General features: G+C 41.4%; 103 protein-coding genes and 2 tRNA genes (1 of these 105 running past the window's edge). 50 read left to right on the top strand and 55 right to left on the bottom strand.

What is annotated here, in order from left to right; genetic code table 11:
* On the top strand, window positions 1-472 hold the 3' portion of the coding sequence (locus tag ABD873_RS00635; protein WP_345063215.1) for a DeoR/GlpR family DNA-binding transcription regulator. It extends 293 nt beyond the left edge of the window; the window shows 472 of its 765 coding nt (coding positions 294-765); its start codon lies off the left edge, out of view; the stop codon is at window positions 470-472.
* Between the two features lie 70 nt (window positions 473-542).
* On the opposite strand, the gene ABD873_RS00630 is transcribed toward ABD873_RS00635, so the two are convergent.
* The 7 genes from ABD873_RS00630 to ABD873_RS00600 form a co-directional block, all read right to left on the bottom strand.
* The gene (locus ABD873_RS00630) at window positions 543-1826 is read right to left on the bottom strand and encodes a DUF5689 domain-containing protein (RefSeq protein WP_345063212.1); all 1284 of its coding nucleotides are present in this window, start codon (window positions 1824-1826) and stop codon (window positions 543-545) included.
* Window positions 1827-1845: 19 nt separating this feature from the next.
* On the bottom strand, window positions 1846-3327 hold the full coding sequence (locus ABD873_RS00625) for a SusD/RagB family nutrient-binding outer membrane lipoprotein (protein WP_345063209.1): 1482 nt from the start codon (window positions 3325-3327) through the stop codon (window positions 1846-1848).
* A 12-nt stretch (window positions 3328-3339) separates the two neighbouring features.
* Window positions 3340-4596, bottom strand: a complete 1257-nt coding sequence (locus ABD873_RS00620) for a TonB-dependent receptor domain-containing protein (RefSeq protein WP_345063206.1) — start codon at window positions 4594-4596, stop codon at window positions 3340-3342.
* Between the two features lie 18 nt (window positions 4597-4614).
* Window positions 4615-6579, bottom strand: a complete 1965-nt coding sequence (locus ABD873_RS00615; RefSeq protein ID WP_345063203.1) for a TonB-dependent receptor plug domain-containing protein — start codon at window positions 6577-6579, stop codon at window positions 4615-4617.
* A 386-nt stretch (window positions 6580-6965) separates the two neighbouring features.
* Entirely contained in the window at window positions 6966-7409 is a 444-nt protein-coding gene (locus tag ABD873_RS00610) for a PepSY-like domain-containing protein (RefSeq protein WP_039053300.1), read from the bottom strand.
* Window positions 7410-7470: 61 nt separating this feature from the next.
* On the bottom strand, window positions 7471-8760 hold the full coding sequence (locus tag ABD873_RS00605; RefSeq protein ID WP_345063198.1) for a sensor histidine kinase: 1290 nt from the start codon (window positions 8758-8760) through the stop codon (window positions 7471-7473).
* Window positions 8761-8762: 2 nt separating this feature from the next.
* Window positions 8763-9434: a response regulator transcription factor gene (locus ABD873_RS00600; protein ID WP_345063195.1), complete on the bottom strand. Its 672-nt coding sequence runs from the start codon at window positions 9432-9434 to the stop codon at window positions 8763-8765.
* Window positions 9435-9804: 370 nt separating this feature from the next.
* Between ABD873_RS00600 and ABD873_RS00595 the strand changes: the two genes are divergently transcribed.
* From ABD873_RS00595 to ABD873_RS00585, 3 genes are all read left to right on the top strand, one after another.
* On the top strand, window positions 9805-12849 hold the full coding sequence (locus ABD873_RS00595; protein ID WP_345063192.1) for a SusC/RagA family TonB-linked outer membrane protein: 3045 nt from the start codon (window positions 9805-9807) through the stop codon (window positions 12847-12849).
* A 5-nt stretch (window positions 12850-12854) separates the two neighbouring features.
* Window positions 12855-14618 carry a RagB/SusD family nutrient uptake outer membrane protein gene (locus ABD873_RS00590; protein ID WP_345063190.1) on the top strand — a complete coding sequence of 588 codons (1764 nt, stop codon included), beginning with the start codon at window positions 12855-12857 and terminating at the stop codon, window positions 14616-14618.
* A 67-nt stretch (window positions 14619-14685) separates the two neighbouring features.
* Window positions 14686-15780 carry a metallophosphoesterase gene (locus ABD873_RS00585; RefSeq protein ID WP_345063187.1) on the top strand — a complete coding sequence of 365 codons (1095 nt, stop codon included), beginning with the start codon at window positions 14686-14688 and terminating at the stop codon, window positions 15778-15780.
* Between the two features lie 67 nt (window positions 15781-15847).
* Here ABD873_RS00585 and rplT read toward each other — a convergent pair whose 3' ends face one another.
* The 4 genes from rplT to thrS form a co-directional block, all read right to left on the bottom strand.
* A complete protein-coding gene (gene rplT / locus ABD873_RS00580) occupies window positions 15848-16192 on the bottom strand; it encodes a 50S ribosomal protein L20 (RefSeq protein WP_039053297.1) in 345 nt (114 codons plus the stop codon).
* Window positions 16193-16307: 115 nt separating this feature from the next.
* On the bottom strand, window positions 16308-16508 hold the full coding sequence (gene rpmI / locus ABD873_RS00575) for a 50S ribosomal protein L35 (RefSeq protein ID WP_039053296.1): 201 nt from the start codon (window positions 16506-16508) through the stop codon (window positions 16308-16310).
* A 42-nt stretch (window positions 16509-16550) separates the two neighbouring features.
* Window positions 16551-17072 (bottom strand): translation initiation factor IF-3, encoded by a 522-nt coding sequence (gene infC / locus ABD873_RS00570; protein WP_052258653.1) that lies wholly within the window; start codon window positions 17070-17072, stop codon window positions 16551-16553.
* Window positions 17073-17118: 46 nt separating this feature from the next.
* Window positions 17119-19044, bottom strand: coding sequence for a threonine--tRNA ligase (gene thrS / locus ABD873_RS00565; protein WP_039053295.1), 1926 nt, complete (start codon window positions 19042-19044; stop codon window positions 17119-17121).
* 206 nt (window positions 19045-19250) lie between these two features.
* On the opposite strand from thrS, the gene rlmF reads away from it, so the two are divergent.
* On the top strand, window positions 19251-20126 hold the full coding sequence (gene rlmF, locus ABD873_RS00560; RefSeq protein WP_345063171.1) for a 23S rRNA (adenine(1618)-N(6))-methyltransferase RlmF: 876 nt from the start codon (window positions 19251-19253) through the stop codon (window positions 20124-20126).
* 242 nt (window positions 20127-20368) lie between these two features.
* On the top strand, window positions 20369-22135 hold the full coding sequence (locus tag ABD873_RS00555; protein ID WP_345063168.1) for a DEAD/DEAH box helicase: 1767 nt from the start codon (window positions 20369-20371) through the stop codon (window positions 22133-22135).
* 66 nt (window positions 22136-22201) lie between these two features.
* Here the strand turns inward: ABD873_RS00555 and ABD873_RS00550 are convergent, their stop codons facing one another.
* From ABD873_RS00550 to ABD873_RS00535, 4 genes are all read right to left on the bottom strand, one after another.
* Window positions 22202-23710 (bottom strand): glutamate racemase, encoded by a 1509-nt coding sequence (locus ABD873_RS00550; protein WP_345063164.1) that lies wholly within the window; start codon window positions 23708-23710, stop codon window positions 22202-22204.
* 166 nt (window positions 23711-23876) lie between these two features.
* Entirely contained in the window at window positions 23877-24656 is a 780-nt protein-coding gene (gene rlmB / locus ABD873_RS00545; RefSeq protein ID WP_345063161.1) for a 23S rRNA (guanosine(2251)-2'-O)-methyltransferase RlmB, read from the bottom strand.
* 48 nt (window positions 24657-24704) lie between these two features.
* Window positions 24705-26513, bottom strand: coding sequence for a DNA polymerase III subunit gamma/tau (locus tag ABD873_RS00540; RefSeq protein ID WP_345063158.1), 1809 nt, complete (start codon window positions 26511-26513; stop codon window positions 24705-24707).
* A gap of 104 nt (window positions 26514-26617) precedes the next feature.
* Window positions 26618-27337, bottom strand: coding sequence for an MIP family channel protein (locus ABD873_RS00535; protein ID WP_345063156.1), 720 nt, complete (start codon window positions 27335-27337; stop codon window positions 26618-26620).
* Between the two features lie 431 nt (window positions 27338-27768).
* Between ABD873_RS00535 and ABD873_RS00530 the strand changes: the two genes are divergently transcribed.
* From ABD873_RS00530 to ABD873_RS00520, 3 genes are read left to right on the top strand one after another with little or no spacing between them, the layout of a single operon-like run.
* Complete coding sequence (locus tag ABD873_RS00530) at window positions 27769-28395, top strand: ABC transporter ATP-binding protein (RefSeq protein WP_345063154.1); 627 nt, start codon at window positions 27769-27771, stop codon at window positions 28393-28395.
* A gap of 15 nt (window positions 28396-28410) precedes the next feature.
* Window positions 28411-29835, top strand: coding sequence for an ABC transporter permease (locus ABD873_RS00525; protein WP_345063152.1), 1425 nt, complete (start codon window positions 28411-28413; stop codon window positions 29833-29835).
* 3 nt (window positions 29836-29838) lie between these two features.
* The gene (locus ABD873_RS00520; RefSeq protein WP_039052726.1) at window positions 29839-30324 is read left to right on the top strand and encodes a hypothetical protein; all 486 of its coding nucleotides are present in this window, start codon (window positions 29839-29841) and stop codon (window positions 30322-30324) included.
* Window positions 30325-30329: 5 nt separating this feature from the next.
* On the opposite strand, the gene ABD873_RS00515 is transcribed toward ABD873_RS00520, so the two are convergent.
* From ABD873_RS00515 to ABD873_RS00475, 9 genes are all read right to left on the bottom strand, one after another.
* Window positions 30330-31043: a 16S rRNA (uracil(1498)-N(3))-methyltransferase gene (locus tag ABD873_RS00515; RefSeq protein ID WP_039052725.1), complete on the bottom strand. Its 714-nt coding sequence runs from the start codon at window positions 31041-31043 to the stop codon at window positions 30330-30332.
* Between the two features lie 9 nt (window positions 31044-31052).
* Window positions 31053-32366, bottom strand: a complete 1314-nt coding sequence (locus tag ABD873_RS00510) for a hemolysin family protein (protein ID WP_345063148.1) — start codon at window positions 32364-32366, stop codon at window positions 31053-31055.
* Between the two features lie 5 nt (window positions 32367-32371).
* Window positions 32372-32914, bottom strand: coding sequence for an inorganic diphosphatase (locus ABD873_RS00505; RefSeq protein WP_345063146.1), 543 nt, complete (start codon window positions 32912-32914; stop codon window positions 32372-32374).
* A 20-nt stretch (window positions 32915-32934) separates the two neighbouring features.
* Window positions 32935-33582, bottom strand: coding sequence for a DedA family protein (locus tag ABD873_RS00500; protein WP_039052723.1), 648 nt, complete (start codon window positions 33580-33582; stop codon window positions 32935-32937).
* Window positions 33583-33613: 31 nt separating this feature from the next.
* Window positions 33614-34027: an HIT family protein gene (locus ABD873_RS00495; protein ID WP_345063142.1), complete on the bottom strand. Its 414-nt coding sequence runs from the start codon at window positions 34025-34027 to the stop codon at window positions 33614-33616.
* Window positions 34028-34239: 212 nt separating this feature from the next.
* Window positions 34240-34713, bottom strand: a complete 474-nt coding sequence (greA, locus tag ABD873_RS00490; protein ID WP_345063140.1) for a transcription elongation factor GreA — start codon at window positions 34711-34713, stop codon at window positions 34240-34242.
* Between the two features lie 149 nt (window positions 34714-34862).
* Window positions 34863-35555, bottom strand: a complete 693-nt coding sequence (locus tag ABD873_RS00485) for a response regulator transcription factor (protein WP_345063138.1) — start codon at window positions 35553-35555, stop codon at window positions 34863-34865.
* Between the two features lie 6 nt (window positions 35556-35561).
* On the bottom strand, window positions 35562-37235 hold the full coding sequence (locus tag ABD873_RS00480) for a sensor histidine kinase (RefSeq protein WP_345063136.1): 1674 nt from the start codon (window positions 37233-37235) through the stop codon (window positions 35562-35564).
* Window positions 37235-39112 carry a S9 family peptidase gene (locus ABD873_RS00475; protein ID WP_039053939.1) on the bottom strand — a complete coding sequence of 626 codons (1878 nt, stop codon included), beginning with the start codon at window positions 39110-39112 and terminating at the stop codon, window positions 37235-37237. The genes ABD873_RS00480 and ABD873_RS00475 overlap by 1 nt, the downstream gene beginning before the upstream one ends.
* 106 nt (window positions 39113-39218) lie before the next feature.
* On the opposite strand from ABD873_RS00475, the gene ABD873_RS00470 reads away from it, so the two are divergent.
* On the top strand, window positions 39219-39509 hold the full coding sequence (locus tag ABD873_RS00470; RefSeq protein ID WP_345063133.1) for a DUF4286 family protein: 291 nt from the start codon (window positions 39219-39221) through the stop codon (window positions 39507-39509).
* A gap of 61 nt (window positions 39510-39570) precedes the next feature.
* Here the strand turns inward: ABD873_RS00470 and catB are convergent, their stop codons facing one another.
* The 3 genes from catB to ABD873_RS00455 form a co-directional block, all read right to left on the bottom strand.
* On the bottom strand, window positions 39571-40212 hold the full coding sequence (gene catB, locus ABD873_RS00465) for a type B chloramphenicol O-acetyltransferase (protein WP_039053941.1): 642 nt from the start codon (window positions 40210-40212) through the stop codon (window positions 39571-39573).
* A 117-nt stretch (window positions 40213-40329) separates the two neighbouring features.
* Window positions 40330-40743: a hypothetical protein gene (locus ABD873_RS00460; RefSeq protein WP_345063129.1), complete on the bottom strand. Its 414-nt coding sequence runs from the start codon at window positions 40741-40743 to the stop codon at window positions 40330-40332.
* Between the two features lie 60 nt (window positions 40744-40803).
* Window positions 40804-41508, bottom strand: coding sequence for a DUF4397 domain-containing protein (locus ABD873_RS00455; RefSeq protein ID WP_345063127.1), 705 nt, complete (start codon window positions 41506-41508; stop codon window positions 40804-40806).
* 134 nt (window positions 41509-41642) lie between these two features.
* Here ABD873_RS00455 and ABD873_RS00450 point away from each other — a divergent pair, with 134 nt between their 5' ends.
* The 10 genes from ABD873_RS00450 to ABD873_RS00405 all read left to right on the top strand — a co-directional run bounded on the left by ABD873_RS00450 (window position 41643) and on the right by ABD873_RS00405 (window position 49538).
* The gene (locus ABD873_RS00450) at window positions 41643-42263 is read left to right on the top strand and encodes an RNA polymerase sigma factor (protein ID WP_345063125.1); all 621 of its coding nucleotides are present in this window, start codon (window positions 41643-41645) and stop codon (window positions 42261-42263) included.
* A gap of 2 nt (window positions 42264-42265) precedes the next feature.
* Window positions 42266-43444 carry a hypothetical protein gene (locus ABD873_RS00445; RefSeq protein WP_345063122.1) on the top strand — a complete coding sequence of 393 codons (1179 nt, stop codon included), beginning with the start codon at window positions 42266-42268 and terminating at the stop codon, window positions 43442-43444.
* Between the two features lie 81 nt (window positions 43445-43525).
* A complete protein-coding gene (locus ABD873_RS00440; protein ID WP_039053946.1) occupies window positions 43526-44032 on the top strand; it encodes a hypothetical protein in 507 nt (168 codons plus the stop codon).
* Window positions 44033-44172: 140 nt separating this feature from the next.
* Window positions 44173-44637 carry a hypothetical protein gene (locus tag ABD873_RS00435; RefSeq protein WP_345063117.1) on the top strand — a complete coding sequence of 155 codons (465 nt, stop codon included), beginning with the start codon at window positions 44173-44175 and terminating at the stop codon, window positions 44635-44637.
* Window positions 44638-45108: 471 nt separating this feature from the next.
* Window positions 45109-45945, top strand: a complete 837-nt coding sequence (locus ABD873_RS00430) for a helix-turn-helix domain-containing protein (RefSeq protein ID WP_345063114.1) — start codon at window positions 45109-45111, stop codon at window positions 45943-45945.
* Between the two features lie 73 nt (window positions 45946-46018).
* Window positions 46019-46774 (top strand): MBL fold metallo-hydrolase, encoded by a 756-nt coding sequence (locus tag ABD873_RS00425; protein WP_039053949.1) that lies wholly within the window; start codon window positions 46019-46021, stop codon window positions 46772-46774.
* Window positions 46775-46787: 13 nt separating this feature from the next.
* A complete protein-coding gene (locus ABD873_RS00420; protein ID WP_345063105.1) occupies window positions 46788-47186 on the top strand; it encodes a GNAT family N-acetyltransferase in 399 nt (132 codons plus the stop codon).
* 16 nt (window positions 47187-47202) lie between these two features.
* Window positions 47203-47688, top strand: coding sequence for an OsmC family protein (locus ABD873_RS00415; RefSeq protein WP_345063102.1), 486 nt, complete (start codon window positions 47203-47205; stop codon window positions 47686-47688).
* Window positions 47689-47755: 67 nt separating this feature from the next.
* Window positions 47756-48253, top strand: a complete 498-nt coding sequence (locus tag ABD873_RS00410; RefSeq protein ID WP_345063099.1) for a M61 family metallopeptidase — start codon at window positions 47756-47758, stop codon at window positions 48251-48253.
* A gap of 58 nt (window positions 48254-48311) precedes the next feature.
* Complete coding sequence (locus tag ABD873_RS00405; RefSeq protein ID WP_345063096.1) at window positions 48312-49538, top strand: M61 family metallopeptidase; 1227 nt, start codon at window positions 48312-48314, stop codon at window positions 49536-49538.
* Window positions 49539-49606: 68 nt separating this feature from the next.
* On the opposite strand, the gene ABD873_RS00400 is transcribed toward ABD873_RS00405, so the two are convergent.
* The 3 genes from ABD873_RS00400 to mgtE form a co-directional block, all read right to left on the bottom strand.
* Window positions 49607-49683 (bottom strand) — tRNA-Asn (locus ABD873_RS00400).
* Between the two features lie 56 nt (window positions 49684-49739).
* Window positions 49740-49816: transfer RNA gene (locus tag ABD873_RS00395), tRNA-Asn, on the bottom strand.
* 100 nt (window positions 49817-49916) lie between these two features.
* Window positions 49917-51296 (bottom strand): magnesium transporter, encoded by a 1380-nt coding sequence (gene mgtE, locus ABD873_RS00390; protein ID WP_345063093.1) that lies wholly within the window; start codon window positions 51294-51296, stop codon window positions 49917-49919.
* A gap of 736 nt (window positions 51297-52032) precedes the next feature.
* Between mgtE and ABD873_RS00385 the strand changes: the two genes are divergently transcribed.
* Both ABD873_RS00385 and ABD873_RS00380 read left to right on the top strand, forming a co-directional pair.
* Window positions 52033-54717 (top strand): hypothetical protein, encoded by a 2685-nt coding sequence (locus ABD873_RS00385; protein ID WP_345063090.1) that lies wholly within the window; start codon window positions 52033-52035, stop codon window positions 54715-54717.
* A 79-nt stretch (window positions 54718-54796) separates the two neighbouring features.
* Window positions 54797-55204 (top strand): hypothetical protein, encoded by a 408-nt coding sequence (locus ABD873_RS00380; protein ID WP_345063087.1) that lies wholly within the window; start codon window positions 54797-54799, stop codon window positions 55202-55204.
* On the opposite strand, the gene pssA is transcribed toward ABD873_RS00380, so the two are convergent.
* Both pssA and rho read right to left on the bottom strand, forming a co-directional pair.
* A complete protein-coding gene (gene pssA, locus ABD873_RS00375) occupies window positions 55201-55905 on the bottom strand; it encodes a CDP-diacylglycerol--serine O-phosphatidyltransferase (protein WP_345063084.1) in 705 nt (234 codons plus the stop codon). The two genes, ABD873_RS00380 and pssA, sit on opposite strands and share 4 nt — an antisense overlap.
* A 36-nt stretch (window positions 55906-55941) precedes the next feature.
* Window positions 55942-57474: a transcription termination factor Rho gene (rho, locus tag ABD873_RS00370; protein WP_345063081.1), complete on the bottom strand. Its 1533-nt coding sequence runs from the start codon at window positions 57472-57474 to the stop codon at window positions 55942-55944.
* 336 nt (window positions 57475-57810) lie between these two features.
* On the opposite strand from rho, the gene ABD873_RS00365 reads away from it, so the two are divergent.
* Window positions 57811-59538, top strand: a complete 1728-nt coding sequence (locus tag ABD873_RS00365) for an MFS transporter (RefSeq protein WP_345063078.1) — start codon at window positions 57811-57813, stop codon at window positions 59536-59538.
* Between the two features lie 188 nt (window positions 59539-59726).
* Window positions 59727-60584 carry an N-acetylglucosamine kinase gene (locus ABD873_RS00360; protein ID WP_345063075.1) on the top strand — a complete coding sequence of 286 codons (858 nt, stop codon included), beginning with the start codon at window positions 59727-59729 and terminating at the stop codon, window positions 60582-60584.
* A 71-nt stretch (window positions 60585-60655) separates the two neighbouring features.
* Here the strand turns inward: ABD873_RS00360 and ABD873_RS00355 are convergent, their stop codons facing one another.
* Both ABD873_RS00355 and ABD873_RS00350 read right to left on the bottom strand, forming a co-directional pair.
* The gene (locus ABD873_RS00355; protein ID WP_039053148.1) at window positions 60656-61603 is read right to left on the bottom strand and encodes an MlaD family protein; all 948 of its coding nucleotides are present in this window, start codon (window positions 61601-61603) and stop codon (window positions 60656-60658) included.
* Between the two features lie 60 nt (window positions 61604-61663).
* On the bottom strand, window positions 61664-62497 hold the full coding sequence (locus tag ABD873_RS00350) for an N-acetylmuramoyl-L-alanine amidase family protein (RefSeq protein WP_345063071.1): 834 nt from the start codon (window positions 62495-62497) through the stop codon (window positions 61664-61666).
* Window positions 62498-62728: 231 nt separating this feature from the next.
* On the opposite strand from ABD873_RS00350, the gene ABD873_RS00345 reads away from it, so the two are divergent.
* The 3 genes from ABD873_RS00345 (at window position 62729) to ABD873_RS00335 (ending at window position 68032) form a co-directional block, all read left to right on the top strand.
* A complete protein-coding gene (locus ABD873_RS00345) occupies window positions 62729-65314 on the top strand; it encodes a putative LPS assembly protein LptD (RefSeq protein WP_345063068.1) in 2586 nt (861 codons plus the stop codon).
* Between the two features lie 23 nt (window positions 65315-65337).
* A complete protein-coding gene (locus tag ABD873_RS00340) occupies window positions 65338-66582 on the top strand; it encodes a competence/damage-inducible protein A (RefSeq protein WP_345063064.1) in 1245 nt (414 codons plus the stop codon).
* A 100-nt stretch (window positions 66583-66682) separates the two neighbouring features.
* Window positions 66683-68032, top strand: a complete 1350-nt coding sequence (locus tag ABD873_RS00335) for a dihydrolipoamide acetyltransferase family protein (RefSeq protein WP_345063061.1) — start codon at window positions 66683-66685, stop codon at window positions 68030-68032.
* A gap of 57 nt (window positions 68033-68089) precedes the next feature.
* On the opposite strand, the gene ABD873_RS00330 is transcribed toward ABD873_RS00335, so the two are convergent.
* Both ABD873_RS00330 and ABD873_RS00325 read right to left on the bottom strand, forming a co-directional pair.
* Complete coding sequence (locus tag ABD873_RS00330) at window positions 68090-68785, bottom strand: metal-dependent hydrolase (RefSeq protein WP_345063058.1); 696 nt, start codon at window positions 68783-68785, stop codon at window positions 68090-68092.
* An 11-nt stretch (window positions 68786-68796) separates the two neighbouring features.
* Window positions 68797-69111 (bottom strand): YbaB/EbfC family nucleoid-associated protein, encoded by a 315-nt coding sequence (locus ABD873_RS00325; RefSeq protein WP_039053574.1) that lies wholly within the window; start codon window positions 69109-69111, stop codon window positions 68797-68799.
* Between the two features lie 97 nt (window positions 69112-69208).
* Between ABD873_RS00325 and ABD873_RS00320 the strand changes: the two genes are divergently transcribed.
* Window positions 69209-69697: an ABC transporter substrate-binding protein gene (locus ABD873_RS00320; protein ID WP_345063053.1), complete on the top strand. Its 489-nt coding sequence runs from the start codon at window positions 69209-69211 to the stop codon at window positions 69695-69697.
* 54 nt (window positions 69698-69751) lie between these two features.
* Here the strand turns inward: ABD873_RS00320 and ABD873_RS00315 are convergent, their stop codons facing one another.
* The gene (locus tag ABD873_RS00315) at window positions 69752-70591 is read right to left on the bottom strand and encodes a hypothetical protein (RefSeq protein ID WP_345063050.1); all 840 of its coding nucleotides are present in this window, start codon (window positions 70589-70591) and stop codon (window positions 69752-69754) included.
* A gap of 196 nt (window positions 70592-70787) precedes the next feature.
* Here ABD873_RS00315 and ABD873_RS00310 point away from each other — a divergent pair, with 196 nt between their 5' ends.
* Window positions 70788-71381: a thymidine kinase gene (locus ABD873_RS00310; protein WP_039053576.1), complete on the top strand. Its 594-nt coding sequence runs from the start codon at window positions 70788-70790 to the stop codon at window positions 71379-71381.
* A 44-nt stretch (window positions 71382-71425) separates the two neighbouring features.
* On the opposite strand, the gene ABD873_RS00305 is transcribed toward ABD873_RS00310, so the two are convergent.
* Both ABD873_RS00305 and ABD873_RS00300 read right to left on the bottom strand, forming a co-directional pair.
* A complete protein-coding gene (locus ABD873_RS00305) occupies window positions 71426-71932 on the bottom strand; it encodes a glutathione peroxidase (protein ID WP_345063044.1) in 507 nt (168 codons plus the stop codon).
* An 11-nt stretch (window positions 71933-71943) separates the two neighbouring features.
* Window positions 71944-72810 carry an N-acetylglucosamine kinase gene (locus ABD873_RS00300; RefSeq protein WP_039053571.1) on the bottom strand — a complete coding sequence of 289 codons (867 nt, stop codon included), beginning with the start codon at window positions 72808-72810 and terminating at the stop codon, window positions 71944-71946.
* A 138-nt stretch (window positions 72811-72948) separates the two neighbouring features.
* On the opposite strand from ABD873_RS00300, the gene ABD873_RS00295 reads away from it, so the two are divergent.
* Complete coding sequence (locus tag ABD873_RS00295; protein WP_345063041.1) at window positions 72949-74682, top strand: M61 family metallopeptidase; 1734 nt, start codon at window positions 72949-72951, stop codon at window positions 74680-74682.
* 41 nt (window positions 74683-74723) lie between these two features.
* Here ABD873_RS00295 and ABD873_RS00290 read toward each other — a convergent pair whose 3' ends face one another.
* Window positions 74724-75233: a hypothetical protein gene (locus ABD873_RS00290; RefSeq protein WP_039053572.1), complete on the bottom strand. Its 510-nt coding sequence runs from the start codon at window positions 75231-75233 to the stop codon at window positions 74724-74726.
* A gap of 174 nt (window positions 75234-75407) precedes the next feature.
* On the opposite strand from ABD873_RS00290, the gene ABD873_RS00285 reads away from it, so the two are divergent.
* From ABD873_RS00285 to ABD873_RS00275, 3 genes are read left to right on the top strand one after another with little or no spacing between them, the layout of a single operon-like run.
* Window positions 75408-77168 carry an AMP-dependent synthetase/ligase gene (locus tag ABD873_RS00285; RefSeq protein WP_345063037.1) on the top strand — a complete coding sequence of 587 codons (1761 nt, stop codon included), beginning with the start codon at window positions 75408-75410 and terminating at the stop codon, window positions 77166-77168.
* The gene (locus ABD873_RS00280; RefSeq protein WP_345063035.1) at window positions 77158-78189 is read left to right on the top strand and encodes a YihY/virulence factor BrkB family protein; all 1032 of its coding nucleotides are present in this window, start codon (window positions 77158-77160) and stop codon (window positions 78187-78189) included. Before ABD873_RS00285 ends, ABD873_RS00280 begins: the two co-directional genes overlap by 11 nt.
* Window positions 78189-79049, top strand: a complete 861-nt coding sequence (locus tag ABD873_RS00275; protein WP_197053577.1) for a DMT family transporter — start codon at window positions 78189-78191, stop codon at window positions 79047-79049. The genes ABD873_RS00280 and ABD873_RS00275 overlap by 1 nt, the downstream gene beginning before the upstream one ends.
* A 36-nt stretch (window positions 79050-79085) precedes the next feature.
* Here ABD873_RS00275 and ABD873_RS00270 read toward each other — a convergent pair whose 3' ends face one another.
* From ABD873_RS00270 to ABD873_RS00235, 8 genes are all read right to left on the bottom strand, one after another.
* Window positions 79086-81791, bottom strand: coding sequence for a carboxypeptidase-like regulatory domain-containing protein (locus tag ABD873_RS00270; protein WP_345063028.1), 2706 nt, complete (start codon window positions 81789-81791; stop codon window positions 79086-79088).
* Between the two features lie 87 nt (window positions 81792-81878).
* Entirely contained in the window at window positions 81879-83351 is a 1473-nt protein-coding gene (gene cls / locus ABD873_RS00265; protein ID WP_345063025.1) for a cardiolipin synthase, read from the bottom strand.
* Between the two features lie 134 nt (window positions 83352-83485).
* Window positions 83486-84133, bottom strand: coding sequence for a hypothetical protein (locus ABD873_RS00260; protein ID WP_039053356.1), 648 nt, complete (start codon window positions 84131-84133; stop codon window positions 83486-83488).
* 1 nt (window position 84134) lies between these two features.
* Window positions 84135-85217 carry an aminotransferase class V-fold PLP-dependent enzyme gene (locus ABD873_RS00255; protein WP_345063022.1) on the bottom strand — a complete coding sequence of 361 codons (1083 nt, stop codon included), beginning with the start codon at window positions 85215-85217 and terminating at the stop codon, window positions 84135-84137.
* A complete protein-coding gene (aat, locus tag ABD873_RS00250; RefSeq protein WP_345063019.1) occupies window positions 85186-85863 on the bottom strand; it encodes a leucyl/phenylalanyl-tRNA--protein transferase in 678 nt (225 codons plus the stop codon). The genes ABD873_RS00255 and aat overlap by 32 nt, the downstream gene beginning before the upstream one ends.
* A 20-nt stretch (window positions 85864-85883) precedes the next feature.
* Complete coding sequence (rbfA, locus tag ABD873_RS00245; protein WP_345063016.1) at window positions 85884-86261, bottom strand: 30S ribosome-binding factor RbfA; 378 nt, start codon at window positions 86259-86261, stop codon at window positions 85884-85886.
* Between the two features lie 331 nt (window positions 86262-86592).
* On the bottom strand, window positions 86593-87645 hold the full coding sequence (locus ABD873_RS00240; RefSeq protein WP_039053354.1) for an AI-2E family transporter: 1053 nt from the start codon (window positions 87643-87645) through the stop codon (window positions 86593-86595).
* 5 nt (window positions 87646-87650) lie between these two features.
* Window positions 87651-88049, bottom strand: coding sequence for a hypothetical protein (locus tag ABD873_RS00235; protein ID WP_039053353.1), 399 nt, complete (start codon window positions 88047-88049; stop codon window positions 87651-87653).
* Between the two features lie 320 nt (window positions 88050-88369).
* Here ABD873_RS00235 and hemA point away from each other — a divergent pair, with 320 nt between their 5' ends.
* The 7 genes from hemA to ABD873_RS00200 all read left to right on the top strand — a co-directional run bounded on the left by hemA (window position 88370) and on the right by ABD873_RS00200 (window position 97285).
* Window positions 88370-89611 carry a glutamyl-tRNA reductase gene (gene hemA, locus ABD873_RS00230; RefSeq protein ID WP_345063011.1) on the top strand — a complete coding sequence of 414 codons (1242 nt, stop codon included), beginning with the start codon at window positions 88370-88372 and terminating at the stop codon, window positions 89609-89611.
* A 108-nt stretch (window positions 89612-89719) separates the two neighbouring features.
* The gene (hemC, locus tag ABD873_RS00225; RefSeq protein ID WP_345063008.1) at window positions 89720-91309 is read left to right on the top strand and encodes a hydroxymethylbilane synthase; all 1590 of its coding nucleotides are present in this window, start codon (window positions 89720-89722) and stop codon (window positions 91307-91309) included.
* 51 nt (window positions 91310-91360) lie between these two features.
* Window positions 91361-92332: a porphobilinogen synthase gene (gene hemB / locus ABD873_RS00220; protein WP_345063005.1), complete on the top strand. Its 972-nt coding sequence runs from the start codon at window positions 91361-91363 to the stop codon at window positions 92330-92332.
* A 277-nt stretch (window positions 92333-92609) separates the two neighbouring features.
* A complete protein-coding gene (gene hemL / locus ABD873_RS00215) occupies window positions 92610-93920 on the top strand; it encodes a glutamate-1-semialdehyde 2,1-aminomutase (RefSeq protein ID WP_345063002.1) in 1311 nt (436 codons plus the stop codon).
* A 105-nt stretch (window positions 93921-94025) separates the two neighbouring features.
* Window positions 94026-94436, top strand: coding sequence for a hypothetical protein (locus ABD873_RS00210; protein WP_039053350.1), 411 nt, complete (start codon window positions 94026-94028; stop codon window positions 94434-94436).
* A gap of 139 nt (window positions 94437-94575) precedes the next feature.
* Window positions 94576-96762, top strand: coding sequence for an ATP-binding protein (locus ABD873_RS00205; RefSeq protein WP_345062997.1), 2187 nt, complete (start codon window positions 94576-94578; stop codon window positions 96760-96762).
* Window positions 96755-97285: a biliverdin-producing heme oxygenase gene (locus ABD873_RS00200; protein ID WP_345062993.1), complete on the top strand. Its 531-nt coding sequence runs from the start codon at window positions 96755-96757 to the stop codon at window positions 97283-97285. The genes ABD873_RS00205 and ABD873_RS00200 overlap by 8 nt, the downstream gene beginning before the upstream one ends.
* Before the next feature lies 1 nt (window position 97286).
* On the opposite strand, the gene recN is transcribed toward ABD873_RS00200, so the two are convergent.
* Window positions 97287-98945: a DNA repair protein RecN gene (gene recN / locus ABD873_RS00195; RefSeq protein WP_345062990.1), complete on the bottom strand. Its 1659-nt coding sequence runs from the start codon at window positions 98943-98945 to the stop codon at window positions 97287-97289.
* 113 nt (window positions 98946-99058) lie between these two features.
* Here recN and ABD873_RS00190 point away from each other — a divergent pair, with 113 nt between their 5' ends.
* The 3 genes from ABD873_RS00190 to ABD873_RS00180 are packed head-to-tail and all read left to right on the top strand — an operon-like array spanning window position 99059 to window position 101849.
* Entirely contained in the window at window positions 99059-99685 is a 627-nt protein-coding gene (locus ABD873_RS00190; RefSeq protein ID WP_345062987.1) for a sprT domain-containing protein, read from the top strand.
* A 51-nt stretch (window positions 99686-99736) separates the two neighbouring features.
* Window positions 99737-101392, top strand: a complete 1656-nt coding sequence (locus ABD873_RS00185) for a M28 family metallopeptidase (RefSeq protein ID WP_039053345.1) — start codon at window positions 99737-99739, stop codon at window positions 101390-101392.
* A gap of 43 nt (window positions 101393-101435) precedes the next feature.
* Window positions 101436-101849, top strand: coding sequence for a hypothetical protein (locus tag ABD873_RS00180; protein ID WP_345062981.1), 414 nt, complete (start codon window positions 101436-101438; stop codon window positions 101847-101849).
* 34 nt (window positions 101850-101883) lie between these two features.
* Here the strand turns inward: ABD873_RS00180 and ABD873_RS00175 are convergent, their stop codons facing one another.
* Complete coding sequence (locus ABD873_RS00175; RefSeq protein WP_345062978.1) at window positions 101884-103491, bottom strand: DUF4139 domain-containing protein; 1608 nt, start codon at window positions 103489-103491, stop codon at window positions 101884-101886.
* Window positions 103492-103668: 177 nt separating this feature from the next.
* Here ABD873_RS00175 and ABD873_RS00170 point away from each other — a divergent pair, with 177 nt between their 5' ends.
* The 5 genes from ABD873_RS00170 (at window position 103669) to ABD873_RS00150 (ending at window position 107530) form a co-directional block, all read left to right on the top strand.
* Window positions 103669-104517 (top strand): transketolase, encoded by an 849-nt coding sequence (locus ABD873_RS00170; RefSeq protein WP_345062975.1) that lies wholly within the window; start codon window positions 103669-103671, stop codon window positions 104515-104517.
* Between the two features lie 82 nt (window positions 104518-104599).
* Window positions 104600-105556 (top strand): transketolase family protein, encoded by a 957-nt coding sequence (locus tag ABD873_RS00165; protein ID WP_345062972.1) that lies wholly within the window; start codon window positions 104600-104602, stop codon window positions 105554-105556.
* Between the two features lie 3 nt (window positions 105557-105559).
* Complete coding sequence (locus tag ABD873_RS00160) at window positions 105560-106105, top strand: RNA polymerase sigma factor (RefSeq protein WP_345062968.1); 546 nt, start codon at window positions 105560-105562, stop codon at window positions 106103-106105.
* 34 nt (window positions 106106-106139) lie between these two features.
* A complete protein-coding gene (locus ABD873_RS00155) occupies window positions 106140-107105 on the top strand; it encodes a hypothetical protein (RefSeq protein WP_345062965.1) in 966 nt (321 codons plus the stop codon).
* Complete coding sequence (locus ABD873_RS00150) at window positions 107105-107530, top strand: hypothetical protein (RefSeq protein WP_345062963.1); 426 nt, start codon at window positions 107105-107107, stop codon at window positions 107528-107530. The genes ABD873_RS00155 and ABD873_RS00150 overlap by 1 nt, the downstream gene beginning before the upstream one ends.
* Before the next feature lie 49 nt (window positions 107531-107579).
* Here the strand turns inward: ABD873_RS00150 and lolA1 are convergent, their stop codons facing one another.
* From lolA1 to folK, 4 genes are all read right to left on the bottom strand, one after another.
* Window positions 107580-108233: an outer membrane lipoprotein periplasmic chaperone LolA1 gene (gene lolA1, locus ABD873_RS00145; RefSeq protein WP_345062960.1), complete on the bottom strand. Its 654-nt coding sequence runs from the start codon at window positions 108231-108233 to the stop codon at window positions 107580-107582.
* Between the two features lies 1 nt (window position 108234).
* The gene (locus ABD873_RS00140; protein ID WP_345062957.1) at window positions 108235-110907 is read right to left on the bottom strand and encodes an FtsK/SpoIIIE family DNA translocase; all 2673 of its coding nucleotides are present in this window, start codon (window positions 110905-110907) and stop codon (window positions 108235-108237) included.
* A 156-nt stretch (window positions 110908-111063) separates the two neighbouring features.
* A complete protein-coding gene (locus ABD873_RS00135; RefSeq protein ID WP_052258532.1) occupies window positions 111064-111408 on the bottom strand; it encodes an Hpt domain-containing protein in 345 nt (114 codons plus the stop codon).
* 3 nt (window positions 111409-111411) lie between these two features.
* Window positions 111412-111891, bottom strand: a complete 480-nt coding sequence (gene folK, locus ABD873_RS00130; protein WP_345062950.1) for a 2-amino-4-hydroxy-6-hydroxymethyldihydropteridine diphosphokinase — start codon at window positions 111889-111891, stop codon at window positions 111412-111414.
* Window positions 111892-111969: 78 nt separating this feature from the next.
* Here folK and sppA point away from each other — a divergent pair, with 78 nt between their 5' ends.
* Together sppA and ABD873_RS00120 are read left to right on the top strand one after the other, a co-directional pair.
* A complete protein-coding gene (gene sppA, locus ABD873_RS00125; RefSeq protein WP_345062947.1) occupies window positions 111970-113733 on the top strand; it encodes a signal peptide peptidase SppA in 1764 nt (587 codons plus the stop codon).
* A 139-nt stretch (window positions 113734-113872) separates the two neighbouring features.
* Window positions 113873-115063, top strand: coding sequence for a phosphoglycerate kinase (locus ABD873_RS00120; RefSeq protein WP_345062944.1), 1191 nt, complete (start codon window positions 113873-113875; stop codon window positions 115061-115063).
* Between the two features lie 118 nt (window positions 115064-115181).
* Here ABD873_RS00120 and ABD873_RS00115 read toward each other — a convergent pair whose 3' ends face one another.
* Window positions 115182-115334 carry an IS3 family transposase gene (locus ABD873_RS00115; protein ID WP_425568651.1) on the bottom strand — a complete coding sequence of 51 codons (153 nt, stop codon included), beginning with the start codon at window positions 115332-115334 and terminating at the stop codon, window positions 115182-115184.
* Between the last annotated feature and the right edge of the window lie 9 nt (window positions 115335-115343).

Raw genomic sequence — 115343 nt, 5'->3', positions numbered from 1 at the left:
GATAGGGTCAGGAACTACGGCTTACGCTTTAGCGAGACATCTTAACCCCACGCACCGTTTGACTGTAATCACGCCGGCTTTAAAAGTTGCTTTAGAGCTCTGCAACAAATCTAACATCGAGGTGTTGCAGTTAGGAGGTTTGATACGTCCAAACTCTTCTTCCGTGGCAGGACAATACGCTATGCGTATTTTGGATGATGTTTCTTGCGGTATTTTGTTTTTAGGAGTCGACGGAATAGACCTTGAGTTCGGCATCACTATAAGCAACCTTACTGAAGCTACATTGAATCAAAAAATGCTTTCCACGGCACAGAAAGTCGTCATCCTTGCGGATAACACCAAGTTTGGACGTCGTGGTCTTGGTAAGGTATGTCAGCTGGAAGACGTTGACTACATTATTACAGACTCCAAAACTCCATCCAATTATATCAGTGCATTGGAAGAAATAGGTATAAAAGTTATTGTTGCTTAAGAAATTTCATTTCCTCCATAAAAAAAGAAAACCTCAGCCACAGCTGAGGTTTTCACGTTTTATCATATATCTATTTCTGGTAGATACGTATATAATCTATCCCTAGACGACCGCCATCATTGTTAGCTCCTTTTTTCACCAAAGTAATCCTAAAGCGGACTATACCGTCTATATCCAGAGGAATAGGACCGTCCGGATAACGTTTGTTCTCTGTAATGGTAATCAAATCACCTATCTGATGCCAGGTCACACCGCTATCTTTGGAATAAGAGATACTTACCTGCAATGGCAACTTGCCCGCCCCGGCATCCGTAGCTGTTGCCGGATAAAGATAAAGTTCCATCTTACTAGCGCCATAATATAGGTTTTTGTTCAGCTCAATATATGATCCTTCGGGCCCTGTCATCATCAACCCTGTTTGATCCCCCTTATTGGTACTGTTTACATATCCATTGGTATGGGTAAAGTTACCGGAATTCAAGATATAGGCCCCTCTAAAAATCCATGACAAACCGCTTGTAGGAAGAACAATATCATGATTCAGGTTGGACGAGCCTCCTATTTTATCCGAAAAATCTTCTGGGAAACCTTCGTACAACTCTCCCGGTCTGTACGGCTCCATCTCCATTTCTTCCACATGCTCTAGCCGCTGTAAAAGCAAAACCGGAGAACCTTGCGCGTTTCTCTGCAACAAGAAGGTATAATTGGCCAAATTGCTCACCTGTTGGTTGGCGAAAGCTGCTCCTGCATTTACAGGCACCTCTATTTCTGATACCCAATCCGTAATTTTCAAGTTGTGAGCAAATTTCTTTCCTACCTCGGGATCCACGACAAACATGGAATTCAAAGCTATCAACGTACTTTCATACTTATCTACCTCTGCCTCCAATGCAGAGATAGAGCTAAATGTAGCACTTATTAGTGGGGATTTTCCGCTAGCGACCCTTTCTATGGAAGCCGCAGGAACATTTTCTACGGTTAGCACTCCGTCCTTTCGTGTCAATGTCAAACCTTCCACTTTAACCACTAGCGAGTCTCCATATCTATATTGGGAAGCTTCCGAGCCCACCTCCAAGGCTATACCGCTTACCATATTACCTTTATACCCTTGCAGAACAATTTTTCCACTCGGCGCATTGCCTGATTCGACGTCCGAGATGACTACTCCCGTGATGGAAACCGCTGCTTTCATATTGGATTTTGCCAATACCACCGGAGTTTCGTTATATATCTTTCTCAAATCATAGATAGAAAGATTGGGATTGGGATCTCCCGTGATGGGCATATCCAATTCACAGGCTGTAGCAACTATTGCTAGACAGCATATCTGAATAAACTGTTTAATATTTTTCATAACCGGATGGGATTTATTTTTAATGAGTTTGAGTCTGCCACCATGTCAATGTTTTAAGGTTGTCCGGACCTTGAATATCCACAGCTTCCTTATAGTTTGCCGGATTGGATGCCTGTGCCGAGCTAGGATAATATAATCTAGTTGGCATAATAGCATCATTCATCAATCCTGGACCTTTAGGCAACACAGGATGACCGGTACGACGGTACTCGGCCCACGCCTGAATATCGGTATAGAGCAAGGTCAGATACTTCTGATAATGAATCTTCTCCATCTTTTCATCCAAAGATAAAGCGTTATCCCAAGCCACATTTGGATTGGCTAGATAGGTAGAAGCTGCAGAAGAAGATTTTCCCCACAGAGTGATACGTGCCGTCACGCCGGCATTATAGAAGCTTTGTGCTGTTCCGGCAGCAGAAGTTACGAGCTCACGGGCAGCAATTTCAGCCAATATAAGCTGCACTTCACCATAATTCATGATGTTGCCTGTCAATGGACTAGACTTCAACGTAGCAGCCAACGTAGACCTTCCTTCAGGCGTCTGACCTACCGTATAACCACTAGGAATACCTTCATATTCACCATTATGTTTTGCCAACCATGCGTCAATACAAGGATCATTATAATATAACAACTTATCCACAAAGAAGCTGGCAGCCTTAGGCTGTTTCCATTGCGCATCGGTCAAAGTCACATAAGGAGAAGCATAAGGAGCAACACCTGTCCAACGCAGTATAGCCGACTCATCATTAGAGGAAATCAATGGATAGTTGGCTTTGTTGGTCTCTACAATCTCTCTGATTTTTTCAAACACAAAATCTTGCACTTCTTCCTTATATGAAGCACGCAACAACAACCTCAGATACAAAGAGTTTCCAAGTTTTCGCCAGTAGCTGATATTCCCCTTGTACACTGGATCGCTTGTTGCCTTGATGTTCGAAGCATTGGATAGCAGCTCATTAGCCTCCTCCAAGCGTTCGAACAAATCCAGATAAATTTCTTTTTGTCTGTCAAATTTTGGCGTAAAGATACCGGAAGTACCTCCGAGGTTAGAGGTAAAATAAGGGATATCTCCATATGTATCCGTAATCATAGAATACACCCAAGCCTGACAGATCAACGATATACCCTTAAACGAATTAATCAGTTTCTCGTTACCTGCATATCCTTCCGGGGCACTTTTATACATATCTTTGAAATCGGTCAGCTGTAAGAACCAGTTGTTCCACGGAGCTTCTGACACACTGTTGGCAATGTCGTATCGGAAGATACGATCTGTCTCCACTAAGGTATTTACAGTAACCTGCATCAGCTCATTGGTGAGTGTACGCGTCCGGCTCATATTGTTGGTGACCGTTTGAGTCAAGGCTCTAGCCATCAAATATTCAGGTAGTGCTTTTTCACTAGAATTCGGATCCGTGTTCAGCTCCATAAAGTTCTTTGTACAAGAAGTCAAGAACAAGGAACAGACAAAAGCAACAAGTATATTTTTCTTATTCATAATCGTAATCAATTAAAAACCTACACTTAAATTCACACCGTAGGTTCGTGTTGAAGGAAACTGACCTATCTCAAAACCTCTGTTGATCTCTGAGCCGCTCAATGTACCGAACTCTGGATCGAATCCCGGCCATTTCGACCAGATGAACAGATCTCTTCCATACACACCGATATTAAGTTTTTGCAATTTCACTTTTTGCAAGACTTTTGCCTTGAAAGAGTAATCAAAACGCACTTCTCTCAACTTGATAAAATCTGTAGAGAATACCGATCCTTCCACATTGGCAACACCAAAGTGCTGATCGTAATAAGAAGACATATCGTACACCGCTACCGTATTAGGGCTGTAGGTACCGTCTTCATTCTCCACTACTCCTCTACCTACGATTCCGTTCTCACGACCAGGCAAAGTAACTTTGGTCTTACCCTGCACGGCCATCTTACCTTGAGTGAGTGAGTAGGCTACAGCTCCTACCTGAGCGTCAAACAAGAATCCCAATGAGAAACCTTTGTATTTGAATTTGTTTTGAATTCCCGCTTTCCAATCCGGTGTAGTGTTACCTAGGTACAGCAACTCTTCCGAAAGAACCGGCAATCCTGCATTATAGATAATTTCTCCCGAAGGGGCGCGCTTATATCCACGGCCGTACAAATCGCCCATACTTCCTCCTACATAAGCCATCACATACCCATTACTTCCCGGTCCATTTTGCAGAATCAACGATTCGGTATTTTCAGCTAATGATAAAATCTTGTTTTCGTTTTTCGAGAAAGTAGTGTTGACAGTCCACGTTAGCCCTCCTCTCTTCTTGATAGGAGTTAGATTTAGCGCTACTTCGATACCTCTGTTGCGCACCTCTCCGGCATTTACCACCATATTGCTATATCCCGAAGATCTGTCGAGAATGGTTGTCAGAATCTGATCTCGTGTATTAGAATGATATAAAGTAAAATCTAACCCCACTCGTTCTTTGAAAAACTTAGCTTCTATACCTGTCTCGTAGCTCAACGTGAAAAGAGGCTTTAGGTTTTCGTTACTTAAGGTTGTTGGATTATAAAGACCACCTCCAGTATACAGCTGACTTGACAGATAAGGGTTGGATGTCTGGAAAGGCGATGTACCACCACTACCTACCCCCGCTACCGACGCTCTCCATTTCAGGAAGTTAACCTGACGAGGAAGGTTAATGATATCCGATAAGATCAAACTACCATTGACCGATGGATAAAAATAAGATACATTCTTTGTGCTTGTAGGTGTCGCCAGCAAGCTACTCCAGTCATTACGTTACGTAAAGTCTAGGAAGGCAAAGCCTTTATAATCTCCTGCGATAAGACCATAAACACTATTAATAGCATATTTAGCCTTATACGGACTAGTCACTATCGTACTGGCAGCATTAGCAAAGGTAAACACCCCTGGATATAACAAAGAGTCAGCAGACATCGACACGCGGTTGTAGGAGTTGCGCAACATAGCCCCACCCACAGAAGCGTTGATTTTGACATTTTCCCCGACCTGCGTATTGTATTTCACCATCACGTCTGAGTTTACCTCACGGCCGATGACATTCTGCTCGCGGTACATCCCTTTAGGGAAGTTGTATGTATCGAAAGGTCTGCGCTGACTGCGAGTATCTGCTGCCTGATCTATCGCCGTACGCACGGTAACCTCAAGATTCTTTCGCAACGTAAAGGTGGCCGCTACATTTCCTGTTAGTGCGTTACGGTCTTGCGTGTTCAACATCTCATACGCTATTAAGTATGGGTTATCTCTTCCTGTAGACAACGGTGTATTCTGCTCCACGTTTTCTAACCCCTTCTTCCAATAATCCCTCAACCATCGTACATCACCGTTTGGCTGCCAGAAGATATAACCATACATAATCGTTTGGTTGTTATAACCACCACCAGGAAGGTTATCCGAACTCTTGTTCGTATAATCCATCTTGGCTGTCACTTTAATATATTTTGACGGCGTGGAATTTACAGACATAGAGACTGTGTTTCTTCTGTATCCTGTATTCGGCACTATCCACGAGTTTTGCACATTCGTATAAGAGAAACGTGCTGTAGTCTTATCAGTACCTCCATCTACTGAAATGCTGTTAGTAGAAGTTCTTGCCGTCTCAAAGAAGGCATTAAACCCTTCGGTATATGGTCCCCACAAGGTTCTTTCGGTACCTCGTGCTTGCAAAGCAGGATCATATTGATAAAAATATTGTCCGTCAAATTTTGCACCGTAAGCTTTGGAAGTTCCTCCTGTATTTGCTCCATCTTCCGTACTTCCATATGAATAATAGTCTACCATATCTCCCTGACCGTACTCGTATTGCAAATCCGGCATCCGGTTGATGGTAGCCATAGAATTGTTAGAGCTAAAATTTACCCCAATACCTTTCTCTTTTTTCTTTCCGGTTTTGGTAGTGATGATGATAGCTCCGTTGGCACCCCGAGAACCATAAAGAGCGGCAGCTCCTGGTCCTTTTAATACCGTAACTTCTTCAATATCTTCGGGGTTTATATCTTCCACGTTAGTACCGTAGTCTACCACCGTTTCATCTTGATAAGCTGCCGACCCACCTACTCTACGGCCAGAACCGCCATTAATAATTACCCCATCTACTACGATCAAGGCCTCATTGCTACCCGTAAGGTTGCTTTCCCCACGTAAGATAATAGAATTTGACCCTGTAGGTCCGGCATTAGAACGCACCAAGTTAAGACCTGCCACCTTTCCCGACAAGGCCTCCGTCCAGTTGTTTGGCAACGTCTCGGTCAATTCTTCCGTCTTCAAAGTCGTAACAGAATATCCCAAAGCCTTTTGCTCACGTTTGATATCCAAAGCAGTGACCACCACCTCATCGATAGAACGTGTCGAAGGCTCTAGCTGCAAAGTAATATTCAACGAATCTTTTCTAACCGTATAATAATATTTCTCAAAGCCCAACATGGTTAGCACCACATTTTCTCCCTCTTTGGCTTTGATATAGAACATACCTTTAACATCCGACACGCCCAAAACCTTACTTTGCTGGTCTTCAATTTTTACACCCGCTAATGGTTTATTTGTGGAAGCGTCTACAACCTTACCCGTAAGGGATAAAACTTGTTGCGCATAAGCCACACTGTTGCCCGCTGCAGTAAACAATAAAAGCAACAAGATGTAGAGATAACGTATCCTCAGATTCCTCAAATCCCACAATCCGGATACAGCTATTTCCGCCAAAACATGTTTACGATTGACTTTCATAAAATAGACTTGGATGGTTTATAATTCTGTATGGTTTCTTCTATTCCTAAATACTTAGGCTCTTGGTTATCTAACTAGGAAACAAATATATAAAAGAAAAAATAATAAAAAAAAATGTTATGAAACTTTTTTTGTTATAAAATAAGACATATTTAAACCCTTACAAGAGCTATTTCTTTTATTTTGACAGCAAACAAAAACTTATTATGCCCTATTAACCCTACAAAAAACGATTTTACACCACTCTTTTAACATTATTTAAAAAAAATATAAAATTTTTAAAGCTTTATTTTTCAAATTCCACAACTATATACCCTAAATAAAATCCCATTAAAACTAAAAAAGGGGAATGTTTCCATTCCCCTTTTCCACATATTTTACAGCTACTAGTCGTCTATTCGAAGGAATTTGCCATTCTTATCAAACTCCAAATCCAGACCATTTGACAGCTCTACTTCGTACTTAGTAGATTTCCTCGCTAGCTTTACAATTTTATTATTCGGAAAACTTTTGGCCACATAATTTCTTATATTTTGAGGAATCAAAGCGTGTGGAACTGCATTAAGCTTGAAATCCACCTCTTTCCAATTTCCATGTTTGTCAAATTCGACTTCCGAACCATCATTCATTTTTACTTCATATGTAGTTCTCGAAAATATTTCATCTTCTTTTTTTACATATGACACAGTCATTCCCTTCCCATAAGTTTTCAAAAAAGCCTGCGCTTGCTTTGGCAGTTGAGCAACAGTAATCAGCTTATCCTGTGCCTGCACAGCAACAAAACTCAACATTAACATTACAGCCAGTCCTAGTTTTAATATCGTTTTCATATCTTTTATTTTTATTTACACTCAAAGATCATCTCCAATTCTGGAAACAATTGGTAAGAAATTACTTTTCCCGTTTTACGAGAGAAAATTGATGTTTGTCCATCGTATACGTATACTCTAACAAAAACTGTGGATAATTCTCCAAAATGGATTTTACAATGGACAACCCTAGGCCATTGGAATTACTATCTTGTTTCCCCTTATAAAAGCGCTCGAAAATATAATCCGGATTTAAAGCTCCTTCCGTACTGGTATTTAAAATCCGTAAGCTATCCGACTCGATAAAGATATCAAGACTCCCCTGCTGAACATTATATTTAATAGCATTGCTAAGCAGGTTAGCCACCAATATGCTCATTAATTCCTTATTAGCCATAACTTTCAACACCCCATTATCTTGCTTATGAAGCTGAATATCTTTAAAGACAATGAGGTCGTGATAGTCTTCTAACAGCTCTTCCACCACCTCATTCATATTCACTTCTTGATTCTCACTATACTGTTGGTTATTAATACGTGAAAGGGTGAGCAGACTTTTGTTTAGATTGACGATACGTTGCATTGACCTCTTTGCTTCCACAATCTTCACCAGATCAGCTTCCGACAGCGCATTATTTTCAAGCACCAACTCTAGTTTATTAATACTCACAGCCAAAGGAGTCTGCAATTCATGAGAAGCATTCTCCAAAAAAAGCTTTTGACTTTCAAAAACTTTTTCGTTCTGCTGAATCATAAATTGAATATGATTATTCAAATCATTAAATTCTTTCACCGCTGAAGGTACAGCCACAAAACTATCTGCCTTACCAAATCGATAACGGGAAAGATGTTTTAATATCTTATCGAAAGGCTGCCAAGCTCTTTGTAATACAAAATAGTTGACCACCAAAATGCTCAATACGATAACGACATACAACACCAGCAGGGATATCCCCAAATTGATTAGAAAGTCATCCTCTTCGACGGTAGATGTACGTATTTCCAACAGATATGGGTTGCCGGCAGCATCATAAAAGCCTGTTCGCAACACCCGATAGGGTTCTTCTTCCTCATCATAAGGCATATAAATCATCTCTTTGGAAAAAACATTCTTATCTATCTCTTCCCCATTTCCTTCCAAAGGACGAATAATAAATTGATTGACCCCATACTCCTTCGAATCCTCTATAAGCTTAGGGTTTTTATATACCTCACGAAGAATAAGTATTTTCTGGTTTTTAAGTCCGTCATCAATATTATCATACACTTCATCCATGATAACAGCATAGAAAAGAAGTGCCCATACAGCCATGACCACCAGCAACACGACCGCAACAAACCTATTGGTGTAATTTTTTACGGATATAGCCATCACTAAACCAGTTTATACCCCACACCATATACTGCCTGAATATCTAATTCAGCACCGGCAGTTTTAAGCTTTTTACGCAGATTTTTTATCTGAGAATAAATAAAATCCAGATTATCGGCCTGATCCGCATGATCCCCCCACACCGTCTCCGCAATGGTCATCTTCTCCAATAACCTATTCGGTCGCAACATGAAATAATAGAAAAGATCATACTCCTTGCGATTTAACAACAGAGGAACACCACCCACACTCACCTCGCGTGTATCAGGATCCAGCATGACATTTTTATAGGTCAGAAACAAAGTTCCGTGCTGAACATTTCGACGTATGATAGACTTTACCCGTGCCAACAGTTCCGCAAAATGAAAAGGCTTCGCCAAATAGTCATCCGCTCCTCTCTCCAGCCCCACCACCTTATCATCCACAGAATCTTTGGCCGACAGAATCAACACAGGGCTTTTCACCCCTTCTTGACGCATAACCTTAAGAATATCCAACCCCGAACCTCCAGGCAGCATAATATCCAACAAAATGCAGTCGTAGCTATAAGTCAAAGCCTTCTCCAATCCACTATCAAATGTCGATGCCACCTCCACCAAAAACTGCTCCCCGACCAGAAATTCCTGAATGGCACCTTGCAGTTGCAACTCATCTTCAATAATCAAGATTTTCATACAGCATACAATATAACGATTTGAATTGGGAAATTTTTAGGAATAAAAGCAGGTCAGCACTTTGTTTTCATACATTCACATCAGAATACTTTACAAATAATTTAAACTTATTCAATAAATAAAAAATTTTACAAAACATTTTTAAACTTTTAAGGTTTCATAAACCTCTGAAAAAATACGAAAACACGCACTACGAGACGTAACAATAAATTATCAGAAATTTAATTTTACTTTTTTTATTTTATATTTTATTTTTTTTATTTTCGAATTACTGAGCAATCAGATAGATAACCAATAATTCTTTACACAACACAAAAACATTAAAACTTTACAAAAAACCAGTTTTAATCCATTAAACCATAAAAAATTAATGAAAAGACAATTATTATTGATTTTCGCTCTTTTTATGATTCCGGTTTATTTTTCTTTCGGACAGAAGAAAAATATTACTGGCCAAGTTTCCAGCGAAAAGGGAGAAAAGCTCTCCAACGTAACAATCAGCATCAAAGGTCAGTCCACAGCCTCTACCTTCACTGATGCCAACGGAGAATTTAAAATCCAGGCTGATGACGACGACATCCTCGTATTTACTCTTGTAGGATTCAGCAAACATGAGGAGGCAGTAAAAGGAAGAAGCCGATTAAATGTACAACTCTTCACAGAAGAACAAAGTCTTGAAGAAGTAGTGGTGATCGGTTATGGAACTCAGAAAAAAGGCAACCTCACCGGCTCGGTATCGCAAATCCAGAGTGAACAGCTACAGCATAGACCTAACCTATCTACCAGTAATGCTCTTCAGGGACTTGCTCCCGGCGTTACAATAACGTCGCAAACAGGATCTCCTGGAGGGGATGCAGCTCAGATTCGTATCCGTGGTATAAGCTCATTCGGTGGCTCAGACAGCTCTCCTCTTGTCATTATCGACGGTGTGGCAGGCTCTCTGGATAATTTAGACTTCAACCTTATAGAAAGTATATCCATCCTTAAAGATGCCGCCTCTGCTGCCATCTACGGATCAAGAGCTGCAAATGGCGTCATCCTAGTCACCACCAAACGTGCGAAAGATAAAATCGCCATAGACTATAAAGGATATGTCGGCTTTCAAGAACCTACGGCCATCCCTAAGGTGTCTGATGGATTCACCTTGATGCGCATGTTCAATGAAGCCAATATCAATGACGGCAACCAGATTACCTATACCGATGCCGACATCGAAGAGTTTAGAAAACTATACGAAGCTGATCCTTCAAACTTTGACTGGCAAGGCGCAATACTTACCGAAAACGGATTCACTCACAACCATTTCGTAGGCCTTATGGCCAACAGTGGCATTATCCGCGTTGCCCCTTCGTTCAGCTATTCTACACAGGAAGGCTTGCTTAAAAACACAGGCTTTACACGATACAACTTCCGCAACAACATGGATATTGCACCAAGTGAGAAGTTATCTATCAAAATGGACGTAGCGGTAACCAACAAAAACCGCAGACAGATTGCCAGCGAAGGAACAGTCTGGAATTACCTCGGACGTATGCCCACAAATTTGCCTATCCGTCACCCTAATGGCCTGTGGGCTGAAGGTTGGGTGAAAAATAACCCCGTAGCCTTTATCGAAGAAGGAGGTAACCGCAAAACCAATAACATCGAGTTTTACGGCAATATATCCTTAAATTACAAACCTACCAACTGGTTGAGCATCAACGGCACGGTAGCTCCACGTTATGAAACCCGCAACAGACATACGTTCACCAAAAGCGTAGACGTATATGACGTAAATGGCATTTCTCAAGGCGCAGCAAACACTTTCACTGACCTGGAAGAAACCTCCTATCGGGACTACTATGGCAGCTATTACCTGACAGCTACTGCTGACAAAAGATTCGGCAACCATAATTTCACCCTTATGGCGGGAACCTCAAGGGAGTCATACAACGACAAGTTTCTCATGGGCTACCGTAGAGACTTCATCTACGACACATATGAAGTGTTGAAAGCCGGTGCCGACAACGAAACCAAAGGTAATAACGGAACGGTAGAAGAATGGCTGCTAGTTTCGGCCTTCGGACGCTTTAGCTATTCCTTCAAAGACAAATACCTTTTTGAAGCAAACATCCGCCATGATGGCAGTTCACGTTTCAGCAAAAACAACCAATGGGCTACCTTCCCTTCTTTCTCTGCAGGATGGAGAATATCGGAAGAGAATTTCATGCAACCCCTAAAAAGCACTGTCAACCAACTAAAAATACGCGCATCATGGGGTAAATTAGGAAATCAAAACATCGGCAACACCTATTATCCTTTCACCTCGGAGCTTGCTGTAGGAAGTATATCTCTAAACGGGGAAGTGCATCCTATCGTAACACTTAACGACATGGCCAACCCGAATTTGAAATGGGAAGAAACAACCATCTCGGGCGTAGGTTTGGATGCTCAGCTGTTCAACAAGTTCTCCTTTACCTTCGACTGGTATAATAAAACTACCGAAGGGATCCTCATGAAACTATATATCACCCAACTTGCCGGGTTAAATGCTCCTTTCCAAAACGCAGGAAAGGTAGAAAACAAAGGATGGGAGTTCTCTACACGCTATGACAATAAGTTTGGTGATTTCCGTCTAGGAGTAGGTTTCAATATTTCAGATGTCAAAAACAAAATCCTCGACATGCGTAACACTACAGACGGAACCTTCTTAAGACAACAAACCGGCTATGCCATCAACTCTATCTATGGCTATATCGCTGACGGTCTATACCAAAATGAAGAAGAAATAAAGAATGGTCCTACCCAATTCGGAACATTGCAGCCTGGCGATGTACGCTACAAAGATATCGCAGGAGCATTTGATGCTAATGGCAACCCTATTCCGGATGGCGTGATCAACGATGCCGACAAAACTATTATTGGCAGTACCATCCCTCGCTACACCTATGGACTAAATCTCGACCTAGGCTACAAAGGATTACGCCTAAGTGGTTTCCTCCAAGGTGTAGGAAAAGCTGACGGATACCTCAACTCACACTATGTAGTGCCTTTGGCAAACGCTAGCGCCGTAAAACCTTGGCAGGAAGACTACTGGACACCTGACAACCCTAATGCGGCCTTACCACGCCTATCGCACGTATCCACAAATAACACGCAAAATTCTACCTTTTGGATGCGTGACGCATCATACTTACGCCTGAAAAACATCCAGTTAGGATACGAAATTCCGGCCTCTTTCCTGTCTAAACTTAAGGTGAGTAAAGCCTTCATCTATGTCAACGGTCAAAATCTATTTACTAAGACAAAATTCTATGAAGGATACGACCCTGAAATCAACTACGATGCCTCAAGCAGTGAGGGGGTAACTCTCGGAAACGGTAACTTCTATCCTCAGGTTAAATATTACACATTCGGTATTGACTTAAAATTTTAAGAAGAATGAAAATTCGTAAAAATATATTGCTGAGCCTAGCGCTCCTCTCTACATTAAAAATGGTGTCTTGCGACATCGATAAGGATCCTTTGAACGGTCCTACCGTAGGTGCTTTTCCGGTAAATGCGGTAGAAGCTGAATACGGACTGCTCGGCGCGTACAAATCCCTCACTTTGCTGGATGCTAGCAGCACTCCTTTTGCCCACGTTATAGACAACGTGACGGACATAGGATACGCCAGACCAGGCAACAACTATACACCTGCCATCACCAGCTCTTATACTACGGACAACGCTCTAGCTATAAAACCATGGAATTATCATTATAAAACTATAGGCCGCGTCCATACTGTATTGGATAACCTCGAAAACTTGAAAAGCTCCACACCTATAGAAAAATATAACCAGCTTGATGCCGAACTGCGTTTTATCCGAGCCTATGCCTATTCTCAACTTATAGAACTTTATGGGGATGTCCCTTTATTGACGAAGACCTTGGATCTCAACGAAGCAGAAACCATCAGCCGCACACCGAAAGAACAAATACAGCAATGGATTATGGAGGAGATGACGGAAATCGCAGACGCTTTGCCTGTCTCCCAAGCAGCTTCAGGAAATGTACGTGCCAGTCGTGTAGCTGCCTATATGCTCAAAGCCCGTATTGCACTCTACGCAAAAAAATACGATATAGCTATTGATGCCGCTTCCAAAGCTCTTCAGCTATCCGAAGGGATACACGAATTGACACCTTTCAACTCCAGTATCCAATATGTAGGAAAGGACCATACAGTAGGGGAACCTGACGTGTCTAACATCTTCGGTCATGAGGGATTCCGTTCAAGTAAAGAATGGATTTGGGTGCTGGAATATAACATGAATATTGACGGCAACACACATAACCAACAGTACTACGCAGCTTCCCGTCTCGGGAAGGGAGTGGCTTATTGGGGGCCGACACAAGACTTCATCGACTCCTTCCAAGCTATTGATGGCCTTCCTATTACCGAATCACCACTGTACGATGAGGACAAACCTTTTGAAAATCGAGATCCTCGTCTCGACATGTATTGCGTAAGACCTGGGTCCCGCTTTCTTGGCTATCAGTTCGAAATGAACGCAAACTATAAAAATGTGTTGAACTACTGGCCTGTACTGAACGGTACTTCCACCAATCCTGTAAGTGTGGCCAACGCTGATCAGTCCAATGCAGCACGCTCCTACAGTGGGTACCTCTGGCGTAAACATTGTGATATAGCCGACATCAACTCCACCTCAGTTTCAGGCATGAGTGATCTTAACGTCGGCCTTTTCCGTTACGCCGAATTATTGCTGCTGTACGCCGAAGCAAAGATTGAAGCCAACCAAATCGATGCCTCGGTAGCCGAAGCAATAAACAAAATCCGACGCAGAGCCAAAATGCCGGAAATACCATCCAACCTTTCACAAAGTGAAATGCGTAAAGCTCTTCGTTACGAACGTAAGGTGGAACTGGCTGCCGATGGACTACGCTGGTACGACCTCCGTCGCTGGGGAATAGCAAACGATGTGATGAACGGAACTCTATACCTCAACAGAGATGCTAAAGGATGGAAGAAAAATGTGCTTACCGGATTCGACGAAAACTACACTCCTAAATACAACCACGCAGAGGCTACTAAATATTTCGGCGTGCAAAACGTAGTATTCAAAGTCAACAAAGACGAATATTGGCCAATTCCATCGGCCGAAATCTCCGTTCTACCAAATGTGAAACAAAATCCAGGATATTAATAACAAAAGGGCTTGATTTATAATCAAGCCTTTTCTTCTTATCTATTAACCAATATAAACAGATATTATGAAAAATTTGAATGTTATTATTCTGTCTGCAGCGCTGCTGATGAGCTGCAAGGAGTCTGTAGAACTCGTAGAAAGCACATTGAATCTCGGCAAGGTAGAAAAGGTGGCAGCCTCCTCTTCTTCTTCCGACGACTTTTTTCAGATCGCCATCCTTCCAGACACTCAGTATTACACCGCGAAAAAACACGGTGGCTCCCTGAACCTCTTTAAATATCAAATCGATTGGATTCTTGCTAATGTAACGACCTCCAGAATTAAATATGTTGCACACCTAGGGGATGTCGTTGACCATGGCGATGACGGCAACTCTCAGGAATGGATAAACGCCAAAAATCAGCTCTACCGGCTTAAAGATGCCAAGATTCCTTTTGGCGTGGCTGTAGGAAATCACGACCAAACACCATACGGTAACCCCATGTCGCCGGGAACCAACAGTGGCTACGGTGTATATTTCGGAAAAAATGTGATGAAGACCAGTGCTACTCCGTGGTACAAAGACGCCTATGGTAGCTCCAACAACAGCGACAACCACTACGACTTTTTCGAATATGGAGCGCATAAATTCATGGTGCTCTATCTCGAATACAACAACCCTTCGGAAGCATTATATAATGCAAACTATGAAGCCAAAGTCTTCCATTGGGCGGACAGTATCATTCAGAAATTTCCGGATAGAAAGGTCATCATCGTAAGCCATAGCATACTCAAGGCTCCTACTAACAACACCGCTAACATCACCACGCCGGGGACCAGCACTCAACAAGGATATAGCAGCTTCACTTCCCAAGGCAGCAAGATTTATCATAACTTTAAGAAACATAAAAATGTCATCATCATGCTGTGTGGACACATCAGTGGTGAAGGCTATAGAAGAGATGTATATAAATTTAACAACGGACAGGATTCTACCGTCATCAAATCCTTCTTGTCAGACTACCAGAGCAGACCTAACGGCGGCAACGGATATATGCGTCTTATGCGCTTCAACCTTACCAAAAACACGCTTTCCGTAAAAACTTTCGCTCCAAGACCTGGCGCCAACATATTGGAAGAGGATGCCGACAGCAAATTCACGGTCAAGCTGTTTGAATAAAACAAAAAGGGAACTCAATGAGTTCCCTTTCGTATATCTAACAAATTGATAGCGGTTTACAACTTAATTATTTAACTGCATCAACTACTGCTTTGAAAGCTTCTGGGTTATTTAACGCTAAGTCAGCTAAAACTTTACGGTTCAAGCCGATGTTTTTAGCATTCAATTTACCCATAAATTGAGAATATGAAATTCCGTGTTGACGAGCTCCAGCGTTAATACGTTGGATCCATAAAGCTCTAAACTCGCGTTTTTTGGTTTTACGGTCGCGATAAGCGTATTGTAAACCTTTTTCTACTGAATTTTTAGCAATAGTATAAACTTTGCTACGTGAACCGAAATAGCCTTTGGCTAATTTCAAGATTCTTTTTCTTCTTCTTCTTGAAGCTACTGCGTTAACCGAACGTGGCATAATTTTAAAATTTTAGTTTTTGGTAAAAGGCGTCGTGTATCGCAACGAACTTACAACCCAGTACCCGGTTAAAAAATATTGTTACTTGTTAATTAATAATAATTGAATAAAACAACTATTTACCAATTGTTAACATACGTTTTACGTTACCTAAATCTGCGTCAGACACATAAGTCTTGTGCGTTAAGTTACGTTTTTGTTTAGTTGTTTTCTTTGTCAAGATGTGGCTTTTGAAAGCGCTTTTTCTTGCAATTTTACCTGTTCCAGTTAATTTGAAACGCTTTTTAGCGCTGGAATTGGTTTTTACTTTTGGCATAATACTTACTTATATTTTTTATCAATCTGTTAGAATTCTTTTTTATTTTTTCCCTTTAGGAGCGATGGTCAGGAACATACGTTTCCCCTCCAATTTTGGCAATAGTTCAACTTTACCGTAGTCTTCCAAAGCTTGTGCAAAACGTAATAACAGGATTTCTCCCTGCTCTTTAAAAACTATTGCACGACCTTTGAAGTGAACGTATGCACGTACCTTCTCTCCTGCCTCAAGGAAACGTATAGCATGTTTCAACTTGAAGTCGAAGTCGTGATCACTGGTATTAGGACCGAAGCGAATTTCCTTGATGACGGTTTGCTTCGCATTCGCTTTGATCTCCTTCTGTTTCTTCTTTTGTTCGTAAACGAATTTGCTATAATCCAGAATTTTACAAACAGGAGGAACAGCGTTTGGCGAAATTTCCACTAAATCCAATCCCATCTCATCCGCCATCTCTAATGCCTGACGAGTAGGATACACACCCTGCTCGATATTATCTCCTACCAAACGTACTTCTGGTACACGAATAGCATCGTTTATACGGTGTTCTGGTTCTTTCTTTTTCATCGGTGGTCTTGGGCCACTAGTTTTTTTTAATGCCAAATGTTAAAGTTTAAACAGTGATTTCTTTAATTAATAAATCTCTAAATTCGTCAGCAGTCATGGATCCTAAATCCACTGACCCATGCTTACGAACAGAAACCGTGCCGCTTTCTATCTCTTTCTCCCCTACAATCAGCATGTAAGGTATCTTCTTCACTTCGGCGTCACGGATCTTGCGTCCTACCTTTTCATCACGAAGATCAATCAGACCGCGAATATCGGAATTATTTAGCGAATCTAAAAGATTTTGTGCATATTCTTCATATTTTTCTGATACCGGCAAGACGATAAACTGCTCTGGAGCAAGCCATAATGGGAACTGACCTCCACAATGCTCAATCAATACTGCTACGAAACGCTCCAACGAACCGAATGGCGCACGGTGAATCATCACCGGACGGTGCTTCTGGTTGTCCGAACCGGTATATTCCAACTCAAAACGCTCAGGAAGATTGTAGTCCACTTGAATAGTTCCTAACTGCCACTTACGTCCCAAAGCGTCTTTCACCATAAAGTCCAACTTAGGGCCGTAGAAGGCGGCCTCACCATACTCTACCACGGTCTTAAGACCCTTTTCCTGTGCTGCTTCAATGATAGCGCTTTCCGCCAAAGCCCAGTTCTCTTCCGAGCCGATATATTTGGTTTTGTTTTCTGGATCTCTTAGTGACACCTGAGCGATATAGTCATTAAAGCCCAGTGCGTTAAATACGTACAACACTAAGTCGATAACCTTTTTGAACTCGTCCTTAACCTGGTCGGGACGACAGAACAGGTGCGCATCATCTTGTGTGAACCCACGAACACGGGTCAACCCATGCAACTCTCCTGACTGTTCGTAGCGATATACTGTTCCGAACTCCGCAAAACGGATAGGAAGGTCTTTGTACGAACGTGGCTTTGTTTTGTATATCTCACAGTGATGCGGACAGTTCATCGGTTTCAAGAAAAACTCTTCCCCTTCGATAGGCGTGTGTATAGGCTGAAACGAATCCGCTCCATATTTTTCATAGTGCCCCGAAGTGATATAAAGTTGCTTGTTACCGATATGCGGCGTGATTACCGGCTCATAGCCTGCTTTAAGCTGCGCCTTCTGCAAGAAATCTTGAAGCTTCTGACGCAACGCCGTACCTTTTGGCAACCATAAAGGCAAGCCGGCACCTACCTTCTCCGAAAAGGCAAAAAGCTCTAATTCTTTACCCAGCTTACGGTGGTCTCGCTTCTTGGCTTCCTCAATAAATTTGAGATATTCGGTAAGTTCCGAAGCTTTAGGGAAGGTAACCCCATAAATACGAGTAAGTTGCTTACGTGTCTCATCCCCTCTCCAATATGCCCCTGCAACGTTAGTAAGCTTCACCGCCTTGATAAAACCTGTATGCGGAATATGTGGACCACGGCATAAATCTGTAAAGTTTCCTTGTGTGTAGAAAGTGATAGTACCGTCTTCCAAATCTTTAATTAAGTCCAGCTTGTACTCATCACCCTTTTGTGTGAAATATTCCAATGCTTCAGCCTTGGAAACCGGCTTCCGCTCGAAGACCTCTTTCTGCTTGGCTAGCTCCAGCATCTTATCCTCAATCTTCTTGAAGTCGTCCGACGAAAACTCTCTGTCGCCGAAATCCACATCATAGTAGAAGCCCGTATCTATAGCTGGACCTATACCGAATTTGATACCCGGATACAATGCTTCCAACGCTTCGGCCAACAAGTGTGCCGACGAATGCCAGAAGGTAGACTTGCCCTTGTCGTCGTTCCACGTCAACAATTTCACCGAGGAATCCTGCTCTATAGGACGCGAAGCATCCCATACCTCACCATTCACTTCGGCAGCCAATACATTTCGCGCTAACCCTTCTGAGATCGACAACGCAATCTGCATTGCTGTTGTCCCTTTTTCATACTGACGTACTGAACCGTCAGGTAGTGTAATATTAATCATTAACAAATATGATTTTAAATTATTATAAAAACGATTGATAAAAGATTTCAACCACAATGCATACAACTACATTGCTTGCCGGCTGAAATCCGTGAAATGCAAATTTACTAATATTTCCACAAACAAATGTAACTTATCAAAAATGAAAGACCAATAACTGAAATTTCGATTTAAAAAAGTACCTTCGAAGGTTCAAACATTCATTTATGCATCCTAGAAACAAACATCTTCGGGGTTATAATATGCAGAAGCTTAAAGCTGCAAACCCCGAGCTACAAACATATATCATCCGTACAGAAAGTCGAGAAACTATTGATTTCTCGGACCCTAAAGCAGTCTTCGAGCTTAACAAAGCCTTATTGTTTGCCGACTACAAGCTGAAATACTGGCAACTAACGCCCAACAGCCTTTGTCCTGCCGTCCCCGGAAGAGCAGACTATATCCATCATGTAGCAGACCTCTTAGCCGCTGAGCAGCAAGGCCACATCCCAAAAGGCAACAAAGTGACTGTCCTAGACATAGGAACAGGTTCCAGCCTCATTTATCCTCTTTTGGGGACCCAAGAATACGAATGGAAATTTGTAGGGACAGAAATTGACCGTCACTCCCTTCGACAAGCCGAGCTCAACATTCAGCACAACCCTTGGCTGAAGAAAAAAATCGAGCTACGTTTCCAACCGGACAGAACTAAAATACTGGAAAACATCATCCATCAAAAAGATCATTTCGATGTGGTAATCTGTAATCCACCTTTTTTCAAATCCAGAGAAGATAATTGGACCAAAAGCACCAAAAAATTTCAAAACCTTAAAAAAGCAACCACTGCTCCTACCGTACAGAACTTTGCCGGTCATCCTAACGAGCTGTGGTGTCCGGGAGGAGAAAAAGCTTTCATCACCTCGTTGATTTACGAAAGTCAAAAGTTTAAAGACCAACTAAACTGGATTACCTCGTTGGTATCCGACAAAGCCCATCTCAAGCCTCTGATAGCAGTATTGGAATATCACAAAGCACACGTAGAAATCATCCCTGTAGAGCAGGGACAAAAGAAAATGCGAATCCTCGCATGGAAATGGGGATAAATTTTATGCACTTACAAAAGCGAGCCTATATACAAATTACGGCTCGCATGTTATCCATAAAAAACCCTACCTCTTAGCCCTTTATATTTTTTACAGATTGTTTCAAATACAACTATTTGTAAAGGATTAGAGCTCAAGGTAGTAATTCCTCTACGTCAATCCATTAAACATTAGGATTTTAGCAAAATTATTCATACCTTTGCCGTGCCTTAGGCAATAGAGCCTATTGTATAATTGAATTCATGAACCCATTTTTAGAACTGGGAATCCGTGAGGAAGTTGTTAATGCCATCACAGAAATAGGTTTTCAAAAACCTTCAGAGATTCAGGAAAAAGCCATTCCTGTATTATTGACTGGCAACGACGATTTTGTCGGATTAGCCCAAACCGGCACAGGTAAGACAGCGGCTTTTGGTCTACCATTATTAGAAAAAATCGACTTTTCGAAAAAACATCCTCAGGCGTTGGTACTATGTCCAACCCGAGAGCTTTGTTTACAAATCGCCAAAGACTTAGAAAAATTTGCCAAATACCTCAACGACGTACATGTTGTTGCTGTATATGGTGGTGCTAACATTAGCGATCAATTACGCCAAATCAGAAGAGGTGTACAGATTATAGTTGCTACACCAGGCCGCATGCTGGACATCATCAACAGAGATGCTGTCGATTTCTCAAACATCGAGTATGTGGTGTTGGATGAAGCAGACGAAATGTTAAACATGGGTTTCCAAGAGGATATTAACAGCATCCTTTCAGAAACACCAAAAGACAAAAAAACATGGCTTTTCTCGGCAACCATGCCTAAAGAAGTACGCCGCATCGCACAAAACTACATGACAGACCCTTTCGAACTGACTGTAGGAGCAAAAAACACAGGTAACGCTAATATCGAGCACCATTATTATGTGGTAAAAGCCAGAGACAAGTATGCTGCTTTCAAGCGTATCGTCGACTTTTACCCTGAAATTTTCGGTATCGTATTCTGCCGAACCAAAATCGAAACCCAAGAGATAGCAGAGGCACTTATCAAAGATGGATATAATGCCGATGCATTACATGGCGACTTATCGCAACAACAGCGCGACAAGGTGATGAAACGTTACCGCGAACGCAGCTTACAGCTGCTTATCGCTACGGATGTGGCAGCACGCGGTATTGACGTGAATGATGTAACGCACGTCATCAACTTCTCCCTACCGGATGAAGTAGAAAACTACACCCACCGCTCCGGACGTACCGCCCGCGCCGGAAAAACAGGTACGTCGATATCTCTTATCAATGTGAAGGAAATGAGTAAAATCCGTCACATCGAAAAGATCATCGGCAAGCCTTTCATCCGTAAGCAGGTACCGTCAGGTCAGGAAGTCTGTGAAAAACAACTTTTTGCCATCGTGGACAGAATCCACAATGTAGAAGTAAATGAAGAACAGATCACTCCTTTCCTACCAGCTATCGAAGAGTCGTTGCAACACCTTTCGAAAGAAGAAATCATCAAACGTTTCGCCTCTTTGGAGTTCAACCGCTTCTTAGAATACTACAAAAATGCACCGGACCTTAACATCGATGCACGCGAAAGCAGCAGCAAAGGAGATCGTGCAGGACGTAAATCTTCGAAAGGGTTCACCCGTCTGTTTATGAACTTAGGTTCTGTGGACGATTTCAGTCGTGGCGATATGCTTGGATATATCTGCAACAACGCTAAAATTTCAGGCAAGGCTATCGGCAAGATCGACCTTAAAGGGGTTTACACCTTCTTTGAAGTGGAAGACAGTGAGGTAAACAAAGTGTTCGAAGGCTTCAAAGGCGTTGATTTCAAAGGACGTCAAGTACGTATCGAGCTATCGGGAGACAGCAAGTCCGACAAAGGCGGACGTCGTTCGAAAAGCGGACGTAATGGTAGCGACAGAGAAGACAGAAAAGACCGCAACGGACGTAGAGAACGTAATGGAGGCTTCCGTGACTTCTCCGGCAAAAGACGCGAATCAAGAAGCAGCAGCAGATATTAATTCTGCCTGTCTTACCTCATAAAAAAAGAGACTATCCTAGATAGTCTCTTTTTTTATATTCTTTTCTTAGGATCTAAGTATCGGGGTTTTCTTATTTTTTAGCGAGAAGTTTTCCATCAGCTTGAAGGTATTCGGAATCAACTTTTTGAAGCGGCTCAAGGTCTCCTCCGAAATATTATCCCTGTCAAACGGTACATTTTTGATATACTCTTGGATTTCCCCTACATGGCGTCCGTATTTATAGTCGTACGTAAAACGTCCTGTTTCATCAAGCACCACATGTCTATTTGTTACATTCGGAACGGATATATAGAATTCCGATTGCTCCCACATGTTGTGAGCTTTGTCGCTGAAAAGATTTCTAGCTGCCAACGACTCATACAATTCCTTAGCCACATACTCCGAAGGATCAATGATATGAATATTATCGTCAATCAAATGGCGATAAACATAATTTCCCGATCTATCTTTGTAGTTACGTAACTCTGCAAACACGGTATCGATCTCTTTTACCAGATAAGGATAATGCGTACATCCCAAGATCAGAGCTTTCAAAGGTTGAGCATCTGGTGTACGACGCATCTGCTCCATCAATGACACCAAATGGTATCGCACATAATTTTCCGCATCGTTGAGTTGAATTACCGAGCAGTCATCTAGGTTAGGGTCATCACAAAGGAGGGCATTATTTTCCTTCTTGAAATTATAAACCTCCAGCAAGGCTTTATCAATCTTGTACTGCGGGTTATCCAACGAAGGGCCACGATAACTTTCCCAAGGAGCACTCACGTCCCTACGAAGAAAGTTAGGCTCCTCATCCACAGCTTCTGCAAGCCCATAGCCTCCCTGATTGAAAATCTGTATATCTCCTTTGTAGCCTAAGGCCTGTATCTGCTCACGAAGGGTACGCTCATAACCTTTCGATGCTATGGTTCCCACCGTAGCAAAAACACCGATAGAACCATTTTCATCCTTATCAAAAAAAGATAATGTACCTCGGACCGCAGCATTGATAACTCCTATTACGGGAATATTTAGACCGGTCTTCTCCATAAATTTCAAAGCATCATGAAAGCCATAGGCTGTAGCCGTATTACATGCGATGACGATAGCTTTCACGGGCTCCTTATCCTTTTTGAAATTCTGATCTTCAGCCTTTTGGTAATATTTATTACCTAAAAGGAACTGAAAATCTTTAATGATATGCTCCTTCAGCAAATCGTCCTTGCCGGCAGCATTGTAGTTGCCATAAGGCATGTTAGCTTGGTCTGCCAAGTAAATAAACTTCTCACTTTGAAAATCTAGCTTACCGTCCTTACCGGCTGCCTGCGACACATTATCGTACTGATCAAAATTCACCAAGGCATCCAGTACCGTCAGACCTCCGGTTCCTGAATCGAAAACACCAATAGGAAGATTTTTTAGATTTTTAGGGTATTTCGAAAAATCAATGTAATAAAAGCTCTTAAGATCTTTTAAAATAGCCTCTTCAATCTTCAGCTGCTGTGCAAAACTCGCTGATTGAGATAACAAAAAAAGTACTGCCAAGGCAGTCTTCACCACACGCTTTTTCATATATCTTAGGTTGATTGTACGAAGTTAAGGATTTTACCTTTAATTCCTTCAGAAAGTTAAAAGGTACTACAAGTAAAAACTCATATATACTGTATATAAACGCATAGAAGCCTTATGATTTCTGATTCATAAGGCTTCTATGCGTTTATGCGTGGTTTTTACAATACTATTTAATATTTCGCTGCCTAATGGCTTCATAGATAACTACGGCAGCGGACACGGATACATTCAGGGATTCTATTTCTCCAAACATAGGTATCTTAGCCAGCTTATCTGAGATGCGGATAAGCTCGTCCGACACTCCTACATCTTCAGCTCCCATGATGATGCATGTAGGCACGGTATAATCTACATCGTATATAGAATCTTGTGTCTTTTCCGTACTTACTACCAACTGTACACCCGACTCTATCAGAAACTTACCTATCTTACTTAAGGAGTCATGACGACATACAGGAATTTTATATAAAGCTCCAGCTGAAGTCTTTATCGCGTCCGGATTGATTTCTGCAGATCCTTTTTTAGGTACGATGATAGCATGCACTCCTGCGCATTCCGCCGTACGTGCTATGGCTCCCATATTGCGTACGTCCGTAACACCATCCAACATCAATAATAAAGGAGTTTCGCCCTTTTCATAGATAGCAGGAAGAATATCTTCAATATTTTGGTAGGTGATAGGAGAAATTACGGCAATAACACCTTGATGATTTTTACGCGTTATACGATTAAGTTTTTCTACCGGAACCTGCTGATAACCAATATTACGCTCTTTGATTAAAGCTTTCAACTCCAACATCAAGCTGCCGCTCAAGCCTCGCTGGATAAACAAGGATTCTATCTCTTTACCGCTGTCTATAGCTTCTATCACGGCACGAATACCAAAAACCATTTGGTTTGACTCTTTTTGTTCTGCTCTTTCTCTGCGTTGGAAATTGTGTTGCATTCTTATGATATATTTAGAAGAACTGTTCTTCTGTTTTTTTATTGTCTGTTAACTTAGTCCTAAATTGAAAGTTTTGCGTAGTACTTCAAGGGCTGGATTTTTTTCAACCATTGCTTGATACTTCTCTTGAGAAGTGTAAGCTTTTCGCACCACGGCTTGTTCTACCTGGTGCGATACCAAGTCTAAAGCAAAGTTTTGGAGCTCCACACGCAGATAGTTCAGGATGTCTATCTTACCCTCCCTTAACTGATCACTCTGCACCATATTTTCCACATCGATTTCAATGATATTGCCTTTCAACCTAGGCTCATTGGCAGTCATAATCGTGTACAGTGTAATACGGTTTTCTTTTTTAAACTTTTCTGCCAACGCATTCCATTTGTTGATAAATGCGTTGAAAGTTACTTCTCTAAACTCTGACCCTTGGATTAGTTCGTTTTCTTCCGCAACTTCTACCTCCTTTTCCTCAAAGACAGAAGTAAGACTAGGTACCGCTAGCGATGCTTTGACATTGCCCCATCCTTTTCCAGAGGTATAGGCACGTTTAGGTTCAGCAAAAGTTGTCGGCTTGTCAGAATTATTACTTTTCGGAAGGGAGGTCTGTGAAGGTGAAGCTACCGGCTTTGGTACTCCCATAGAGGTTACAGACTTTGTCTCGGGAGCTGCTAAAACAGCAGATGTGGATTTAACTGCTACAGGTTCAGGGAGTTTTTTTTTTACATCAACTTGTGCCGTTGAAATGCCCTTTACGCCAAGCTTAATAGCGGTAGCAATATGACACATTTTCAACAGAGCAAGCTCTACCTGCAAACGTTGGTTGCGGCTCGACTTATAGGAAATTTCGCATTGATTTGCAATATTCAAAGCGGAAAGTAACAGTCCTGTACTTAGATTGGCGGACTGCTCAAAATATTTTTTCTTCACATTTTCGCTGACGTCCAATAGCTTCAAGGTCTTAGGTTCTTTGGTAACCAGCAAATTGCGAAGATGGTTGGAAAGGCCGGCAATGAAATGTCCTCCGTCAAAACCTTTATTAAGGATGTTATCAAAAATTAGCAAGGCTTCTGCTGCATCTTCCGCAGCTATAGCCTGCATCAACCTGAAATAATAATCGTAATCCAGAATATTCAGGTTATCTATGACAGCCTGATAGGTAAGGTTTCTGTTTGAGAAACTTACCAGCTGATCGAACATGGAAAGTGCGTCACGCAAGCCGCCATCCGCCTTTTGGGCAATGACATGTAAGGCATCTGCCTCGTAAGTCACCCCTTCTTTCTGCGCAATATTAGCAAGATGATTTGCCATATCTTCTACCTTGATTCTGTTGAAGTCAAAGATCTGACAACGTGAAAGAATGGTAGGCAGAATCTTATGTTTTTCTGTCGTCGCTAAGATGAAAATAGCATACGAAGGAGGTTCTTCCAAAGTTTTAAGGAAAGCATTGAACGCCGCTTGCGAAAGCATATGAACCTCATCGATGATATAGATTTTGTACTTTCCCGACTGAGGGGGAATACGAACCTGCTCGATAAGGTTACGGATATCGTCTACCGAATTGTTGGATGCGGCATCCAGCTCATGAATGCTGAAAGAAGCCCCTTGCTGGAAAGACTTACAGCTAGCGCATTCGCCGCAAGCTTCTACCGTATCGGAAATATGCTCGCAATTGATTGTTTTTGCCAAAATACGCGCACAGGTAGTCTTACCAACACCCCTAGGACCACAAAACAAAAAGGCCTGAGCCAGCTGGTTGTTATGGATAGCATTTTTGAGGGTGTTAGTAATATGCTGCTGTCCCACAACCGAATCAAAGGTTACAGGGCGGTATTTACGAGCAGAAACAATAAAATTATCCATTAATACAAAGATACTATTTTACCGACAATTCAAATTAAGAAAATGGAGAAAAAGAAAAGGTTCAACTTTTCGTTGAACCTACCCCACCTTTAAACAAAGAACTATTATTTATCTTCCGTATGAACCATAAGCCAAAGTACCGATCCTATAATGGCTCCTATCGTAGGGGCTACCATAAACAACCACAGTTGTGATAAAGCCTTACCTCCGGCGAAGATTGCCGGCCCAAAACTTCTTGCGGGATTTACCGAGGTTCCCGTCACCGGAATGGCAACCAAGTGTATCAACACCAAAGTTAAACCTATAGCGAGTCCTGCCATAGTGCTGTTTCCTAGCTTCGACGTTGTCGCCAAAATGACAAACAAAAAGATAGCTGTCAACAAGGCCTCTACAATCAATGCAGCAGCCATATCGTATTCATTTTGATAGCCTTTACCCCAGCCATTGGACCCATAAGCCCACTCTGCTGCCGTAAAACCACCCATCTGACCTGCCAAAATCTGCGAAAGCACAAAAGCTGCTAGTGTAGCCCCCGCAAATTGTGCTATAATATAAACTATAGCGTCTTTGGCGGCTATACGTCGGGCGCACAGCATCCCCACAGTCACAGCAGGATTGATATGACAACCGCTGACACCTCCTATGGCATAGGCAAATACCACTACGGACAAGCCGAAGGCCAAAGAAATTCCCAACAAACCAAGACCGGAGGTTCCAGCCAAAGTGGTGCCTCCCGCAATCGCAGCTGCCCCACAGCCGAACAATACTAAACCGAAAGTACCTATCAGCTCTGCAATAAACTTGGATGAAGTTTTAATTTCCATAACTAAACAATTTCTTGAGATAAAAAATAATTCCTTAACTAAAATTACTTTTATTAAAAAACAAAAAGACTTCTTTTATAAATAAAAGAAATCTTTTTATAGATATTTTACTACAACGTTAGAGGCCTATGGTCCACCTTTTAGTGCCTATAAAGCTAAGCGGGACGTCATGCTCTACGTCCAATCCTGTTCCCCAATTGGAAAGGACAGTATTTTCTAAGATACCTTTAGTGCCTATACCCAACTTAAGAGCACCTATATGAAGTGGATGTGAAAAGAGAATGAATCTTAATTAAACGAATAATTAAAAAAGATTAAAAATGAAATGGATGCTAGCTTTTGCCTGATTGTTGTAATAATTTCAATAGAATTTCCTTTTATAACCGATAGTCTATACCTTTAATCTTCAATTTCAGTATGTATAAAGACTTATGATACGTTCGGAAAATCTCTCATTCAAATATGCCTCATCGGATGTGATAACCTTTCCTACCATCCAGATCTCCAGACATCAACATACGTTGCTGCTGGGAGAGTCAGGATGCGGCAAGACGACCTTATTACATCTATTAGGTGGTCTTTCCTTCCCGCATTCCGGAAAAGTATTTATCGAAGATCAAGACATTTACTTATGGAATGAAGAAAAAAGGGATTTGTTCAGAGCTCAAAATATAGGTTTCATCTTTCAGGATGCACACCTGCTCAAAAACCTGACCGTAGCCGAAAATATTATACTGGCACAATATCTGGCCAAAGCTAAACAGGACAAACAGGCTGTCATGGCTGTATTGGATAAATTGCAGATGCAAGAAAAAGCTGACGCCTATCCTCATGAGCTAAGTCGTGGCCAGCTTCAGCGCGCTGCCATAGCACGTGCCGTCATCAACAATCCAAAAATCCTCATTGCCGACGAACCTACGGCGGCACTGGATGACACCAACACCAAATATGTCATGGACTTACTTTTCGATACAGCCGAAAAGTTTGATGTGACCTTGCTTATCGCCACACACGACACAAGGATAAAACCGTATTTCCAAAACACATATCAGCTATAAGGAGAACGCAAAATCATGAACACATTATATCTTGTTTGGAAAAACATTACACAACAGATTGGATCCACATTGCTGAGTATACTTCTGACAGCGTTTGGCGTGTCTATACTCATAGTCATCTATTTCAGTGCCGCAACGTTCGAAAAACAGCTGGAAAACAACACAAAGAATATAGACCTAGTTGTTGGAGCTAAAGGTAGCCCCATGCAACTTATCCTTAGTTCGCTGTATCACGTAGACAATCCTACCGGCAACATCCCTCTCGCGGAAGCCGCTAAGATAGTAGACAATCCTCTCGTACAGTTGGCAGTACCCATCTCCTTAGGAGACAACTATAAAGGCCACCGTATCATAGGGACGGACGCTACGTTCTTAGATCTGTATGAGCTGAAAATAAGCCAGGGACGTCTGTGGAAAAAGTCTTTCGAAATTGTCATCGGCGCAGAAGTACAACGTAAGCACAAGCTTAAAATCGGTGACCAAATTTTTAGTGCTCATGGTCTCTCAGCAGATGCACACCAACATGACGAACATCCTTTTACAGTTGTTGGCATTTTAGAAACAGCACATTCCGTGGTGGACAACCTTATCTTAACTAACCTTGCCAGCGTATGGGATGTACATGGTATCGAACATCATAACGAACATTTACATGAAGAAGGCCACCATCACGATCATGACCACAGCCATCATCATGAAGAACATGACCATCAACATCCTAGCGCGGTAGCAACACAAGCCCATCATGACCATGAATACGAACACGAACATGACCATAATCATGATTATGAAATCCACCAGCACGACGAAGAAAGTGGAGAAGAAGTTTTGGTAAAAGAAAAGCCCCAAAATGCAGAATTCATTAAGAATATAGGAGCCGACATGCTAGAAAATCAAGGAGTGGAAATTACTGCCCTCTTAGTCAAATACAATTCTCCTGCGGCTCTTTCCGTAATTCCTCGGATGGTAAATCAAAGTACTAGCATGCAGGCAGCATCACCGGCCATCGAAAGCTCCAGAATCTTCGCTCTACTAGGGGTGGGACTAGATTCATTGGAAGTGCTGGCTTATATTATCATGGTTATCGCTGGCTTCAGTGTCTTCATCAGCCTATACAATGCGCTGAAAGACCGAAAATATGATTTGGCTATCATGCGTACATTGGGAGCTAGCAAAGTTAAACTTTTTGCATTGACTATTGTCGAAGGAGTAGTGATAACTTTTCTGGGGGGCGTAATAGGTTTTGTCCTAGGACATCTTATACTGCTTTTTATCAGCAGTAAAACGAGTCAGAGTGCAGATTTTATAGAAGCTTTCAACGTACTCCCTAATGAATTTTTAATAGTTGCTGCAGCGATAGCCATAGGCATCATCGCCAGCATCATCCCGGCAATAAAAGCTTATAAAACAACAATTTCTAAAACATTAGCATCAAAATAAAACATGAAAAAATATATTTTCGTTCTAGCTCTTATCGTATCTTGCTTTGCTGCTCAGGCACAAATCCGAAATAACAACTTCGGTGGGGATGAAATTCCCGACCATACCCCCATGATGAATAGCACATGGGAAGCGATAGACAAGATGATGTATAAGGTAACGACGCAAGGGAACAAAAAGGTGTACACACCGTACTATCCTCCAGCACTGAAAAAGCTGGAAAATAAAATCGTCGACCTTCCGGGATATCTTATACCGCTACATAGCGGCCGCAACCACAGCAACTTTATGCTATCAGTTTTGCCTGTAGCTCAATGTCAGTTTTGCGGCTCCAACGGTATCCCTCCTATGGTGGAGATTTTCATGAAAAAGGGAAGCATAAAATTTACCGAAGAACCGATTAAGATTAGAGGTAAAATGAAATTTAATCCCGAACCATTAAAAGGAAATTCGGAGATTCAGATTGTAGATGCAGAAATAATCAAATAATTAATTTATCGATTGAGAAGAGAAACTTCCAAAACAGAAGCTAGAGCCGCCGTCTCGGTACGCAATCTGGATTCTCCCAAAGACAAAGGAATAAAGCCAGCATCCATAGCCTGGCTTATTTCTTTTGGGGAGAAATCACCCTCCGGACCTATCAGGATAAGATAACTTTGCTTAGGAGCAAAGACAGTATGAATATATTTCTTTTCTCCCTCCTCACAATGTGCAATTCCCTTGAAAAGAGATTGGTCTTTATAGGAATCTATAAATTTAGTAAAAGAAATAGCCGGATTGATCTGAGGCAAATAAGCTTTCAAGGACTGCTTCATAGCTGCTATAGCGACCTTTTCAAGCCTTTCAACTTTCACTTCCTTGCGTTCGGAATGCTCACAGATTATGGGCGTAAAAGAAGTTAACCCGATCTCTGTTGCTTTCTCTAAAAACCATTCTATACGGTCTATATTTTTGGTGGGAGCCACCGCAATATGTACCTGATAAGGTAAAAGCCCAAACTCTTGTTGTACAGAGATAACACGTAGGGTGGTACGTTTAGGATGGGCGTCTATGATTTCTGTTTCGTACAAACCTCCCTTGCCATCCACAAGGTGTATTTTCTCTCCTTCGCTAAGACGCAAAACACGTACTGCATGTTTGCTCTCTTCCTCACTTAATAGAAAAGAAGTATGATGAGGTTCGATATCAGGTGTGAAGAATAGCTGCATAATTATTGATTATTCCTCTTCCTCGTCCTCAGCTTGTTCTAAGACATCTAACTTAACGTACTCGATATTTTGCTGAGTCTTCTTGATAATGGTGAATCGGTAACCGAATCCTTCTGTAGATTCCCCTACGTCAGGAATCTTTTCGAACAAATGACTGACAAGGCCTGCGATAGTATCGTAGTCCGAACTTTCCGGAAGCTCTACCGGAAGGAATTCGTTCACATCGTGTACGTTAGCACCTGCGTCCAACATAAATTCCGTCTCTGAAATCTGCTCTACCAAAGGTGTCTCCTCGTCATATTCATCTTGAATATCCCCTACCAGCTCTTCCACGATATCTTCCAAAGTAACCATACCTGAAGTTCCGCCAAACTCATCCAACACAAAAGCTATCTGTATGCGTTTCTGCTGAAATTCAGCCATCAGATCATTGATTTTTTTCGTTTCGGGAATGAAGTAAGGCTTACGCATAATCGTTTTAAGCTCTACGTCTTTACCACTAACGAGAATAGGAAGAATATCTTTTGTATGGACCACCCCGACAATCTTGTCGATATTGTCGTCATATATCGGAATACGGGAATATCCCTCTTCCGTAACGGTCTTGATAAATTCATCCATCGTAGCTGTAAGCTCCACTGCTACAATCTTTGTCCGTGGAACCATGATATTCTTCACGATTCGTTCGTTAAAGTCGAAAACATTCTTGATGAGCTCGTGTTCCGAGATATTGAGGACGCCAGACTCTTTACCTTTGTCTAGTAGGTATTGCAGCTCTTCCGACGAGTGGTTAGCCTCACTAGGATGAGGTTCTATGCCGATAAGCTTCAACAGCATATTGGCAAGACCATTGAAAACATATATAAAAGGTAATAAAAGCCAGTAGAAAAGTCTTAAAGGAACAGCTACCTTCATGGTGGTAGCTACCGGCTTTTGGATGGCAATAGATTTAGGGGCTAACTCGCCCAACACCACATGCAGTAAGGTGATGGCTCCGAAAGCCAAGGCTACACCAAGCCCTTTACCTACACCCTGTGATAAATCTATATGCAGAAAAGAGAAGAGATGCTGAACAATCTCTGTCATAACTTCCTCTCCGATCCAACCCAGACCTAGAGAAGCAATAGTAATACCTAGCTGTGTGGCAGCTAGGTATTTGTCCAAATGCTCTGTAATATTCTTTGCAACTTTAGCAACACTGCTACCAGATTTTGCCTGCAACTCGATCTGCGAAGCACGTACTTTAACTATAGCAAACTCCGCTGCAACAAAAAAACCATTAGCAAAAACTAATAAAATAGTCCAAAAAATATCTAGAGCCATTTGTCTTAATTGTTTCTAATTTCTTTGTTGTAAAGTTCGATGCTCTCTTTAATAATGTTTTGAGCATACGTACGTCCGTAAAGATTTTGAACCTCTACTTTCTTACCTTCCAACGCTTTGTAATCTTCAAAGAAACGTACGATTTCTTTCATCGTATGTGGAGGCAGCTCCGATAAGTCATTGATGTAGTTTACAGATACATCATTCTTAGCTACTGCAATAATTTTGTCGTCTTGCTCTCCACCGTCGATCATGTGCATCACACCGATAACTTTGGCTTCAATCAAACTCATCGGATATACATCTACCGAACTGATAACTAAGATATCCAATGGGTCTTTATCATCACAATATGTTTGCGGGATAAAGCCATAGTTGGCAGGATACATTACCGATGAAAACAATACGCGGTCCAACTTGATTAAACCACTTTCTTTGTCGATTTCGTATTTCGCTTTTGAACCTTTAGGAATCTCGATTATAGCATTTACTGTATTTGGCAGATCCTCACCAGGAGAAACTTGATGCCAAGGATGTAGTGTACTCATTAATATATTACTGTTTAATTTTATTTATTATTCTCGCTCTTTCTGTTCTTCAACCAACGTTTTAAAATAGCTATTGCCAGCGGCATGAAGGCTATCACAATCATACCGATGATAATATATTCTACATAGTGTATAATCTGAGGGAACATCTCACCCAGAAAATACCCCGACAGGGTCAACACACTAACCCAAATCGTCGCCCCCAGCACATTGTAAATGACGAACTTTTTGAAGTCCAATTTCACCACGCCGGCAAATATGGGTGCAAATGTACGAATAATTGGAACAAAGCGTCCAATAACCAAGGCCGAACCACCATATTTTTGGTAGAATTCTTCAGCCATGACAATATATTTCTGCTTAAAAATCAGAGAGTCTTTCCTTTTGAACAGCATGGGGCCTGTTCGGTAGCCAAACCAATATCCGGCAAAGTTGCCCGCAATACCGGCCGTGAGGATGCCGAAAAACATGGTCGCTATACTAACGTCGATCTTGTTCAACGCACAAAACAACCCCGCTAAAAACAATAGGTAGTCCCCGGGAAGGAAAAACCCAAAAAACAATCCTGTCTCGGCAAATACGATCAAGCAAACTATATAGAACCCGCCGTGGCTAAGCAGATACTCGGGATCCAATAACTGCTGGAAAGAAATTAAAAAATCTTGCATAATGTGTTAGATATCCGACAACTTTTCTGTCTTAACCGGCGCTTGTAATCTCAGATATAGCTTGACGAATATCCTCCGCAATCTTGTTGAGCTCCTCTGCCGGCAACGAAAGTTTTGGCCGCTCAAAATTCATGTCGCTAACTTGATTTAACGGAATCAGGTGAATATGAGCATGAGCCACTTCCAAGCCTACCACAGCAATACCAATCTTCTTGCAAGGGAACACTTTCTTAATACCTTCGGCCACAATCTTGGCAAAGACCCATAGGCCTACATATTCCTCATCATCTATGTCGAAGATATAATCGGTTTCTTTCTTTGGTATCACTAACACATGTCCTCGGGTAAGTGGAGATATATCCAAAAAAGCTAAATAGTCATTACTTTCAGCAACTTTATAAGCTGGAATTTCACCCGAAACTATTTTAGAAAATATTGTAGACATAAATTTTTATCAAATCTGTATTCGCAAATATAACAAATAAATAAATGACAATGTCACACCCTTAGGGGCTTTTGTATAAATCTGACAATTCGTCAATATAGTGTCTTCCACAAAAAAAGCCCTTAAAATCTTAAGGGCTCTATATGTTGTTAATAACTTTCAAGGATTATAAGCGGTTATGGCAGGACCGCTCATAACCACTTATAAGGATGTTATCTTGAAATCTCTAAAATTTCGAACTCTAACTCTCCGGCAGGAACCTTTACTACTGCTACATCACCTACAGACTTGCCAAGAAGACCTTGAGCAATAGGTGATTTCACAGAAATCTTGCCGGCCTTTAGGTCCGCTTCTGTTTCCGAAACAAGCTGATAGGTCATTTCTGCACCATTCTTTTTGTTGCGGATACGCACTTTAGATAGGGCCAACACTTTAGTCAAATCCAACTTGGATTCGTCAATAAGACGGGCATTTGCTAAAATCTCTTCCAATTTAGCAATCTTAGCCTCATGAAGACCTTGGGCTTCCTTTGCAGCATCGTACTCTGCATTTTCCGACAAGTCGCCTTTATCACGCGCTTCCGCTATAGCATTGGCGATCTTTGCTCTTCCCTCCGTTTTCAAATACTGCAACTCTTCCTTCAGCTTCGCTAAGCCTTCCGCTGTGTAATACGTTACTTCTGCCATAATTTTTTTATTTAACTTAATTTATTAACACTTTTTTCCAAACAAAAAAATAAACAAGACCATTCGCTCGGCAGAGAAAATGGTCTTGTTCATCGTTATTTACGAAGATAAATTAAAAAACTTAATTTTCAAAATAATTCGAAGACTTCTTATTCTTCGATAAACTTATATCCTAACCCTCTTACCGTCTGCAGATAGTACGGCTTATCGGGATTTGTCTCTATTTTCTTTCGCAGACGCACCACGTGCATGTCCAAAGTACGTGTATTCACATTTGAGCTGTAGCCCCAAACCACTTCCATGAGCTCCTCTCTTGTGATATCCCGTCCTTTATTCTGCAGAAAGTGCAACAATATGCGGTTTTCCAAAATTGTAAGCTCTATTTTTTTGCCGTTTCTTATCAAAGCGTGAATCTGAGGATGGTGTTCTGTATCCCCAAAGCTATATACATCTTTATTTGTATTCTTCGGCACAAAGAAACGCACCTTGTTGTCGATCATGGCTACTAGCACATCCATGTTGAACGGCTTAGTAATATAGTCGGTGATACCATGACTGTAGGCATCAATTTTGTCTACATCCTGTGATTTTGCCGTCATCATGATGATGATATTTTCAAAGCCCTTGGCACGTACGGACTGGCATACTTCTATGCCCTCCTTGCCCGGCAACATCCAATCTAACAAAACAATATCCGGTTGGGTGGATAAAATCAACTCTTCTGCTTCTATCCCGTTTCCGGTCTGCACCACCTTATACTGCTCTGTCTGCAAGCGATGACTTACCAGAAAGCGAAGATTCTCATCATCTTCAATAACCGCAATTGTTATATCTCTATCCATATTCTATTACTTCTTTGTATCTAATGGAAAACTTAAAATAAAAGTTGTTCCACGGTTCACTTCACTTTCTACCTTAATCTCTCCTCCCATAAACTCGGTAATCTCCTTACAAAAGGCTAACCCCAGTCCTATACTTCCCTGTTGATTAAATTGATTTTTTACGCGATAGAATTTCTTAAAGATATTATGGTATTCTTTCTTGTCTATTCCAATCCCTTTATCCCTAAATAAAATAACAAAATTCTTTTTAGTTTGTTCAATTTTAATTTCCAAAAACTTGTTGTCAACACTCGAATATTTATAGGCGTTGTCTATGAGATTCTGAAATACACTGGTTAGCAATACCGGATCCGCATAGAGCTCATCTTTAACTTTGATATTCTCCACAATCTCAAAGTCGGGATACTTGACCCTGTACGCTTCGCAGATATGCTGTGAAAACTCACGTAAATTAATAAATTCTCCGTTAAACTTAATAGACTTATTTTCGATTTGTGCGTATGAAAGCAACTTATTCATCAAGCTGTTAAGTTTATCCGCTTCCTGATCCAATATGCGACCATACATATTTTTCTCCGCCTCGGTAAGCGTCGTCGAACTTTTAATATTGTTTCCTGCGATCTTAATCACACTTACTGGAGTCTTAAACTCATGGGTTAGATTGTTGATAAAGTCATACTGTAATTGATACAGCTTATTGTTTATCGAAACATTCCGATAGATCAGGTAGCCGATAGTCAACAGGATAAAATAGATAATCAGCAAAAACACCAATACCGGAAAGAAGAACCTATTCAGTATCCTTTCTATATGTGCATTGGAAGATTCAAACGAAAGCTTATAATCCGAGAGTGCACCAGGGAGTGCTACCTCTGTCTTCATCCCTCCCTCGTTATCACTCAGATCCACATTCACAAGTGGCTGGATACTGATATTTTCGTAATAGTCAGGATACAGGTTCTTTATACGTATCCGCGTAGGCTGTATATGAAATACAAAAAAATCATGTTCGAAAAAGGTCTGCTTAAAATTAGCATCCAAGATCATGCTATGAAAGGAAATCACATCACTCACACGCGGGATATTAAGATAAGAAATCTTTCCCGGCTGAATATTATAGAACAACTTGAAAAGGTCGGTATTCTTGATGGCGGAGGTATCCAGATTATTTCTTCCCAAAAATGTGCATAGCTTCAGAAACACGGTATTGAGCTCCTCATTACTCGAAAGATTACCTTCATTAGCCTTACGTCTTTTTATGAGCCGGTATTCGTTGTCTAGATAGAATTCAAAAGTATTTTTGGAGTAGGCTCCAAATTGCCCGATGCGCATGTGCTTTTTCAGGGAATCAATGTTAGAGAGGATAACATCCGAAAATTCCACTTTCTGTACAAAAGGATACTTACGTAGCACGTTATCCGCAAATCCCTGTGCCTGCACAGAGTCCATATATCCTTGGTAAAAGGCTACTTCCGGGATACGTTCCTGAAAGAATTCGTTAAAATCTCGCAACGAATTATCAAATATTTCTGTCTTGCGGTTGTTGAACTCCGTCTCTACGAAATTAGTCAAAACAACATGGGCAAAGCCTACCGAAATAATGAAAAGCAAGGTCACGAAGACAAAGAAGGCTAGCAATAGGCCCAGATTCTTTCTATATTTCGGTTTTTGTTTTGACATTATTTCAGGTTTTCTTTCAAGAATTGTTCAATAAGCTGATAAGACTCAATGATATTTTCCATCTTGCGGAACCTTCTTCCTTCATTCTCTTTCAGCACATATTGCACCTTAACCTCATTGTTTTTAAGCTTCTGAACAAACTGATTGACATCTGCCACATTATTATAAATATCTTTTCCTCCTTGGAACATCAACAGCGGCATCCGTATCTTGTCGGCATGAAACAAAGGTGATATTGCTTTGAATAACTCATATTCTTTTTCCGGATTACCGATAATCCTGTAATATAACTGTTTATTAGAACTATAATATGGCGGAAATTGTTTGAAATACGCAAATAGATTGATATATCCTGACGTAGAGATAGCACATTTATACAAGGTAGGATTATAGCAGGCGGCATATAGAGCCGAATAGCCACCGAAGCCTGTACCCATAATAGCTATACGTTCCTTATCTGCTATACCGGAATGAATAAGCCAAGCTACTCCATCGTTAATATCATTCTGGATCTCTCCTCCCCATTGTTTAAAGCCCGCCACATAAAACTCCTTGCCCAACCCTGTGGAACCTCTGTAATTCATTTGGAAGACAGCATACCCTCTATTGGCTAGGAACTGTACTTCGGCATTGAACCCCCATACATCTCTACGGTTAGGGCCATCGTGTACCAGCACGACCACCGGATATTTATCTTTTTTCTTTTTCGGATAAGTGATATATCCCTGAATCTTCTTGCCATCCCTTGAATCGAAGGTAACCTCTTCCATAGGACTGAGTTTCTTATCATGCAAGGATGGATTCAGCGGAGTGAGCTCCTTAACTTTTCCCTTATAATAATAGTAGATACCTCCCGGATGAATATCCGAATAGGTTTTGAACAATATTGTATGGAAGGAGCTATCCACATCCAAAATGTCTACAGTAGAACCTTCGAATTGCGACACCAGCTGATCGTAGATTCTCTTAAGCTCGGAATTATGGATGAAGATCTCCTTACGTCTATCATAAACAGACGAAAAGAGCAACTCTTGACGGGAGAAAGAGTATCCTTCGGCATTCATATCCACATTCTTGTTTTGCGCTAAGATACTTTCTTTGCCATCCCGCAGATCTAAACGCACCACAGCCAGCTTGTCCCTGTTTCTGTTGGAAAGAGCATAAATCTGGTCGGTAGAATTTCTAACAGGTCCTAACGGATAAAGCATCGTCGTGAAGTCCGTTTCCAGCACTATGCTATAGGGTTTATTCTCTTCTTCACGATACCATACCTTAGCCTCCACACTATCACTGGAAACAGCCATACGTACCTTGCCATCTGGAGACGTAAACCAACGGGAGAAATTGTTCTCATTTAAATCCACCAAAACAGGTTCTCCCCCCCGCAATGGAATACGGAATAGATCCATTCTAGAAGAATCCCTATAATTCATCTTGGCTAAAAGATAACCTCCAAAAGCACGAGTTGGCGAAAGCCATTCGATACTATGCTTGGAAGTCTTCATCAATGGATTAATAGACTCGGTATGCACATCCACCGTAAATAAACGCAAGCTGTCCTGATACGATTCGGCATTCGAAAATACGATGGTGTCTGCATTCGCCCAGAAATAATACTGGACATTAAAGCTCTTCTGATAGGTGAGCTGCTTAGAAGAGTCCGGATTTTCTAGATCCAGAATAAAAATATTACGACAATGGTCCTCCAGCCCCAGATAAGAAATTTTCTTTCCATCTGGAGATATCTTGAAATGAGAATGATCAGGCTTATCAAAAAAATCTTCAATAGGTATAATTCGGTCATCCTCACCACGACTGCAAGCCACCATCCATAGTGATATCACCAAACCTAAAACTAAAACCAACCTTGCACGCATTATTCTTCTCTTTTCTTTAAATCAAATAAAGCAATTTTCTGAGAATTATACGTGATTGCAACCTTTATTTTACAGGAGTACGCTTTTCATTTCCTAACTTTGCCCTATGTATTTGTATAACATTTCCTTAATCATCGAAAATGAGCAGCATGAACCTTTCATGCAATGGTTGCAGAACGAATGGATAGAAAACCTTCCTGCCGGCTCTAAATTATTGAAAATGCTGGACTCTCCTCACCAAGGGCAAACCTACTGCGTACAGCTGAACTTTGAATATGCCAACGATATTGCCAACTTCCAAAAACAATATCTCAGCTCTTTGCAGCAACATATTGAAGAGCATTTTATGGGTAAGGTATTCCTGTTTGACAGCACCATGAAATATCTGGAAAAATAAAGCACAAGCCTTCACTTGATGTGAAGGCTTGTGTATCCTATTAATCTAAAGCTATTATGACCTATAAGTCTTTCACATGACGGTTATAATAGTCATACAGCAATTCTACATTGTCCGAACAGATAATAGGAATTGCACCCTGAAGTATACACTCATCCCAATGCCACCACTTCATCTCTAAGAGCAGTGCGATGTGCTCTTCCGAAAACCGCTTTTTAAGCGGCTTGGCAGGATTACCTCCCACTATGGTATAGGGTTCCACATCTTTGGTAACCAAAGCACGACTTCCTATGACCGCACCATCACCTATGGTGATGCCCGGCATAATCATCGCTTCAGCTCCAATCCACACGTCATTACCTACCACCGTATCTCCGGCACCACGAAAGGCATCTGCAGCTTCCCGAAAACATTCTACCTCTTCCTTCATATAGTAAAAAGGAAAACTCGAAATCCAGTCATAACGATGCCCCTGGTTGCCTGCCATGATAAAACAGGCTCCAGTTCCTATAGAACAATAAGAACCGATAATAAGCTTGTCCACATCATCTATGTCAGGAAAGAGATAGCGGGCACAATCGTCAAATGAATGACCATGATAATATCCGGAATAATAGGAATACTTCCCTGCGGTAATATTCTTATTAGTTATGTGATCTTTGATAATCTTGCCTTTAAAAGGACTTTCGAAGAAATTTTCCATAGTTTAGCATACTTTAAAATAATAAAATAAAATACCAAGGCAGTTAGTTGTGACTACCTGAAAAACACCTTTATTTTCTTAAGTATGCTAATCTGCTTTTTGCATAATACGAATATATTAATTATTTCCTATAAATAAATTATTTTTCAGAAAATCAACACTCTTATTTTCATCTTTTTGTGTCAGCCTCACCTCTTTCTCTATATCTCTATACTCGCCATAGGTTTTACCTCCGAGCAGCTTACGAAGTTCCCTTTCTCTTTCCTTATTAAGAGAACAAAGCTTTTTCATCTTCCACCAACGCGATCTATCCGATTTTTCCACCTCAATGACTGATGTCAGATATTCTCTATTGATAGACTCAATAGTTTCTTTATGTTGAGGTGTTATCAAATGGGTATCTAAACAATAAACCACAGTAGTCTCAAGTGCTTTACACTCGCACTCCTCCCATTTGGATTGAGCCCAAAGTGAATGGCTGCTCAGCAGCCAAAAAGATAAAACACCCCATAACCATAATATCCTTTGCATATACGTAAAAACAAAAAGGCGGAGCTTTCAAAAAGAAAAGCTTCCGCCTAACCTGAACAATTATTTGTTAACAAAAGTATGGACTTTAAGTTTCTGGCCCTCATCAGCGTCGTTTTTCAAGCCTGATAGCCAGATGGTATAGATCTTACCTTTAGAAAGGTCTACATCGTTTACACTAAGCAAAGTATCTTTAGTTTCTTTATCCAAAATATGGAAATTCGTCTTTTGGGCTTCCAGCTCTTTAAAAGCACTAGCCGACAAATAATCTACATCTGCAATCACAGTAGAATCACCATTGGCGAAGTCCAACTTACCAAGATCTGGCGATAGATGGACAAATCTGACTTTAGCCTTATCAGCACTTGGTAGTCCCAGATCATCCGTAACCTGCACCAGCTCAACAGTCTTTCCATCTTTTGAATTGCTCACTAGCAAGGTATAATTCTTATCACGTTCAATTTTAAATATCTTTTTAACCAAGGATGTATCATTCTGCGCCTTAATTTCAAAGGCCCGATCCCCTACCGAAACATCAAGATAATGAATACTGTCTCCATAAGCGATTAAAGAGGTGTTGACTTTCTTTGAATCCACCAAAAAATTCAAGGAATCACTCGCAAAGGAGCCATTCAGAAAAGCGACCTTGCCGTACTCCGGACGTGGTACGCCTTTGTCATCATCTTTACAACTTACTGTAACTTTCGCCATAGCGACCAGCGAAACAAGAACTAGCAGTTTAGAATCTCTAAAAAATCTGACTTTCATAGTAATTTAATTTTTGCGTTAACAATTCAATTCGCTAACCCAAACACATCTTTTCACGATAACGCTACAAAACTCATACGATAAAAAATTATTCTTCCAATACGCTTTCTCTTGTAGCGTTTTGCGTCCCAGTGGTGTTTTTATCAGTAAACCAATTCGCAACACTGAGATTGAAAGCTAAATCGTCGGAACAATTGAGCACTGACAACGACCTAGCCGAGGTTCTGTCGAAAGGTTGGCAAAATATCGGAGACAAAATGAGAGAACGCATCTACAAGCACTACTGGGGATATCTCATGGGAGTTGCTTTAAGGTATGTTTCCGACAGAGAAACGGCTAGCATGGTCGTCAACGATAGCTTCATGAAAATTTTCACCAACCTCAACTCCTTCGAATGTGAGGACCTGCAGAATTTTAACAAAATATTCAAAGGATGGATGGCAAAGATTACAGCACGAACAGCTCTTAACGAACTACGCAAGACGAAGAAACTTTCTCTTCAGGAACCCCTGACAGAAGAGCATGACGGACAGTTTGCGGTGATGTCGACGGACAACCTTCATATTCAAAATATATGGGATCTTATCAATCACCTCAACCCCAATTACCGAAGGGTATTTACCCTATATGAAATTGAAGGGTTCAACCATGACGAAATAGCGGAAATGATAGGAATATCCGCTAGTTCCAGCCGCGTGTACTTGGTCCGCGCCAAAGAAAAACTGAAAATGTTGTACCAGACATTAATGGTATAAATATGGATAGCGACGAAAAAAAATTGATTGAAGAAATAAAAGAAGGTCTTTTGAACTTCGAACTGCCATACGAAGAAGGTAACTGGGAAAACTTTCTTGAAACATATGGCGATAGATTAAACGAGGAAAATAAAAATCGTAAAATTCGGATATGGCTGTGGAGGAGTATTCCCGCTGCCGCCCTGCTGGCCATCGGAATATCTGCTGTGCTGCTACTATGGAACAACAAGGAACGAAATTCCTCAACACCACCTTCCAATACAGCGCATAAGCCGACCACAAGCGCTACCCCAATGCTCCCTACGGAGAAAACAGACATCTCAAATGAGAAAAAACAGGAGGTTCACTCTATATTACCGAGTCTGACAACTGCCTCCATATCGGACAGCAGTATGAAAAAACCGGCATATAGACCTATACGACCGCAGCTATCCGACATTCCTCCGAAGAAGAAGGCTAAAATCACATTAGAATTAACGTCGCTCGCCCTTAATAAGGGAAGAATCCTAGTATTTGAAAAGGCCAAAAGAACAGAAAAAGTGGCATCCGATAGAATTCATATGCCATCTGCTTCTTCAGACAAATGGCAGTTGGGTCTAGAGCTGACCAACTCCTTTCGTCTGCACAATCCTAACACTGTGGCCGGCATTCTCACACAATTCAAAGTGTCGGAAAAGATAAGACTTTCGGCAGGCCTAATGTACTCCAGCCTCACCGCCCCACACCACTCCGATCCGGTTCAGTTGTCTTATGATACAAAAATAGTGGGAGGAGAATCTTCTCTCAAGGCAGTAGACCTTCCATTGTCCGTAGAATACGAGCCCTACCATGGATGGTATGCCTCTGTCGGAATATCCAACCTCACGGTACTGAAGGAAGAAAAGCTGTATCATATGCAAACAGAAAAACTCCAAGAAAGCGTTACGACAGATCCGGCAACAGGAGCTGCTATAACAGTATTCGAAATCAAGAAAAGTGAGTTTGTGCAGCAGGCATCAGAAAAGGATTTTGAAGGCAAAAGTAATTTAAGATATCTGAATTTTTCCTTGGGAAGAAAACAACACCTTACCCAACATATAGACTTGTCGATAGAACCTTTTGTAAAAATTCCTATGGGTAACCTTAAAAAAACGAACATCGACCTCTTGCAATCAGGACTCAAGTTCAAAGTAATTTTTTAACTTCTTACTTCAGTCTTGTAGCGCGAAGACCAGAAAAAGTGTTTCTATTAAAAACTGAATATCAAACTAATATCAACAAACATGAAAAAGCAACTTATCCTTTCTTTATCTATCTTTTGGATTGCGCTAGGCCCTCTCCTCCTTGGAAGCTGCAGCAAAGACAAAGACGACAACGCTAATGACTCTCCTTTCCAGCTGGAAGAAAATCTTATCATGGGAAACAAACTCTTCAATAGCTCATTGGATGACAGAAATTCTAAAAACAGCTTTGAAATCCTTAAAATCGAAAGAAAGAACGAAATTCTTCAGGTCAGCATAAAAGGAAGTGATAGTGTGGGCTCCTTTAAATTCATCTGGGATGGTCGCATCCAAGAATCTTATCCTATGGGCATACAGCTTATCATGCTATACCAAGGTAAAGATGAAGATTTCATCCCTACTGAAGAAAAGGTCATCCAGGTAAACCTTCAGAAAATCATCGGCAAACGTACCAATGTCAACGAATATCACTTTAATATCATCAACGGCTCAAAGAAAAAAACCGCAACGCTAAATCCCGATGGAACCATCACTAACAATGACAGATAACCCCATAGACACAAACTAAGGCTTCTTTACAGAAGCCTTAGTTTATTGAGATCTCTTTTCTACCAAATGTCGTTACAGTCCTATTTTGTTTATTATTAGCAATTTAATTTTGAGACATAATCAGTAAATATCCGCTAAGAATGAACAACACACCCAAAAGCTTTCAAACCACCCTAATTTTTCATTCCCCAAAAAGGAAAATTTTTGAAAGCCTAACCCAACACATTAACCTTTGGTGGAGTGAACAATTCGAAGGGAATGCCCAATATCCAGGACAAAAGTTTACCGTCCGATTCGGCTCCAACATTTACAAGAATATAGAAGTAATAGAACGAACAGAGCAAAAGATTGTATGGCACGTAATAGATGCTTATCTGGACTTTCCCGATCTTTCCGACAAACAAGAATGGATTGATACCTATATTGTTTGGAAAATCGCTGAAGTAGAAGGGATAGCATTGGTAGAGCTGACACATGAAGGATTACACCGCGAGATGGAATGTTACGGCCTCTGCGTTTCGGGATGGCACAGCTTTCTTTACAGCTTTGAAAAGTTTATTACTACAGGTATAGGAGCACCCTTCCAGCTGGAAGAAGTTCCATAACACTAAATATGAAACGAACAACAGAATGAAGCTTATCTGGCCAAATACTATAGATAAAAATCGCTATGGATAATTATCCTCGCTGGTACCGATTAATACTTTTAATGCTTTTTGTGCTGCATTGCTTCAGCGAAATACCCTCCATGCTTATAATTTATAAAGCCAATAAGAGCACTTACTTATTTCTATTGTTTCTTAACAGCTACCAAGAAGGGATAATACTGCTTTTCTAAGAATAAAGACAAATAGAAGAAGATACTTCATAGACATATGGTTTATCGATGGAATAATTTAAATCTTATAAAAATGCTGAAGAGATGGAATATATCGACTCCTTGGCCCGACTAACACATAAATAACTGAAATAGAGTTGTATAGACAGAAATTAAACTTTATTTTTAAAAAGATTCCTCTGAAGCAACATATTTTTAATTCATTCCGAAGCTGATTACCTACATAATTGAATCGCATATGGCTGTAAAAAATATTGCTCCCCCGCCTTATCTTGCCGGCTTAGTCAGAAATATCTGGTTTACAGACTTCAAAATGCCGAACGACCACTATCAATCCATCCGGATTCTGGCCAACGGTTCACCGGGTCTTATATTTCAGCACGCTGAAGGTCATTCAGCAGTAAAAGGAGCAGGGGGGAATCTGTTACCCTTAGCGTTTATCTACGGACAAAGCACCGTCCCATGTGTAAATCAGATGATTAAAGACGCTATTGTTTGCGGATTCGAGTTCTATCCTTCCGCCTTAAAAAATATTTTCGGAATTGATGCCGCCATCTTGACAGACGCTCTCGTCGAACTGGAACACCTTCTCAGTAAAGAGATTATAGATCAGCTGATAAACTGTCCGAATATCTATGAGGTTATCCAACTGCTCTGCGTAACCTTAGCCAAACAATCAGCATCCTTTCCTTTCTCAACTTTTGTGGAAGAAAGTATACTTCTGATAACACAAAGCGCCCCGCAGCTCAGCCCCGCTGCCTTACCCCAGTATTTCCATATCTCACAAAGGCAGTTCCAAAGGAAATTCAAAGAACGTATTGGCGTGTGCCCTGAAACTTATATCCGTATCACAAAATTCCAACAGTCCATACACTGGCTACAGAACAAAAAATTCAAAAAAATTGGAGACATAAGTTACGCTCTCGGATACACTGACCAAGCTTATTTCAATAGGGAATTCAAATTTTTCTCAGGTTACACTCCTAAAGAATTTATGAAAGTACTAGCCAAACAACAGTTGTTTTATCGCACTCCCGAACATACTGTCATCCCACTACGGATTCTAACAGATTAATTAAGAATGTCGCTATCGTTCAATTTTTCCTAAAGGAGGAAAAGTACTTTTGCTTTATCCACAAATAAATGCTATGGTTAAAGTACATCATCTGAACTGCGTTGAAATACTATCACTTGGCTATGGAAGAGCCATCGGCCATTGTCTTCTCATAGAAACAGAAAACAAGCTTATCTTAATAGATGCTGGCATAGGCCTACAGGACACTGAAAACCCCAACAACCGCCTAGGGCAACACCTCATCGACATGGTAGGGTTTAGATTTAATAGAGAGTGGACTGCCATACATCAGATTCAACGTCTCGGACTTGATCCCGAAAAAGTTACGGATTGCGTGCTATCGCATCTCGATCCCGACCACATCGGGGCCCTCGTCGATTTTCCGCACGCTACCCTCCACATGAGCCAAGAAGAATACGATAATTTTCGTTCAGGCAATCCACGATATCTTGAACACCAACTTCATCATGACTCCATCATCAAGACTTATGCCAGCAGTGACGATACTTGGTGTGACATGGAAGCCCGAAAACTTTCCCTAGCTTCAACATTAGATATCTACCTAATTCCTCTGTTTGGACATACCAGAGGACATTGTGGTATAGCCTTAGATCTGGGAGCAGAGAAAATATTTTACGTAGGTGACGCCTATTATCTGAGATCGGAACTTACGGACAACGAACATCCTGTCCATAAACTAGCGGAACTAAGAGCTGACGACAATAGGTTAAGACAGGATGCTCTAACCAAAATACGTCATTTTATACTCCAACATCCAGAAACTACGGTGTATTCTTATCATGACCCTTCAGAATTTCCAAGAAACTAAATCCATAATAACCATGGAAATAATTTATAAAACCGATAAAAAACCGAACATTGAAGAAATCATTGATGTTTATATCAGTTCGGGTATAAGAAGACCTGTAAATGACAAAGCGCGCATCCAAAAGATGTACGAACATGCCAACCTTATTGTTTCGGCATGGCACGGCGATACCTTAATCGGTGTCGCCCGGTCATTGACAGACTTTTGCTACTGCTGCTACCTGTCTGACCTGGCCGTACGAAAAGAATTTCAACATCAAGGGATAGGCAGACGTCTTATCGACCTCACAAAAGAGAAGATAGGCTCCCAGACTGCACTTGTTCTTCTTTCCGCACCTGCAGCAATGGACTATTATTCCAAAATAGGTTTTGAAATAGTCACAAACGGTTATATTATTCACAGAACTCAATAAATCTCATCGTCATTCTATGAAACATCAATACAATGTCTGGATTAAATGGACAGGAAATCAAGGACAAGGTACCCGTAGCTATCAGGTCTACAGCCGTGATCACATCATCTCCATACCGGACAAAAATGATATTTACGGATCTTCCGACCCTGCATTTCGTGGAGACAAAAGCAAGCATAACCCTGAAGAGTTGCTCGTCTCAGCGTTGTCTACCTGCCATATGTTATGGTATTTACACCTGTGCGCACAAGCAGGTGTCGTAGTCATAGCCTACGAAGATCAAGCCTTAGGAATTATGGAAGAAGAAAAGCATGGAGGTGGAAGATTTATAAAAGTAACCCTTAATCCTATTGTTACCGTGACAAACACCTCTATGGTTAGCGAAGCAGAGCGCTTGCATCATAAAGCCAACGAACTATGCTTTATAGCCAATTCTGTAAACTTTCCTGTCATGCATCAGGCTCTAACATTAACAGCAGATGAGAAACAGACAACATCATAAATCTAACTTCCCATTTCCTTTTTTTAAGTACAATATCAGCTGCGTTCTCTTGTATATATTCCTCCTTATGGGAAGTTTACAGTCACTACTTGCCAATGACCATCTTCGTTACAACCTTTCCATTTCCCCTACGAAATCCAGCTTCCGCGTAACACTGACAATACCGCCAAGCCTCTTACAACATGACAGCGTTTACCATTTCCCGGCCTATGTCCCCGGAATGCATCAAAAGCTTGATTTTGGCAGGTTAGTGTCATCATTTAAAGCTTTTGACACCAAAGGTAACGAACTATCCGTCCAACGCACTGGAATCAATGATTGGTATATCACCTCCTACAATCATTTAGCAAAAATCATCTACGACATAGAAGGCACTTTTGATCTACCCGATACCACCGTGCTTGTCCATCCTCAAGGAGGAACCGTAATCAGACCGGAGTATGTTGTAATTAATCCACATGCTGTATTTGGATATTTTTCAAGCCTATTAGATTTTCCTATACTTATCGAAATAGATTATAGATTATCCAACCCAATGGCAATTAGGCACTACCTTATCGTCTAATGACAATAGAAACTTTTGGGCAACTTCCTATAAAGAATTGTTGGACTCTCCTATCCTGATGGGTGAACTAACTACATCCAAAACTACCATCCGAGACATGGAGGTGGAAGTTTTTGTCTATTCCCCTTCCGACTCCATAAATGCCGACACCGTCTTAGCTCTGAGCCACCCTATTATCAACTGTGCTATTCAATTTATAGGATATACGCCCGTGTCCCGGTATGTCCTGTTAGTATATTTCCATGACAAAGAAGACCACAGTAAAATACCATGTCTAAACTTCTGGGGAGCTTTGGAACATGGCAACAGCTCTACATACGCCTTACCAGCCCAAAAAGAGCTATTTCCTTATCTGCAAAAAATGATTGCCCACGAGTTTATGCACATCTTGGCGCCGCTGAATTTGCATAGCAACAAACTTGTATCTACCGATTATTCCATACCGGTAAATCAAGATAACCACCTGTGGCTATATGAAGGAATAACAGAATGGGCAAGTCACATTATGTTGTTACGTAATGCCTTCATCTCATTGGACGACTATCTCCTCGAGCTGTCTGCCATGATAAGACGTAGCAGAACTTTCACCCCTCCTTACAGTTTACTTAAGCTGAGTAACAGCTGGCATACGGCAGAAGGAAAAAAACAATACGGCAACATTTACCAGTTGGGAGCGTTGACAGCTACTATACTAGATCTCCGCCTCCTTCGTTTGTCGGAAGGAACTCGAGGGTTGCGAGAAGTTTATCTCGACTTGGTCAAAAAATATGGCAGTAAGCAGCCTTTTGATAATGATAGCTTTTTCGAGGAATTCATAACGTTAACCTATCCCGAAATCCAATCCTTCATCCACAAGCACATTATGTCCTATACACCTTTCGACTTTGTGGAAGAATTCAAAGCTGTCGGCATACAATACCTACCTGTCCAATTAGAGGATCAAAACACTCCTTCTCTAGGTTTTACGGTAGAACATCATCCCCAAGGATTTGTCGTATCCAAAATACTTTCTCCGGATACATCAGCCGTGAAAGTTAAAGTAGGCGATATTATAGTTCAAGTGGAGGTTGATGATAGCCCCTTAGATGGAAATACTTTTCTTTTCAAGCTTATGCAGGCTAAAATACATAGTCCTTACAGCTTACGAGTTTTGCGAGAAGGAAAAAGCCTAGTTCTGGAAGGAAGAATTCTTCAGAATGCACGCTATGATGTTTTTAGGCAAGAGGAAAATGCTACTGCAGAACAAAGGTATCTTCGGTTGAAGTGGATGACCCTCTCACCTTAAGACGTCAAGAATCACATGCTCATAAAACAAAAAAAAGTTGCTTCAGTGGTGAAGCAACTTTTTCTTTATGGCTCCTGAAGCTGGGCTCGAACCAGCGACCCTCTGATTAACAGTCAGATGCTCTAACCTGCTGAGCTATTCAGGAATTTGAAGATCACTCTTCAAAAGATTTTCTTTTTCCCGTCTTACTGTCCAAGACTTTGGCTCCTGAAGCTGGGCTCGAACCAGCGACCCTCTGATTAACAGTCAGATGCTCTAACCTGCTGAGCTATTCAGGAGTGTTTCCCTTTCGGTGATGCAATTATCGGAAGTTTTAAAGAGTTCTGCAAGCATTTTTTTAAGGAATTTTACAACTTACTCATTCCCAATAAGAATATTTTACAATAAAACTCCTTTTAAAATCAACGTAGCAATAGTAAAGTAAATGATAAGTCCTGTTACGTCCACAAGCGTAGACACGAAAGGCGCTGACGAACTTGCGGGGTCGGCTCCTAGCTTACGCAAAACAAAAGGCAGCATCGAGCCGGTAAGAGATCCCCACAGCACTACACCCACCAAAGAGAAGCTTATCACTAAAGCTATAGGAATCCAATAATCACCATATGTATCGGCAAACAGCTGCCATGTAGCAATACGTACGAAGCCCAAAGCTCCCAATATTATTCCTAGTATCAAACCGGTGATTATCTCTCTACGCATGACACGCCACCAGTCTGCTATGGTAACTTCTCCTAACGCCATAGCTTGGATAATCAGCGTTGAGGCTTGCGAACCGCTGTTACCTCCACTGGACATGATCAGCGGCATCAGAGCGAATAAGACTATGGCACTAGCCAGTTGCGACTCAAAATGACCGATTACCGAAGCGGTAAGCAGCTGACCCAAAAACAACACAATCAGCCAACCTGCTCTTTTCTTCACCAGATGCCAGATAGAAACATCAAGATACGGCTCATCCAAAGCCTCCGTACCTCCGAAGCGTTGCATGTCCTCCGTATACTCTTCATTTGCCACCCAAAGGATATCATCTATCGTCACAATACCCAACATGATTCCCTGCTCGTCAACTACGGGAAGCGCCACCCTATTATTCATCCGGAACACTGTAATGGCATCTTCCTGCGGGTCGTTAGCATTAAGCGATATCAAACGGTTATCAATAAGCTCGCCTACCAAAGAATCTGGCGGTGCCAACAAAATATCTTTGATTCGAATGTCGTCGATAAGCCGTCCGTCGGAGTCGATGACGTACAACACATCGATGGTTTCAGAAGCACCCCCGTAACGGCGTATATGTTCCAACACACGATGTATGGTCCAATGTTTTTTTACGGTGATATAGTCAGGCGTCATCAGACGTCCCACACTGTCTTCCGGATACCCAAGCAGAGAAAGAGCTTCCTTACGCTCTTCGGGAGTAAGCAACGTAATCAAACGTTTTACAACATCCCCCTTCAGCTCCCCGAAGAAAGAAGTACGGTCGTCCGGAGGCATGGTATTTAGAATTTCCCGAACCTTTGGTGCTGAAAGTTTCTTGAAGATACGCTCCTGAGTAGGGAAGTCCAGAATTCTAAAAACATTGACCGCGCGATTCAAATCCAAAGTCTCTATGAAAAGTGCACCATGTTCGGGAAGCATGTCGATCAATTCTTCGACTTCAGAAATGTTTAGCTCATTCAAGTACTTGGCTAATTCTTGAAGATTATTATCCTCAATAAGTAGCTTGATATGCTCTACGTGAATTTCCAATTCTTCCATGTTGCTCCTCCGAAATATAATGTTCCCTACATTGGTCGACAGACTTTAGTTTGTTGCAAAAGTCGCTTTTTTATCTCAAAAAATATAATATTTTTTTCAGCCTGCAGATAAAAAAACAACAGCCATAAATGCCATATTGTCACCCTACCAAAGCCGGCAGCTTTTCTTTGCTATCCTGAAAAAAATGTTAGAGGTGAGCCGCACTCTTATTCTGGTTTACTCTTAATTAGAGAAAGAAGACAGACTATCCTATAAAAACGTTTTGCCAATATTCTCGTAAAAATTTCTCTCTCCTCTCAGCACTGAATACCTCCAATCTATATATTACCAATAACTCTTAAAATTGTTTTGAGTTTAAACCTCATGAAGAAGATTAACGGGCTTTGAATTCATGAAAAAAATGTAGATTAGCAAAGTAATATTCTTAAATCAATCCGAACTGTAATTGGCCTTCGGAATAACCTAAGTAGGGATAAAAAAACAGTAAAAACCTAAAAATATTTTAAAAAAATAAAATACTGTAAACCAACAATTAATAAATAAAAATTAAACTTTTTATTTAAACATACCAAACACAAAATACTAAATATATTAGCACTATACCAAAAAGAATCAAAACATGAACATTAAAAACATAATAATCAATATATTAACAATAACTATTTTAACAACAACTTTACATATTGCAAAATGTCAAGTATTTGACAATTCCCAAGCACATTTTAATGTAAAATGGATGCAGATTGACAGGGAAAATTTTCGACTTATATTTCCTGAAGAATTCAAAGATGAAGCTCCTGCCCTAGCTCATAAAATAGACCATTATTTGCAAATTTCCTCTCAAAGTTTAAAGGTAAAGCCGCGTAAGATCAGCATTATTTTGCAACAACATCACGTCAATCAAAATGGTTTTGTGCAGCTCGCTCCCCGAAAATCCGAACTATTTTCGACTCCTTCCGCCATAGCCGACAATCAGGAATGGCTTCCCAATCTGGCATTACACGAAATGCAGCACGTTATTCAATTTGACAAATTGACAGGAAAAATACATCAACCTTTCGGCGAACTTTTAGCACTAGCTTTCTTCGGTATCCACCTCCCTTCTTGGTTTTATGAAGGCGACGCCGTGCTGCAGGAAACCTTATATTCCCAAGGAGGAAGAGGTCGTTTAAGCTCTTGGAACATGGAGTTAAGAGCCAATATTCTGGAAGGGAAAGAGTACGATTTTAACAAATATGTACATGGTTCTTACAAAGACATTACCCCTACCTACTATACAATCGGGTACTTCATGAATAGTATGCTCTATGAAAAGAACCCCGAAATTCACTTGGAAATTTATGAGGATATGCGTAAAAATCTGTTGCGACCTTTCAATTTTCAGCGGGCGTTAAAGAAACATCATGGAGCCAAAGCGAGTGTTCTTTTTGCCGAAACCATAGACCATCTAAAAGAAAAATGGACACCTGAGGAAGCGACAAATACCGCTCCTCCTCTTACCTTCGATGACAAGTATCCTACCCATTATCTCCTTCCACAGCGGGTTGGAGAATATATGTATGCCATACAAAGAAACAACCAAAGACCTCAAAGAATAGTTAAATTCCATACTCTCAACCCTCAGAAAGTAGAACATATCATCTATACCGGCGTGCAGCTTATGCCTTATTTCCATATACACAACAATCTTATTGTATGGGACGAATACCGTAAGGATAGCCGCTTCTCCAAACAAACTTACAACATCATCAATATCTATGACTGCAAGACCAAAACCAAAAAAACACTAACCCTAACAAGCCGCTTATATACACCTGTAGTGTCTCCGGATGCTACACAGATTGCCTGTGTAAAAGTAGGACTGGACAACAAAAGTGCTTTAACTTTTCTCGACATTAACTCCGGTATAGAACTCGATTCCATAGTGATGCCAAACGATATTCACATCCAACAACCTTATTTCAATGAAGAGGGAACCAAGCTTGTATGTATAGGTGTAAGCGGAAAAGGAACTACATTGCTCGAAATCGACCGCTACAACAAAACAATAACCCCCTTGATGGAATGGAGCAACCTGCAATTAGAACGACCCTCCTATGCTAGCCATGACATAGTATTTAAGGTAAACCAAAAAGGAAAAGACGAGATCTTCGTACTTAGAGACGGAAACATTTATCCCCTGACGCAAAGCCGTTATGGAGCTTTCCACCCCACGTCCGACAGCACAGTTGTATGGTTTAGCGAATACACCTCCCAAGGGTTCAAAATCAACAAGATTTCTATGGCGGATCTGTCAAAAAATGCTACCACACTTACAAAGGCCGAGACTCTTTTTGACAGACAAAACTCCTTCTCTGCTGCCGAACAAACCTTCACTCCTGACAGCTTGGACAATGCTATAAAACCTTATCGCACCCTACCTCATAGCATAAACTTTCATAGCCTCACCATCAGCGCTAACGACTTCGAAAGCTTCGACAACTATAAGCCTGGAATCTATTGGCTATCCAACGATGTGTTGAACACCACAAGAATAAAAGTGGGCTACGAACGAGAGATAGAACTCGCCAAAAACACTTTCCTAGGGGAAATAACCTTTCAGAAATACTACCCAAAATTCACCGTAGGCTACAAAAATACCGGCAAATTCGGATGGGCCCAAGTACCCAACAATAAAGACAGCATTCGGTTTGACTATCGCGAACATCAGCTCACCGCTGAGATACAACTTCCCCTCAGCGTTTACCGCGGCCATAGAGTCTATTCCTTTGGATTTAATTTTGGCACGTACTATATTAAACGATATGATGTATCCATAAACCTGACACGATTTATGGATAAAATCAAATTTCCTTTAAGCTATCAGCTGTATTTCAACAGAAACTGGATGATGGCTCCTATGGATCTAGCTCCACGCTGGGGACAGAATTTCAACCTCACCTTCCGCCATTTGCCATTTATGGAAGGAGATCACATCTCTTGGGCTTTGAGAACCTCCTTCTACTTTCCTGGATTGATGTTGAACCATAGCTTGCAGGCCCGCTTCGGCTTACAAGAAGCTAAAGGAAACTTCTCCTACAACTACGACATTCCACTGCCTGACGGATTCTCCTATCTGCCAAGAAATCTTGTTAAGAACACTTTGCTGTTTGACTACCGTCTTCCTTTATTTTATCCAGACCTATCTATTGGACAGCTGGCCTATGTCAAACGTATCCACACGCAGCTTTCAGCAGACTATCTGAATGTGCATGAATCATCCTTCGCGCCGAAATCCCTCAGTGCATATCTGAATTTCGATTTCAATTTATTCAAATACAATGAACCATTGTTTACTTTAAGTCTGAAGGGCACCTATATCAACGACAGTCGTGTAAAAGAAAAGTTTATTCCGGCTTTTAGCTTAAGCTATAATTACTAGTAAAATATTAAAAATCAATATTTTACAAAACCTTAACATAATAAGGTTGTTATTATAGATAAAACAACCGGCAACAGGTATGGCAATAATTTCAAAAAGCACAGAAGTTCAAGAAGAGCTAAACGTACTTTACGATTCCCTACTAGATAGGAGGTCCTTCCTACAGAACGAGCTAAAAGCTCTTAGGGAAAAATTCAACAAGGAATGCGACACCTATATTTCCAGTGGATACGATGCAGCAAAAGCTCCTACGATATGCAATAAGTTACACCATCAGAAATTCGTGGAATACGACATGTACTGTTATATCATCGACATCGTCAATGACTTCAGGGATATATACGGCAATTTTCCGGAATATGTAGAAATGTACGACACACTATACAGCTCTATGATACAGTTTGCCGACGAAGAATATTATGAATGCGCTGCAATAGTTAAAATATGGGTAGATCGTCTCTATACCATCATCGTGAATAAAGACTAACTCTTAACATTGCTAAAATGTAGCCACGAAAACAATAGATACAGCACGAAGACTAACGGCAAGGCCATCACCTTCAATATCAGAATTAACACCAGAGATATCAGCAAGAAAAGATATTTATATTGATTCTCCTTCCATCCCAAGGAAGACAGCTTCATCGAAAAAAGACGCATCTCCGAAACTAACAGTATACTGGACACCAACGTAAATACAACCAATACAAAAGGATTGTAAACAATGTCCGGATATTGCGCACCGATAAAAGGCAAAGAAACTACCAAAAAGGTATTCATCGGCGTATTTACCCCGATAAAGTCGGTCGTCTGACGTTCGTCTATATTGAATTTCGCCAGCCTTAAGGCCGAAAATATAGTGATAAGAAACCCAAAATACGGCAAATAAGAGGAAGACGTACTTTGCTGCAGTAAAGAAAAAACGATTGTCCCGGGCAACAGGCCAAAGCTAATCACATCGGCCAGCGAGTCCAACTCCTTCCCTATGGCTGATTTCACGTGCAACAAGCGCGCAGACATTCCATCAAAAAAATCAAAAATTCCGGAGGCCAAAACGCAATATAATGCAGCGGCATAATCTCCTTTCAGCACCATCAGCACTCCTATACAGCCACTGAATAGATTCAAGGAAGTAATTGTATTGGGAATATGTTTCTTCATCACTAAAATAAAAAGCCGTCCTATCATGCATAAGACGGCTTAAAAATATCAATTTAATATGAATTATCCATTCATACTCATCAAAAACTCTTCGTTCGATCTTGTACCGCGAAGCTGCTGCAACAAGAATTCCATAGCCTCTGTCGGAGTCATATCTGCCAAGTGATTGCGCAATACCCACATACGTTGTAGCGATTCTTTGTCCACCAACAAGTCATCTCTACGTGTTGAAGAGGCCGTAAGATCGATAGCAGGGAAGATACGCTTGTTGGCCAACTTACGATCCAACTGTAGCTCCATGTTACCCGTACCTTTGAACTCTTCGAAGATCACATCATCCATTTTCGAACCGGTATCTGTCAATGCCGTAGCTAAGATTGTCAAAGAACCGCCGTTTTCAATGTTACGTGCAGCTCCAAAGAAACGCTTTGGTTTATGTAGGGCGTTAGCATCCACCCCTCCCGAAAGAATCTTTCCAGAAGCAGGAGCTACCGTGTTGTACGCACGTGCCAAACGTGTAATAGAATCCAATAAGATTACTACATCGTGACCACATTCTACCATACGTTTCGCTTTTTCCAACACAATATTGGCAATCTTAACATGTCTTTCTGCAGGTTCATCAAAAGTTGAAGAAACCACCTCCGCACGTACCGATCTAGCCATATCGGTAACCTCTTCCGGACGCTCGTCAATCAACAGGATAATCAAATATACTTCCGGATGGTTCTTAGCGATAGCATTTGCAACCTCTTTCAACAAATTTGTCTTACCCGTTTTAGGTTGTGCCACGATGAGACCACGTTGCCCTTTACCTATTGGGGTAAACATATCCATAATCCTTGTCGAATAGTTGTTGGCCCCCAAATCTAGATTTAACTTTTCGTTAGGGAACAAAGGTGTCAAATAATCAAAAGGAACACGGTCACGAATATCTGCTGGATTTTGGCCGTTGATAGATTCGATACGTACTAATGGAAAATATTTCTCACCTTCTTTCGGCGGACGGATACATCCTCTTACGTTGTCACCAGTCTTAAGACCAAACAATTTGATTTGTGACTGCGACACGTAAATGTCGTCCGGAGAAGTCAGGTAGTTATAATCGGATGAACGCAAAAAGCCGTAGCCGTCAGGCATGATTTCCAAAACACCTTCGTTGATAATGACATTATCAAAGTCAGTATTTGGAACATTTGCGTCTAATCGTTTTGGTTCTGTGGATTGTTGCTCAGCGGATTCAGCAGAAGGAGATTCTGTAGGAGTTGAAGAAGAGGTAGATGAAGCGGCAGGCGTCTCGTCTTCTGAAGCTGTCGCTGTCGCCGTCGTTTCTTCTTCTGTTTTTGTTCTTTTTGTTACGGCTACAGGTTCCGCTTTAACCGTTCTGGTTCTCTTACGAGGTCTCTCTTCGCCAGCAGGTTGCGGAGCAGGAGCAGCCTCTTCGGTCTTTTCCTCGGCCTCTGCTTGCTTGGCAATTTCCGTTATTTTATCGATTAGCTCTTGTTTACGAAGTTTCTCTACGTCAGCAATACCTAACACTTTTCCTATCTCGCGCAATTCGGACACGAGCTTTGAATTCAATTCACTGATATTCATTAATACTGAATTATGATTATGTCGTTTTGGATTTTCAATTTGAAATCTAACCTACCAAAATTATCAAACCTAATAAGGCTCAATGATTTTCTAAAATGTCCTAAGTATCTACCTACTTATCTTTGATTATAATAATAGTACTCAAGAAATAGGATAAATTTGAGAATGCACAAAGAAAACTAATAGATTCGAATTTTCAAAGAAAAAATAAAAAAATAATCTTACAAAAACAATTATTTTCAATAAAAGCCCTACTAAATTGTTTTACCTAATACGAAATTTAGATTTTTTTTGTACGTTTATGACTTGCAAAATAAGATTTTAAACTAAAACCATATGACTGAAAATAGCAAACCAACCAATTACCCAGCGCTCTATACCCTTATTGTGGTATTCTTTTTCTGGGGATTTATTGCTGCAGGAAATAGTATTTTTATTCCTTTCTGTAAAAATTACTTCCACCTTGACCAGTTTCAATCGCAGCTGATTGATTTTGCCTTTTATAGCGCATATTATATAGGCGCATTGGCTCTATTCATTTTTAGTACTATATCAGGTAGAGATTTGGTAGGTAAATGGGGGTATAAGAAAAGTATTGTTTATGGTCTTCTGTTCTCTGCCTTTGGCGCAGCTGCAATGATTGTCGCTGTAGAGGTAAACGTCTATCTAGGGATGCTCATAGGCTTATTTATTGTGGCATTGGGTTTCTCTCTCCAACAGACTGCAGCCAATCCTTTCGCCGTATTGTTGGGAGATCCTAAAACCGGAGCATCGCGCGTCAACTTGGGTGGTGCCGTCAACTCTTTCGGTACTACAATAGGCCCTCTTGTGATTGGATATGCCCTTTTCGGCACTTTCGAAACCATCTCGGATGCTGAAATCTCGAACCTTCCTCTAAATAAAGTCGTGTACTTATATATTGCGGTAGGATTGCTGTTTATCTTCGCTGCTGCTCTTTTCCATTTCTCTAAGAAAGTACCTCCTGGTATCAACAACGAACCTATGGAAGGAGCTGACAAAGCGAAAAAGACCTTGGTCATCATGACTTTGCTGTTGATAGCTTTATTTACGCCTGTCTTCCTAAGCTATAAAAGTGAAACAGCCCTTCATATTGAAAGTTTACAGTCCCAGCTGAAAGCAGCAACGGACATACAGACCGCAGAAAGCTTGCAGTCACAAATCCGTGAACTTATGCATCCACTGGAGCTGAAACGTATGGCCTTGCTTTTCGGTGCCCTCATTGCGGTGGTAGGATCCTTACTTTTCGCCTACAACAGAGCACAAAAATCACCTGAAGGCTGGGGCGCCATGAAATATCCACAGCTTGTCCTAGGCATGTTGGGACTGTTCCTCTATGTGGGTATAGAAGTAGCCATCGGCAGTAATCTAGGAGAGTTGTTGACACAAGACGAATTCGGTAATCTGCAATCTTCAGAGATTACACCTTATATATCTATGTATTGGGGAGGAATGATGGTAGGCCGCTGGGCAGGGGCAGTGACAGCATTCAACTTCTCCAGTGCAACAAAGAAAATATTGACTGCTGTAGTTCCTTTTATCGCCTTCGGTGTAGTGCTGACCGTAAATACTATTGCAGGTTTTAATATGTCGCATCTTTATTTCTTTGCCATCTGTGTGGCTATACAGGTAATAGCATTTTTTATCAGCAAAGAAAAACCGGTAACCACCCTCATCGCATTCGGAACGTTAGGCCTTGCTGCTATGATTATAGGTCTACTTTCTTCAGGTACAGTAGCAATCTACGCCTTTCTTACCGGCGGGTTAGCCTGTTCGATCATGTGGGGGTCTATCTTCGCCCTGTCCATTGTGGGCATTGGAAAATACACAGAACAAGGTTCAGCCTTCTTGGTCATGATGATCTTAGGTGGAGGTATCATCCCTCCTATCCAAGGAAAGCTAGCCGACATTATCGGTATCCACAACTCCTATATCGTTCCGGTTATAGGCTTTGCCTACATAATTTTATTTGCCATCCTAGTGAAAGGATTCCTGAAAAAACAAAATATTGATATCGATCATATCGAAGGCTCCGCAGGACATTAAACCTTCTAATTGTACTTTATACACTAAGTATTTTTCAAAAAAAACCTTGTTTATTTCGAATAAACAAGGTTTTTTAGTTAGTACTCACTTTTTATACACCACTAACCCTTGATAATTATAAAGAAAAATGTATCTTCGGGTAGATTAAGTTGAAAACTAATATTGAATAACTACTAAATAAACTGATAATGATCATTATTGCAGATGGCGGATCAACCAAAACCAATTGGTGCCTACTAGATGACAACAACAAGAAGATCTACTTCAACACAGAGGGCTACAACCCTTATTTCGTTGACAGTGACTATATTGTAAGCTCTTTAAGAAAAGGATTACCTAACGATTTACCTTTGGACAAAATAAAAGAGGTAAATTATTATGGTGCTGGTGTCCACAACGAAGAGAAAGCTCAGATCGTCGCTGATGCTTTCAAAGTATTATTCCCTAATGCTAAAATAGAAATCGGTCACGACTTGTTGGCTGCCGCTAGAGCCTTATTGGGAAGAAAACCTGGATTTGCAGCTATCCTTGGAACAGGAACCAACACCTGTATCTATGACGGTGAAAAAATCGTCCACAACATCAACTCTGCTGCTTACATCTTAGGAGACGAAGGTTCCGGCTCATATATAGGTAAAAAACTAATAACAGACTTTATCCGTGGCTTGATGCCGGAAGATGTAGCTAAAGTTTTCTACGAAACCTACAAGCTTACTCCGGATGAAATCATGGACAACGTGTATACTAAACCTCTAGCAAACCGTTTCTGTGCTAGCTTCAGCAAATTCGTTTACGACAATAATGTAAACATCGAATACACTCGCAAAATAGTGGATGATGCTTTCGAAGCTTTCTTCGCTAATTTGGTAAGCAAATATCCAAATTACCAAGATTACACATTCAACTGTATCGGTTCTGTGGCTTATAACTTCCGCAACGTATTGGAAGAAAAAGCAAACCAATACGGTATGCAGGTTGGAAAAATCTTACGTTCTCCAATCGACGACTTGGTACAATTTCATATCGAAAGAGCTCAAGGCGAATAAGTTTTCATATTATTAAATAAAAAAAGCGTTTGATTCATGAATCAAACGCTTTTTTTATAATCATACATGATTTATTTTGTATCCTTCTTGCCGAAAATAGAAATCTTCAAATATTTTCCCGGATTAGTTTTAAGGTCTTGAACCAACTCATCCAAACTTGCTGATGTGCGGCTCAGATTGTCGTACAACTTATCGTCATTCAGCAAGAGTCCTAGAGATCCCTCACCCTTATTGATTTTATCGGTGATCTCCTGCACGTCCTTCATCGCCTGATAGGCATTATCCACCGTAGCTTTGATTTCTGTCTTCGACAAGTCACTGGACAGATGGTCTAGGTTGGCCATAATCTGGTTAATCTTATCACCATTATTCTTGAAATTATGAGTGATAGATTCCAGATTCTGCATAATACGAGCCAGTCTTTCCCTTTCAGAGCCCATCAAACCTTCCACATCGGTAGTGATTTTCTCTACATTCTTTAGAGAGATGGAAATACTACGTAGACTGGACTTGAAATCTCTTTGAAACTCTTCATCCAAAGCAGTATTGACTGCGAAGAGTACCGAATCCAGCCTCTCTACAAGGTCTTCAATCTTCTTTTGCAAAGGCTCCACCTTCTGCAAGAGGTTGGCCTGCACATCCGACTGCAACGGATCGCCATCCTTTGCATACGTTTTGCTGTTCCCCAACTCAAACACTATAACCTTCCCTCCCAGAAAACCATCACTGGAAATACGGGCAATAGTATTTGAAGGGATTTTATACTCTTTTTTGATTTTGAATTCGGTACGGATCTTTCCGTTATCCATCAGCGTGGTTTTCGATACACGACCAATTTTAAAGCCGTTGACCATCACCGGATTGGAAACTACCAACCCATCTACATTATCGTAATCTGTATAATATGTGTTTTCTGAAGAGAACAAATCATTACCTCTCAGAAAACTATAACCTATAACCAAAATGGTTATCGCTACGGCTGTTAATGCTCCTACTTTGGTTTCGTTTGATATTTTCAAGTTACTTCGAATTTATATTCCTAATGAATATACAAATAACATTCTAAATATAGAAAATGTTTACTTTTCGGAAGTAGCTTTATACTTTTTTATGGCATTAAACAGATTTTTCACAATTTCATTTTGACCTTCTTCTGACAGCATGTAATCTTCTTCTGTAGGACTAGAGATAAATCCTATCTCTGTAAGCACTGCAGGCATGCTTGCACGGGCCAGCACAGCCAATCCCTGTTCCTTTACTCCCCTATTTACTCTGTTAGAAGCCACATATTCATTTTGTATTAGGGAGGCAAAACGGATACTGCGGTCACGATACTGACGTTTCATCACTTTGAAGATGATATAGCTGGAAGGATCCTTAGGATCGAACCCCACTAAGTCCGCATTATTCTCCTCATAGTTCTCTTCCAACAACATATCGGCGTTCTCCCTTATGGCTACATCCTGCTCGCTCATACGGTGAAAACCTAACACCAACGTTTCCGTTCCCACCACATGGGGATTCTTACGGCGTGTGGTGTTTGCCGAATTGGCGTGTATGGATAGAAAAAGATCAGCGTGATTCTTGTTGGCTATCTCCGATCGCGTACGGAAAGGGACATCAACATCTGTGCTTCTTGTAAGGATTACATTTATGCCCAACTCTTCTTCCAATTTTTTCTTGAGCTTTTTTGACACCTCCAATACGATGTCTTTTTCCTTTGACTTACGCCCGTATGCTCCAGGCTTGTCGCCACCATGTCCTGGGTCTATTACAACGGTGAAATTTTTTTTCGGTGGATTAGTTTTATTCTCCTCTTGGCTGTCGTTATAGATAAAAGAAGAAGCTAAAAAAACGATGGATAGGAAAAACAGAGACAAACTAATTTTTTTAACACTATTTAAAAATTTCATCTTTCTAATTTTGAGATTTTTGTAATAAGATTCACTGAGCATGGTGCACATACATCCACAAAGATAAAGGGTAAAAATAGATTAAAAAAATATCACCTTTATCTATTTGATTTTTTGACTACTTTTGTTGGTAATAGTTTATTTTTGCGCAAGTTTAATTAAGATTTAACGACGTTGAAGACGGTAACGAGATTTTTAAGCTGTTTGGTGTTTGTGTTAATAGGGATAACGATGGGTTATTCCCAAGTTTTAATTCCTTCAAAGACCAATGTTGACACCCTTCAAAACACTTCCGACACGCTTAAAAATCACTTCAAAGAAGTTTCGGGACAGGATACCGTTCTCATGAAAAATGAAAGTGGTCTAGAGACCGTCGTAACTATCGTTGCCTCTGACTCATCGTGGAATCAGGTACAAAAAAATATTATCCACCTCTTCAAAGGTGCAAAAGTAAAATACCAAGGCTTTGAGCTTTCGGCAGACTATATTCGTCTGGATAGAAACAACAATATGTTGTATGCCAGCGGTATCTATGACGAGAAAGGTAAATATGTCGGAAGGCCTGTCGTTATCTTCCCCAACGAGACACCCAAAGCCGTAGACTCCTTATTATATAACTACAAAAGTCAGGAAGGTAAAACTTTCGGCATCATGACCGAAGAAGACGGAGGATATATACAGGCACGCGTGCTCCGAAAAAATATTTATGATGAGCTGTCCATTAAGGACGCCATGTACAGCACCTGTGACCTACCCTATCCTCATACGCACTTCGGCATACATATCTCACGAGGCTTAATTACCGACAAGCAGATAATCGCGGGACCATCCTACCTAGTATTTCAAGGAATCCCTTTCAAGTTTCTGGCTCTACCCTTCGGCTTCTTCCCTAAGACTAACAAGAAACAATCGGGATTTTTGTTTCCATCCTTTGGGGATGATGTAACACGAGGCTTTGGTCTGCGCGACTTTGGCTGGTACTTGACATACAATGACTATTGGGACTCCGAACTACGGGGCTCTTTTTATTCCAAAGGTTCGTGGGAAGCTTGGGTACGGACCAACTATGTCGTAAACTATAAATTCAATGGAGGATTTAACTTCAGATTTGCTTCTACTCCTACAGGGGTAGAAGGGTCGGATAACTTCCGCAGGGCCAAAGACTTCAACTTCACGTGGAACCACACACAGCGTCAGGAAGCCAACCCGGGGACTTCCTTCTCGGCGTCGGTGATGTTCGGTACCAGCTCATACTTCCAAAACTCTGCTGCTGGAAGCACTTACGACATCCGCGAACTTACCCGCAACAACATGTCTTCATCCATCAGCTACGGAAAAGTATTTGCTGACGGAAAAGTGAATTTCACCTCTACGCTAAGCCATCGCCAAGACATGACCACCGGTAAGATTGACTTGGAGCTACCTACTTTTTCATTGAACGTAGCGACCTTCAATCCTTTTGACTCCAAAGAGCGTGTTGGTGAACAGAAGTGGTATCAACGCATTACCGTAGGATATAGCTTACAAGGAAGAAACTCCCTTTCGACTGGAGACTCTACCTTATTCTCCAAAGAAACCCTACAAAAGTTTACCAACGGCTTCCAACATAATATTCCGGTCAGCTTAAGTCTTACCGCATTTAAATATTTCCAATTCAACACCTCTTTCAACTATACAGAAAGATGGTATCTGCAAACGGTACGTAACTATAGAGCAAACGAAATTAACGGTTATGTGGACGCTCGCGATACCGTGCCGGGATTCAGAAGAGCATACGATTACTCTTTCTCGACAGGGCTGTCCACAAAAATCTACGGTATGTACCCTAAAATGGGTAAAATACAGGCCATCCGCCACGTGGTAACCCCTTCTATCAATCTGAACTACAGACCGGACTTCTCCGACCCTAAATACGGATTCTATAAGGAATGGATAGACAAAACAGGGCGTCTGTCCAAATATTCTATCTTCGAAAACGGAATCTTCGGTGGTCCAGGACAAGGTAAATCTATGGGAATAGGCTTTTCGATAGACAACAACATAGAAGCTAAAGTTCTCAACACCAGTGATACCACCAAAGGTAATGCTTTCCGAAAAATCCCTATCATTCAAGGTTTGACCTTCAGTGGTAACTATAACTTTGCTGCGGACTCTTTAAAATTGTCCAACATCTCGTTCTCGGGAAGAACCTCTTTATTCAAAGAAAAAATAAACTTGAACTTCAGCGGTACGTTTGACCCTTATTCGTTAAACACCAATGGCGAAAGAATTAACCGCTTTGCTTTGAAAGACGGTAAGTTGGCTCGTCTCACCAACTTCGGGTTGTCGTTTGACTACAGCTTCAACCCTGATGCCTCAAGACGTCGCAACGACAACATCGATTCCATGCGCAACAGCATGCCTAATATGACGCCGGAACAGGCTAATGCTTTGGCAAGTATCAGCCGTGATCCGAATGCTTTCGTAGACTTTAACATTCCATGGAACTTTGCTGGGTCTTTCAGCTTACAATATTTTACACGGTTTGACCAAGAACAGCAGAGAGAACGCGCCGATTATTCGGCCACCATCAACTTCCACGGTGACCTTAACCTTACACCTAAGTGGAAAATACAGTTCAACTCCGGCTACGACATCAAACAGCGTGAAGTGTCTATGACTAACCTTTCTATTTACAGGGATCTGCACTGCTGGGATATGTCTGTAGGTTGGGTACCATTCGGCCGCTATAAGAGCTACAACATCACTATTCGTGCAAAATCTTCAATCCTTCAGGATTTGAAACTATCAAAACGCAACAGCCATTACACTTATTAATAAAATTTTGCTAACTATGTGTTATGAACGCAGAGATCATAACCATAGGCGACGAAATATTACTCGGACAGATTGTTGACACCAATTCAGCGTGGATAGGTCAACAGCTGAATCTCCTGAATATACGCACCCAACAAATCACATCCATATCGGACAGCGAACAAGCCATTACGGAAGCTCTGCATGCAGCTTCCCTTCGTGCCGACATCATTATCGTTACGGGCGGCCTGGGCCCCACAAAAGATGATGTAACCAAACAGACCATTTCGACCTTCTTTGGCAAACCTTTGGTAAGAGATGACAAAGTCTTAGCACATGTAAAAAATCTTTTCAACAACCTTGCTCCTAGAAGAGTACTTCCGGAAATAAACTATGCTCAGGCCGATGTTGTAGAAGGCTGTCAGGTCCTCTTCAATGATGTGGGTACAGCCCCTGGAATGCTCCTCACCAAAAACGAAAAAATGTTTTTCTTCCTTCCCGGAGTTCCGTTCGAAATGAAGTTTCTCATCACACACCGCGTCATACCCATACTTCGAGAGCAGCGGTCTGACCAACATATAGAACACCGCCATATCATCACCGTAGGTATAGGGGAATCATTCCTTGCCGAAAAAATTAAAGATATTGAAGAGTCTCTTCCCGATTCTATTAAATTAGCTTATCTTCCTAAAGTAGGGATGGTGCGGTTACGTCTAACCCAGACTGCCCCCTCCCCTGTAACTATAGACTTTTATCACCAGCAGCTCATCGAACGCCTTGGAACACATGTGGTCGCAGACAAGGATATCTCCGTCGAACAAGCCATAGTAGAAGCATTCACTAAAGACAAACTGAAATTAGCTGCGGCAGAAAGCTGTACAGGAGGACGCATAGCTAGTGGCATCACGGCAATAGCCGGAGCCAGCGCCATATTTGACTGCGGCATTGTAGCCTACCACAACAGAATAAAAATGCAAGTGCTTGGTGTAAAAGCAGAAACATTGGACACCGTAGGAGCAGTAAGTGAAGAAACAGTAATAGAGATGGCTCAAGGTGTAAAAAAATTAGCCCATGCCGATTATGCTATAGCCACTAGTGGCATCGCAGGGCCCGGAGGAGGTACTCCCGATAAGCCGGTAGGAACAGTATGGATTGCCGTAGCAGGAAAATATGAAACAGTAACAAGACTTTTCCATTTCCGTAACGACAGAAGCATCAACATTGAAAGAACTGTGGCCAATGCTTATAGCATGTTGTGGAATTTGTATGTCAAAGAGAAAGAGAAATAGAAATTTCTTTCTGCAAAACAAGCCGGACAAAATATTATATTTTGTTTTTAGGGATTGTATTTCTAATTATTTAATTTAGTAACACAAAACAAAAAATAATATGGCAATATACAAGTTGATTCTTCCAAAAATGGGCGAAAGTGTGTCGGAAGCCACGATTACGAAGTGGGTAAAAGCTATTGGTGAATCAATTAAAGAGGATGACACTGTTGCAGAAATCGCTACGGATAAAGTGGATTCGGAAGTGCCATCTCCGGTCAATGGAATTCTTAAAGAAATCCTTTTCCAAGAAGGTTCTGTCGCCCAAGTTGGCGATACCATCGCTTTGATAGAAACGGAAGGCGATAGTACACAAGATGAAGAAGAAAGCAGCCAACCTATAAATAACGTAACAACTCAACCGGACTTGTCGGACATCCAGATTCCCGGCATAGAGAAAATTACACCTGTAGAAGAAAACTTTTCTTCTGCTTCTGCTGTATCTTCGGGTAATAGGTTCTATTCGCCGCTGGTAAGGAGTATAGCACAGCAGGAAAATGTATCTCAAGCCGAACTCGACAGTATCCCGGGTTCCGGGGCCGACGGCCGTGTCACCAAACAGGATGTGTTAAATTACATCCAAAAACGTAATGGGCAACAGACCGGTACAAGCTCAGCAGTAGTTTCCTCTCCTACCGTCCAGGCAGCACCGACGAAAACTACGACACCTACAGCACCTGCACAGGTAGTCAAGAGCATGAATGGAGACGAAATCATCGAGATGGACAGAATGCGTCGTCTCATTGCGGATCATATGGTGCAAAGTGTACACACCTCTCCACATGTATTCTCTGTAGTAGAAGCCGACGTCACCAATATGGTGATGTGGAGAAATAAGGTTAAAGATAGCTACAAAAAACGCGAAGGTGAAAACATAACCTTCACTCCTATGATCATCGAAGCTATCAGCAAGGCACTGAAAGACTTCCCTATGATTAACGTTTCTGTAGATGGGTACAATATCATCAAAAGAAAACATATCAACATCGGTATGGCTACCGCTCTACCAAGCGGAAACCTTATAGTGCCTGTAATCAAGGATGCTGACCAGCTGAGTTTGGTAGGCCTCAGCAAGGCCGTTAACGACCTTGCCAAACGTGCACGTGAAAATCAACTGAAACCAGATGATACCCAAGGAGGAACTTTCACCTTTACCAATATTGGCGCTTTCGGCAACATATTTGGAATGCCTATCATCAATCAGCCGCAAGCCGCTATACTTGCTGCAGGTACCATAACAAAAAAACCTGCCGTATTGGAAACGGAAAGTGGAGATGTAATTGCCATCCGCCACATGCTTTATCTTTCTATGTCGTATGACCACCGTGTCATCGACGGGGCTCTTGGAGGCTCCTTCCTACGACGCGTGGCAGATTACCTCGAAAACTGGGATAAAGACAGAATCATCTAATACATAAAAAGCCAATCCTTCGGGATTGGCTTTTTCTTTAACAATATCTATATCCATTTACAACGACATACTTTCACCTACGGCCAATAAAGTCAAATTAAGCTGAGCATCCGTAAACACTCTCTTAGCCTCTTCTACATCAATAGTTACAGGAGGGAAAGTGTCATAATGCATTCCTATGATGTTTTTACAATTGATGAAATCACTAGCCTTCACCGCATCATACATATCCATCGTATAATGACCTCCAATAGGAAGGAATGCCCAATCTAGATTTAAATCCGCCAATAACTTCATCTCCAAAGTTAGAGCCGTATCGCCTGCAAAATAGATTTTCTTGTCTCCTATGGTGAATACAAAACCACATGGCACTCCTCCATATGCCCCATCCGGTGTAGAATTGGTATGTAAGGCATACACCATCTTCACCTTTCCGAAAGGAAGATTTAGCGTGCCACCAAAATTGAATTCCATAACCTTATCGCCCGGCATCCCTTGTCTTCGTACCCATGCCGCAGTCTCCACTATCGCAATTACACTTGCCCCAGACTGCTGCTGTATGTGAGCAACATCTGCCACATGGTCCTCATGCCCATGGGATAAAATAATATAATCCGGATTCAGCTCCGCAATATTGATGTGCTTCGCCAAAGGATTGTAAGTGATGAAAGGATCCATAAGCACCTTGGTGCCATTGAAATCAAATTCAAAACATGCGTGTCCTAAATATCTTACCGAAATAGTATTTGCCATATTCTTTATATTTATTTTCCAAACAAATTACCTAATCCACCCAACCCACTTAACATCTCTTGTGAAGCCGCCGCCATCTCCGTCTGTGCCACATTCTCCGCCTGGGTTAAAGCCTTATTTACCGCCACAAGGACCAAATCTTCAATCTGTTCTTTATCGCCTTCAGCTACCAGCTCCTCACTGATCTTAATTTCCTTGATCTCTTTGTTGGCAGTAGCTATCACACGAACCTTTCCTCCCTCCGCATCGCCTGTCACAGATATGGTGTCAAGACGTGCTTTTATCTCCTGTGCTTTCTGTTGTGCTTGGAATAATTTATCAAACATAGTTTCTTCGTTTATTGCTTTTCTAGACCAAAATACGAAATCAGGATTTGGCATCAAAATTCACCGGACATTTGGGACAATTCCTTAACTTTGCCGCATGACAAAATACCAAGAAATTATAGCCGATCTGAAAGTTGTTGATAGCTCACAGGCAGAGCGTATGGAAGAAGAAATCGACATTATGCTACATAAGCTGAAGTTTCTTCCCAGAGAAAACTTTCCGAAAACAGTCCTTCTCAATCAGTCCTCAGCCTTCAACCCTATAGTATCTCGACTTTTGGAGGAAAAGGTTAAAATTTCTGGTGGTCAATATATTACTGATCTGAAAGACAATCCACAGGTGATTATCCTTATTCAGGAAACAGAGAATCTTTATGCAGAAATAAGTTCCCTCCTGCAAGAAGAATTAATAAAGAGCAGTGATGCCTATACCAACAACCGCATCTACATCATCCACAACAAGACATTCAATCAAGATGATGCATCTTACCTTCAAGATCTGGAAATATTATCAGAAATAATACAACCCAAATTTTTCTATTTCGACCGAAACGGAAAAGATTGGGTACAATTCGATATGCAATAAGAAAAGCCCTGTGGAATATCATTCTACAGGGCTTTTTACTTTTTTTCAATATTGCTATACGACAAATTTCCTGCGTAACAACTCGTAAAACTTATTTACTGTCGTAGGTTTCTCTGCCCAATTGTTTTTCAGCGCATAATTGGCCTGAAGGAAGGCATCAGCTTCTGCAAAGGTATCGAATCGGTTAAGCAACTCTATAGCTTCACTGTATGCCAAGCTGTAGCCATTAAACAGATCTTTGATAAACAAAAGCTTATCGTTAAGACTTACAGCGCTCTTCAAATCCACTATTGTTTCCTGTGCCGTAGAAGTCTGGAACTGCTGGGTAAGATTTTTACCTGCTTGTTTTTGTTGCTGTATAAGCTCGTTTATAGTCAAAGGACGGGAAGGCTGTTCCTGCGCCGGCTCCTCTTTGACTACCACCGCCGGTATTTCCACTTCTTTCTGTTCTATGACTACCGTCTCAGCCTGCACTACAGGTGCCTCCACAACTTCCTCTTCTTCCTTCGTGGAGGAAGGCTCTACATTTTCTTTTTCCAACGAAAATGGAAACTGAGCAACAGGAGCTTTAGTCTCTCCGATATCTGTTGGCAACTCCTCCTTAATTTCTTCTACCACAGGCTGAACGTCTGACTCCTTATTTATTTCTTTGATCTCTGTCGGAGGAGTAAAGATAGTCTGTTGAAATTGCTGTTGCTGCTGTTGTGCAGCAGCCTCCGAAGAATGAATTTTCAAGGCTTCCACATGTTTTGCTAAGGCGGCAATATTAGCCTCCAAAAGCGTTAACTCCACAAGGTCAATCTCCGGACTTCTCTTTATTTCTTTATACTGTGATTGTATGTCTACTAATAGAAAATCTATTTTGGAAAGCAACTGACTTTTCGTTTTTGCCATGGATATATTGTATTAAATGTTATATGCTACATTATTGAATGTTCAAAACAAAACTTATTGATTATGATGAGATTCAAAACTTGCTAAGTTTTTTATACATCAAAAATAAGATATAATTTCGATATTCGTAAGGTTAAACGTCTTTGGATTTCATTTTATTGTTCACAAATTGAAATCCATCAATTTTAATGAAGATATGCTTTTTTCTGAACAATATTACAGTCAAAGAGACAGAAAGGTGGGTAGTATAGAAGTAATTTGTGGGTCCATGTTTTCCGGAAAGACGGAAGAACTGATCCGACGGATGAAAAGAGCACAATTCGCACGATTGCCTATAGAAATCTTCAAGCCGGCGATAGACATTCGTTACGATGATACGGAAGTAGTATCACACGATAGCAACAGCATTCCTTCTACGCCTGTGGAGCATTCTTCCTCTATTCTTCTCCTAGCGGGAGATGCTAAGGTAATAGGTATTGACGAAGCACAGTTTTTCGACGACAACCTACCTGAAGTTTGCATACAGCTTGCCAACAAAGGTATTCGCGTGATAGTGGCAGGATTAGACATGGACTATCAGGGAAGACCTTTCGGTCCAATGCCACATTTGATGGCTATAGCCGAAGACGTCACAAAGGTACATGCCATCTGCGTCAAATGCGGTGCTCCGGCAAATTACTCTTATCGCATCGCCAAAGACGACAAAGTCGTCTTACTCGGTGAAAAAGAAAGCTACGAACCACGATGTAGGCACTGTTACTATCTGTGGGATGAAGAAAATGAAAAATAATACAAATACAAAGCGCCTCCGTTAGCCGGAGGCGCTTTGTATTATTATAACTGACTGACTAAGATTGGATCTAAAGGTTTTACTTTGGACCTGTAACGATGAATTAATTTACCGTTCTCATCAATCAAAAATTTCTCGAAATTCCAGTTTATATCACCGGTAAAGTCCGGGTTATCTTGCTCAATCAGAAACTTGAACAAAGGATGTATGTTCTCTCCTTTTACGTCCACTTTCTCGGCAAGTAGAAAAGTCACTCCATAGTTTTTTTCACAGAATTCGGCAATTTCAGCATTGCTGCCAGGCTCCTGTTGCCCAAAGTTGTTGGCAGGAAAGCCTATAACCACCAACCTGCTGCCATATTTCTTATGAAGCTCCTCCAACTCCTTATATTGGGGAGTATAGCCACATTTGGAAGCCGTATTCACGATAAGGATTTTTTTGCCCTTAAACTGCGACATCTTCACCTCTTTTCCTTCAATAGATGTAAAGGAAAAGTCATGAACCGTTTTCGGAGGTAATATCATATTCAGAATCATCAGAAGTGTCAACATAATCTTCGCTTTTAAAATGAATAATTGTTTGTGGTTTCTCTTTCAATCACATAATCGAAGAGCTCATATATAGGACTTGCAAGAATATTGCCAACTTTGACACCATGCATCTGGCATACCTGTCTGATATGCAGATCGAAAGTGTACGCAACCCTTCCCACAAAATTGCAGTTGTACTCCCAATAGTTTGGATAGGTCATTATATTGGTACGGACAAACTCGTCAAATCCTTCGGTAAGTAACTTATCTATAAAAGGGTGGGCTCGATATTCGGAGAGGAAAGGAACAAAAGAGGCTAAATAAGAATTAGGGCGTTCCTTTTGGTAGACATTCTTGATGACGACTTCCTTTGTCAGCTTGTATCGTTCGCCGAAAACCTTTTCTAAATCCTTCGGCATCTTACCATATAGATAGTAGGTTATCAACTTTTTGCCGAACCAAGCTCCTGACCCTTCGTCCCCTAAGATATAACCAATGCCGTGATGGCTAGGCATAAGATTCTCTCCATCGTAAAAGCTGATATCCGACCCTGTACCCAACGTTGCTACAAGCCCCTTCTGGTTCTTACAAGTAGCATACGCCGCCCCCAGCAGATCCGACTCCACCGAAATGAAAGCATTGGGAAACAAGGCTGTCAAAGCGTTTGACACTATCTCTCTCCTGTCTGGTGTAATGCTGCCTGCTCCAAAAAAATAAACCTCCGTAACCTCCGGTGAATAAGGAATAATCTCCGGCACGTCTTTCAAGGCCTTCTCGATCTCCTTTTCGCTGACAAAAAAAGGATTTAACCCTTTGGTTTTAAAAAATAAAGGCTTGCTATCCGGCAAATTTAGCATCCAGTCCGAACTTGACGAACCACTATCAGCTACTAAAATCATTATGCTTCGAAGTTAATGTATATGCTACCTCAAATATAATAAATCTGTCAAAATTATTTTAGACTTAAAATTGAAAGACCTCCTATTTTGAACTCCTTTTCAATAGTTCTACATTTGACAATATTTAGCATTTGGCGCATGACAAAATATGTAAATTTTGAGCTTTCTTTCAGTGAACCCCAAGCACATTATGTAGATGTACAGATGACTCTTGAAGGGTTTGATGACCTACCTTATACGGATATCGTTATGCCGGTATGGGCTCCCGGCTCTTATCTAATAAGAGAATATTCCAAAAATGTAGAACGCTTCGCTGCTGTCTCTCCCACAGAAGAGAAAATTCCTTTCAAAAAAATCAACAAAAACACCTGGCGTGTGTACGGACAGGGAAAGCATAAAATTATTATTACCTATTCTGTATATGGCTTCGAAGTGTCGGTCCGTACTTCTTTTATTGACGCATCCAGAGCTTTTCTCAGCCCTGTAGGAACATTCATGTATGTGGACGGCTACCTCGACTTGGACACTACCGTGAAAATTATCCCTCATCCTACATGGCATAAAATTTCTACGGGCCTAGCCAAAACTGAAGAAGCAAACACTTTCTATGCTTCCAATTTCGATATTTTGTTTGACGCCCCCATTGAAATCGGCAACCAGGACACCTGGACCTTCGAAGTAGAAGGTGTATTGCATGAATGCGCTATGGTAGGCGTCGCAGAATACGACAGGGAACAGCTGACACAAGACATCACCACCATAGTAAAAGAAGAGAACAGAATATGGGGTTCTAACCCAAACAGCTACTATCTTTTCGTAACACACCATCACCAAAACGCATACGGCGGCTTGGAACACCTCAACTCCACCATCCTTGCTACCAACCGCTTTGCCTACGCGCAGCCCACCACCTACAAAAACTATCTAGCGCTGGTAGCACACGAATATTTTCATCTGTGGCATGTCAAACGGCTAAGACCTAAGGCGCTAGGACCTTTTGATTATACGCAGGAAAACTATACTACAGGTCTGTGGGTCATCGAAGGCTTCACCTCCTATTATGACAATCTTATCGTCCGCAGATGTGGATTTTTCGATGAGGACGAATACCTCCAGGCATTAGCCATAGACTTCAACACCGTATACAATCGTCCAGGTCACACTTTACAGAGCGCTGCTGCCGCCAGCTTCGACACCTGGATCAAACACTACCGCCCGGACGAAAACTCCCATAATGTCTCCATTTCCTATTACAACAAAGGGGCTATGCATGCCGCAGCATTAGATATTAAGATTATTGCTGAAACCAACGGTAAAAAACGGCTGGATGACGTACTACGCGCAGCTTATCAAAAATTCTATCTCATAGAAAACCGAGGCTTCGAAGAGGATGAGTTGTTAACATTAGCTGAAGAGGTGACTGGAGTATCGCTCAAAGAAATTTTCGAAGCAGCTCATTCTACCGAAGAGCTGGACTATAACCGTTATTTCAACGCCGTAGGTTACCAAATGGTGGACACCGCCAACCACAAACATCTATCCCTAGGGATAAAAACGGAGATTACCAATGGCATCACCTTAATAAAAACGGTAGACAGAAATTTTTCAGCCTGGGATGCCGGATTGAATGTGGGAGACGAACTCATCGCCATAAAAGGCTATAGAATAGAACCAAACAATAAAGCCTATGATTATATCCTCTCTACTTCCGTAGAAGGAGAAAAAATACCTGTGTTAATAGCTAGAGATGGACTTGTCCACACTTTGGAAGTTGAACTTCGAAAATCACAGAAAAAGTCGTTTGAAATACAACGCTTGATAAACGCTTCAGCAGAACAACGAAGATTGGGAAACATTTGGCTGTCATTATAAATAAAAAAGGCTCTCCTTTAATTTAAAAGAAGAGCCTTTTTTTAAAATCTGTATCTTATCGAAAAGCCGATTGGATCGATCAGGCGAATAGTTGATTCTTGCAAAAAGTCAAAATAAGGCTTCACATCCAACGATAGTGAAATGGGTGAGTTCGGAATTGTATATTCCAATCCTACAACACCATCTATACTTAAAGACATCTCCGAAGACTCATCCACACGCACACCGTCTTTGTTCGTATAGGCTTTATAAGTATAACTACCTATACTGCCACCAAAGCCGTAGTACCAGTGAAAATTGTCCCACATCAAAGGTTTATGATATTGATAGAGCCCAACCAACCTGAATCTGCTGCTTGTGGAATTGCTTTGTACACTTAATATTCCTTCTATCGCCCTACTGTCGGACAAGGAATAACGATAAGTGATGCCGGAGGCCGAGCCAAAGCGAAGACCTATAGCATGTTGATCCGTCAATTGAGCCGACACTTCTTTCTGACCAGCAAAAACTAAAATTGTCAATAATAATAAACTACGTAATACTCTTATCATGATTTTTGGGTTTACTCCAAAAATACATCATTTTGTATAATACCCACAACAATAAAATCGTTAAGTAGTGTTAACAAAGAGATTTTTCCACAAAATTCTTTTATTTCAAGCAATTATACTATATTTATTATGCAAACATAATATCGATAACCAATTAGTAAATCAAAATAAATTATGACATCTGCAACACGTATTTTCGAATTTTTAAAAGGCAATCAAGATACTGCGGGAAGGATTCTTAAATTGGCAAAACGGGATTCCTCCGGCTGGAAAGTTTACGACAAAGCAGAAATTATAGAAATTGTTGATAATCTAAGTAAAGCACTTATCGCCAAAGGCATTAAAAAAGGTGACCGTATAGGTCTTATGTCCGGCAACAGACCCGAATGGAATTTTGTGGATTTTGCTTGTAACCAGCTGGGAGTGGCTATCGTCCCACTTTATCCTACCCTGTCTGCCCAAGATCTTTCTTATATCGTCAATGATGCTGAAGTCAAGATACTCTTTGTCAGCAACAAGGATTTGGTGGAAAAGGTAGAGAAGGCATTAGCAGCAAACAATTTAAATATCGCCATATACACATTAGATCAGGTAGCTCATCAAAAATATATCGGAGAATTAATTGAAGAAGGAAAACAGATAGATATAGATCTGAAATCCTACAATGAGCAAGTCCAGACAGACGATCTGCTGACGCTGATATACACATCCGGCACTACGGGAAGACCTAAGGGGGTCTATCTCACCCATGGTAACATCATCAGCAATGTGGAAGCCTGTGCCCCTCTCCTTACCGACGATATCACCAAAGCGCTTAGCTTCTTACCACTTTGTCATATCTTCGAACGTATGGTAGTATATATGTACATCTTCAAAGGTGTACAAATATATTATGCTGAGAATCTAGACAACATCGTCGCAGACATCAATGATGTAAAACCACAGGTCTTCACCACCGTACCACGCGTTCTGGAAAAGGTGTACGATAAAATCATTGAAAAAGGGAAAGCTCTCAGTGGCATCAAAAAATCGCTATTCTTTTGGGCGGTGGAGCTGGGACATCAATTCAAAGAACCACACCTTAACAGTGCTTGGTACAACTTCAGGTTAGGAATAGCACGTAGGCTCATATTCTCCAAATGGAAAGATGCCTTGGGTGGAAACATAAAGTTCATCATCTCCGGAGGAGCAGCTCTACAAGAACGCCTTGCCCGCATCTTCTGGGCAGCAGACATTAAAGTGCTGGAAGGCTACGGACTGACCGAAACTTCTCCTGTTATCGCGGTAAATTCCTGGGACGGAAAAGATCTAAAATTCGGCTCCGTAGGACGCGTACTCAAGAATCTAGATGTCAAAATTGCTGAAGACGGTGAAATCCTCGTCAAAGGACCTTCCGTAACTTCAGGCTATTACAAGAATGAAGAAGCTACCAAAGAAGCAATCGACGCACAAGGATATCTACATACCGGAGATATAGGAGAACTTACAGCAGATGGATTCCTCAAAATCACAGACCGTAAAAAAGAAATCTTCAAGACCGCAGGTGGAAAATACATAGCTCCTCAAGTGATGGAAAACAAATTGATGGAATCTGTGTTAATAGGTCAGGTAATGATTGTGGGTGAAAATAAAAAATTCCCTTCAGCACTGATAGTACCGGCATTTGAAGAGCTGGAAAAATACTGCAAGGTGAAAGGTATTCCTTTTGAGTCACGCGAATCCATCATCAAAAATCCGCAAATCATAGAGAAATACCAACAAGAAGTCGACAAAGCCAACGAAAACTTTGGACACTGGGAAATGGTTAAAAAATTTGTATTATTGCCTAAAGAGTGGACCATTGACAACGGTGAGCTGACTCCTAAATTATCATTGAAAAGAAAGATTATTCTTCAGAAACACGAAGAAGAAATCAACAAAATTTATGCTGAATAAAAAAGACAATGTACATACCAAACAAAAAGAGCCTTTTATCCAAAAGATAAAAGGCTTTGGCAAATTATTAATAGACGCAGCAAATGGATTCGCCGAAGACAACTGCATGAAACTTAGCGCCTCCTTGGCCTATTATACTGTCTTTTCTATCGGTCCTTTGATTATCATTTTGGTATGGGCATTAGGCTTTTTCTATGGAAGTCAACTGGAAGGCCCCGAGGGAGCACAAAACAAGGTGATGGCCGAACTGAATGAAATCTTCGGTCCCGAAATCGCTAAACTCTTGGACAATGCCGTCCGTAAAATTTCTATAGAAAGTCGATCCAGTGTAGGAATAATCATAGGTGTGGTTACTTTGATAATGACTTCCACTACCGTATTTGTAGACATACAGAACTCCATAAACACGATATGGAAGGTGAAAGCTAAACCAAAGAAAGGGTGGTTGAAACTGATTATAAACAGACTTATCTCCTTTTCCATGATTCTGGGGTTGAGCTTCCTGCTGATGGCTTCACTGATTATAAGCAGTGTCATAGGCTTGATCACCAAAAACATTGAAACCTTGTTGGACCGCTACAACATACAGCATTTGGATATAGAATTTTGGAATTGGGTAAACAACGGCATCACCTTCGTCGTCATAGCAACCCTTTTCGCTTTCATCTTTTCCTTTCTTCCTGACGCCAAAGTACGTTTCAAGGATATCGTTGGAGGCTCCATCTTTACCACCCTACTTTTTATGATAGGTAAATATGGTATTTCCCTATATTTGTCCGTTAATGCCACGGCTACAGCCTATGGCGCCGCAGGATCTATAATCATCCTTCTGGCTTTCGTATACTATTCGGCAGCGATACTATATTATGGCGCGGAATTTACCAAAGAGTACGCCATCAAATATGGAAAAGGCATCATGCCCAAGTCCTTTGCCGTACTAATCAAACAGACAGAACTGGAAATAGACCCTGACACCGGAAAAAGAGAGTTGGTAAAAAAACATAATGAGCCTATCAATTAGTGAAAGACAATAGTGTCAAATACATGCTTCTGGCGGGATTTTTTTTCGCCATCATGAATGTTTGTGTGAAGTTCGTTTCTCACCTCCCAACTCTGGAGGTTGTCTTATTCCGTAGTATTTTCAGCTTCTTTGCCACCTATTATTACCTGCGTAAAAATAATATTCCACCATTAGGTAATAACATTCCCATCCTCACCTTACGGGGTATCGCAGGATGTTTGGGACTTATAGGTTCCTTCTATACTCTTCAGCATATTCCATTGGCCTCTGCCGTCACGATAAACTACCTTTCTCCTTTTTTCACGGCCATCTTAGGGATTTTTATCGTAGGACAAAAGGTTAGACCCATTCAATTTTTCTATTTTGCACTATCCATCTTCGGGGTCATCCTCCTTAAAGGATTCGACTTCCGCATCTCTACACTCGATGTAATCATAGGACTTGCTGCCGCATTCTTTGCTGGCTTGGCTTACAATATGATTGCACGAAGCAAAGGTAGCGAACATCCACTGGTAGTCATCTTCTACTTTCCTCTACTTACAATCCCTGTGGTAGGCATCTACAGCTTCTTCCATTGGAAGACTCCCATAGGTATGGATTGGCTATTTCTGCTTCTTATCGGCATCTGTACCCAATTGGCACAGTATTATATGACCCTATCATATCAGACCGCTAATCTGGCCAAAGTGGCAAGTCTCAATTATCTCGGGGTTATATATGCTTTAGGTTTTGGCTACCTTTTTTTCCAGGAAACCTTTAACCTGATGAGCTTGCTGGCAATAGCTATCATCCTCTTAGGTGTTATACTTAATCTTTTCGACACAAAAATATGGGACAAAATAAAGAGGGTCAAATTATAATCTGACCCTCTTCTATCTTATATTTCACTATGTATCCTAATTTACGTTATAATAGTACACGGTACGTCCTAGCCTTCCACTGTTGTCCATTCCCTCTACCACCACCTTATATTTGCCGTTACCATCAGCATTATAGTAATCTAAAGAGACTTTGCCGCTTTCATCCAGCATCACCGAAGGATTCCAATAGATTGTAGTACGGTAGTCGTTGGTTGCACGCTGCTGTTCCGTTTCATATTTCGGAGTATAGAACTTACGTTCTTTGATATATCCTAACGGGAATAACTCCACCACATTAGCTTTAGGCAACATAGCTTCAATCTGAGCCAACGACATCCGCGGTCCTTTAGGTTTTTCCTTCTTGGTGATGATAGATACCACGCCATCATTTTGATAGATACGACTTACCGTTCCCAGCTCATCACGGGTGAACACCTCTATAACTTCGATGTCCGCTGGATTTATGGAGTTTAAGGAACTTTCGTCGATAGGCATACCGTTCAAGAAAAACTGAATTGGTGTGCGGCTACCTTGATTGTAATTTCTTGTAAGGTAATATTTCATCGTCTGTGCATCGTACGTCACGGCCGGCAGCACGGTGTTAAGACACATAGAAAGTACATTACAGCCTTCCAGCCTTGCCCCTTCCACACGGTGATCAGCCATAGACAACCCCGCCAAAGCAGAAAATTCTCTACTCGAACGTTGCTCCTTGCGAGATGCTGTAACCGTCACCTCCTCTATTAATATTGACTTTCTGAATTCATTCTTGCTGTTAGCCAAATAGTTTGACATCTCTTTGTCGATATTCAGAATGTCATTGGCCTTATACGGATTGTTTTCATCCACAGCAGGATAGAAAGACTGATCCATATTGATGACCAGATTACGGTAATTGTCATTACCTCTGGCGTTGATGATAACTTTTACCGAATCTGGAAAATTGAGGTTTTCAAAAGCAAAACGTCCGTTATTATCGGTATATGTATCTTTCTTCAACGCACGGGCAGGAATAGACAGGAGAAGGCCTCCATTTGGATAGGGTTTCCCGGTGTTGAGTCGAAGCGTTCCAGACAATGTTATCCCCTGCTCAGGCAAGAACGATATTTGAGGATATTTTTCTGCCACCAAATCGTCGTAAGAGAAGCGACGGTATCCTTGTGTCATCATCAAGGCATCCAAAGCCTCCAGTCTGTTGGATACCTTCTCATCAAAATAATAATTCGGCTTCTCGACATACCCTTTCAGGTCGGAGGTCAGCAGCAGACTACTCACAATCGTTAGTTCTTGGTGGTCGTCGAAAGGAACTTTACTGTCATCAATAACGGAAATAGACAGAGAAGCCAGCTCCTTTTTCGAAGTAATATTGTCAATATCCAATTTCACATGCTCTTTCTTCTTGTAGGAAGCTTTATCCGATTTCACCTGAAGCTTCAAGTTTTCAGCAAAATGGTAGAACACCAAACGCTCACTTATAGCCTTCCCTTGTGGAGTCATCAGTGTAAATTGTATAATACCGTTAGGTAAATCCTTTGTAGGAACATTCACCGAAGTAGATGTGTTTTTTACTGTCATCTGAGCTCCATAGATCAGATGGCCATTCATCTGTCCGAAGATATAAAAAGGCTGATTCTGAATTTTCGCAAAATGAGCATCGTTAGTCACTATTTCTAGTTGTACGGATTCGGCTGTAGATGAGGTCAGTATTATGCTGAGGCCTTCGCCCTTTACCTCTGGCAGATCATACGTTTTCTCTTGGCCGTTTACAGTTACTACAGCCTTGTAATGTTCTCCAGCATTAGGTGTTAATACGAAGTAACCCATTCCCAATCCCAAATCTTCAAATTCGGCCACCGCCACTTTCTTGGAATTGATAATCTTTCCTTTGACGCGTACACCTTTGCCGCTGATGCCTACAGCCTTGAACGCTACTCTTTTATTCACACCGGCTACCAGCTCTCCTCCCTCCGGGAAAAACTGTAGATCCACCTCATTTAAGGCGTTCTTTAACGGAAAATCTCCTACCAAAGAAGATTCGCCCTCTATCTTGACGATAAGACGTCCATTTTTATAAGGTTCTTTATCCTTGGCAGAAATGGAAATATTCAATCTTCCCATATCATCAGTCTCCGCCTTCCCCTTATCAAAGGGGTCCCAACCATCTATTGCTTCCCAGGTTACCTTTCTTCTGGAAAGCAATGTTCCATTGGCATCCCTGAACTGTATAGTAGCTTTGGTTTTATTCCCTTCTGTCGTATAGGTAATTTCTGATCCTAACTTCTTATTGATGGCATCTCCTACCGTCACAATCTTATTGAACATGTAGTCCGTACCGAAATTCATCATCCACTTTGTATAGGCCCTAAAGCGATAGTTGTCCTGCTTGATAACCTGAGGATCCAACACATAATGTCCTTCACCGCTATTAGACTTTAAGGGAATACGCAAGGTTTGAATCAAGGAATCCCTACCGTTGATGATATCTACATAGATAATTTTACTAGGCTGGTATTCCACTTGATTAGTGTAAAGGTAGGTCTTGAACCACAACGTGTCGCCCACCGCATAATAGGGTTTATCAAAATGAAGGTGCACCTTCTCAATAGGATACACACCTAAAACTTTTTGCAGACGCTCTACCACCGTATTAATAGGAATACGTGGTAGCTCTTGTGCCTTAACTAAAGGAGCGGAAAGAAACAAAAATATTAAAGCAATGAATATGTAGTTTACCTTTTTCATCTATCAGAAACTGTTTGTAGTTAAAAATACAAATTTTGTCATGTTTTACACGTCAAATCCATGTATGATAAGGGTATTTAACATTTTTTATAACAGTGGAGCTAAAAGTCTGCACAAGGAATCTAGCGCTCTTTTCCATGCGGGGCGGCTTTTCCAGGTCTTCAAGGTCATCAATTCTGCGTGCTGCTTATCCAATTCAAACTGCCGGGAGGCCTGTTTCGCAAAATCGGGATCTGAGATGACGGCAGCAATTTCATAGTTGATGTAAAAGCTTCTTATATCTAAGTTTACCGTCCCTACAAAAGCTAACTTGTCGTCAAAAACAGCGGTCTTGGCATGTAGAAAGCCCTTATTATAAAGATATACTTTCACGCCTCTCTCCAATAAGGGTTTCAAGAAAGAATAGGATGCATGATGTACCAGATACGAATCCGAATGCTTAGGGACCATAAGCTCCACCTGAACCCCGGAAGAAGCCGCAATGATCAAAGCTCTCTCCAATTCCTCACTCGGAATATAATATGGCGTACAGAGCTGTATCTTGCTGTTAGCTTCTCCGATGGCGATAAGTAAAGCTTCCATATTGTAAGGACCAAGTGAGGCCGGATCGCTGGATACAAAACCTACCCCTGCCGTCCCCTTCGTTGCCAGTCCTTTAAGATGCAGATATCCTTCTTCCAGGTTGAAGGATTCACCATCCGTCTGGTTCCATGAGTTCCAAAAGGAAATCTGCAGCAGATTTATGGCTAGTCCACGCACACGCACAGATGTATCCCGCCAATAGTTCTTCTTTTCCGCTGAATTAATATAGCGATCGGAAATATTGATTCCTCCAACATAGCCTATCATGCCGTCGATGACACATATCTTACGATGATTACGATAATTGGAATTGGCCAACGAGGTGAAAGTCACTGGCAGAAAGGCATGAAACTCAATCTTGGAGTCTTTCTGCTTACACATATATTTCACCAAATCCGGAGAGCCGAAGCTGTCGACAATCAGGCGTACCTTCACTCCTTCCTCAGCCTTACGATTCAACAAATCCAAGACCTGACGCCCTATGGTGCCCAGCTCGAAGATATAATACTCCATATGAATGGAATGGCACGCCGCAGCCAAATCCTCCAGCAGGTATTTAAACTTCTCTTCTCCGTTGATAAGCAGCTGTACCTCATTGTCCAAGGTGGGTGAAGAAAGCCTTTCCGTCTTCATCAGACGAAAAACTTTAGAAAGATCTCCTATCTCCTCGTGGATATCCTGGATGAAGGATTCCATCAAAGGATCGAGCTCCTTCCACTTCTTCTCCAGACGCAAGGCAAGCTTCTTATTTATACGCTTGATCTTTTTAACTTTGACAAATTTCTGGCCGAAGAAATAATAAAGAATAAGGCCTAGGATTGGCAAGAAGATGATAACCAGTATCCACGCAACGGTTTTGGTAGGATTTCGATTTTCGATAAGAATAGCACTGATAACACCTACATACAAAACTAATAAAGGTACCCAATACCACTGCAGAATGAAATCAACAATAGGTTTTATCTCTTCAAGATGCATTGTCGCCACTATTCAGTTTTATAATTATTGCTTAAATATACAATAATATCGCGACGATGAGGAAATGATTAAAATAAGGTGTTTATTTTAAATTACACAACTTAAAAGTCCTGCCTGTGAGACAGGACTTCGTATTATCTTCCTTTTGGTCTGTGGGAGATAAAATGCGATTTGAGCTTATCCAAGCCAATATCTTCTTCTTCCTTGTCTATTTCGAAGAGCCATACTTTATCGTTGAGCATATCCACACGCTCTTTGGAGAGGATGAGGTCCATCGGTTTCACACGAAACTCCTTACTGATAGGCTGGGTCTGAGTCTGTTGCATACGCGTATGCCGTATTATCTGAAGATGAAAGGTAGGCCACTTTCCTACTGCAGAAAAGTTAGCAGTATAGAACTGGGCATAATCGTGCTTAGGTACCGAATTGGCAAAAATTCCAGTAGTCTTTGTTCCCGACATCTCCGAAACACTGACCAACAGCTCATAAGAAGTTTCGTTGATGATAAAAAATTTTGCCAGCCCATCTTTCTGTTCACCCGCCACACCGACGAAAATACCTTTATCCACAAATGGCATATTGGCCCTTGCAGGCACCTCATCAAGTTCGTCTTCTATCGTACGCATATTGCCATGCACCAACGTCACTTTACTCCGCAACACCGGAATTTCAAATCCCGTATCATCCGTCACTCCGATTATATCGTTGTCCTGAAAGGATGTAATATATCCTTCAATAGGTTCATCCACAAAACGGACTAAATCTCCAATCTTCAGATTCATCTTATTTATTAATTTGTCCTATAATATCTACTAATTTATCAACATCTGACCGATCGTTGTACATATGCAACCCGATCCTTATTCCTGTGCCTCGCGGAAAACACTTCACCCCACTTTCCAGCAGCTGCCCATAACATTCTGGATTGATTTGTATATTAATCAAAGCAGACCGACCCTTGCGTTTCTCTATTGCAGGCAGAAGCCACTTCCGCTCTTCAAACTTCTCATACGCATAGCTTGTAAGTTCGGTCAAATATTGTTGAATATTCTCCAATCCAAGTTCTTTCAAAAAGTGTACCGACTGTCCTAACGTACCATGACTCAAAGTATCTTGATGCCCCGGCTCGAAAAAGGTGTCCAAAATACTCTTCTTGGCCCACATGGATTCAGTAGGTCTTGGTCCCTCCTGCGCCTGCGCATACAATAAAGCTTTAACCCGATCGGAAACCATCATATAACCGTTGCCAAAACCTGCCATCATCCACTTATAGCCTGACCCTCCGACCACGTCAAAACCCGACTCTACGAAGCGGAATGGTTCCGTTCCTAAATACTGCGTTGCATCTCCAATAATAATAAGGGAAGGATTATCTGCCTTAAGCTGACGGATAAAAGGCAGCTCTACCTTCATACCGCTAATATATTGCACTATACTTAGTAGTAACACATCTACCTTTTCCTTGCGGACAACTTCAGCAATCCTATCCTCAAGACACTCGTCCACCGGAACTTTTACATGGTCCAACCCCCGGCTGATTACAGGATAGTTTAAAGAAGGGTAATCGTCTTCCAGCAAAGCATACCGTAAACCTTTAGAAAGTCCGTTCAACAACGTATGCAGACCAAAAGAAAAGTTGGGCAACAAAAACAAATTGCCAACAGGACAATGGAACAAATCTCCAAATGCCGCTTTAATATCTGCAATAAAAGCCCCCTGCTGATCCCGTAAATCGCCACGCACATCGAAAAAGGCAGATTCCCACTCTCTTCGCCATGAATAATGTTTGCGAGGCATAAGCCCATTGCTAGGCGTATTCACATAAAGGATATTTTCAGGAATATCGAAATAACTTTTGTAATCCATTGGGGATGTATTCTTGTTTGCTAAGCAAATTATAAAACACAGTGGAATATATCAATTTAGCTCCCATGGAAGCCAGATGAGCAGAATAAATCTGACAGTCTATAAGTTCTAGGTCGAAACTACGGCACAAATATATGAGTGCTGCCTTCGAAGCATTGGACACTCGGGAAAACATACTCTCCCCACAGAAGACCTTACCCACCAACACTCCGTATAATCCTCCTACCAGCTCTCCTTGCTGCCATACCTCTACACTATGAGCATACCCTTCCCGATGAAGTTCAATATATGCTTCTTGCATTTCATCTACTATCCAAGTGCCTTCTTGATCTTTACGTTCTATGCTCGCACAGTGACGAATGACCTGCTCGAAAGCTTTATTATAAGAAATGTCAAAAAGGTTTTGTTCTAAGATCTTGCACATGGATTTGCTCACCTTCACCTCCTGTGGATGCAGCACAAACCTTTCATGGGGAGCATACCAAAGTATGGGAGTCTCTTCAGAATACCAAGGGAAGATTCCCAAAGCATAGGCCTGCAGTAAACGCTCTATCCGTAAGTCTCCTCCTACAGCTAACAAGCCGTCCTCTTCCGCCAACCGCGGATCAGGAAATAATATGCTGTCTTCTTCCAACCTAAATATCATGACTAAAAAAGCCAGAATATTTATTCTGGCTGGTTATTGCTAGTGTCTTTATTGATCTCCGCAAACAACTTTTCAATATGCTCTACATATTCATTCGTATCATCAAGGAAAAACTCCAATTCCGGCACTATCCGAACCTGATGCTTTATCCTGTTGCCCAATTTATATCGGATCTCGCTGGCCTTAGCCTTAATCAATTCTATATCTTCTCGTGCGGTTTTCGTGTTCAGAAAACTCAAATATATCCTAGCAATGGATAAATCCGGAGTAACACGAACCTTAGTCACCGTGATGAAAGCACCGGGAGCCCATGCATTACCCTCACGCTGAAATAAGTCCGCTAAATCCTGCTGTATCACGCCGGCAAATCGTTGTTGTCTCTTACTCTCCGTTCCCATAATTTTATTTTTTAGAGGCAGACTCCATGTCTTACCACAAAGATACACATTTATTGTATTCTTTTCTGTGCCTATAAAAGAGACTTGCCTCGGGGCTCGAGGCAAGTCTCTTAATTAGTCTAAAATAGTTTTATAATTGGATAGTAGAATATCTTTTTGAAGTTTTTAGACTTTACGGTCTATCATACTTTAGTGGTTTATCCTTTTGGTTATCCTTCTTGTGAGTAAACACTCACAAAGTTTCATTCTTCAATCTCCCTTTGTGCTACAAACATAATGAGTTAAAATGAATTACAAAAGAAAAAAATAAAAAAAAGTAAGCACTCACTTTTTATGAGCTCTCATCCGGAAGTTCGATAATCTTACCTTTACCAAATTCGTTGGAATAAACTTTAATTAATACCCCTACTGAAGATAGAATCAATGGTCCGAAAATCAGCCCTAACATACCGAACATATTTAAGCCCAGCAGAACCCCGAAAACCGTAATTAGCGGTGGTACGTCACCCAAGGTCTTGAGAATCGTGAAGCGTAAAATGTTGTCAATTCCTCCTACTAGAATAAAGCAATAAATCAACAAACCAATACCGTTGGCCGTCTGTCCGGCCGCTAATACTGTAATACATACGGGTACATAGATTGTCATTGTCCCCAATAAAGGCACTATAGAGGATATTCCGGTCAAAATTCCCAACAAGATAAAATTCTCAACACCGAACACCCAATACCCCAACATAGCTACCAACCCCTGACATAAACCCAAAATTGGAATACCTATGGCATTGGACTTCACCATCATTTCTACTTCACGCCATATCTCAATTTTACTTTTTTGAGAAAAAGGAATCGCTCTGCGAATATAATCTTCCATATTACGGCCATGCACCTGCATGAAGTAAAGAACAAACAACGTCACCAAAATATTAACAGCCACCTCTGCAACAGAATTTAACACACTTGGAATATATTTGGTGAGGCGCTGCAGAAAATTCATCAATGCTTCATCAGACATATCAATGTCTTTCAGCAAAGGCTTGTCCGACATATACGCTTTTACATTATTAAATTGCCTCACGATTTCTTGCGGATTGTTCAACACTTCCACAATCTGCCGTATCAGATACTCACCTATAGCCCATATGGGAGCAACAATGAAGACGATGGAAACAAAAATATAAAGTATACTTGCCAACGATTTATTCCATCGATACTTTTCCGTCAGCGTGAAATAGGAATTACGAAACAAAATATAAAGGGTTATAGCACCAAGAAACCCAGGTAAATAATACAGCAGGTTCTTAAAAATTAAGATACAAATCAATAGAATGATTAAAATCAGCATAATCTGATTAATCGGTGTATTATTTATCTGCTTTTGCTTCATAAAAATCAATGTATTTGTTTTAACTTCCTGACACTCAAAACCATCAATATAGCACTAATGAGCAATACAGCCCATCCCCACTTTAGTTGAATGGTCTTGGCCAACAATCCATCAACCAATTTCATACCGAAATAGTTGTTGATCTTAAAATATACAGCCACCAGACCTAACAGACACCATATTAGAAAACACCAACTCAACATTTGAAAAAGCTTGATATTGCGTAGCATGAATACTAATACCGTTACTCCCAAAAGTATCAGCGAAATAAAGAATAGACTGGTATCCGTCTGATATAAAGTCCAATTTCCCTTTATCGGAACCTTCAGAAAAGGGAACAAGAAAACCGACATAAGAGCTCCTGCCATCCCAGCAATCGCCACCTTCTTATTCAGAATATACATAGAATAAAGGTAATTTCCTGTCCTATAAACTGCAAAATTTTTTGCTTTTATTTTATAAGAATTTATCTATTTTTGCCAGCCGAAAGCCAAAAGCATTGATTGAAATACTGACTAATGTCATATTATAGATTTTGACTATATGACACGTGTCATATTTTGATTTTCAATCAAACATAATCAACTAATAACCAATAATTTAAATCAAACAAACAAAGCTATTTAGAGTCTTTCTAAATTTGCCTGTTTGACAGATTTTTGACAGAAGAACCAAGCTTTTAGGCTACATTTGCAACAGTTATTTGAGCTAGAAAGTTACAGCGTTGAAGAATTTAAAAGTTATAGCGTTTACCCATAAGCACGTTGACCTAAAAGATTTAGGCAATTTGGTCATCTGCAATGAAGAGCTGGACTCCAGATTAATCAATCTGAAGAATTCGTTAGATATTCCTGAAATCTTCTATATAGCAACGTGCAACCGTGTAGAGTTTGTCTTTTACGGTCCACATGAGCTTACAGATGACTTCATCGCCGATTTTATGCACAAGATGAATTTCTGTGTTCCCGCAGACAAACTTCAGTGCTATTTAGGTCAGGTAACCAAATATGCAGGTTTAGACGCTTTACATCACCTCTTCCGCATGTCTTGTTCTTTAGAGAGTCTTGTGGTAGGTGAAAAAGAAATTCTAGCTCAGGTACGTCGCGCCTACGAGAAATGCCGTGAAGCCGGATTTACAGGAGACTTCCTTCGCCTGATGATGGATAGACTGGTAAAAACCGCTAAAGAAGTTTATACCTACACCAACATTTCCCGCAACCCTATTTCTGTAGTGTCCCTAGCCTACCGTAAGCTTAAAGAAATTAAGCTGTCAGAAAACCCTCGCATCTTGGTTATAGGCTCTGGAGAAACAAACCAAAATTTCGCCAAATATTTAAAAAAGCATAAGCATTCCAATTTCGTCGTATTTAACCGTACTCTGGCCAATGCGCAAAAGCTTGCTGAAGAGTTGAGTTGCGAAGCCTTTCCGTTGAGCGAGCTAAGCAACTACAAAAAAGGATTCGACGTCATGATCACCTGTACAGGTGCCGCACACGCCATCATCGACAACAAGCTTTATCAAAGCCTCCTAAATGGAGAAACCGACAAGAAAGTCATTGTCGACCTAGCTATCCCTAACGATATCGACGCCGATGTGCTGGCAAACAACCCTGTGCATTATATAGAGGTAAGCGGTCTTCAGGCTATCGCCGAACGCAACATTCAGGAACGTTACAACGAACTGGAACACGCAGAAGCTATCATCCAAGAAAATATTAAAGAATTCCTTCCTATCGTCAAGCAGCGCCGCGTAGAAGTAGCCATGCGGGAAGTACCTGACAAAATCAAGGAAATCCGACAAACAGCAATGAATGAAGTTTTTGCGCAAGACCTCAACAAACTAGACCCTCAGGCAAGAGAAGTTCTTGAAAAAGTCATCAACTACATGGAAAAAAAATATATTAAAGTTCCTATGGTGATGGCCAAAGAAATCCTTGTCAAAAACTTGAAGCTAGAAAAAAACTAATCCATCCTATTCTTGCTACAAAAGTACTTTATTCTGACACTAAAGAGCCGGAAAGTTGTTCATTTTGGCTAAATTTGTAACGTTTATTCATAACGTAATTTAGTCTCAGTGAACAGAAAATTAATCATCGGAACCAGAGGAAGTCAGCTTGCACTATGGCAGGCCAACTTCATTAAAGATAGATTAGCCGAAATCGGCATAGAAGCCGAACTTAAAATTATCAAGACACAAGGCGATATCATACAACACCTACGTTTAGATAAATTGGAAGGAAAAGGCTTTTTCACCAAAGAGCTGGAAGAAGAGCTGCTTTCCGGACAGATCGACCTTGCTGTTCACTCACACAAAGATTTACCTACCATCAATCCTCTGGGACTTATCATCGCCGCCGTGTCAGAGCGTGAAAATCCATCGGAGATCATCATCATCCACAAAGACTGTGTCGACGTGACTAAACGTCTTTCGCTGAAACACAACGCCACCGTAGGCACTTCATCCAACCGACGCAAAGCGCAGCTGCTTTCCGTACGCCCGGACTTAGAATTTGAAGACCTGCGCGGAAACCTGCAGACACGTATCCAAAAGCTGCGCGACGAACAATACGACGCCATAGTCCTTGCCAAAGCTGGAATTACACGTATTGAGATGGACCTCTCCGACTTCCATATCGAAGAGATAGCACCTGTAGAGATTATCCCTGCTCCTGCTCAAGGGGTGTTGGCCGTACAAATACGTGAAACGGACAAAGAACTTTACAACATCTTACAACAGATCAACGATGAAGAGGTGGCAAAAACTATTTCCGTGGAGCGTAAGATATTGAACATGTTTGACGCCGGCTGCCACGCCCCTCTAGGTTGCTACTGCCGCAAAAGAAACGGAAAATACGAAGCATGGGCCTCCATAGCAGAAACTAGCGACGACTTTCCTGACCGCGTATACGTACAGTCCGACACTCCAGAAGGTATGGCCGAAAAGATATTTGAAAAATATCGTAAAGACCGTAAACTTCCTTCTTCTGTATTCATCTCTAGAGAACTGGACGACAACTCCTATCTAAGCAGATTCCTTAAAAAACACAATATAGAGATAGATGCACGTTCGCTGATCAAGATTTTCCCAACCATCAACACGTTGGATTCTTTTATCCTGAAACGTGCAGACTGGATTTTCTTTAACAGCAAAAATGCAATAGAACATTTCTTCAAGCTTAATCCATTGATTCTGAAGAAAACAAAAATAGGAGTACTCGGAAGAGGCTCGGAATCCACACTCCGCAAATTCGGTAGAGTGGCAGACTTCTCAGGAGATGACCTAGGAATAAGCACCGAAGAGATAGCCAAAGAATTTGCTAAAACCGTAGACGGTCAGACTGTACTTATTCCGAGAGCCAAAGACTCTTTGATGACCATACAGAAAGCCCTTACTCCGGAAACAAAAGTTATCGACATGCCTATCTATGAAACTGTGTTGGAAGAAAATGTCGATAAGACTAATGCCGAAGTATTAATATTTACCAGCCCTAGCAACGTACAAGCTTACTTCGCCAACAATTTGGCTGAGCCAGGACAACAGATTATCTGTATCGGGACCTCCACAGCCAAAGTGATAGAAGAGATGGGACTAAAATACACTTTACCTTTCTCTCCAGACGAAATGGGACTGGCAGAAGCTATTTTTGGATTAGAGTATAAATAATAAACATTAGCCATTTCTCGACGAAATGACTTTAACATAATATCAAACAAAATGTTAAAACGTCCTAGAAGAAACCGAAAATCCGCTGTCATTCGTGACATGGTTCAAGAGACGCATTTGTCGTCTTCTAATCTAATTTTTCCTTTGTTCATCATCGAAGGAAATAACGTAAAGGAAGAGATAAAATCTATGCCTGGCATTTATCGCTATTCCATCGACAACCTGCTGAGAGAGTTGGAAAGTTGTATGAAGTTAGGGCTGAAAGCATTCGACCTATTCCCTGCCGTAGAGGAATCGCTGAAAGATAAATACGCCACAGAAAGTTACCGCGAAGGAACACTGTACCTACGCGCCATCGAGGCGGTAAAGAAAAATTTTCCGGAAGCATGCGTCATCACCGACGTAGCCATGGACCCTTATAGCTCGGACGGCCATGACGGCATCGTCGAAAATGGAGAAATCTTAAACGACGAAACTCTGGAAGTCTTGGGCAAAATGGCATTGGCCCATGCCAAAGCAGGGGCCGACATCATCGCCCCTTCGGATATGATGGACGGCCGTATAGGTTATCTACGTAACCTATTGGACGAAAACGGCTTTACTAACGTTTCGCTCATGTCGTACACCGCAAAATATGCATCTGCCTTCTATGGCCCTTTCCGCGATGCACTAGGCTCCGCCCCGAAAAAAGGGGATAAAAAAACCTATCAGATGAATCCCGCAAACAGCAGAGAGGCTCTTATCGAAGCACAGCTGGATACCGAAGAAGGAGCTGACTTCCTAATGGTAAAACCGGGACTTCCTTATTTGGATGTGATTAAATTGTTGCACGACAATTTTGAATTGCCTATCGCAGCATACAACGTTTCGGGCGAATATGCGATGTTGAAAGCAGCTATCGCTAATGGATGGTTGTCAGAAGCCGCCATTATGGAAACTTTACTAAGCTTCAAACGTGCCGGTGCTACTTCTATCCTTACCTACCACGCAAAAGAAGTTTTAGAAAAAGGCTGGCTGAAATAGTTTTAATCTAATTATAAAATACCAGCGCCCTATCAAAAAATAGGGCGCTGGTGCTTTATACTCTTCTTTTATCGTCATCTTTCTTAAAAGATAAAATACTCATTACCTCTAGAAAACAAGAGTTTGCCGACAATATATTTAAATCCTAAACGATTGATTTTATTTTGATAATAATATTGTGCAATCTATTCAGTACCCCTATCAAAACAATATTGACAGAATAATGAGGTGTAAATTAAGATTTATTGAATAACTTCGCATCATATTATACGTAACAATGAAAGCACAAGATATATCAAGAGAAAAGTCGGCTGAACTTTTCGAAAAGGCAAAAAAGTATTTTCCGGGGGGAGTGAATTCTCCTGTCAGAGCTTTTAAATCCGTTTATGGCACTCCTTTGTTTATTGAAAAAGGAGACAAAGCCCATTTGTGGGATGCCGACGGCAATGAATTTATAGACTTTTGCTGTTCTTGGGGTCCTCTTATCCTAGGTCATAACCACCCTGCCATCCGTGAGGCTGTACAAGCACAGCTCGGCAAGGGACTCAGCTTCGGCGCCCCTACCCTCTTGGAAAACGAGTTAGCAGAACTTATCCTTTCCAACAATAAATATATTGAGAAAATACGTTTTGTAAGCTCCGGAACGGAAGCCGTAATGTCGGCTATCCGCCTTGCTAGAGGATATACCAAACGTGATAAGATTGTAAAATTCGAAGGCTGTTACCACGGACACTCGGACTCCTTATTAGTAAAAGCAGGCTCGGGATTGGTAACTTTCGGAGAAACCTCATCTGCCGGGGTCCCTAAAGCCTTCGCCGATGAAACCATCGTCATCAGTCTTAACGACAAAAAAGCTTTAGAGCAAGTATTTGTGGACTTCAAAGACCAGATCGCAGCTGTCATCATTGAAGGTGTTCCTGCCAACAACGGCTTGCTCATTCAGGATAAAGAATATATCCATTTCTTAAGAGAAATAACAAAAGCCCATGGCACACTGTTGATTTTCGACGAAGTCATCACAGGATTCAGACTAGGCTTCGAAGGGGCAGCAAAATACTACGATATACAGCCGGACATCATCACCTACGGAAAAATCATCGGAGGCGGCATGCCGGTAGGTGCTTACGGTGCTTCAGCAGAGATTATGAGTAACATCTCTCCCGACGGAGCTGTCTACCAAGCAGGTACACTCTCTGGCAACCCCGTGGCCATGGCTGCCGGTATCGCTGCTTTACAGGTCCTAGCACAACCCGGCTTCTACGAAAAGTTAGAGAAAACCACACAACAGTTCGTAGAAGAAATACGCAGCTTCGTGACAGAAAAAAATTATGAGGTAAAAATTTTCACTGTAGGATCTATCTTCTGGTTTGCCTTCACCGCACAGGAGAAAATCCAATCTGCCGAGCAGATCGACCCAGCCTCCATGGAAAAATACAAAGTCATGCATCGCGAACTGCTAAACAGAGGAATTTACTTCGGACCTTCAGGCTATGAGGTTGGCTTCATCTCAGCAGCACATACCGAAGAAGATCTTAACAAGGCTGTTACAGCTATTAAAGAGGCATTGATGGTAACATTTGAGGGATAAAAAAATTATTCTTCATATGTGGCAATATTTTTGTTCTATCGTTTTAAACTATATTACAACTTTATTGTCATGCAGATAAATGCTATCTAACTAAAACAATTTTATATGAAAAAAATATTATTAGCCATAGCCATAGCAAGTGCTTCTTTGGTAACATTCAACTCGTGTACGAAAGAATATATTACCAACTATCTTCCGGGAGTTAGTTACGTATATACGATTAAATCTAATCAATGGTCGCAAAGCGAACCCCGCGTATTCAAGTACGAACAAAATATGCCAGATTTGGATGCCCGCTATTTTGAAGATGGTCACGTTTCGGTGGCTATATCGTATGACAGTGACCCTAACACCTACGAACTGCTGCCGGCAACCATCGGAAACTATATCTTCACGGCAAACTATTCTATAGGAAAAGTAAGAATTTTTGCAGAATACAGAGGCACTGGAACTCCGGTTCCTCCGACAGATATGATTACCAAAATCGTATTGACGGACGCTGAAATTGGAAATTAACGTAAGGAGGCTAGGCCTCCTTTTTTTGTTCCCTCACTTCCTTTAGCAAGCAAAGTTCATTCTTCTAGAACATTTTGCCCGATTATTCGTTTTATCATTATCGAATAAGTATCTTTAAAAATATCTACATCCAAACCTAATGAGTGAGGCAGCAAAAATTCTTAACTGCGAAGAAGAACCTATACATCTGTGCGGAAAAATTCAGGACTTTGGCTATCTTTTGGTTTTCAACTTGATAGGCAAATGTATCGCCATTAGTGAAAATTGCCGCAGATGGTTACCGTTGGACCTTCCTGCGGCCATGCAGCTCAAAATACATGACTTCCTAGGATTTATCTATCAGGAGATGGGCGTAAAAATCGAAAGCCTCGACCTATCTCACATAAGCCGTTCTCCTCTAACCTTCAAAACGCATCTCCATGGAGAATGCTTTCAGCTTACCATTTACATTCACAACGATCTAATATTCTTGGAGTTCGAAAAGAACGAAAGTATAGTCATAGAGTTAAGCCAGTTGAATGAATTTCAACGCAACTTTGATTTCAGCGACAACATATGGCAGACGCTGTGTGAAAACATATATAGGATTATAGGATTTGACCGCATCATGGTATATCAGTTTCTGGAAGACAGCAGCGGCATTGTCATCGCTGAAAAGAAAACCATCCAGGAGGAATCTTTGCTTGGCTATCGTTATCCAGAATTTGACATTCCGCAGCAGGCTAGAAAGCTCTACCTGAAGAATCTTGCCCGCCAAACACCGGATATCCATGCCGATACTGTCCCACTCTTTGGGGCTGAGCCTACACAGATAGACTTATCCAAATCACAAATACGGGCACTCTCCCCAATCCATCTGCAATATCTCCACAATTTTGGGGTACGTGCCAGCGCCAGTTTTTCCATAGTCATAGATGATAAGCTTTGGGGCTTGGTGGCCTGCCAGAACATTACACCAAAATTTATTCCATACGACAGAAAGAGCTTATGTCTTTTTGTAACACATTATGCCGCCACCAAATATTTGGTGGAACAGCAACGAATAAAAATAGAAGACGATCAAAAGATTAAGGAAATTGAGCTCGAACTTAAAGAAAGGTTGGTCTTTAACAGCTCCATAGAGAAGACGTTGAAAGAATTTGCCAAGCCGTTTATGCAGGCAATCCCCTCTTCAGGTTTAATTATCCGTTCACCGGATTTTGTCACTCGTTATGGTGAGACTCCCAGCGACTACCTGCTGGAAGAAATTCATGCAGAAATCAACAGCAGGATTGGTGATGAAAACATCTTTACCTCACATGCTTTCTCCTTACCCAATAACAAAAAAACAGACAACAGCAACTGGACAGGTGTCGCCAGAATAAGTTTTGATAAGGAGCACGATTACGCTATATATTGGTTTAGAAAAGAAATCCTTACGGAAGAGAAATGGGCGGGAATACCGGAAAAACATCCCATCTTTTCCGAAGAAAAAAATGCCTACATCTATTCGCCACGCACCTCCTTTCAGCTATGGAAAAAACAGGTAAAAGGCCAATCCGAAAGATGGAGTACGTTTGACATTAACTTTTTGACAAGAATCCATAAGTTGATTCAAGATTCTTTGCTTCGCAAGATGAACGAAGTAAAAAGACTCAACGAACGGTTAATAGAAGCCAATAACAAGTTGGAAACCTACACCCATCAGCTAGCTCACGACATCAGAAATCCATTGTCCATTATCAAGACATCAGCTCAATTCATCTATGCTAAGCAAGACCTTACGCGCGACTTCTTAGGCAAGTTTTCAAAAAATATTGCTGAAGCTGCTGATCTAATCAACAGCATCATCGACAAAACCATTGAATCCACCAAGGAATCTGCCAATATCCTTTCCTATGAGGTGGTTACTACCGAAACCTTCATCCATCAGATCATTCAGCAAGCTGTACAGCGCTACGGCGTGAAAAACTACGAAGTAATCTTGGGCGACCTGCTACCCGTCTATGGAGAGAAAACCTTGCTGTATCAACTTTTCATGAACCTCATCAATAATGCAATCAAGTTTAGTAGCAAAAAAGATACAGCTATATTGGAAATCTACAGCAAAAAGGAAGACAACAATACCATCTATTATATAAAAGATAACGGTATAGGAATCGCCGAAACAGAAAAAGAAAACCTTTTCGGCATGTTTAAAAGATTATCGAATGCGAATGAGTTTGAAGGAAGTGGCGTAGGTATGGCTATAGTAAAACGTATAATAGACAAGCTACATGCTAACATCGAGTTTCAAAGTAAAGTAAATGAAGGCACCACATTCAAAATCGCTTTTCCCAATGAATAACCAAATATTAAAACAACAAACACAAGGGTTTCACGACAAGATCGAACAGATCATGCATGCAGACCTTCTCTTCAAGAACCGGTTTACCCGTGAACATTACAAACAACTTATTACACATTCGTACAGGTACATAACAGCAGTACTTCCCAAAGTAAAAGACGACTGGAAAGATCTTAGTAAGCTACTCCTACAAAAGCAGCAGGCCCTGCTTGTTGACCTTAAGCATCTTCACGTCGAAGAAGTCTCTTCTTCATTAGCTATAAACGCCACAAGTTCCTATTACAAGCTTGGTATGATATATATCGTCTTAGGGGCTATGTTGGGTAACAAGATGATTTTGAATAAACTGAAACAATACCCCGAATTCGAAGGATATCCTTTTGCTTATCTGTCTGAGCACCAAGAGCAGCTTTCCTCTCTTTGGAAAGACTTCCAGACATTAATCAACAGTTTAGATTCAGGCCAGCTGCAAGAGGTTATCCGTGGAGCGAAAGATGGCTATCTTCTTTTCGGCCAACAGTAAGCTATCCCAATAATGTTTTGGCATGAGCTAATGCCGCCTCACCCGGATTAACACCACTCAGCATCTGTGCGATTTCTAGGACACGCTCTTCAGGCTTTAACAACACAATATTGGAACGGGTTTTGTCTTCCTTGTCTTCCTTGTAAACTTTGAAATGGGAAGTTCCCTTGGAAGCAATCTGTGGCAAATGCGTTATGGCAATGACCTGCATATTGTGTGCAAGACGCTGCATCACCTCTCCCACTCGCAATGCTACTTCGCCAGAAATACCGGTATCTATCTCATCGAAGATGATGGTCGGCAATGACGAATTCTGAGCAACCAAAGATTTTATAGCCAGCATGACCCGCGACAACTCGCCTCCCGATGCTACTTTGTGTATAGGCTGTAATGTCTGACCTTTATTCGCTGAAAAAAGGAACTGCACAGCATCAAACCCTCGTGGAGAAGCTTTCTCCATATTTTGGAAGTCTAATGAAATGCTAAGCCGTGCATTAGGCATTCCCACCGTAGTGAGCGTCTGCTGTACAAAATCTACCACCTGAGGCACCACAGCTTTTCTGTTGTCATGAATCTGCTTTGCCAAAGTCATCACTTTGTCCTTCTGCTCCGTAAGCTGCTTCTCCAACTCGGCCATAATATCGTCATGATTTAGTACTGCCTGAAGCTTCTGTTCGAGATTGTCTCTTATCTGAAGCAGCTCGCCCTCACTATCCACCCTATGTTTCTTCATGACACTGTACAGCTCGCTGAGACGCGCCGACACTTCATCCAAACGCTGCTGATCTAACATCACAGCCTCTTCCTGTTGTGCTATCTCCGATGCAATATCTTTGATTTCTATATAGGTACTCTGAAGACGTTGCGCCAACTCCTCTGCCCCCGAAAAATAACGGGCAGCCTGCTGTATTTGCTGCACACTTTCCTTCAGCATCGACAGTACATTCTGCTCGCCTTCTGACAGCAAAAAAGAAGAGGATACCAACGATCTCTTGATCTCTTCTGCATTTTCCAGCTGCTGCTGCTCTTCTTCCAGCGACTGCACCTCTCCTTCCTTAATATCGAGGCGCTCAAGCTCTTCAAACAAAAATTGATTATAATCCAGCTCTGCACTTGCTACTCGCGACTCCTCTTTCAGAGTCTTCAACCTTCTTTCTGTCTGACGCAAGATATTCAGTTCCTTTCTGTAGGTAGTAAGGAGATCTTCCTGCTCAGCTAATGCATCCAACACAAGCAATTGGAATTCCTCGGTGTTAATCTGCAAGGTGGCATGCTGTGAATGGATATCTATTAACTTCTCTCCCAATGCTTTCAGTATAGTCAGATTCACCGGGGAATCATTGACAAAAGCTCTGGATTTTCCGTCTACCGATAGCTCCCGGCGTATAATAGTCTCATCATCGTATTCCAGATTGTTTTCCTCAAAAAAACCTTTGAGATCATATGAAGAAATAGAAAAGTAACCCTCTATCACGCATTTCTTCTCTTCATTAAAAAACTGCTTTCCTTCGGCCCTATTTCCAAGTACCAACCCCAAAGCTCCCATAAGTATAGACTTTCCGGCACCAGTCTCCCCTGTGATAATATTCAATCCTTTATCAAAAGAGATATCCAAATTATCTATTAAGGCGTAGTTTTTAATTAGTAATCGTGATAGCATAGAAGAATATGTTGTTTCTAGAGAAATACAAACTCAAATATAGGCATAAGATTTAGGTTTGAAAACCACAAAAAATTCTCATTAATGCCGAAAAGTAATATGTTTGTAGGATAATGCCGGATTTCAGCAAACAGTTAAGCAAATATATTCCTGAGCAGGCCGCCCCTATCATCTCACAATGGATCAACGATACGGCGTGCAGGTTTAAGGTCACGCGAAGCCGCAGCAGCAAGCTGGGGGACTACCGCGCTCCATTTCGTGGCTCCCCGCATCAGATTACGGTAAACCACGACCTTAACCCTTACGCTTTTCTGCTGACAACTATCCATGAGTTTGCCCACCTGAAAACCTATCAGGACCATAAACACCGGGTAAAACCGCATGGCCCAGAGTGGAAAAACAATTTTAAATGCTTAATACAGTCTTTTCTTCAGCTCAACATCTTTCCGAGCGATGTCGTGGAGGCTATCCATCAATACATGAATAATCCGGCGGCCTCTTCCTGCACGGATGTGAACCTCTACCGTGTGTTGAAGCGCTACGACAACAATATCACGGAAGCCATACATGTGGAAGACCTTCCTATTGACGCAGTCTTCCAATTAAAAAACGGTCGTACGTTTAGGAAAAAGGAAAAACTGCGAAAACGTTACAAATGTATCGAGCTGGCTACCAACAAGGTATATCTCTTCCACCCTATTGCGGAAGTATTTCTTCCGAAAGAAAATTTAAGGGATTAAAAATCTGCATTTTAAATTGTATTTTTATTAACCCGAAAACTTAAGTACAATATGAATAAAATATTAGCCTTTTCTTGTGTCCTCAGTCTGGGCTTGTTTTCCTGCAAGCAACAGACCTCCATGTACGACCCCAACACCTTGGACAGTGCGGCCTTAGAGGCCATCACCGAAACCTCGTACAAAGCCCATATAGCAACACTGGCTTCAGACGAATTTATGGGACGTAAACCTTTTACCAAGGGTGACACTCTTACAGTAAACTATATAGCAGAACAGTTCAAAGCCTTAGGACTGGAACCAGGCAATGGCGATTCTTACTTCCAAGAAGTGCCAATGGTAGAAATTACCTCTCAACCTGCGTCTCCAACCCTCACCTTCAACGGTAAAAATGGCAATGTCTCAGTCCGTCATCTGGATGATTTCGTCATCGGAACAAGAAAGCTAAAGGATAACATTAATATCGAAAATACGGAACTAGTATTTGCCGGCTTCGGTATTGTCGCTCCCGAATACAACTGGAACGATTACGAAGGTCTTGACGTCAAAGGGAAAACCGTCGTTGTCCTCGTGTCCGACCCTGGTCGTTATGACAAAAACCTTTTCAAGGCGGATACCATGACCTATTACGGACGTTGGAGCTATAAATTTGAAGAAGCGGGCCGTCAAGGGGCAACAGGAATATTATTGATCCATGAAACGGCAGCGGCAAGCTATGGGTGGGATGTGGTACGTTCAGGCTGGTCGGGACCTCAGCTGGACCTACAAACAAACGACCAAAGCAAAATGCCGGAATTCGAAGGCTGGATAACCCTAGAAACCGCAAAGAAATTATTTAAAATCGGAGGACTAGAGGAAAATATCATGGAACAAGCCAAAAAGCCGGGCTTTAAAGCTGTTCCTATGAATATCACCACAGCCGTAGCATTAAACAATAAGTTTAGACATTCCAAATCCAACAACGTTATCGCTCGTATCCGAGGAACTAAACGCCCCGACGAAACTATCATCTATACTGCCCATTGGGATCATCTAGGTGTAGGAGAACCTGTAAACGGAGATTCCATCTACAATGGCGCTATAGATAATGCCGCCGGTGTTGCTGCGCTCTTTGAGCTAGCCAAAGCTTTCAAAGCCGCTAAATATCAACCGGAACGTTCCATAGTATTTATTGCGCTGACAGCAGAGGAAGAAGGACTGTTAGGGTCAGCATACTACGCCGACAATCCTATATATCCACTAAACAAAACTGTGGCAAACCTCAATATGGATGCATTCAGTCCATTAGGCGCCACCAAAGATGTTTCTATAGTAGGAATAGGACAAACCGAAATTGAAGACTATGTCCAACGCTCGGCAGCAAAATTTGGACGTACCGTAGCAGGAGAGCGCAATCCTACCTCCGGCGGGTTCTACCGATCTGACCATTTCAACTTTGTCAAAAAAGGTGTTCCGGGACTGTTTATGGGCTCAGGATCCGAGTTGATATCTACAGATTCTATAGCCATCGAGAAACGTAGAGCTGCCCTGTCCGGCCGATATCACAAACCGCAAGATGAACTGGACGAAAACTGGGATTTCGAAGGAATACTAGCAGATATACGTCTTTTCTTTGACATAGGCTATACCATGAGCCATGAAACAACTTTCCCAAAGTTCAAAGCTAAATCCGAATTTAGAGATCTAGGAGAAAAACGACTTTCAAAATAGTACTTTTGTAAACCATTAAACTCAAAACCATATGTTAACAGGCATGAAACATTTACATTCGACTTTGGCTATCATCCTTTTGGTAGCTTTAGTAATTTCTATCGTCATTACGGCAGTGAACTATTTCCAGGCAAAACCATATAACAGGAAAATCGCACTATTCGGCCTAATGGCAGGACATATACAGCTGTTGGTAGGCTTGGTGCTTTATTTTACCTCTCCTCTAGGCCTACAAAGCTTCTCAGGAGAAAACATGAGCAACAGCTTGGCGAGACTTTATTTCTTAGAGCATCCGCTTACTATGGTACTGGCGTTGATCCTGATTACCGTAGGTTATAGCAAAGCCAAAAAAGCTGAAGACTATGCCGCCAACAGAACCGTGTTTTTCATGTACACTATCGCCCTTATCCTTATCCTTACAAGAATACCATGGTCTACATGGTCATTGCTTAACTAATAAAAAATGCTCTTCGCTGAAGAGCATTTTTTATTTAATTGAATACTACAACCTTATCTTTAGGATATTTGACCATATACGTGAATCGATAGGTCTTTGTTTCCTTAGGCTTTAGTTCTACCTTCCACAGCAGCTCTCCCCTTTCCTTTTCTACCTGTGCTCCACCATTATCCACGAGATTTATTTCAATAGATTTATCTGTCGAAACAGGGTATTGATCTTTCAATATTAATTGGATTGGAGAAGATTTATTGTTTCTGACCTGTATATCATAGGTAAAAATCTGTCTTTTGCTACCTCCACTCACTTGAGAGCTTTTCTCGTCCATGATGCGCTCCCTTTTTATAACGATGGACTTATCCCTTCCCATAGTAAGTTTCAAGGTGTCAGAAATCACTGCCGGATCAATATAAGAAGTGCCGACAAACATATTTTCAAAAATTATATTTGCCTCTCCACGGAGGAGATTAAGCTTCTCGAAATCAGAAACCTCGGCCACCAAGTATACCTCTCTATCCATCTTGGGCACAGCATAATACGTGTAAACCGCCGGTAGAGTAAATTCTTTCAACGTGACGCTGTGCTCCCGGCCATCCGACAAAATATCGTAAGGCACATCAATATCGAAGGTTGTACTAAGTTGATTGGCAACCATGTTCGCCACAGGAGAAATAATTTCTTGTTGCACTGCCGTCTCTGCCGTATGCTGCGGACTCACTGCCTTCTTTTGTAGATTGTTAATACCTGAGGCGCTTCCTACCGATATCTCCTCGACCGGTATATAATATTGTGCATAGCTAGGCTTAAGCTCTGGCGCTGTACCTCCCCGGGTTGGAGTTCCCGTAGACAAAGTGAGCTTCACCTTCTTCCAGTCCACTCCTGTGTTTTGGACTACCTTCGCTTTATACAGCCATCGAAGAGGCGAAGTAATGGATTGACTGCGAAGTTCATAATAGGCTCTCCAGCTGGCAGCAGAAGTAATATAGGAAAGTCCTAGCTCTCCTTGCACAGCCTTAGCGTTGTAGAGCTGTAGCACCAATTGCGCCCCACTGCCGGTATACATACGCATCTTCTCTTTGATACGGTCTATATTTTTATTCTCTACAATTATACTTTTACGCAAGGCATCCAAAGCACTATTAAGCTCTACAACTTTTGTTTGATAGTAATCCACCAGACGGGTGAGATCTCCTATAGAGACAGCTGTGCTTCCTCCTAACAATTTGTCGTTGTTGAGAAGGTTAAGAGCCCCTTGTGTAGCCTTCTGTTTATGCAGCATCGCGTCTCGCCTAGCCGTATAGACCTCTAAACTATCTTGGAGCTTCCTATGTTCAGGATGAAAGATTTCCCGCTCTTCCGCACGGCTCTGCGATACGGATAGTATTGTGATACCTTCAGGTCCTGACACCTGCACACTATTTAGGTCAATGCCTTCCGCAACATTTTGGATATACAGCATCACCGACCCTCTATCCATTTTCAGGGGAACACGGCTGTTGACCTCCGCCCCATTCGTAAATACAGTAACCTCATCTATGGCGGCTATACCGCTGACCTTCTCCTGCGCGTAAATCTGCTTGCCGACCAACAAAAAAAGGGCTAAGCTCCAAGTTCGTACCCCATACGTATTAAGTTTATTCACGGCTATATCCATTATCGTTATGATTAAATTTAAATAAATTTTAATAAAGTTGTTTTAGTAAGATGTATCGAAGAGTCATTTTTCATAAATGCTTTAGAATTAATCGAATAATTTGTTGAGGTAGATATACAAATTTCATTAACTTTACCAGAACAAAAATTGTATAATCAAATCAAAATGAGTGCAGATATTAATAAACTTGAACAATTAGCATCACAAGTAAGACGCGACATCGTGCGTATGGTACACGGTTGTCAATCAGGACACCCGGGAGGTTCGTTGGGTTGTACAGACTATTTCGTAGCTCTTTACTTCCACGCCATGAAACACAATCCATCTTTCAACATGGATGGCATCGGTGAGGATATTTTTTTCCTATCAAACGGACATATCTCTCCGGTTTTTTATAGCACATTAGCTAGAGCAGGATATTTTCCGGTGAGTGAATTGGCTACTTTCCGTAGAATAGACAGCCGCCTACAGGGACACCCTACTACGCACGAAGGCTTACCAGGTGTACGCATTGCTTCAGGTTCATTAGGTCAAGGTCTTTCAGCAGCAATCGGTGCCGCACAAGCCAAAAAGTTAAACAATGATAACAGTCTGGTATACGTGTTGATGGGAGATGGTGAATTACAGGAAGGACAAATTTGGGAGGCTGCCATGTATGCTCCGCACAACAAAGTGGACAACCTTATTGCTGCAGTGGATTACAATGGCGCTCAGATAGACGGTCCTACAAGCCAAGTGTTGTCACTAGGTAACTTACGTGCTAAGTGGGAAGCTTTCGGTTGGGATGTATTGGAAATCGAAAAAGGTAACGACATGGCTTCAGTAGTTGCCGGTCTTGATGAAGCGAAAGCACGCTCAGGCAAGGGTAAACCTGTTGTCATCTTACTACATACACAAATGGGTTACGGTGTGGACTTTATGATGGGAACACACAAATGGCATGGTGTAGCGCCTAACGATGAACAGTTGGCTAGTGCCTTAGAACAATTGAAAGAAACATTAGGCGATTATTAAAAGATTGTTAGACATTAGTTAGCAAAAAGGGACAACGACGCCATACAGCGCGTCAGCAGCTCATATCACAGTTTAGAATACAATGAAAAAATATACATACACAGAATCTAAAGATACACGTTCGGGTTTCGGTGCCGGTTTATTAGAAGCAGGAAGACAGAATGAAAATGTCGTAGCACTTTGTGCCGACCTTGTAGGCTCATTGAAAATGGATGCCTTCATCAAAGAATTTCCGGAACGTTTCTTCCAAGTAGGAATTGCAGAAGCCAACATGATGGGTATCGCTGCAGGTCTTACCATTGGCGGCAAAATTCCTTTTACAGGAACTTTCGCAGAATTCTCTACGGCACGTGTATACGATCAGATCCGTCAATCTATAGCGTACTCACACAAAAACGTAAAGATCTGTGCTTCTCACGCAGGACTTACCTTAGGAGAAGACGGTGCTACACACCAAACATTGGAAGATATAGGCTTGATGCAAATGTTGCCGGGCATGGTGGTTATCAATCCTTGTGACTATAATCAAACCAAAGCAGCTACCATTGCCATCGCACAATATGAGGGACCAGTATACCTACGCTTCGGACGTCCTGTAGTGCCTAACTTCACTCCTGCCGACCAGACGTTCGAAATCGGAAAAGCTGTTATGCTCAACGAAGGTAAAGATGTTACCATCATCGCTACAGGCCACTTAGTATGGGAAGCAATCAAGGCGGGTGAAGAGCTCGAAAAATTAGGTATCGATGCAGAAATCATAAACATCCACACCATTAAACCTTTAGATGAAGAAGCTATCTTAGCTTCTGTAAAAAAGACTGGATGTGTAGTAACTGCCGAAGAACACAACCGCATCGGAGGTCTAGGAGACAGCGTAGCTCAAGTGTTGGCTAAGAATCTTCCTACTCCTCAAGAATATGTAGCTGTAGACGATTCTTTCGGTGAGTCAGGAACACCTGCTCAGCTGATGGAAAAATACGGCTTAAATGCAGCTAGCATCGTCGCGGCAGCACAAAAAGTTATTAGCAGAAAAAAATAATAAATGGAAGACGCGCAAATCATAGCTATGTTTGCCGAAGAAAGCACGCGTGAAGCGGCTTTCAAACATTTGTTGAAGAAATATCAACAGAAAATATATTGGCACGTCAGACGCATGGTCATCGATCACGACGATGCGGATGACGTGACCCAAGATATTTTTGTCAAAGTGTGGCGCAACTTAGACAAGTTCAGAAAAGACTCACAGCTCTATACCTGGCTGTATCGCATCGCCACCAACGAATGCATTACCTTTCTGAATAAGAAAAAGCAGAAACAGAATGTATCGCTGGACGATGAGAGCTCCTCGTACTTGTCTGAGACGCTCGCGGACGGAGCCTACTTCAATGGAGATAAAGCACAGATGAAGCTGCAACAGGCCCTGCTGACCCTTCCCGAAAAACAACGTCTGGTATTTAACATGAAATATTTCGAAGATCTGAAATACGAAGAAATATCTGACATTTTGGGAACTAGCGTGGGAGCCCTCAAAGCTTCTTACCATCTGGCCGTGAAAAAGATAGAGCAATTTTTTAACAGTAACGATTAAACCTTCGGTTGGAAAAGTCATCTATATTTACACCATGAAGGAGAAAAACACATATAATGAAGCTTTAGGAGGCAACAATCTGCCAGATTCATTGCGTGTGAATCCTTTTACTGTTCCAGAAAATTTCTTCGACGATCAAGCTCGTTCTATCCTAAGCCAGATTGACATCGAAAAGGCAGCAAAAGCACACGATAAGGAACCTTTTACCGTTCCTGAAGGTTATTTCGAAACATTAGAAGACCGTATTTTCACAAAGATTAAAGAAGCTGACCTAAAAGATAAAGTGCCTACTGATGGTTTTGCCGTGCCTGCTGCTTATTTTGACAACTTGACACAAGATATAGAAGCACGCATAGCGGAAGAAAAGCTCAAAACTGTCGTTCCTTCATTGGCATATAAAGTTCCTGAAAATTATTTCGAAGAAGCAGAAAATGATATTTATGCGAAAATATATGAATTAAAGCTTCGCGATAGTATTGGCACCACAGACGGCTTTGCCGTGCCGGAAAACTATTTCGAAGAATCGGCCGCAGCTATCGAAGCAAACATACATGCCGAAAAGTGGGTGAAAACTTTGGGCAAAGAAACACCATATACGGTACCTGTAGGCTACTTCGAAAAATCGGCAGACGCAATATTGACCAAGACGATTGGAGCGGACAAGCAAGACACACCGGTACGCACGCTGCCTTCACGCCGTATCATCGCCTGGAAAAAATATGTGGCCGCAGCCGCTGCCCTATTTTTGGTAGGGGTAGGTTCGTACATAGGACTATCATCCCTCAATAGGGATAAAGAGGTCTCGACATATGCCCATACAGATCTCAACTTGGACAATGTGAGTGATGAGGAAATTCTCAACTATTTAGCCCAAGTATCGGACGGAGCCGATTTAATCCAATTAACCCAGCTTGTGTCCGACTCTAACCAAGAAAGCATTCAACTGGATGCAGATATTGAGGCTGAAGACATTGAAGAATATTTAAATTACATGTTATAATGTTACAACTAAAACACCTTTTAACGACAATATGCTTTGTATTGACACTTCAGATATCCTCAGCTTTTGCTCAGCAAAATTTTGAGGCTATAGAAAGTGAAAAGGTAGCATATATCACAAAGGAATTAAAACTAACTCCTGCGGAAGCGCAGAAATTCTTTCCCATATATAACAAGTACAATAAAGAAATGTGGGAAATAAGACGCGCCAAACGCGGAAGTATTAGCGGTCGTAGAGGTAACTCCTTCAATCCTCAAAAACGTGATGTTATAGCGTTTGATGCCAAAGAGGTAGAGCTCAAAAAAGCTTATCGGGAAGAGTTCTCAAAAATCATCGGCCAATCAAGAGCTTCTCAGTTCTTTCAAGTAGAGGAAGATTTCTTTAACAAATTAAGAACCCAACTACAAAGAAGAAGAAATCAATAAAAAACCTTCGAATTAGCTTTCGAAGGTTTTTTATTTTCTCAGTTTCTTCCTATCTAAGATCTACTATTTCATATCCCTTGTATTTTTCCTTGGAAAACTTGAACATGCTGTCATCAAAGTGTTTTCCAATATAAAGGGACTCAATAGCATAAGTATATCGATTGCCTGACTTATCAAATATAGTCACATCCTGAATGTGGTTATTCTTATTGACACGAAGCTTGATTTTGAAGTAATTGGTCTTCGTATCTAAAGGAGCTAGTTCAATAACTTTGGCCATCTCGGTCTTTCCTTGACGGACTATCTTTTCATCTTCCATCAACACATATTTATATCCTTGTTGATAAAAGTTGAAAAGGTTGCTGGGGCCTATAGTACTTCCATCCTTCTCGTTTTCGGTCACTTGCACCTCTTTGATATCTTTGGCTATATTCCACACCGTCTTGCCATCCGACAGCACATCTTGATCCTTCATATGGATGGCATACTGATTTTTGGGTTTGTTAAAAAACATCACCCCTTCGGACTTATAACTTTTCTTGTTTGCATCCTGTATGGTCAGCGTAAATTCCGACTTTATGGTCTTGTAACTGCTATATCTTTTCGATACTTCGTTTAAAATTTTCTTTGCTGCAGGGTCTGTCTGCGCAAAGATTTGCAAGGAGCTTCCTACAAATGCTAGCGCCAATAATAATTTTTTCATGCTAATTATCCTTTCTTAACGTTTCTAAATATTGTTCCAAGGAATATTCATCGGGGAATAAAACTTCTCTCGCTTTACTTCCCTCAAATGGACCAACAATTCCTGCTGCTTCCAGTTGATCGATGATTCTTCCAGCTCTGTTGTACCCTAATTTCAACTTACGCTGTATTAGAGACGTAGAGCCTTGCTGATGCATGACGATAAGACGTGCTGCCTCTTCGAAAAGCTGGTCGCGCTCAGACAAATCAAATTCTGGAGATCCCGATCCGTCGCCCGACTCATCCACATATTCAGGCAACAAGAATGCTGAAGGATATCCGCGCTGCGAGCCGATGAAGTCCGAGATACGTTCCACCTCCGGCGTATCCACAAAAGCACACTGTATACGTATAAGGTCCGATCCCGACGCCAACAGCATGTCGCCTCGTCCAATAAGCTGATCCGCCCCTCCGGTATCCAAGATTGTACGGGAGTCTATCTTCGACAGCACCCTAAACGCCAGACGCGCAGGGAAGTTTGCCTTGATAGTACCGGTAATGATATTTACCGAAGGACGCTGAGTCGCAATGACCAGGTGTATACCTACCGCACGTGCCAGCTGCGCCAGACGTGCTATAGGTGTTTCCACCTCTTTTCCGGCAGTCATCATCAAATCCGCAAACTCATCAACAATAAGAACTATAAACGGTAAGAATCTATGTCCCTCCTCAGGGTTTAATCTGCGATTGATAAATTTTGCATTATATTCTTTAAGATTACGAACCTGTGCGTTTTTGAGAAGGTCATAACGCTGGTCCATCTCTATACAAAGTGAATTTAAAGTGTTGATTACCTTTTTGGTATCCGTGATGATAGCTTCATCCTCTCCTGGCAATTTGGCAAGAAAATGTCTTTCAATCTTTTTAAACAATGACAGCTCCACCTTTTTAGGGTCTACCAACACAAACTTGAGTTCGGCAGGATGCTTCTTATACAACAATGATGTCAATATAGCATTGATACCTACGGATTTTCCTTGTCCTGTAGCTCCCGCAACTAGCAAGTGTGGCATCTTGGCTAGGTCGGCAATATACACTTCATTGGAAATGGTCTTACCCAAAGCTATAGGCAGATCCATATCCGTCTTTTGGAATTTTTCCGTAGCTAGCACCGAACGTATGGACACCATCTCTGGATTGCTATTAGGTACTTCGATACCTATGGTGCCTTTTCCCGGCATAGGAGCTATGATACGTATTCCTAATGCCGCTAAACTTAAGGCTATGTCGTCCTCCAAGTTCTTTATTTTCGAAATACGAACCCCCGGCTTAGGGATTATCTCATACAAGGTCACGGTAGGACCTATAGTCGCTTTGATATGTTCGATTTCAATATTATAGTTTCTTAGAGTATCGACGATTCTATTTTTATTGGCTTCCAGCTCCTGCTGGTTTATCGTAATCTTACCGGAACCGTGATCTTTCAGCAAATCCAACGTAGGATATTGATATCCTGACAGGTCGAGCTTCGGATCGTACTGTCCGAATTGCGCCACCAAGTCGTCCGCTGTAATTTGTCTTTCTTCCTTGACCTCTTCTACAGCTAGAGTTACCTCCTCTTCTGCTTTAGGCTGCTCAATATGCAGAGGGGTACTATCCACCGAAAGATCTATGGACTGTACAGGGCTATCTGTATCACTAGGCTGCAGCTCGAATTCCACACTTTGCACCTCTTCCTCTTGCTGAAGAGGTTCTTCTTCCTGATCTTCAGGCTCTGATTCATGTAGATGCCGGAATCTGTCGTTTACCGTCAGCGTGGGGCGATTTGTCCTTAACGTGTTCGACACTTCAATTACCGCTCCGTCAATATCCATTTCCTCCTCTTGCACCTCTTCTTGCTTCTTAACCGCATTTTTCGGAAGAATAGGCTTATCATTCATAAGATCGTAGTCTACACTTTCAGAATTTTCCGATTCCGAAGACGTACTACCTATTGATGAAAAAGCAAACTTAAGGTCCAGATTGTAAATCAATACCAATGCTGCCAAATAAGCAAAGACAATCAATCCTCCGACACCAAATTTTCCTATTTGTGCATTCAGCAGCTGGTTGGTCCAATAACCAAACTTACCCTCCAAAATATGTGGTGTATCTGTAATATAATCCTGAATGAAACCTAATGTTACGGAAATATAGATTATGCCAATGGTAGAATAGAGCAATGTCTTCCAGATAGGTAATAGAGACTTGCGATAAAGGAATTTATATCCTACGACAAATAGAATCAACACAAATAGGAAAGAGCCAATCCCAAACCAGTTATAGATAAACTGGTTGGCCAACAAAGCCCCCAACTTTCCGAGTTTGTTTTCCACTACGGGCTCCACACCGTCTTCGGTAAGCTCCTCACTGGTTTTGAACAATGTACTCCAACCACCATTTGTGGCGGAAATATAACTTTGATCTTGTTTCCACGTAAATAAATAAGAAACAAAGGCTACTGCAAACAAAAACGAACATAGAATCAAGAAAAGACCCAAGATTTTCAGCGCCTTACGTTGTCCTTCCGAAAAGTTTATGGAGTCAAACGGTTTTACTATGGGCTCCCGCTTAGGAGCTTCTTCTCGTCCTTTGCTACGCGTCTCCTTCGTCCCTCTATTGAAAGTATTTTTAAAAGAATTGCTTCTACTTGCCATCGAAAAATGTATTCTATTCCACTAATACAAACTTATTAAAAATATCGCACAACAAGGTTGTATTTTACGAATAGTTTATAAGTTGTAGTGAAGCTATTACGCCCAAGAAGGGCAAAAGATTAAAAACCATAAAGTAAGCTCTACCTATCAGTAGGGCTATCCTGCCAACATTCGGAGTTCTTCCAAAAGAAGTTCAAACTTAGGCTTTATACGTTCCAGCAGCCCTTCAATTTCTCGGATATCCTTGCCCTCCTTTGCCATATTTTCCAACAATTGAAAATCCTGTTGCAGGGAAATTGCTCCCACATACTGCATAGTAGGTTTGATATGGTGCGCTTTGTCTTTTATTGCAATCATATCTTTATTGAATACTGCCTGCTCCAAAGCCTCAAAATCTACAGGAGATTGGACAAGATACATCTGTACAAACTGCTTTATCATTTCTTCATTGCCCATCATGGACTCCGAAATAGTATCCCAATTTATAATTTGATAGTTCATAGGTTAAAGTTTTATTACCCCCAGTTGGTCTTCACAGCTTAATAATAAGTCTTTGTTACTCACCTTAAAAACGGGATGCACGTAATCAGGAGCTATCTCGCACAAAGGAATTAACGTAAAACGGCGTTGTGCTATATATGGATGGGGTACCACAAGATCGGACTTCTCTATAATTTCTTCATTGTAATATAAGATATCTACATCTATCACTCGTGCGCCCCATCTTTCATGTCTTATACGTCCCAACTCATTTTCAATACTTTGACAGATAGCCAGACATTCCTGTGCCGAAAGTGGCGTGGAGAAGGAAACTACCTGATTATAGAATATAGGTTGTTCCTCAACACCCCAAGCCTCCGACTGATAAAGGGAAGAAACAGCAGCCAACGCCCCCAGACGCTCCTGCAGCAACCTCAAAGCACTACCGATCTGCTGGAGTGGATTCCCCAAATTGGCTCCCAAAAGTATATATACCACATTCATACCGTCATATCATAGCAGAAAGTTCTCTACTATTCGATTTTTTGCTGTAAATTTATAACTTAAAATTAAATAATACGTATGAGTTTTTTTAAGCAAGTATTAGCAACTATCACGGGAATCATCATCACCGGCATCATTGCCTTTTTTCTATTTTTCTTCATGATTGCCATTATAGCGCAATTTTCGTCGGAAAAAACACAGCCGGCACCGCCCAACTCGGTTCTTTATCTATCATTGGATTACAATATTATAGAAAAGTCTGTAGACAATCCTTTCGAAGATTTAGACTTACCGTTCGGTATGGCTGAAAAGTCTATTGGCCTCAATGACTTACTAGCCCGCATCGAAGCAGCCAAGACCGATGACAACATCAAAGGAATCTATCTCAATGCGAGCACAGCCAATGTAGGGTTTGCTACATTAAAGGCTATACGGGACGCCTTGGTGGATTTCAAAAGCTCCAAGAAGTTTATTGTTGCTTATAGTGAAGGGTACTCACAAAAAGCATATTACCTAGCCTCTACCGCCGACAAGATTTACCTTCATCCACAGGGATCGTTGGACTTCCGTGGCTTGGGAACAAGTATCATGTACCTCAAAGATGCGCTGGATAAGTTTGGTATCAACATGCAGGTGGTACGTGTAGGTACGTACAAGTCAGCAGTAGAACCTTTCACTATGAACCAAATGAGCCCAGCGAACAGGGAGCAGACGATGTCTTATCTAAACAGCATCTATAATATGTTTCTGGATGACCTTGCCGCAAGCAGAAAAATTCAGAAAGACTCCTTGTTCCGCTACGCGGATGAATTCGTCATCCGCAATGCTGACGACGCTTTAAAATATAAGTTTATCGACGGCAAGCTGTATAAGGATGAACTTATCGCCGAAATCAAAAAGCGCCTGAACATCGATAATAAAAAAGATATACCGGTAGTTTCTGTATTAAACTATGGTGGCACTCCGACCAACAACAAAGATAAATCCAACGAAATTGCCGTATTGTATGCTTATGGCGACATAGTAGATGGAGAAGGCAGTATAGAAGAAATTGGCGGAGACAAACTGTCGAGAGAGCTACGCAAGCTTCGAGAAGATGAGGATGTAAAGGCCATCGTGCTGCGCGTCAACTCGCCGGGAGGGTCTGCTCTAGCTTCCGATATCATCTGGAGAGAAGTAGACCTTACCAAAAAGGTTAAACCTATCATCGTATCTATGGGAGACTATGCCGCATCCGGAGGTTACTATATTTCTGTTGCTGCAGACTCCATTTTTGCAGAGAAGAGTACCCTTACAGGCTCTATAGGTGTCTTCGGGCTTATTCCTAATGCGAAAGAATTGCTCAACAATAAGTTAGGAATTAAGTTTGAAGAAGTAAAAACAGGCAAATACGCCACCATGCTGAACAGCTGGGACAAGCCTCTCACCGAAGAGGAAAAAGCCATTATGCAGCAATACGTAAACGAAACCTACCAAACGTTTATCAAAAGGGTTTCAGATGGACGTAAAATTCCTACCTCCAAGGTTGACAGCATAGGCCAAGGTCGTGTGTGGACAGGCGAACAGGCAGTGGCCCTCGGGCTGGTAGACAAGATCGGCAATATCAAAGATGCCATCAGAGCCGCTGCAGCTAAAGGTAAGCTCGACTCTTATTACGTAAAAGAATACCCACAATCAGAAAGTCCTTTTTCCTCAATTTTCACAACATCTAAAGATAAGATACGTATGTGGATGATTGGCGAGGACTTGGGAGAATATTATAAATACCTAAAAGAGCTCCAAAAACTGACTAAACATACAGGAATTCAGGCAAGAATACCTTATACCGTAGAAATTTATTAACAGACTAAAAGCAAAGAAAGAATGAAATTTCTTTGCTTTTTTTATATTTACTGCTTAAATCAACTAAACTGTATCACAGACCGCAGCCGATTTATTATTTTAAGAATAAATTAACTGCTGAATTAGCAATAATGAGATTATGAAAACTATTGACAACTTAAATTTTTCCGGAAAGAAAGCTTTAATACGCGTAGACTTTAACGTTCCGTTGGATGAAAATTTCAATATTACAGACGACAACCGTATTCAGGGAGCTGCGCCTACCATCAAAAAGATTTTGAATGACGGCGGAGCGGTAATCCTGATGTCTCACTTGGGCAGACCAAAAGAGGGACCTACAGACAAATACTCTTTACGACATATCGTTAAACACCTATCCTCTGTATTGGGTGTGGATGTTCAATTTGCCAACGACTGTATTGGTCAGGAAGCCATAGACAAGGCGGCCAACCTAAAAGGCGGGGAAGTGTTGCTATTGGAAAACTTACGCTTCTATAAAGAAGAAGAAAAGGGAGATAAAGATTTCGCAGAAAAGCTTGCCAAGTTAGGAGACGTATACGTTAACGATGCTTTCGGTACAGCTCACCGTGCTCACGCCTCTACGGCTGTCATCGCTCAGTTTTTCCCTGAAGCCAAATATTTTGGTTACCTGATCGAGGCAGAACTCAAAAATGCTGAAAAAGTACTTAATCATCCGGAAAGACCTTTTACCGCCATCATCGGAGGTGCTAAAGTGTCGGACAAAATTCAGTTGATCGAAGCTCTATTAGAAAAAGTCGACAACCTGATTATCGGAGGTGGTATGGCTTATACTTTCGTGAAAGCCCGCGGTGGTCAGATCGGTAAATCCCTTTGCGAGCTGGACAAGCTGGATTTGGCAAATGAACTAGTAAAAAAGGCGGAAGAGAAAAATGTTAATCTAGTATTACCTACGGATGCACAAATTGCGGATAAGTTTGCCAATGATGCCAACGTGTTCAACGGTCCCAACGACCAGATTCCGGATGACTTGGAAGGATTAGACATCGGCGAAGAGTCGGCACGTCACTTTGCAGAGGTCATCTCCGCTTCACGCACCTTATTATGGAACGGTCCAATGGGGGTTTTCGAATTCGACACCTTTGCCAAAGGTACCAAAGCCGTTGCCGACGCCGTAGTATTAGCAACAGAACAAGGGGCTTTCTCCCTTATCGGAGGAGGTGACTCTGCTGCTGCTATCGCTAAATTTGGTATGACTGAACATGTAAGCTATGTAAGCACTGGAGGCGGTGCCTTATTGGAATACATGGAAGGCAAAACCTTACCTGGCATTGCAGCGATCTTAGACTAACCAGTCTCATACATAAAAAAGGCGTCACAACCATAATGACGCCTTTCTGTTTTAACTGCTATTACATTAAAATAAAAAAGGTCTACACGTTGGACTGCCCCCAAAAAGTTGGACGAATTTATGCAATATTTTTGATATGATGAGCTCGGTATTCTACCGGGCTCATTCCATTTAAATTAATTCTTATCCTTTTGTCGTTGTAATATTTAATATATTCTATAATATCCTTAGTTAATTCCAGTATTGACCTATATTTCTTTAAATAAAACAACTCTGATTT

Source organism: Sphingobacterium thermophilum, from assembly GCF_039541675.1.
GTDB lineage: Bacteria > Bacteroidota > Bacteroidia > Sphingobacteriales > Sphingobacteriaceae > Sphingobacterium > Sphingobacterium thermophilum.
This window is presented reverse-complemented; position numbering and strand designations above follow the sequence as displayed.

Excerpts from the sequence above, each read along its gene's own strand:
- lolA1 (WP_345062960.1), bottom strand. The coding sequence starts at position 108,233 with ATGAAAAAATTATTATTGGCGCTAGCATTTGTAGGAAGCTCCTTGCAA.
- hemB (WP_345063005.1), top strand. The coding sequence starts at position 91,361 with ATGTTAAAACGTCCTAGAAGAAACCGAAAATCCGCTGTCATTCGTGAC.
- ABD873_RS00430 (WP_345063114.1), top strand. The coding sequence starts at position 45,109 with ATGGCTGTAAAAAATATTGCTCCCCCGCCTTATCTTGCCGGCTTAGTC.
- ABD873_RS00500 (WP_039052723.1), bottom strand. The coding sequence starts at position 33,582 with ATGCAAGATTTTTTAATTTCTTTCCAGCAGTTATTGGATCCCGAGTAT.
- rlmB (WP_345063161.1), bottom strand. The coding sequence starts at position 24,656 with ATGCAACACAATTTCCAACGCAGAGAAAGAGCAGAACAAAAAGAGTCA.
- ABD873_RS00385 (WP_345063090.1), top strand. The coding sequence starts at position 52,033 with ATGCAGATTGACAGGGAAAATTTTCGACTTATATTTCCTGAAGAATTC.
- ABD873_RS00350 (WP_345063071.1), bottom strand. The coding sequence starts at position 62,497 with ATGAAATTTTTAAATAGTGTTAAAAAAATTAGTTTGTCTCTGTTTTTC.
- ABD873_RS00150 (WP_345062963.1), top strand. The coding sequence starts at position 107,105 with ATGTTACAACTAAAACACCTTTTAACGACAATATGCTTTGTATTGACA.
- ABD873_RS00155 (WP_345062965.1), top strand. The coding sequence starts at position 106,140 with ATGAAGGAGAAAAACACATATAATGAAGCTTTAGGAGGCAACAATCTG.
- ABD873_RS00120 (WP_345062944.1), top strand. The coding sequence starts at position 113,873 with ATGAAAACTATTGACAACTTAAATTTTTCCGGAAAGAAAGCTTTAATA.
- ABD873_RS00410 (WP_345063099.1), top strand. The coding sequence starts at position 47,756 with ATGGGAAGTTTACAGTCACTACTTGCCAATGACCATCTTCGTTACAAC.
- ABD873_RS00440 (WP_039053946.1), top strand. The coding sequence starts at position 43,526 with ATGAAAAAGCAACTTATCCTTTCTTTATCTATCTTTTGGATTGCGCTA.
- ABD873_RS00360 (WP_345063075.1), top strand. The coding sequence starts at position 59,727 with ATGATCATTATTGCAGATGGCGGATCAACCAAAACCAATTGGTGCCTA.
- thrS (WP_039053295.1), bottom strand. The coding sequence starts at position 19,044 with ATGATTAATATTACACTACCTGACGGTTCAGTACGTCAGTATGAAAAA.
- ABD873_RS00315 (WP_345063050.1), bottom strand. The coding sequence starts at position 70,591 with ATGGCAAAAACGAAAAGTCAGTTGCTTTCCAAAATAGATTTTCTATTA.
- catB (WP_039053941.1), bottom strand. The coding sequence starts at position 40,212 with ATGGAAAATTTCTTCGAAAGTCCTTTTAAAGGCAAGATTATCAAAGAT.
- rpmI (WP_039053296.1), bottom strand. The coding sequence starts at position 16,508 with ATGCCAAAAGTAAAAACCAATTCCAGCGCTAAAAAGCGTTTCAAATTA.
- ABD873_RS00310 (WP_039053576.1), top strand. The coding sequence starts at position 70,788 with ATGCTTTTTTCTGAACAATATTACAGTCAAAGAGACAGAAAGGTGGGT.
- ABD873_RS00160 (WP_345062968.1), top strand. The coding sequence starts at position 105,560 with ATGGAAGACGCGCAAATCATAGCTATGTTTGCCGAAGAAAGCACGCGT.
- ABD873_RS00270 (WP_345063028.1), bottom strand. The coding sequence starts at position 81,791 with ATGAAAAAGGTAAACTACATATTCATTGCTTTAATATTTTTGTTTCTT.
- rlmF (WP_345063171.1), top strand. The coding sequence starts at position 19,251 with ATGCATCCTAGAAACAAACATCTTCGGGGTTATAATATGCAGAAGCTT.
- ABD873_RS00335 (WP_345063061.1), top strand. The coding sequence starts at position 66,683 with ATGGCAATATACAAGTTGATTCTTCCAAAAATGGGCGAAAGTGTGTCG.
- infC (WP_052258653.1), bottom strand. The coding sequence starts at position 17,072 with ATGAAAAAGAAAGAACCAGAACACCGTATAAACGATGCTATTCGTGTA.
- ABD873_RS00630 (WP_345063212.1), bottom strand. The coding sequence starts at position 1,826 with ATGAAAAATATTAAACAGTTTATTCAGATATGCTGTCTAGCAATAGTT.
- rplT (WP_039053297.1), bottom strand. The coding sequence starts at position 16,192 with ATGCCACGTTCGGTTAACGCAGTAGCTTCAAGAAGAAGAAGAAAAAGA.
- ABD873_RS00525 (WP_345063152.1), top strand. The coding sequence starts at position 28,411 with ATGAACACATTATATCTTGTTTGGAAAAACATTACACAACAGATTGGA.
- ABD873_RS00170 (WP_345062975.1), top strand. The coding sequence starts at position 103,669 with ATGAGTGCAGATATTAATAAACTTGAACAATTAGCATCACAAGTAAGA.
- ABD873_RS00205 (WP_345062997.1), top strand. The coding sequence starts at position 94,576 with ATGAGTGAGGCAGCAAAAATTCTTAACTGCGAAGAAGAACCTATACAT.
- ABD873_RS00600 (WP_345063195.1), bottom strand. The coding sequence starts at position 9,434 with ATGAAAATCTTGATTATTGAAGATGAGTTGCAACTGCAAGGTGCCATT.
- pssA (WP_345063084.1), bottom strand. The coding sequence starts at position 55,905 with ATGATAGGACGGCTTTTTATTTTAGTGATGAAGAAACATATTCCCAAT.
- ABD873_RS00210 (WP_039053350.1), top strand. The coding sequence starts at position 94,026 with ATGAAAAAAATATTATTAGCCATAGCCATAGCAAGTGCTTCTTTGGTA.
- ABD873_RS00470 (WP_345063133.1), top strand. The coding sequence starts at position 39,219 with ATGTATTTGTATAACATTTCCTTAATCATCGAAAATGAGCAGCATGAA.
- ABD873_RS00365 (WP_345063078.1), top strand. The coding sequence starts at position 57,811 with ATGACTGAAAATAGCAAACCAACCAATTACCCAGCGCTCTATACCCTT.
- ABD873_RS00610 (WP_039053300.1), bottom strand. The coding sequence starts at position 7,409 with ATGAAAACGATATTAAAACTAGGACTGGCTGTAATGTTAATGTTGAGT.
- ABD873_RS00605 (WP_345063198.1), bottom strand. The coding sequence starts at position 8,760 with ATGGCTATATCCGTAAAAAATTACACCAATAGGTTTGTTGCGGTCGTG.
- ABD873_RS00280 (WP_345063035.1), top strand. The coding sequence starts at position 77,158 with ATGCTGAATAAAAAAGACAATGTACATACCAAACAAAAAGAGCCTTTT.
- ABD873_RS00165 (WP_345062972.1), top strand. The coding sequence starts at position 104,600 with ATGAAAAAATATACATACACAGAATCTAAAGATACACGTTCGGGTTTC.
- ABD873_RS00515 (WP_039052725.1), bottom strand. The coding sequence starts at position 31,043 with ATGCAGCTATTCTTCACACCTGATATCGAACCTCATCATACTTCTTTT.
- ABD873_RS00530 (WP_345063154.1), top strand. The coding sequence starts at position 27,769 with ATGATACGTTCGGAAAATCTCTCATTCAAATATGCCTCATCGGATGTG.
- ABD873_RS00535 (WP_345063156.1), bottom strand. The coding sequence starts at position 27,337 with ATGGAAATTAAAACTTCATCCAAGTTTATTGCAGAGCTGATAGGTACT.
- aat (WP_345063019.1), bottom strand. The coding sequence starts at position 85,863 with ATGATATTTAGGTTGGAAGAAGACAGCATATTATTTCCTGATCCGCGG.
- ABD873_RS00260 (WP_039053356.1), bottom strand. The coding sequence starts at position 84,133 with ATGAATCTGAAGATTGGAGATTTAGTCCGTTTTGTGGATGAACCTATT.
- rho (WP_345063081.1), bottom strand. The coding sequence starts at position 57,474 with ATGAATATCAGTGAATTGAATTCAAAGCTCGTGTCCGAATTGCGCGAG.
- ABD873_RS00555 (WP_345063168.1), top strand. The coding sequence starts at position 20,369 with ATGAACCCATTTTTAGAACTGGGAATCCGTGAGGAAGTTGTTAATGCC.
- ABD873_RS00340 (WP_345063064.1), top strand. The coding sequence starts at position 65,338 with ATGAACGCAGAGATCATAACCATAGGCGACGAAATATTACTCGGACAG.
- ABD873_RS00435 (WP_345063117.1), top strand. The coding sequence starts at position 44,173 with ATGAACAACACACCCAAAAGCTTTCAAACCACCCTAATTTTTCATTCC.
- recN (WP_345062990.1), bottom strand. The coding sequence starts at position 98,945 with ATGCTATCACGATTACTAATTAAAAACTACGCCTTAATAGATAATTTG.
- ABD873_RS00455 (WP_345063127.1), bottom strand. The coding sequence starts at position 41,508 with ATGAAAGTCAGATTTTTTAGAGATTCTAAACTGCTAGTTCTTGTTTCG.
- ABD873_RS00325 (WP_039053574.1), bottom strand. The coding sequence starts at position 69,111 with ATGTTTGATAAATTATTCCAAGCACAACAGAAAGCACAGGAGATAAAA.
- ABD873_RS00380 (WP_345063087.1), top strand. The coding sequence starts at position 54,797 with ATGGCAATAATTTCAAAAAGCACAGAAGTTCAAGAAGAGCTAAACGTA.
- ABD873_RS00425 (WP_039053949.1), top strand. The coding sequence starts at position 46,019 with ATGGTTAAAGTACATCATCTGAACTGCGTTGAAATACTATCACTTGGC.
- ABD873_RS00415 (WP_345063102.1), top strand. The coding sequence starts at position 47,203 with ATGAAACATCAATACAATGTCTGGATTAAATGGACAGGAAATCAAGGA.
- mgtE (WP_345063093.1), bottom strand. The coding sequence starts at position 51,296 with ATGGAAGAATTGGAAATTCACGTAGAGCATATCAAGCTACTTATTGAG.
- ABD873_RS00485 (WP_345063138.1), bottom strand. The coding sequence starts at position 35,555 with ATGGATAGAGATATAACAATTGCGGTTATTGAAGATGATGAGAATCTT.
- ABD873_RS00585 (WP_345063187.1), top strand. The coding sequence starts at position 14,686 with ATGAAAAATTTGAATGTTATTATTCTGTCTGCAGCGCTGCTGATGAGC.
- ABD873_RS00185 (WP_039053345.1), top strand. The coding sequence starts at position 99,737 with ATGAATAAAATATTAGCCTTTTCTTGTGTCCTCAGTCTGGGCTTGTTT.
- ABD873_RS00460 (WP_345063129.1), bottom strand. The coding sequence starts at position 40,743 with ATGCAAAGGATATTATGGTTATGGGGTGTTTTATCTTTTTGGCTGCTG.
- ABD873_RS00550 (WP_345063164.1), bottom strand. The coding sequence starts at position 23,710 with ATGAAAAAGCGTGTGGTGAAGACTGCCTTGGCAGTACTTTTTTTGTTA.
- ABD873_RS00590 (WP_345063190.1), top strand. The coding sequence starts at position 12,855 with ATGAAAATTCGTAAAAATATATTGCTGAGCCTAGCGCTCCTCTCTACA.
- ABD873_RS00285 (WP_345063037.1), top strand. The coding sequence starts at position 75,408 with ATGACATCTGCAACACGTATTTTCGAATTTTTAAAAGGCAATCAAGAT.
- hemL (WP_345063002.1), top strand. The coding sequence starts at position 92,610 with ATGAAAGCACAAGATATATCAAGAGAAAAGTCGGCTGAACTTTTCGAA.
- ABD873_RS00540 (WP_345063158.1), bottom strand. The coding sequence starts at position 26,513 with ATGGATAATTTTATTGTTTCTGCTCGTAAATACCGCCCTGTAACCTTT.
- ABD873_RS00295 (WP_345063041.1), top strand. The coding sequence starts at position 72,949 with ATGACAAAATATGTAAATTTTGAGCTTTCTTTCAGTGAACCCCAAGCA.
- ABD873_RS00445 (WP_345063122.1), top strand. The coding sequence starts at position 42,266 with ATGGATAGCGACGAAAAAAAATTGATTGAAGAAATAAAAGAAGGTCTT.
- ABD873_RS00240 (WP_039053354.1), bottom strand. The coding sequence starts at position 87,645 with ATGAAGCAAAAGCAGATAAATAATACACCGATTAATCAGATTATGCTG.
- ABD873_RS00320 (WP_345063053.1), top strand. The coding sequence starts at position 69,209 with ATGACAAAATACCAAGAAATTATAGCCGATCTGAAAGTTGTTGATAGC.
- ABD873_RS00475 (WP_039053939.1), bottom strand. The coding sequence starts at position 39,112 with ATGCGTGCAAGGTTGGTTTTAGTTTTAGGTTTGGTGATATCACTATGG.
- rbfA (WP_345063016.1), bottom strand. The coding sequence starts at position 86,261 with ATGGGAACGGAGAGTAAGAGACAACAACGATTTGCCGGCGTGATACAG.
- cls (WP_345063025.1), bottom strand. The coding sequence starts at position 83,351 with ATGCATCTTGAAGAGATAAAACCTATTGTTGATTTCATTCTGCAGTGG.
- folK (WP_345062950.1), bottom strand. The coding sequence starts at position 111,891 with ATGAATGTGGTATATATACTTTTGGGAGCCAATTTGGGGAATCCACTC.
- ABD873_RS00255 (WP_345063022.1), bottom strand. The coding sequence starts at position 85,217 with ATGGATTACAAAAGTTATTTCGATATTCCTGAAAATATCCTTTATGTG.
- ABD873_RS00495 (WP_345063142.1), bottom strand. The coding sequence starts at position 34,027 with ATGTCTACAATATTTTCTAAAATAGTTTCGGGTGAAATTCCAGCTTAT.
- ABD873_RS00345 (WP_345063068.1), top strand. The coding sequence starts at position 62,729 with ATGGGTTATTCCCAAGTTTTAATTCCTTCAAAGACCAATGTTGACACC.
- ABD873_RS00625 (WP_345063209.1), bottom strand. The coding sequence starts at position 3,327 with ATGAATAAGAAAAATATACTTGTTGCTTTTGTCTGTTCCTTGTTCTTG.
- greA (WP_345063140.1), bottom strand. The coding sequence starts at position 34,713 with ATGGCAGAAGTAACGTATTACACAGCGGAAGGCTTAGCGAAGCTGAAG.
- ABD873_RS00305 (WP_345063044.1), bottom strand. The coding sequence starts at position 71,932 with ATGTTGACACTTCTGATGATTCTGAATATGATATTACCTCCGAAAACG.
- ABD873_RS00420 (WP_345063105.1), top strand. The coding sequence starts at position 46,788 with ATGGAAATAATTTATAAAACCGATAAAAAACCGAACATTGAAGAAATC.
- ABD873_RS00300 (WP_039053571.1), bottom strand. The coding sequence starts at position 72,810 with ATGATTTTAGTAGCTGATAGTGGTTCGTCAAGTTCGGACTGGATGCTA.
- ABD873_RS00480 (WP_345063136.1), bottom strand. The coding sequence starts at position 37,235 with ATGTCAAAACAAAAACCGAAATATAGAAAGAATCTGGGCCTATTGCTA.
- ABD873_RS00595 (WP_345063192.1), top strand. The coding sequence starts at position 9,805 with ATGAAAAGACAATTATTATTGATTTTCGCTCTTTTTATGATTCCGGTT.
- ABD873_RS00405 (WP_345063096.1), top strand. The coding sequence starts at position 48,312 with ATGGGTGAACTAACTACATCCAAAACTACCATCCGAGACATGGAGGTG.
- ABD873_RS00330 (WP_345063058.1), bottom strand. The coding sequence starts at position 68,785 with ATGGCAAATACTATTTCGGTAAGATATTTAGGACACGCATGTTTTGAA.
- sppA (WP_345062947.1), top strand. The coding sequence starts at position 111,970 with ATGAGTTTTTTTAAGCAAGTATTAGCAACTATCACGGGAATCATCATC.
- ABD873_RS00520 (WP_039052726.1), top strand. The coding sequence starts at position 29,839 with ATGAAAAAATATATTTTCGTTCTAGCTCTTATCGTATCTTGCTTTGCT.
- ABD873_RS00180 (WP_345062981.1), top strand. The coding sequence starts at position 101,436 with ATGAAACATTTACATTCGACTTTGGCTATCATCCTTTTGGTAGCTTTA.
- ABD873_RS00140 (WP_345062957.1), bottom strand. The coding sequence starts at position 110,907 with ATGGCAAGTAGAAGCAATTCTTTTAAAAATACTTTCAATAGAGGGACG.
- ABD873_RS00505 (WP_345063146.1), bottom strand. The coding sequence starts at position 32,914 with ATGAGTACACTACATCCTTGGCATCAAGTTTCTCCTGGTGAGGATCTG.
- ABD873_RS00290 (WP_039053572.1), bottom strand. The coding sequence starts at position 75,233 with ATGATAAGAGTATTACGTAGTTTATTATTATTGACAATTTTAGTTTTT.
- ABD873_RS00510 (WP_345063148.1), bottom strand. The coding sequence starts at position 32,366 with ATGGCTCTAGATATTTTTTGGACTATTTTATTAGTTTTTGCTAATGGT.
- ABD873_RS00200 (WP_345062993.1), top strand. The coding sequence starts at position 96,755 with ATGAATAACCAAATATTAAAACAACAAACACAAGGGTTTCACGACAAG.
- ABD873_RS00135 (WP_052258532.1), bottom strand. The coding sequence starts at position 111,408 with ATGAACTATCAAATTATAAATTGGGATACTATTTCGGAGTCCATGATG.
- ABD873_RS00190 (WP_345062987.1), top strand. The coding sequence starts at position 99,059 with ATGCCGGATTTCAGCAAACAGTTAAGCAAATATATTCCTGAGCAGGCC.
- ABD873_RS00235 (WP_039053353.1), bottom strand. The coding sequence starts at position 88,049 with ATGTATATTCTGAATAAGAAGGTGGCGATTGCTGGGATGGCAGGAGCT.
- ABD873_RS00615 (WP_345063203.1), bottom strand. The coding sequence starts at position 6,579 with ATGAAAGTCAATCGTAAACATGTTTTGGCGGAAATAGCTGTATCCGGA.